The sequence below is a fragment of the Rhizobium glycinendophyticum genome (genome assembly GCF_006443685.1).
In the GTDB taxonomy this organism is placed as follows: Bacteria; Pseudomonadota; Alphaproteobacteria; order Rhizobiales; family Rhizobiaceae; genus Allorhizobium; species Allorhizobium glycinendophyticum.
On sequence record NZ_VFYP01000001.1, the window covers coordinates 280,399 to 392,122 of the forward strand.

Genomic DNA, 111,724 nt, shown 5'->3' on the forward strand with positions numbered 1-111,724 from the left:
CCAGATCGCGTCGTAGAGGCCGGCCTTGCGGATCTCGTCGAGATAGATGGCATCGGCTTCGCGCAGGATATCGAGCTTTTCGCGCGTCACGCCGCCGGGGCAGCGGATGGCAAGGCCCGGACCCGGGAAGGGGTGGCGGCCGATGAAGCTATCGGGCAGGCCAAGTTCCTTGCCGAGCACGCGCACTTCGTCCTTGAAGAGCTCGCGCAAGGGTTCCACGAGCTGCATGTTCATGCGCTCGGGCAGGCCGCCCACATTGTGATGGCTCTTGATTGTCACCGAAGGGCCGCCGGTGAAGGAGACGCTTTCGATGACGTCGGGATAGAGCGTGCCCTGGCCGAGGAAATCCGCGCCGCCGAGCTTCTTGGCCTCTTCCTCGAAGGTCTCGATGAACAGGCGGCCGATGATCTTGCGCTTGGTTTCCGGGTCGGAAACACCTTCCAGCTCACCGACGAACTTGTCGACGGCATCCACATGGATGAGGTGCAGGTTGTAGTGTTCCTTGAACATGGCAACGACATCGGCTGCCTCGTTCTTGCGCATCAGGCCGTGGTCGACGAGGATGCAGGTCAGCTGATCGCCAACGGCTTCATGGATCAGAAGCGCTGCAACCGAGCTATCGACACCGCCAGACAGCGCGCAGATGACGCGCTTGTCGCCGACCTGGGCCCGGATCTGCTCGACCGCCTTCTGGCGATAGGCATGCATGGTCCAGTCGCCCTTCACGCCGGCGATGTTCTGCACGAAGTTCTGGATGAGCTTGGCGCCATCGGGCGTGTGCACGACCTCGGGGTGAAACTGCACGGCGTAGTATTTGCGCGCTTCATCGGCGATGAAGGCGAAGGGGGCGTTGGACGAGGTGGCCAGCACCTTGAAGCCCGGCGGGATCGCGGTGACGCGGTCGCCATGGGACATCCAGACCTGGTGACGGGACCCGACCGACCAGAGGCCTTCGAAGAGCGCACAGTCCTGCTCGACCTCGAGGAAGGCGCGGCCGAATTCGCGGTGATGGCCGCCTTCGACCTTGCCGCCGAGCTGTGCGCACATGGTCTGCTGGCCATAGCAGATGCCGAAGATCGGAAGGCCGCTGTCGAACAGCACCTGCGGTGCCCGAGGGCTTCCCTCATCCAGCGTGGAAGCGGGGCTTCCCGACAGGATGATCGCCTTGGGCTTCAGGCGGTTGAAGCCTTCTTCGGCGGACTGGAAGGGGACGATTTCGCAATAGACGCCGGATTCACGGACGCGGCGGGCGATCAGCTGCGTTACCTGGCTGCCGAAATCGACGATGAGAACACTGTCGGGATGTGCTGTCTGGGTCATGGCGAGCCTTTAAAGAAAAAGGACCCATCTTTCAATGGCAGATCGCCCGGAGAATCCCGATTTTTTGTGCGCCTGCTCAGAACCAGAAGACGCCGTCTTCGAGTGCGGTCTGAAGGCCGTCGACGGCAAGCGCCAGTTTCTTGTCGATGATGTGCAGATACTGGGTCCAGTCGTCGATTTGCTTGACGTCGTGGCGGCCATCCGAGATGCCGCGCAGACCGATCAGCGGCAGGTCGAAGGCGTGGCAGGCCCTGAGGACGGAGAAAGTCTCCATGTCGACCATATCGGCCTCGACCGCCTGATAGGCAGCACCGGAAACCACATTGGCTCCCGTCGACAACGTTGCCACGGGGATACCGGGGATACGCAAGGGAAGCTCGACTGCGACCGGCAGGTCGAGAAACGGCGTCTTGCCCTTCTCGAACCCGAAGGCAGAGGCGTCCATGTCGCGATAGGAGACGGAGGACACCTGATAGACCTCGGCCTGGTCGAGCCTGGCGGAGCCTGCCGAACCGAGGGAAACAACGAGATCCGGCAGATCGTCATAGGTGGCGAGACGCGCCAGTTCCTTGGTCAGCACCACGGCGGCCTCGACCGGTCCGACCCCGGTCATCAGCGGCGAGATGCGGGTTCGGAGAAAGACACCGTATTCGGCATCCGCCGCCATGACGAAGAGCACATTTTTGCCGGCAATGGACTTCATCTCGTAACTCATCCGGATATCCCCTCCCGCCCGCGGATCACCATCAGGGTGCTGGTCATCGATGCAATCAGTTTTGCCGGCCCATCGGTCAGCGCATAACCGCGTCCATCGGCAACAATGATGTTGGAGCCCGGCTTGGTGATTTCGCCGCGAAACAGGAAGCGTTCGCCCCGGCCCGGTGACATCAGATTGACCTTGAATTCGATGGTGAGCAGCGAAACTTCCGGCTCGACCACTGTATAGGCGGCATAGCTGCAAGCCGTATCGAGCGCTGCGGAGATGACGCCTGCATGCAGGAAGCCATGTTGCTGGGTCAGCTTCGCATCGTAGCGCAGTTCGATTTCGACAACGCCTTGGCTGATATGGGACAATTCCGCCCCGAGCGTCTCCATGGCGCCTTGTCGCGCGAAACTGCGCCGAATGCGCGCCTCGACGGTATCAGGATCGATTTCTGTCATGCTTGGTGCCCCTTCGGCGCGAAAGTGGCACGCAGCATTACGGCACGCAAGCTGTCGGAAGGCAGAATTCAGTTGAGCCAGGCAATGCTGAGATTGAGCACGCTCGCAAAAGCCACCCAGGCGAGATAGGGGACGAAGAGCATGGTTGAAACGCGGTCGATCGGCCGCGCCTTCACCATGAAACCGATGATCGTGATGAGCATGGCGGCGATCACCACGAGACCGAGTTCGGGGTTCTCGAGGCCGAAAAACGCGGGCGACCAGAGCATGTTGGCGACGAACTGGGCAAACCACAGCTGCATGGCTGCCGATTTCGGCGCGCGCATCCAGATCCGCGCGCCGGCAATGCCGATCAGCACGTAAAGCGTGGTCCAGACCGGACCGAACAGCCAGGCCGGCGGATTGAAGAAGGGCTTTTCCAGCGTCTGGTACCAGTCGCCGGGCATGTTCAGGAGGCCCGACAACAGTCCGGCGGACACGACGACGAAGATGAAGATGGCATAGGTGAGGATGGTGCGCATGGCAGCTAACTAGGGCGGAGAATACGTCTTGCCAGAGGACGGGATGCGCCGCCTTGGAACGTGTGGTCAGAGACGCAGAATATGCTGGTCCCAGGCGACGCGATGCGTCCGGTCAAGGAAGGCGCCGCGATAGGACGAGACGGCGAAGCTGTCCGGCGAGGGCGCAATGCCGGCGGCGTCGACGAGCACGGTCTCCGAAACCAGCCGACCGTCGCGTCCGTCGAGCACGGCCCAGAGCCCGTTCTTCGGCGAGGCGATGCCGACGAGGCCCTGGCTGCGATTGACGGCGATCGCGCCGACATAATTGCCGAGTCTGTCGGTGGTCGCCTCCGGGAGCGACACGAAGGTGAGCGCTTCGCCCTTGGAGAAATGCCCGACCAGCGGCGGGCGGTCTGTGCGGGCACCTTCGTACTGGCAGGCAAACCAGATCTTGCCGTCCTCGGCGATGTCGAGATGGCGGGTGGAGAGTTGACGCAGTTCCGCGGGCAGGCCGTGCTTCTGGATCAGGCTGCCGCTCTTCGCGTCCACCAGGGCCAGTGACGGCTCCATATGGCCGAGATTGAGCTTGGTTCGGCCGAAATCCGGATGGGTCTCGATGCCGCCATTTGCGACAACAAGAATGCCCTCTGATGTGACCGTGATGTCATGTGTGCCGATGCCGTAAGCCGGCACTTCCCCGATACGCCCGAAGCCGGAGAGGCAGTCATAGATCCCGATTACGCCAGCATTGGCGTCGAAGTCGTTTTCGCTGGCATAGAACAGCTGGCCATCGGGCGAAAAGGCGCCGTGGCCGAAATAATGCCGCCCCTCGGGCGCCGCGATGATCTGCGGTTCAGCCCGGCGGGTCGTGTCGAAGACGACGGCAAACGTTCCGGGGCGTCGGGCAAAGGCAACGGAGAGCCCGTTTGCCTTGCTGTGGCAAAGCCCGTGGATCCGGCCGGGCAGTGCAATCTCTTCGATGAGCTCGCCGCTCTCGCTGACCAGACCAATCGCAAAGCGGCCGTCCGGCTGCATCAGCCCCGAGGCGTAAACCGCATCCGCCCGCTCAAGCGCAAAGGTGGCGTGCGGCGTGAGGCCGGCGACGAAAGCGAGGCCAGCACCCCTCAGGAAGACGCGGCGATCGATAAGCGGAAGCGTCGGCATCTCAGTCTCCGTCGGAGAAGGAGAAGCCGGCGGCAAGACCGATCCCTCCGCCGAGATCGTTGTTTAGCCGCAGGATCAGGTCGCGGCTGTTGAGCAGCAGGAAGTCGAGCTTGGCAACCTCTTTCGGCGTCGCCAGTGCCTTGGCGACATCGGGCTCGATATCACTGGATACGCGCGACAGGGAATGCGCGACGAAGTCGACGGAGCTGACGACGGACCGGTTGTCTTCGGCCAATAAGTCGACCATGCCGGACTGGGCGATCAGGTCACGGATTGCCTCGATATTGGCTGTGATCGAGCGGAAGGTGTTGCCCGAGCGCCAGTAGATCGCCTGCCTCGGAAGACCTTTGACGGCGTCGCCTTTGTAGAAATGCTCGATACGCTGGTCGCGAACTGTCTCGGCAGCGTGAACGAGCACCCCGAGCAGTTCCTTCGCCGCCTCGGCCTCATCCCGGTAGATGGGATTGTTCGGTCCGGGCGTCTTCCAGGCGGCTGCGACCCCCTTGGGCGCGTCCCAGGCCTGTGTGAGTTCGGTCCCGAGGCGCTTCAGATTGGCGGCGATCGCCTTGCCATACTGGCAGCGATAGATGCCCTCAGAGGTCTTGAGTGTCTCCGCGTCGGTGCCGAACAGCACGAATTCCAGCGCCCCAATTCCCTGCATGGCGACGCTCTTGTCCTTCAGCGTGTCGACGGAAGTGACGCTCGGGTCGGGCTTGGCAAGGGCGGCCTGAACCTGTTTCAGCCCGGTACCCTTGCGGTCGGGGAAGAAGAGGATGCGCTCGAACCGGTTGTCGTCAAGCACCGGACCGACACGCACGATCTCTATCCGCGACCAGGCCTCGACCAGATCGCCGAATGTCGATTGCGCATTCAGCAGGGTCTCGGACGAGGGCGAAGCGCAGAGCGCGGCCACGGTTTCCTCCATGGTATCCGCTTCCTCGGTGAAATGGTGGTAGCCGGGGCGAATGAAACCGTCGACGGCCTTGGCCATCACGCCGGGCACCTTGGCGGTGTCGAGCACGCCGGGGGTGATAGGGCTTTCCTGCGCCAGCGCGGGAGCAAGGCCGAGCAGCGGCAGGGAAAGAAGCGCGGTGAGGGCGATCCGGGTGCAGCGTGTCAGCATCAGAGAGACTCCAGGAACGTGATCAGGGCCTTGCGGTCCTCGGGGTTGGCGGCGGCAAAGGCATTGCGGGCAGCTTTCGCTTCACCGCCATGCCACAGAATGGCTTCGGTCAGCGAGCGGGCGCGCCCGTCATGTAGGAAGAAGGTGTGGCCGTTGACGGTTTTTGTGAGACCGATACCCCAGAGCGGCGGCGTGCGCCACTCGGTTCCGGTGGCATCGCCCACGGCCTGCCCATCGGCGAGGTCTTCGCCCATGTCGTGCAGCAGGAAATCGGAATAGGGCCAGATCAGCTGGAAGGCCTGCGCCTGGTTATCGGCCTTGCGGCTGGTGACGAATTTGGGCGTGTGGCAGGCGGTGCAACCACTGTCATAGAACAGTTTCTTGCCGCGCAAGACATTCGCGTCATCGACATCGCGACGGGCCGGAGGCGCCAGGCTCTTGGCGTAGAAGGTGACGAGGTCGAGCACCGGATCGGGCGCTTCCGTATCGCCCAGCCGCGCTTGCACGCCCGTGGCGCTGGCAAGACACTGCACCTGCGCCGGCGTGCAATCGCCGAAGGAGCGGGGGTCATCGGGCGTCGAAATGCCGATATCGCCGGCAAAGGCATTTGCACTCTGGTCGCGCACGGACGCGTTCTGAGCCTTCCAGCCGAACCGCCCGAGCTTGATCTCGCCGGTGCGGTGATCCCGCGCCCGCGCCGCCTTGCCGGAAATGCCGTCGCCGTCGTGGTCATCAGGATCCGCCCGCGCCAGAATGTCCTCCTCGGCAATCGCCTCGATCAGGCCAAGCCCGATCATCGGATTGGCAATGCGGGGCGAGAACGTCGTCGTCGGATCGAGCGGGCCATAGGCAAGGTCGGCGACCGAATAGGTCGGTTTGCGCAGCATGACCGTCTCGCCACCTGCAAGCGTTACCGCCCGTTCGTCATAGGTGATCACCATCCGCCCTTCGGCGGAAAGCCCCGGCACGGCCTGGTCCTGCAGCTGTCCGCCGTAAACGGGGTCCGGCAGGCTCATCACTTCCAACCGCTCCAGTTTGCTACGCTCTTCGAGCGTCGCGGGCGCGCGCGCGAGCCGCAGGAACATCGAGGTCGCGTCGCGCGCTCCTTCCGGCGGATGCCCGCGTCCGTCCTTCACATGACAGCTCTGGCAGGAGCGCGCGTTGAACAGCGGCCCTAATCCGTCGGAGGCTTGCGTTGAGGAGGGGGAGGAGACCCAGAGCTTGGTGAACAGCGCATTGCCGAGCTTGAAATCCTGCTCTTCGGCAAAGGTGATGTTGGGGGCAAACTGCGAGAAGGCATCGCGGGATACGCCATGTCGCGAGGTCCCGGCGCCGCCCTGCCTGATTTCGAAGGGCTCCGCTTTGGAAAAGTCGCCGGTCGGCTTGGTCACGGCCCGCACCCGGGCAAGATCTTTGGGTGACAGGTCGCCGCGTATAACGCCGTCCCCGGCGCTCGACGGGATCGCTGTCGATACGAGCAGCGCAAGGCCGGCAGCGAGAGCGAACGGAGCTTTCATCGGGGAGATCAGGCCGTTCCGATCGGAACGGCCTGCCTTTGCTTCTTACTGGAAAACCGCGCCAGGATTATCAAGGCTGTCGGAACCTTCAAGCTCGATCGTGCCGAGATCCAGCGACGCAATGACGCGCTGGATGGTCTGGGTCTGGTCGATCAGCCCGTCGATCGCGGCCTGGACGGTGGCATTGCCCTCGGCATTGCCTTCGCCGATCATCTGGTCATAGGCTTCGACGGTTTCGGCGCGCTTGGCCATGGCCTGCATCGCGTCCAGCGTCTTGGTGAGTTTCGCCTTCATCTCGGCATCGAGCGCCGGGTCCTTGGCGGCGACAAGCTCGGAGAGCGACGGGCCGGTGAGCTTGGTGCCGTCGACGCGGGTATAGTCGCCGAGATAGGCGGACGCGATGCCGATGGCGTCGTTCAGATGCGAATTGTGCGTGTTGTCGGAGAAGCAGTCATGCTCTTCTTCCGGATCGTGCAGCAGCACGCCGAGCTTCATGCGCTCGCCCGCCAGTTCGCCATAGGAGAGCGAGCCCATGCCGGTCAGGATGATCGACAGACCCTTCTTCTCGTCGGAAAGCACGTTCTTCGTGGCTTCACCTTCCGGCGCCCAGGCATCGACCATTTCCTGCAGGTCCTGGACGAGAAGCGTCGAGGCGGACTTCAGATAGTCGGCGCGGCGATCACAATTGCCGTTGGTGCAATTGGCCTTGTCGTAGTCGGTATAGGGGCGGTTGCCAGCGCCCGGGCCGGTGCCGTTCAGGTCCTGGCCCCAGAGCAGGAATTCGATGGCGTGATAGCCGGTCGCCACGTTGGCCTCGACTTCGCCGGCTTCATGCAGGGTGTTGGCCAGGAACTCCGGCGTGATCTTCGAGGCATCAACCTCTTCGCCGTTGATCTTGATCTTCGGGTTGGCGATGACATTGGCGACATAGAGCGAATTGCCGTCGCTTTCGGTGCCATAACCGGCGTCGACATAGTCGATCAGGCCTTCATCCAGCGGCCAGGCATTCACCTTGCCTTCCCATTCGTCAACGATCGGGTTGCCGAAGCGGTAGACTTCCGTCTGCTGGTAGGACGGACGGGCTGCGATCCAGGCAGCGCGGGCGGCCTTCAGCGTTTCGTCGCTCGGCTTGGCAATCAGCGCGTCGATGGCCGCGTCCAGCGCCTTGGCGGTGGTCAGCGCATCCTGGAACTTCGCTTCTGCCAGGTCGGTATAATGCGTCAGCACCTCCTTGGCGGAGGGAGCGGCAAAGGCCGGTCCGGCGAAGATCGCAGCGGATGTGGCGAGCAGCGCGAAGGACGCGCCGAGGACGGATTTCCGGATCATGGTGTCTCCCTTTGGCACCGGCACGGCGCCACTCTTTGAACGGACGCCATGTCTTGGCCGAAAATCAAACTGGTGTCAAACAGTCGAGTATAAGAAAGAATGCAATGTCGGATCGCGTCTCAGGACTCACTTGCGCCGCATGCGACAGAAGAAGAAGCCGTCGGTATCCATGCTGGCGGGGCTGAGCGTCAGCGTTTTGCCATCGGCCGAGCGCGGCGCGGGGGCGGATGCGCCGAACAGGCGCTTCCAGTCGTCAAGCACGGGCACGATTTCGAAACCCGGGTTCTTGTCGCAAAAGGCGCGTACTTGACGGTCGTTTTCGTCCGGCAGAACCGAACAGGTGACATAGACCAGCGAGCCGCCTGACTTGACGAAGGCGGAGGCTTCCGTCAGCGCCTCCGTCTGCTGGGAAACGCGTTCCTGCAGGTTGCGCTCGGTCAGTCGCCACTTGGTGTCGGGGCGGCGGCGCCAGGTGCCGGTGCCGGTGCAGGGTGCGTCGACCAGCACGTGGTCGAAGCGCTCTTTCAGGCCGTTGAGCGCCTTTGCGCTGTCATGCACCTGGACGTTATGGGTTCCGGCCCGCTTCAGCCGTTCGATGATCGGGGCCAGCCGCTTGCGGTCGGCGTCATAGGCATGCACCTGGCCCTTGTTGTTCATGGCGGCTGCCATGGCGAGCGTCTTGCCGCCGCCACCGGCGCAGAAGTCCAGCACCTGCTGGCCTTCGCGCGGATCGACGAGATCGGCAACGATCTGCGATCCCTCGTCTTGCACTTCGAACCAGCCCTTCTGGAAGCTCAATTCGGCCGTGACATTGGGCAGCCGCGACGGACCTTCCCCGGCCGGCACCCGCATGCCGAAGCGGGCGATCGGCGAGGCCTGGGCGCCAGAGCGGTCGATGGCCTTCAGCACCTTGTCCCTGTTGGCCTTCAGCGTGTTGACACGCAGGTCTAGGGTCGGGCGGGTGGCAAGCGCCTTGGCTTCCGAAAGCCAGTCGTCTCCGAAGGCTTCTTCGAAAGCGGGCTGCACCCAATCCGGGATATCGCCCTGGATATGCAACGGCGCAGTCGAAAGATCGCGGGAGGAAAAGGCTTCGAGCTGCTGGGTTGAGAGAGGAGCGGGAGCGAAATTATCGCCTTCAAAGCTCGATGTCAGCTCATCCAGCTGCATGCCCCATTGACGCAGAAGAACGGCCCAGCCCAGGGCCTTTGCGCTGTCGTCGTCCATCAGCCAGGCATGCGACAGCTTCATGCGCAGGGCGTCGTAGACGATATTGCCGATTGCCGCGCGGTCCCCGGAGCCGGCGAAGCGGTGGGCGAGCCCCCAATCCTTGAGGGCATCGGCAACGGGACGGCGACGGGTCTCGATATCATCCAAGACTTCGATCGCACCGGCAAGACGGCCGCCCAGACGCATGGTCATTCTCCTTTGAAAGAAGAGAGCGTGGTAACGGCTGTCAGGGGCAAGAGCAAGCGCCTAGCGTGATCTGCCGAAAGCACTGCCTGGGCTAAGGTGGGATCAGCCGATGATCTCGTAACAGACCTTGGCGTGACCGGAACGGACCATGCCGATGTTCTGTGCGGCGGCCTTGGAAAGATCGAGCACGCGGCCGCGGATGAAGGGCCCCCGATCGTTGATGCGGACGACGACGCTCTTGCCGCTGCGGGAATTGGTAACCTTGACCTTCGTTCCGAACGGCAGGGTCTTGTGCGCCGCCGTCATCGTGGCCGGGTTCATACGTTCACCGGAAGCAGTCTTGGAATGCAGGGCGTACCAGGAGGCGCCACCGCAGGAGGACTTGGCATCTGCACTGTGAGGCGCGAAAGCACAGAGTGCAGCAATAGTTGCAACGGTGAAAATAGAGCGTCGGTTGATCGTCAAGTTTCATTTCCCTAGTCGTTGACACGAGCAGTTTTTTGCGTGCCAACGGCTAGGCGGGGTCAAAAGTGGCAAAAACGTGCCAACTGTCGATCACGAACTATTACAGAATGTAACATTCGTGATGCTCTGGTTCGGAGTCTTTACCTTAACAAATGGTAACGAAATCAGAAAAATTGTTTAATTCCAGTCGGAAACGCGGAATGAAAATCCTGGCGGACTCGGGAATGGCCACTTCACGGAATCAGGAAAGAAAAATTTTCCACAGCCGTCATATTTGCTGCCCAAATTGTGGTGCGGAAGAGGCCGAAGTCCTGTATTTCGGCCATTTTCACCCCTTCGCACGCAAAGTTCGACCTCAGAAAACGCGTTTCATGCCTTCTGGTTCCATGTGCCGGAGGCAAGTAATGCCTCCAGTGACATATGGTAGTTCGGGAACCTGAAGTTGAATCCGAGTGCCTTGATCTTGGCATTCGAAACGCGCTTGTTCTCGCCGTAGAAGGACCGTGCCATCGGCGTCAGTTCGGCGGTTTCAAAGGCCTGTTCTGGCGGTGGTGCGACCCCCATCAGCCGTGCGGCCTCGGTGACCACATCCTGCGGCGGCGAAGGCTCGTCGTCGGTCACGTTGAATACCCCGCCGGTCTTGGGGCCGGCGAGGAAAGCCGTTGCCTCCGCGATGTCCTCAACCCGGATTCGGTTGAACACCTGATCCTTCTTCACCAGCCGGCGCGCAGTGCCATTGGAAAGGTTCATGAAGGTGTTGCGGCCCGGCCCGTAGATGCCGGAAAGCCGGAGGATGGCCAGGGGGACGTTTTCCGCAGTGGTCAGCCTCTGCCAGGCCTCTTCCGCCTCCACGCGCTCCACCGAACGTATCGACACCGGCTTCAGTTCGGAGGTCTCGTCGACCCAGGCACCCCGATGGTCACCGTAAACGCCGACGGTGGAGAGGTAGCAGACCCATTCCAGCTTCGGCATGGCGGCCTTCAGGCCCCGCTTGCCGAACAGCCGGATCAGCGGATCGCCATCCGCCCCGGGCGCGATCGACTGGACGAGATGCGTGACGTCCTTCAAGGCGGCTTCAAGTTCCGACGTAAGGCTCGTGCCGTCAAAAACGAAAGGCTCGATGCCAGCGACTTTCAGGGCCACTCCCTTTTCGGCGCTGCGTGTGGTGCCAGCGACAGAGGCGCCCTGGCCGCTCAACAGCCGGCCGATCGCCTTGCCCGAATAGCCCGCCCCGAAAATCATCATGCGCATGCGTCAGCTCTCCATCATCCATTCCATCCGGACCGTCTCGTCCGGCTCTTCCCCCATGCGGGCCGCCCGTTGGACCGCGAAGTCCTGCCCCGGCAGCAGCCGCGACAGCGCCCACACGGCCATGCCGCGCACATCGGCAGAGGCATCGCCAAGCAGCGTTTCGCAGGCGGGCACCAGGTCGGCAGACCCGGAATTTCCCGCTGCAATCAGCACGTTGCGCACAAAGCGGTCGCGCCCGATACGCTTCACCGGCGAGCCGCTAAAGTAGGTGCGGAAGGCGGCATCGTCCAGCGTCAGGAAGAAGGCGATCTCGGGCGCTTTCAGATCATCGCGCGCCTGCAGCTTAATCTCGCGCGCCGACTGGGCAAACTTGTTCCACGGACAGGCGGCGAGACAGTCGTCGCAGCCATAGATGCGATTGCCGAAGGCGGGGCGAAGCTCAGGGTCGATCCGTCCCTTGTGTTCGATGGTGAGGTAGGAAATGCAGCGCCGCGCATCGATCTGATAGGGCGCCGGGAATGCCTCCGTCGGACAGGCGTCGAGGCAGGCACGACAGGAGCCGCAATGATCGCGCTCGGGCGTGTCGATCTCAAGATCGGCCGTGGTGAACAGGCTGCCGAGGAACAGCCAGGAGCCGAAGTCGCGGCTGACGAGATTGGTGTGTTTGCCCTGCCAGCCGAGCCCGGCTGCGGCCGCGAGCGGTTTTTCCATCACGGGCGCGGTGTCCACGAAGACCTTTACGTCGGCGCCGGCCCGTGCGGCAAAGCGCGTGGCGATCTCCTTCAGCCGCCCCTTGATCACGTCGTGATAGTCGCGGTTGCGGGCATAGACGGAGATGGCGGCCTTGTCCGGCTGGCCTTGCAGCAGGCGGGGGTCCTCGTCCGGGCCATAATTCATCCCGAACATCACGATGGAGCGAACCTCGGACCAGAGTACACGCGGATCGCCGCGCCTCTCCAAAGTCTCTTCCATCCAGGCCATTGTGCCGTGCCGCCCGGCTTCGACAAAAGCCTTGAGCCGCGCCGGGGCCTCCGGGATCGAGTCCGGCAGCGTGATGCGACAGACATCGAAGCCCTGAGCGAGCGCTTCCGCGCGCAGGAAGCGCGTCAGGTCTTCCCGCCGCTTCCTGATCTTCGGATCGCTCTGCGGCTCGTCCATCGCCTTGCCGTCAGAAATCGAGATCGGCGTAATGGGACACCGGCGTGATGCCCCGCACCCGCTCGGCCAGGAGCGGTCGGAACGACGGCCGCGATTTGATCCGCTGATACCATTCTTTGGCAACAGCAAACTCGTTCCAGTCGATCTCGCCGAGATAGTCGAGCACTGAGACGGCGGCCGCTGCCGACAGGTCGCCATAGCTCAAACGGTCACCCGCCACCCACTGGCGCGAGCCCGACAGCCAGGTGAGATACTTCATATGATGGCGGATATTGCCGCGCGCCGTCCGCAGAACCTTGGAATCGGGCGCCCCGCCGCCGAGGCCGTTGGGGATCAAGAGCTTGTGCACCCGCTCGCGCACGAGCGGCTTGGTTACGTCCTGCTCCATCTTCTGCAGGAACCACTCGACCAGTCGACGGATCTCCGCCCGCTGGAACGGGTCTTCCGCAAAGAGGCGCCGGTCGCGCTTCAGAACGCCATGGGTTTCGTCGATGAATTCGGAGATCACCATGGGCCCGCAAAGCGCCCGCATGTTGTCGTCGACATAGACGGGCAGAGTGCCGGCCGGATTGAACGCCAGGAACTCCTTGCGCTTCTCCCAGGTCTGCTCCTCCACCAGATCCACCTGGAAGCCGTATTCGGCCAGCACCAGACGGATGAAACGGGACGCGGTGGACATCGAATGATGATACAGGGTCGGCATTGTGACTCGGATTCTCGGATTTTTCAGGCGCCGGACCGCGCTATCAGAGGCGACTGGTCATGATCTCGGCTTCCAAGCTATAGGTGCTTGGTTTCCGCAACACAAGCAAATCACTCACAGCCTTCCCCCCTGAAGGAGACCTCATGGAAGATCAGTCAATTGTCAGCGCGCTGGTGCTCGGCCTCATCGAGGGCCTGACCGAGTTCATCCCGGTGTCGTCGACGGCGCATGTCCTGCTCGCCGGCCATTTTCTCGGCTTCAAGTCACCGGGCAACACCTTTGCGGTGCTGATCCAGCTCGGCGCGATCCTGGCGATCCTGAGCGTCTATTTCACCAAACTTCTGCAGATTGCGCTGTCGCTGCCGACAAGTGCCGCCAGCCGGCGTTTCGTCGGAGCCGTGCTCGTCGGCTTCCTGCCCGCTGCCGTCATCGGCGCGCTCGCCCATGATTTCATCAAGACGGTACTGTTCGAAACGCCGATGCTGATCTGCATCGTGCTGATCCTCGGCGGCTTCGTCCTTCTGTGGATCGACCGCAAGCCGCTCACCCCGCGCTATCACGACGTCACCGAATACCCCCTGTCGCTGGCGCTGAAGATCGGCTTCTTCCAGTGCCTGGCCATGATCCCGGGCACATCCCGCTCTGGGGCAACGATCGTCGGGGCGCTCCTGCTCGGCGCAGACAAGCGTTCGGCCGCTGAATTCTCGTTCTTCTTGGCCATGCCGACCATGGTCGGCGCCTTCGCGCTGGATCTCTACAAGAACCGCGATGCGCTGAGTTTCAACGACGGCGCGATCATCGCCATCGGCTTCATCGCCGCCTTCATCTCGGCGATCTTCGTCGTCAGGTTGCTTCTGGACTTCGTTTCGCGCCGGGGCTACGCGCCCTTCGCCTATTGGCGGATCGCGGTCGGCGCAATCGGTCTCGTGGCCTTGCTCCTGGTGGGTTGATCCCGCCAGAGCCGCGCGAAAAAAAGGGCCGTTCGAAGCGGCCCTTTCTCAACAATATGATCAGTTCTTGGTCGGAATGGACGCCGTCGAGCACGGGTCGATCCCGTAGGCCGGCGTGCAGTTTCCCTTGCGGGCTGCGACGGTGGTCGGCGCGACGAAGGAGCCGGCGATGATCACCAATGCCGCACATGCAAAGAACAGTGCGATGGACTTGCCCATGAAATGCCTCTTGAGACTGTCTAAATAGAAATGGCCGGTGGGAAACTCTCGCCCGGTGCTGCGGGCGAGTCTTTACGCACTGCTTTGACGGCCATCAATAGGCGATCTTGCTTTATCCGCGGTTAACACGCGTCTTTCTTTAGCTGCGTCTTTTGTGCAACTCCGGCACAAGGGGCAGGTTCGAAAGGTGTCCTCAGGCGGCCTTGCCGGAGCCAGCATACTGGCCGTGCGGCCTGTACTGGACGAGATAGGTCGGCAGGATCGAGGCAACCGTGACCGGCTCGACGCCGAGACCTTCAAGCGTGCGTCCTTCCGCCTTGGCTGCTGCCGAGACAACATTGTCCTTCTTCAGCAGCGTGACCTGGTCCGACGTGAGCGGTGGCGAAATCAGCGGGATCGCCGAGGCGATGCTGCCGATCAGCGAGGCAAGGCCGAAGGGCAGGGTGACGAGCGAGCGCTTGCGACCGACAACCTCAAGCATGGTCTCCAGACATTGCTTGAAGCTCATGACGTCACGACCGCCGAGTTCGTAAATCTTGCCGCGGGCAATCGTACCGTCCACGGAACGTGCAACGACTTCGGCGACATCGCCGACATAAACGGGCTGGAACTTCGTCTTGCCGCCGCCGACCAGTGGCAGAATGGGCGAAAGCTGCGCCATAGAGGCGAACTTGTTGAAGAAGCCGTCTTCCGGTCCAAAGACGATCGACGGGCGCAGGATCGTCGCGTCGGGCAAGATCGACTGCACTGCCGCTTCCGCCCGCCCCTTGGTCGCGGCGTAGGACGATTCCGACTTCGCATCGGCGCCGATGGCGGAGATGTGGGTCAGCGTCGCGCCGACCGAGCGGGCAGCTTCGGCGACCGCGCGCGCGCCGAAATCCTGGACGGCGTCAAAGCCGTTTCGACCGCTCTCGAACAGGATGCCGACGCAGTTGATCACATGATCTGCGCCCTGCACGGCCTTGTCCACCGAGGCGCGGTAGCGCAGATTGGCCTGAACGAAGGAGATCTGGCCGACATTGCCGAGCGGTTGCAGGAAGCCTGCGAGATCGGGGCGGCGCACCGCGACGCGGATGCGGTAACCGCGCTTGGCCAGCGCCCGTACAACATGCCGCCCGACGAAACCCGAGCCCCCGAAGACGGTGACGAGCGGCGGTTGGTTGGACAAGGTCATGGACGGGCTCCCCTGAACGGTGCGGCGCACTCTGCGCGTATGATATCAGCGCCCCTCTTAGCCGAATCGCTTGTCCGGGGAAAGTGCCGATGAGCCCGTTCCGGCAGGACAAAGGGCCTCAGGCGAAAGACTTAGACGCCCTCGACGACCACCATCTCGGCATCGGCCACTTCCTGGCGGATCTTCGCGGCAATCTGGTATTCGGGCGAGTTGTAGCAATCCACGGCCGCCTGATGCGAGGGGAACTCGATCACCACATTGCGGCTACGCACCTGGCCTTCGAGTTGGGTATAGGCGCCGCCCCGGGCGAGGAATGTCGCGCCATATTTTTCAAAGGCCGGCTTTGCTGCTGCGACATAATCCTTGTAGCGCTCGGCATCGCGAATATCGACGCGTGCGATCCAGTATCCCTTGGCCATCATGTCCTCCCGGAAGTGCTTGTGGTTCAATGTGTTGCGGTGAGCGCCGCATCCATTTCGGACAGGATCGCCAGTGCGGCAGCCTTCGGGTCGGCGGCCTTGACGATCGGGCGCGCCACGACGAGATGGCTGGAACCGGCGGCAATCGCATCGGCCGGCGTCATCACCCGCTTCTGGTCGCCATGGTCGGCACCCGCAGGCCGGATGCCGGGGGTCACGATCGCCATCTTCGGTCCGAGGATCTGGCGCACGGCGCTCGCCTCTTCCGCCGAGCAGACAACCCCGCCCATGCCGGCGATGCGCGCCTGTTCGGCACGCTTCAGAACCAGAGTGTGCGGATCATATTCATAGCCGGCATCGGTCAGGTCCTGCTCGTCCATCGAGGTGAGCACGGTGACGCCGAGGAGGCAGAGGCCCGAACCCTTTGCCGCTTCAACGGCCGCCTTCATCGCCTTCGGATAGGCATGCAGCGTCAGCATGGTCATGCCCATGCGCGCGATGTTCTCGACGGCCGAGGCAACCGTGTTGTCGATGTCGAGCAGCTTCATGTCGAGGAAGACCTGCTTGCCGTCCTTGGCAAGGTCCCGAGCGAATTCGAGGCCGCCCGCGAAGGCGAGCTGATAGCCGATCTTGTAGAAGGAGATGCTGTCGCCGAGCGTGGAAACCACGCCTTCCGCGTCGGCGACGGTCGGAACATCCAGTCCGACGATGAGACGGTGACGTGCGCTCAAGACAAACACTCCTGCCAGATCGAGACGGACGTCAAGTCGCACGACCGGCGCTGAATCGCAAGCACGACCAAGGGAGAGCTGACCGTGATCCCCCGCTCATATGAGAGGGTCGCTCAAGCCTTGCGGTAGATCCAGAGCTGAGCCGGCGGGATGTTGCGCACGACGAAGTCGAAGTGCTGGATGTGGTAGCGGTCCGGCTTGGCGATGATCGGAGACACCGGGCCATAGGTGATCTGCACCACGGGACGACCTTCGGGGATGCGCGACAGAAGGTCCTCGAGCAGCTGGATGCGTGCCTCCATCGGAAAGCTCAACATTGGCACCGCCGAGATCACGCAGTCGAAGGTTTGGTCGGCGAAGGCGCCCAGCGAAGTCTTCAGATCGAAGGCGTCGCCATGGATGAAGTTCACGCCCGCGTAGTCCTCGACCAGACGCTCGTAGAAGTCGCGCGAATACTCGACCGATACGATCTTCTCCGGCGATACGCCGCGGGCCAGGATCTGCTTGGTGATCACGCCCGTGCCGGGCCCGAGTTCGAGGACGGGCAGGCCAGACGTCACGTCGATGACGCTTGCCATACGCTTTGCGGTCACGGAAGAGGTCGGCACGATGGCGCCGACCGTCTTTGGCCCCTGCATCATGCCCTTGAAGAAGCGGATCTCCTCATCGAATTTCTTCTCGAACCGTTCCTTCAGTCGAATGCCCATGATCGTCCCTCTTGTTGTTCCTGCTCGATTGCTGCGAGCCGATTGCGACAATTTTGGGCCTGTCTGTCGCAAACGCAAGAGGGAATGGCGCTGTCGGAGTACGTATCGTGAAAGAAAATTCCCGACTTAGACGCGCATCGGCATCAGGACGTAGAGAGCGTCGACGCCGGCCGTGTCGCGAATGAGCGTCGGGGAGCCTGCATCCGCGAGCAGGAAGATCGCATCGTCACCCGAAAGCTGGCTGGTGATGTCGAGCAGATATTTGGCGTTGAAGCCGATCTCCATCGCGTCGTTTTCATAACCGACGGCCACTTCTTCCGTCGCACTGCCCGAATCCGGGTTGTTGACGGTAAGCAGCAGTTGGCCGTCGGACAGGGCGAGCTTCACGGCGCGGCCGCGTTCCGAAGAAATGGTCGACACGCGGTCGACGGCGCGCGCAAAGGTCTGGCAATCGACGCGCATTTCCTTGTCGTTCGCCTGCGGAATGACGCGCTGGTAATCCGGGAAGGTGCCGTCGATCAGCTTGGAGGTCAAAACGACGGTGCCGATCGAGAGGCGGATCTTCGAATCCGAGATTTCGATGCCGATGACGAGATCCGGGTTGTCGATCAGCTTCTGCAATTCGCCGACCGTCTTGCGCGGGATGATGATGCCCGGCATGCCCTCTGAGCCCGAGGGCGCATCGACATCGGCGCGCGCCAGGCGATGGCCGTCGGTCGCAACTGCGCGCAGCTTCAGGGCGCCGGAAGCCTCGATCGTGTGCAGGAAGATGCCGTTCAGATAATAGCGGGTCTCTTCGGTCGAAATCGCAAACTGGGTGCGATCGATCAGCATCTTGAAGTCGGATGCCTTGATCTTGAAGCTGTGGGTGAAGCTGCCGGCGGTCAGATCCGGGAAATCAGCTTGCGGCAGGCACTGTAGCGAGAACTTGGAGCGGCCCGAGGCCACCGTCATGCTGCCGCCGTCGGGCGTGGTGGCCAGAGCCACTTCCGATCCATCCGGCAGCTTGCGCACGATTTCATAGAGCAGATGCGCGGGAACCGTGGTGGCACCGGCCTGCTCGACCATGGCGGCCGTGCTTTCGGTGATTTCGAGGTCGAGGTCGGTCGCCTTCATGTCGAGTGCGGCCCCTTCGGCCTTCAGCAGGACGTTCGACAGGATCGGGATCGTGTTGCGACGCTCGACCACGCGATGCACATGGTTCAGCGACTTGAGGAGATTGGACCGTTCAAGAGTTATACGCATAGGATGCTACCGCTTTCGACGTGTCGTCATCCGGTTGCCCGGATGGAAGAAGGGCCGGCCTGACCCTGGGCCGGACGATGTGGACGGGCAAAATGGCAGGAAACGAACGGGAAAAGCAAGAGCCTCCAAGGTTTTCCACCTCGGCGCACAGGTCTGGTTGCCGGAATGGTTTATGGCCGGGCGCCCTTGTGGAAGATCGGGGCGTGGAGGATAAAGACGCCATGACAGATCATGACAAACCCGCAGCCGAGGCGCCGTCCGCCAAACGCTACCGCCTCAACGACACGCTGGTGCCCGCCCGCCCGCTGGAGCCGGCGCTCTATCTCGTGGCGACCCCCATCGGCAACCTCAGCGACATTACGCTCCGGGCCTTGGAAACGCTGGCCGGTGCCGATGTGCTCGCCTGCGAGGATACGCGTGTGACCCGCGTCCTGCTCGATCGCTATGGTATCGAGAACCGGCCTTATTCCTATCACGAATACAATGCCGACGAGGCCGGCGCCCGCCTGCTCGCCGCGCTGGACGCTGGCAAGTCTGTAGCCCTGGTGTCGGATGCCGGCACCCCGCTCGTCTCCGACCCTGGCTACCGCCTTGGCCAACTGGCGATCGAAGCCGGCCATCGCGTCGTGCCGATCCCCGGCGCATCGGCTCCGCTGGCCGCTCTTGTCGGCTCCGGCCTGCCCAACGAAGCCTTTCTCTTCGCCGGCTTCCTGCCAACCAAGGACAAGGCGCGTCGCGACCGGCTGAAGGAACTCGCCAAGGTGCCGGCAACGCTGATCTTCTTTGAATCCCCGCACCGCATCGGTGATACGCTGACAGCCGCTGCCGAGGAACTCGACGCCAGCCGTCCGGCTGCCGTCTGCCGCGAACTGACCAAGACCTTCGAGGAATTCCGCCGCGGCACGCTGGGCGACCTCGCGGAGATCTATGCCGACAAGGCCGTGAAGGGCGAGGTGGTGCTGGTGATCGGCCCGCCGATGGCCGATGCCGCCCCGGATGCCGCCGATGTCGACAGTCTTCTCGCCGAACTCGCCGGCACCATGCCCACGGCCAAGGCGGCGACCGAAGCCGCCAAACTCACCGGCCTGCCGCGCAAGGACCTCTACCAGCGCCTTCTGGAACTCAAGGGGGCCGCATGAAGCCTGTCGGCGTGGATCGAAATCGCATCCGCGCCGAGAGGCTGGGCCGCTGGTCGGAGGTTCGTGCGGCGATAGCTCTCCTGCTCAAAGGTTACCGCATCCTCGCCTTCCGCTACCGTACCCGGGCAGGGGAAGTCGACATCATCGCGCGGCGCGGCGATCTCGTGGTTTTCGTCGAAGTGAAAGCGCGAAAGACCGTCTCGTCCGGCGTCGATGCCGTCGGTTGGGAGGCCCAGCGCCGCATCCGCAATGCGTCAGATCATTGGATTTCCAGGCAGCCCGACGCGACAAAACTGTCACTTCGATATGATATCGTCGTTGTGCGGCCATGGCACTGGCCAACCCATCTGCCGGGTGCATTCTAGTTTCGTTTCGGCTTCGATGTGGAAAATTCGAAACCTTCGTTTTGTGACAATCCTGTCACGAAACAGTCAAGTGGCTGTCATCGACCGCGCCTAATGCAGGCCTCACCGCAACAACCGGTGGAGAGGATCTGTCCCATGATCAAGAAGATTTCCCTGGCCGCTCTGGCCCTGACCATGACCGCATCGACGACGCTTGCCGCGACCAACATCACCTGGTGGCACGGCATGGGTGGCCGCAACGGCGAAGTCATCAACGAGCTCGCCCAGAAGTTCAACGCCGCCCAGAGCGAATGCGCCATCACCCCCGTTTCCAAGGGTTCCTATGAAGAGGCCCTGTCGGCCGGCATCGCCGCCTTCCGCTCCGGCGAACAGCCGAACATCCTGCAGGTGTTCGATGCTGGTGCCGCGACCATCATCAACGCCAAGGGCGCAACCATTCCGGCCGAAGACCTCCTGAAGGACAACGGCTTCACCTTCGACCGCAACGCCTTCATCGAAGGTGTTCGCTATTTCTACGCCGATTCTGACGGCAAGTTCGTCGGCATGCCGTTCAACTCCTCGGCGCCGATCATGTACATCAACGACGAAGCCCTGAAGAAGGCCGGCGTCGAAGCCCCGAAGACCTGGGAAGAGTTCGAAGCCATTGCGCCGAAGCTGAAGGAAGCCGGCTTCATCCCGCTCGTTCAGTCGCAGCTCACCTGGCAGTTCACCGAGAACTTCTTCTCGCGCAACAACATCCAGTTCGCTTCCAACAACAACGGCTATGACAGCGTCGTCGACACGACGATCAACGTCACCGACGAGCGCCACGTCATGATGTATGACAAGCTCAAGGCCTGGTACGACCAGGGCCTGTTCGGTTATTACGGTGCGGCCTGGAACGACAACCAGAAGATCTTCGAAGAAGGCAAGGCCGCTCTCTGGATCGGCTCCTCCGGCTCCTTCGGCGGCCTGCAGAAGACCGCAACCATGCCCTTCTCGGCAACCTTCCTGCCCTATTGGGGCTCGATCGAAGGCGCTGGCGTCCACTCCTTCATCGGTGGAGCCGCCCTCTTCGCCATGTCCGGCAAGTCGGCTGAAGAAAACAAGTGCTCTGCCGCCTTTTTCAACTTCCTGACTTCGACCGAGATCCAGAAGTTCTACCACCAGGCCACCGGCTACGTCGCCATCACCAATGCGGCTTACGAGCTGGCCAAATCGGAAGGCTACTACAACGAGAAGCCGGCTGCCGAAGTGGGCATCAAGCAGCTGCAGCTGCCGGGCGCCGAGTGGGACAAGGGTTATCGCCTCGGCTTCTACCCGCAGATCCGCTCGATCATGGAACGCGAATACAACCGCATCTTCGCCGGTGAAACCACCCCGAAGGACGCCATGGAAACGATCAAGAAGGAAGCCGACGAACTGCTCGCCCGCTTCGCCAAGACGGCAGGCTGATCCCAGTCGGGCTATTGCCCCTCACCCCACCCTCTCCCCGCCAGCGGGGAGAGGGAGTGCAGACGTTGCGGCCCTCGGCCTTCTCCACGCTTGCGGGGAGAAGGTGCCGGCAGGCGGATGAGGGGCCCACTCTCCAACGCCTTCGCGCTCTGCCTTCCTTCTCGAAAGACACCACTATGAAGCGCGTCCAGTTCAATTCGCGATACCTGCCCTATCTGTTCCTGCTGCCGCAGTTCGTGATCATTTCGATCTTCTTCTATTGGCCGTCTGCCCAGGCGATCACCTCGTCCTTCTACATCGAGGATCCCTTCGGCTTCGGCTCCAGCTTCGTGGGTTTCGCAAATTACACCGATGCGCTCGCCTCGCCGGAATACCGCAAGATTGCCGGCTTCACGATCGCCTACAGCCTGATCGTTACGACGCTCGCTCTGTCGCTCGGCCTCTTGCTTGCCTTGAAAGCCGATGCGGTGATCCGCGGCAAATCCGCCTACAAGACGCTGCTCATCGTCGTCTATGCCATTGCCCCGCCGGTCGCGGGCCTGATCGGCATGATGTTCTTCGACCAGCATATCGGCCCCTTCGTCAAATTCGCCGCCCTGTTCGGCTGGGACATGAAAGTCGGCCTCAACTATTTCGACACGGCCTTCGCCATGGTCGCGGTCGCCGTCTGGAACCAGATCCCCTATAATTTCATCTTCTTCCTCTCCGGCCTGCAGGGCATCCCGGCTTCGATCCGGGAGGCAGCCGCGATCGACTGCAAGTCCGGCACACGCCGATTCTGGACGGTGATCCTGCCGCTGCTCACCCCGACCGCCTTCTTCCTGCTGGTCATCAACATGACCTATTCGCTGTTCGATACCTTTGCCGTCATCGACGTGATCGTGAAGGACAAGCCGGCCAACAACCCGATCACGCTGGTCTACAAGGTCTATCTCGACGGCTTCCGCGGCAATGACCTCGGCTCGTCCTCGGCCCAGTCGGTCATCCTGATGCTGGTCGTGCTGGTGCTGACCATGATCCAGTTCCGCTTCATCGAACGCCGCGTTCATTACGGTTGAGGAGAGCGCCATGTACCGCACCAAATTCTTCGACCATCTGATCCTGATCGCAGGCGTCATCTTCATGCTGGGACCGCTGGTCGTTGCCTTCACGACGTCCACCCATTCGGCCGCCGAGATCCACACAAACGGCCTGATGCTGTCCATCGGCGACGATTTCACGTCGACCTATGACAAGGTTCTCTTCAAGTCTGGCGGTTTCACCGGTCAGGTCACAGGCCTGACCATGGCGATGAACTCGCTGATCTTGGGGCTCGGTTTTGCCATCGGTAAGATCGTGCTCTCGATGTTGGCGGCCTACGCCATCGTCTATTTCCGCTTCCGCTTTGCGACCCTTGCCTTCTGGCTCATCTTCACGACGCTGCTTTTGCCGCTCGAAGTGCGCATCATGCCGACCTACAAGGTGATGAGCGATCTCTCGCTCTTGAACAGCTATCAGGGCCTGATCCTGCCGCTCCTGGCCTCGGCCACCGGCACCTTCTTCTTCCGCCAGTTCTTCAAGTCCGTGCCGGATGAACTCCTGGAGGCCGCGCGCATCGATGGCGCCGGTCCGTTCAAATTCTTCATCGACGTGCTGGTGCCGCTGTCGCGCACCATGATCGCCGCCGTCTTTATCATCATGTTCGTCTATGGCTGGAACCAGTATCTCTGGCCCATGCTGATGACGACAGACGAGGGCTTCTACACCCTCATGCGCGGCATCAAGCAGATCCTGCAGGTCTGGGTGGGCTCGCAAATCCCTGATTATAACGAAGCCTTTGCCATGGCCGTGCTCGCACTCCTGCCCCCCGTCATCGTGGTGGTGGTGTTCCAGAGCTGGTTCATCAAGGGCCTCACCGAATCCGACAAGTAAGAGGAGTACGCTCCATGGCGTCCATCGACATCAACGAGGTCTCCAAGATCTACGACAAGGGCGGCGCGAAGGCCGTCGACAGCGTCGACATCCAGATCGAAGACGGCGAGTTCATCGTGCTCGTCGGCCCCTCCGGCTGTGGCAAGTCCACGCTGCTGCGCATGGTGGCCGGTCTCGAAGCCATCTCGCAGGGCACGATTTCGATCGGCGACCGCGTGGTGAACGAGGTTGAGCCAGCCGACCGCGACATCGCCATGGTCTTCCAGAACTATGCGCTATATCCGCATATGACCGTCTACGACAATCTGGCCTATGGCCTGAAGAACCGCGGCACCCCGAAGGCCGAGATCTCCGCCCGCGTGGCGGAAGCCGCTAAGATGCTGGAGATCGAGAAATATCTCGACCGCAAGCCGCGTGCGCTTTCGGGTGGCCAACGCCAGCGCGTCGCCATGGGCCGCGCCATCGTCCGCAAGCCCGCCGTCTTCCTCTTCGACGAGCCGTTGTCGAACCTCGACGCCAAGCTGCGCGTCACCATGCGTGGCGAAATCCGCAAGCTGCAGAAGCGGCTGAAGACCACGGCGATCTACGTCACCCACGACCAGCTTGAAGCCATGACGCTGGCGGACCGTCTGGTGGTGCTGAACGGTGGCCAGATCGAGCAGATCGGCACGCCGCTCGAGGTCTATAACCGACCGGCCTCCACCTTCGTCGCGAGCTTCATCGGCTCGCCGGCGATGAACCTGCTCGATGGCGAGGTCGAACGGGGACGGCTGATCTTCGGCGTCGTTCCTCTCGACGTTCCCGGCCTTCTGCCGGAAGGACCCGTCCGCATCGGCCTGCGCGCCGAAGATCTCGTCGTTGCGGCACCCGAGGAGGCCCAGTTCGTGCTGTCCGTCGATTATGTCGAGGAGCTCGGCGCCCAGCGGTTGGTTCACGGCCTCGTGGGTGACCAGACGCTGACCGTGATCGTCTCGCCGAACGCACCTCTCACCGACCGGCTGCCCGTCAGGATCGCATCAAAGAAGCTGCATTTCTTCTCCGCCGAAACCGGCAGACGCATCGAGCCGACAACCGCAGGCGGGACGCCGACGTCCGCCCCTCGGGCGCCGGTCGCAAGCTTTGCCTGAGCGACCGGATAGATCGCATTTGAACGATCTCCCAAACCCCGTTTTAGCGGCTTGCTGATAGCGTTCCCGCAAATTGCCTTTGTGGGGGACGCCATGCCTGTAAAACTTCTGTTGGCCGGAATGGCCGGTCTGATGCTCGCGACGCCGCGCCGCAAAAGCGAAGGGCCGGCCGCGATGATCGCCGCGCATGCCGATCATCTTGCGCTGAAGGCAGCCCCGATCAACCCCGACTGGATCATCCGCGGCACTCCGCTTGCCCGCATGGGTGAGCATTCGACCAGCACCGACGAGGCCAGTTCCACCGCCGTCTGGGATTGCACCGCCGGTGAATTCCGCTGGTTCTTCGGCTGGGACGAGACGGTCGTCATTCAGGAAGGCGAGGTGCACGTCACCGACGCGGACGGCGGAGAACGCTTGCTGCGGGCCGGCGACATCGCCTATTTCCGGGGCGGCACCTGGGCCACCTGGCGCGTCGATCATTATGTCCGCAAGGTCGCCTTCCTGCGCAAGCCTTTCCCGGGGCCGCTCGCCACGCTCTACCGGCTGCGCAATGCCCTGCGCCAGGGCAAGTTTTCCGCCCTCTGATCTGAACCCGCCATCAGCAAAATTGAAGCCTGCCGCCGTTGCCATCCCCCGCGGCTCGGCCTAAACCTGCCTTGCTTTCGAACGAGGACAGACCCATGGCGAAAATCACCAATGTCGCGGTCCAGATGGACCACGTCTCCACGATCAATATCGCGGGCGATAGCACTTTCGCCATGAGCCTGGAGGCGCAGGCCCGGGGGTACAAGCTCTTCCACTATACGCCCGACCGCCTGTCGATGCGCGACGGCAAGGTGTACGCCACCGTCGAGCCCATGGAACTGCGCGACGTCAAGGGAGACCATTTCACCCTCGGCGCCCCGGAACGGATCGACCTGTCGACCATGGATGTCGTTCTGCTGCGCCAGGATCCGCCCTTCGACATGAGCTACATCACCTCGACCCATCTCCTGGAGCGCATCCACCCGAAGACGCTCGTCGTCAACGATCCGGCCTGGGTGCGCAACTCGCCGGAAAAGATTTTCGTCACCGAATTCGCCGACCTGATGCCGCCGACCCTGATCACCAAGGATCCGGCCGAGATCGCCCGCTTCCGGGAAGAGCAGGGCGACATCATCCTGAAGCCGCTCTACGGAAACGGCGGCGCCGGTGTCTTCCATTCGACCCGCGACGACCGCAACTTCTCCTCGTTGATGGAGATGTTCAACCAGATGTTCCGCGAGCCTTTCATCGCCCAGGGCTATCTGCCGGCTGTGCGCAAGGGCGACAAGCGCATCATCCTCGTCGACGGCGAGCCGGTGGGCGCGATCAACCGCGTCCCGGCCGAACATGACGCCCGCTCCAACATGCATGCCGGCGGCAGGCCAGAGCCGACCGAGCTGACCGCCCGCGAACGCGAGATCTGCGCCCGCATCGGTCCCGCTCTCCGTGAACGGGGCTTCCTCCTGGTCGGCATCGATGTCATCGGCGATTACATGACCGAGATCAACGTCACCTCGCCGACCGGCATTCGTGAAGTGAAGAAGTTCGGTGGCGCGGACATCGCCTCGCTTCTTTGGAATGCCATCGAGCGGAAGCGCGCCTGACGCAAGCACCTGAAACGGCTCAGAAAGTTCACGGCACGTTCTGCTCTTGCAACCGACTGCAACCCTATACCTATTGCAGGATGCGGATGTTCCGCAAATGTTCTTGCTAATTCCTGCGCCTTATGCGAGATTGTTCCCGTCGCCACACGCAATATGAAGTTGCAGGTGGCGGCCAGAGGACGATCGGCGAGGGCGGGCAATGGTGGCGCGTGTCAGTACGGTTGCATTCCAGGGGATCGAGGGTGTGCCCGTCGATGTCCAGGTCATGGTGGCGCCGGGCAAGCCCGGCATGCAGATTGTCGGCCTACCCGACAAGGCGGTGGCCGAAAGCCGCGAACGGGTGCAGGCCGCGCTCCATGCCTCCGGTCTCGCTCTGCCGCCGAAGAGGATCACCGTCAATCTGGCGCCTGCGGATCTTCCAAAAGAAGGGTCTCATTTCGACCTTCCCATCGCGCTCGGCCTGATGGCCGCGCTGGGCGCCATCCCGGGTGACGCGCTCTCGGGTTATCTCGTCATCGGCGAGCTCAATCTCGACGGCACGATTGCCCCCATCGCCGGCGCGCTTCCGGCGGCCATCAGCGCAAACGCCGTCGACAAGGGCCTCATCTGCCCCGCCGACAGCGGCGCCGAAGCCGCCTGGGCCGGCGCAGACCTCGACATCCTCGCGCCGCGCAGCCTGATCGGCCTCGCGAACCATTTTCGCGGCACCCAGATCCTGTCGCGACCGGAACCGTCGGTGCGCGCACTGCCCGCCAACCTTCCCGATCTCGCCGATATCAAAGGCCAGGAAAGCGCCAAGCGCGCGCTGGAAGTGGCCGCCGCCGGCGGGCACAATCTGCTGATGGTCGGCCCGCCCGGATCGGGAAAATCCATGCTCGCCGCGCGGCTGCCCTCGATCCTGCCGCCGCTCTCTGCGGCCGAATTGCTCGAAGTTTCGATGATCCATTCGATCGCCGGCCAGCTTTCGGGCGGCAAGCTGTCGGATCGCCGCCCCTTCCGGACACCGCATCATTCCGCCACCATGGCGGCGCTGGTCGGTGGCGGCTTGAAAGCACGACCAGGCGAGGCATCGCTCGCCCATCATGGTATTCTTTTCCTGGACGAATTGCCGGAATTTGCTCCGCCGGTTCTCGATGCGCTCCGCCAGCCGCTCGAAACCGGCGAATGCATCATCGCCCGCGCCAATCACCGGGTTTCTTACCCCTCTGATTTCCAGCTTGTGGCGGCGATGAACCCGTGTCGCTGCGGCATGGCCGGGGAACCCGGCCATGTCTGTGCCCGCGGCATCCGCTGCCAGACCGAGTATCAGGGCCGCATTTCGGGCCCCCTGATGGATCGCATCGACATCCGCATCGACGTGCCGGCCGTCTCGGCCTCCGATCTCATCCGGCCGGGAACGGCTGAAAGCAGCGCCGACGTTGCCCGGCGCGTGGCGACCGCCCGTCAGCGTCAGCGCGAACGCTTCGCCCGTCTCGACCTGCCGTTTTCGACCAATGCCCGCTGCTCCACAGCCTTGATCGAGACGCTTGCCGAACCGGACCCGGCGGGTCTGCAGCTTTTGCGCGACGCGGCCGACAAATTCCGCTTTTCGGCCCGCGGTTATCACCGGGTACTGAAAGTGGCCCGCACGCTCGCTGATCTGGATGGGGTGGAAACCCTGGGTCGCATCCACCTCGCCGAAGCAATCTCCTACCGCATCGCCTCGGAACGTCTGGCGGCCGCGGCATAATCGGCTGGAGAAGGGGGAAGTGTGGCGGGCCAGGATCCAGGGTCTCTCGGGAACTGAACGCAGTGAGTGCAGACCGGGACTCTGTAAAGCGAGGTCCGGCTAGGCCGTGGGTCCTTCGGCCTCGGGAGTTGAGGCAAAGATCAGGCGGGCTGTGCCATCTCTGTCGGCCGCAGCATGTCGGTCGGCAATGACATGCGGATGATGGCGCCGGTCTCGGGATAGCTCATCTCGGCATGGCCACGCACACCGGAGATGACGCGTTTCATCAAGGTGGAGCCGAAGCCGCCGGCGCCCGCCTGAGGCGCCGTCGGCATTGGACCGCCGCTCTCTCGCCACTCGATGACCAGCCGACCCTCTTCGCCTTCGGCTTGCTCCAGCCGCCAGGTGAGATCGATCTGCCCGGAGCCCACACTGAGCGCGCCATATTTTGCGGCGTTGGTCCCGAGTTCGTGCAGGATCAGGCTGAGCACCACCACCGTCTGGCCGCCGATAGGAACCCTGGGGCCGGAGGCGGAAAAGCGGGGGGTGCCGACGACCGCAAAGGGCTCGAGCGCCTGGAAGATAACGGCCTGCAGCGAGGCATCCTCGCCTTCGCGAAGACCCCGCAGCAGAAGATTGGACCGGCCGAGTGCGGTTAGGCGGTCGCGCAGGCGCGCCGCCAGTTCCTCGGCGCTGGAGGCGTTCTTCAGCGACAGGCTGATGATGGCATTGATGGTGGCGAAGATGTTCTTCAGCCGGTGGTCGAGTTCCTGCGCCATAACCTCCTGGCCGTCGGCCAGTCGCTGGCTCTCCTGTCGTGCGACGATCTCTGCCCGGTAGGCTGCCATCATCAGGTGGATGAGCGAGAGATCGGTGACGATGACGAAGACGTAAAGTCCCATCGCAATCAGCGTGCCGGCTGAGACATCGAAACGATAGGGCGTGATGAAGAAATACCAGGCGGCAAGGCCGGAAAGGATCCCGACCAGCATGCCCTGACGCACGCCGAAGACGAAGCCACAGATGACGACGGCGGGAAAGAAGGTGAGAAACGGAAAACCGGCCGGCATCAGCGGGTCGAGCCAGGCCCGCAGAAAGAGCGCAACCAGGAAGACAGCGAGGCTCAAGCCATAGGTGACGATCTTGTCCTTGCTGGACAGCGTCTTTTGCACCGCGGCAAAGGCCGGCAAGGTATCGAAATATGCGCGCATGGCCCTATTCGTCTCGCAGAAATTACGAATAATCAGAAATTACGGAAGGGTGTTAAAGAAATGCTAGCTGACGCAAAAGACGGCTGCAACCCATCACGACACTTAGTGGTCCCTCCCGGTTTTCTCAAGCTCAACGGTCACTGACGATCCTTCCGGCGGCGCCGGGGGGAAGTCGATGCACGCGTGGTGCGCGCGAAAGGAGCAGCTTTCACCGCGGAGAGGAGAAGAAAAAATATCAGGCCCCCCTCGCTCCGGCTCTGCTTCTTTAGGGCCAGAAGGGGCGCCGCCAGCTATCATGCCTTCCTGGCGACAGCCGCCTTGATATATCGAATCGCAGTAGCCGGGATAGTGGCCGGCCATACCATGGGGCCGAATTTGGCAGAAGCAGCCCGAGAGGGCCGCCTCTGCCGATTGCGGAGGGATTGTTTATTCCCCGAGCCCGGCAAAAAGTGCGGTCGAGAGATAACGTTCGGCGAAGGACGGGATGATGACGACGATTGTCTTGCCGGCATTCTCCGCGCGCAGGCCGACCTTTATCGCGGCCGTCAGGGCAGCACCCGAGGAAATCCCGACTGGCACGCCTTCCAGCCGCGCAACCAGCCGGGCAGTCTCGAACGCCTCGTCATTGGTGACGGTGACCACCTCGTCATAGATGCCGGTGTCGAGAATAGCCGGGGCAAAGCCGGCGCCGATGCCCTGGATCTTGTGGGGCCCCGGATTGCCGCCGGAGAGAACCGGGCTGTCGGCGGGTTCAACCGCCACCACCTGGACCGACGGTTTCTTCGCCTTCAGAACCTGCCCCGTGCCGGTAATCGTGCCCCCGGTGCCGATGCCGGACACGAAGATGTCGATACCGCCGTCCGTGTCGTTCCAGATTTCCTCCGCCGTTGTCTTGCGGTGAATCTCCGGATTGGCCGGGTTCTCGAATTGCTGGGGTATGATTGAATCCGGCGTCGTTTCTGCCAATTCCTGCGCCTTGGCAATCGCGCCCTTCATGCCCTTGGCGCCTTCGGTGAGAACCAGTTCTGCGCCGAGCAGGGCCAGCATCTTGCGCCGCTCGATCGACATGGTCTCGGGCATGGTCAGGATCAGGCGATAACCCTTGGCAGCGGCCGCAAAGGCAAGCGCAATGCCGGTATTGCCGGAGGTCGGCTCGATCAGCGTGGTCTTGCCGGGCGCAATCTTGCCCTGGGCTTCCAGACTCTCGATCATTGCCACCCCGATACGATCCTTGACCGAGGCAATCGGATTGAAGAATTCGAGCTTGGCGAGCAGATGCGCCTTGACGCCCTTTTCCTTGGCCAGCTTGTCCAGCCGCACGATCGGTGTGTCACCGATCGTCTCAGTGATCGATCCATAGACGCGACCGCGTCCGGGCTTCTTGGCATCCGTCATGTTTCGTCTCCCTGCACCATTATTCGTTGGCAACAAGATAGGCGGATTGTCTCGCGACTGCCAGAACCCTTTGTCTGCAGCCTGTCGGAAAAGGGAAATATTCCTCTGCCAAGGCGGGGAAATCCGCAAGCTGCTCGCGGCTCGGACGGGCGCCCGCCATGTGCCTAAACGGGTCTTGTCGCGATATAGGCGGCGGTACCGGCAAGGATGCTCGCCGCGCCGCGATTGAGGAGCTTCAGGGCCGATGGGCGTTTCATCAGGTGCCGCGCCTGCGCCGCGAGCAGGATATAGGGAATGAGCACCGCCATCAGCACGGCAAATGTCAGCCCGATCAACAGAAGATAGTCAAGGAAGCCGATGGCGCTGAGCGGCAAAAGGCTCGGCACCAGCGCGATATAAAACAGCATCGTTTTCGGGTTGCCGAGCGTGACCAAGAGGCCCGAGAGGAAAGAGCGCCAGGCCCGGTTCTCGGTTTCTGCCGCCACGGACTGCGCCAGCAGACCCGATGTCCAAAGCTTGTAGGCGATATAAACGAGATAGGCCGCCCCGACAAACTTGATCACGAGGAACACCGTGGTGAAGGTCTTGGCCACGAGTGCCAGCCCGAGGATCACGGCGGTGAGGTAAACAATATCGCCAAGGATTAGCCCGAAGCCCATGAACAGCGTCGGCCGAAATCCGGACCCGAGCGCCCGCGCGACGATGGCCGTCATACCGGGCCCGGGAATGGCCGCTGCAATGAACAGGGCGCCGCAATAGGCGATGATCGTGGCCAGTGTCATGGTGGTGTCCTCCTCCGCACTCTCTGCATAAGTTCGCCCGAGCCGACTTGCAACGGTGACACGATCGGCCTTGCAGCGTGAAAGCCTCCGCTCTTAAGTGGCCCGGCCATAGTCCGGAGACTTCCGCATGCCAAGCTTCGCAGCCTTCGTCGCCTTTGCACTCATCTGTCTCGGGATGGTGCTGACACCGGGGCCGAACATGATTTATCTCGTGTCGCGCTCGATCTGCCAGGGGCCCATGGCGGGGCTTGTCTCGCTGGGCGGGGTGGCGCTTGGCTTCGTTGTCTACATGCTCTTGACCGCTTGCGGCATCACCGTGCTTTTGCTCGCCGTCCCCTTGGCCTATGAGATCCTGAAGTTCTGCGGCGCACTGTATCTCGGCTGGCTCGCCTGGCAAGCGCTCCGCCCCGGCGGTCGTTCGCCCTTCCAGGTGCGTGACCTGCCGATCGATAGCCCGCGAAAACTCTTCGTCATGGGCTTTGTCACCAGCCTGCTCAATCCGAAGGTCGCCATCCTCTATATGTCGCTCCTGCCGCAGTTCGTAGACCCCACGCTCGGCAGCGTCTTCACCCAGTCGCTGATCTTGGGCTTTACGCAGATCGCGATAGCCGTCACCGGCAATGGCCTCATCGCTCTGTCTGCCGGCACCATCGCCCTCTTTCTCGCCGGACGGCCGGTCTGGATGGTGGTTCAGCGCTGGCTGATGGGCACCGTGCTCGCCGGGCTGGCGGTCCGCATGGCGATGGAAGCGCAGCGCTGAGATGGGCCCTCATACACCCGTCGACCCGAACCCGCCGGGACCCCGCGCCGTGTCGGATGTCTCGGTCACCTCGGCCACCCGCGCTTGCGTCACCGGCGCAATCACCATCTGGGCGATCCGCATGCCGCGCTCGATCACGAAATCCCCGTCGCCGAGATTGATCAACAGCACCTTCACCTCTCCGCGATAGTCGCTGTCGATCGTGCCGGGCGTGTTTAGGCAAGTGATCCCGTTCTTGAGGGCAAGGCCGGAGCGTGGCCGGATCTGCGCCTCGAAGCCTTCGGGGATCTCGAAGATGAAGCCGGTCGGGACCAAGGCTCGCTTTCCCGGCGCCAAAGTCATCGGCGCATCCTCGGCAACGGCAGCTCTCAGATCCATGCCCGCAGCACCTCGCGTTTCGTAAGTGGGCAGATCGATCCCCTCGCCATGGGAGAGACGCTTCAGATTGAGCATGGGACCAAGGACATCGGAGCGAATGGCGGACATGGGCGGGATTCCTTTGTTTGCGCGCTCAATTGCATATTGGCCGTCGAAACGCTAGATAACCGCCGACCAAAAGGAATTCCTGAGACATGGCTGAAACGCTCGCAGAGGCGGTCTCCCGCCGCCGCACCTTTGCTATTATCGCCCACCCGGACGCCGGCAAGACGACGCTCACTGAAAAGCTCTTGCTGTTCGGCGGCGCCATCCAGCTCGCCGGCGAAGTGAAGGCCAAGAAGGACCGCATCCAGACCCGGTCGGACTGGATGAAGATCGAGCGCGAGCGCGGCATTTCGGTCGTCACCTCGGTCATGACCTTCGAATACGAAGGCAATGTCTTCAACATTCTCGACACGCCCGGCCACGAAGACTTCGCCGACGACACCTATCGCACACTGACCGCCGTTGATGCCGCCGTCATGGTCATCGACGCCGCCAAGGGTATCGAGCCGCGCACGCTGAAGCTCTTCGAAGTCTGCCGCATGCGCGACATCCCGATCATCACCTTCGTCAACAAGATGGACCGCGAAAGCCGGGACATCTTCGAGATCCTCGACGAGGTCGAAGAGAAGCTCGCGCTGGATACCGCCCCGATCACCTGGCCGGTCGGCCGCTCGAAGAGCTTCTGCGGCTCCTACAATCTGGCCAACAGCACCTTCCGCGGCAGTGACACCCAGGCCGAGCCGAGCAAGGTCAACGGTCCGCAGAGCGTCGCCGATCACCTGCCGGAAAACGAACGCGCGGCTTTCGTCGACGAGCTGGAACTGGCGGTCGAGGCCTGCCGTCCCTTCGACCAGAAGGCCTTCCTGGAAGGCCACATGACACCCGTCTTCTTCGGCTCGGCGCTGCGGAATTTCGGCGTGCGCGATCTGATCAATGCGCTCGGCGCCTATGCGCCCCCGCCGCGCGACCAGGTGGCTGATGTCAGAACGGTGCATGCCTCGGAAGAAAAGATGACGGCCTTCGTCTTCAAGATCCAGGCCAACATGGACCCGAACCACCGCGACCGCATCGCCTTTGCCCGCATCTGCTCCGGCAAGCTGGAACGCGGCATGAAGGCGAAGCTCGCCCGCACCGGCAAGCTGATGGGGCTCACGGCACCGCAATTCTTCTTCGCCTCGCAGCGCCAGCTGGCCGACACCGCCTTCGCCGGCGACGTGGTGGGTATCCCCAACCACGGCACACTCCGCATCGGCGATACGTTGACCGAAGGCGAGAATCTCGTCTTCCAGGGCGTGCCGAACTTCTCGCCGGAAATCCTGCGCCGCGTGCGGCTGGAAGATGCGATGAAGGCGAAGAAGCTCAAGGAAGCTCTGCAGCAGATGGCCGAAGAGGGCGTCGTGCAGCTCTTTTCGCCGGAAGACGGTTCACCGGCCATCGTCGGTGTCGTCGGCGCGCTGCAGCTCGACGTGTTGAAGGAACGCCTGTCGGCAGAATACACCCTGCCGGTCTCCTTCGAAATGTCGCGCTTCTCCGTCTGCCGCTGGATCTCGGCCGACAACAAGGATGATCTCGAAAAGTTCATGACCCAGCGCCGCGGCGATATCTGCCGCGATCTCGATGGCGATCCCGTCTTCATGGCGCAGGACCAGTTCTCGCTGCGTTACGAAGCCGAGCGCTATCCGGCGATCAAGATGGTCGCCATCAAGGAATATCACGTTGCCAAGGCGGCGTGATCGGCTCACGCACCCGGCATGCGCTCCATAGGGCGCATGCCGCTCTGCCGTCATCTAAGCCAGCCTCGCAGTGGCCTCAGCGGCGACGCAGCCGGATCAGCCCTTCACCATCGACATCCACCGTCACGCCCTCATAGCCGTGCAGGCTCGGATGGCGTGTTTCCAGCGGATGCGTATGGGTGGCCGTGATCACCATGACATCCGCGCCGGCGCCTTCTCCGGCCAGCACGCCCGCCATCACATCCTCGAACACTAGGCAATGGGTCGGATCGACGCCCAGTCGCTCTGCGCCCAGCCTGTAGCCGGCGGGATCCGGCTTGCCGATTTTGACGTCTTCCGCCGTAACGATCTTGAGCGGTTGTGGCAGGCCGGCGGCCGCGATGCGGGCGCGGGCAAGCGCCGAGGGCGCCGAGGTGACGATCGCCCAGCGCTCGGCCGGAAGCGCGTTCAGGAAGTCGATCGCGCCGGGGATCGGCACGATCCCTTCGACATCCTCGATTTCGCCGCGCTCGATTTCCAGCGCTTCGGCGACCACATCCACGCCCGGAAGGTTCAGCCCCCGGATCGTGTCGATGCCGCGCTTGCCATGCATGGTCGGCAGGAAAGCCTCGACATCGAGCCCCATTTTCGCCGCCCAGCGGCCCCAGACCCGCTCGGCGGCGGCGATCGAGTTGAGCAGCGTTCCGTCCATGTCGAAGAGGAAGCCGTGGTAGGAGCGGGTGGGGAGAGGCGAGGGGGAAAGGGTCAAGAGCGTGCACCTGATGCTGGGGGAACGAGAGGCAGGTAGCCAATTTGGCGGCAAGCGGCAAATGAATTGATCAAAGACAAGGTCCGCTCGTGACAGGCGGAACGCTCTGGGATAGACAGGAAGCAGACAGGGGCGTCCTGCGAAAGCCGGGCTGAGAAGCACCCTTTGAACCTGACCCAGATCATGCTGGCGGAGGGAGTCGTTCGGTCTATCCGGCAGTTGGCTGCCCGAGTCCGCCGCCGCTCCACCGTCGAAGGGAGCGCGCCGATGACCAATCCGATCCGCAACGTCCTGTCCATCGCCGGCTCCGATCCCTCCGGTGGTGCCGGCATCCAGGCCGATCTAAAAACCTTTGCCGCCCGGGGCTGTTACGGGATGGCCGTGATCACCGCGCTCACCGCCCAGAACACGCAAGGCGTCTCGGCTGTTCGCCCGCTCGATCCGGACTTCGTCCAGGAGCAGATCCGCATGGTCTTTGCCGATGTCAGGGTGGATGCGGTGAAGATCGGCATGATCGCCAATGCCGGCATCGCCGCCGCGGTGGCCGAAGCGCTGAAACCCCATCGCGGAATTCCGGTCGTGCTCGACCCCGTGATGATCGCCAAGGGCGGCGCGGCACTGCTCGATCCCGCGGCCGTTGACGTCCTCAAAGAAAGTCTGCTGCCGCTCGCAACGCTTGTGACTCCCAATCTGCCCGAGGCTGCAGCCCTGCTGGGCGATCCGGAAGCCTCCGACCGGCGCATCATGGAATCCCAGGCCGTGCGGCTGACGGCGCTCGGGGCGAAGGGCGTGCTGGTCAAGGGCGGACATCTCGCCGGTGGCGAGAGCCCGGATGTTCTGGTGACGGAGGGGCAGGTGACCTGGTTTGAGGCGTCCCGCATTGCCACGCGCAATACCCATGGCACCGGTTGTTCGCTGTCGAGCGCGCTCGCGGCGGAAGTCGCCAAAGGGCTCGAACCGCAGGAGGCGGTCAGCGTGGCGAAGGCATGGTTGGAAGAGGCTGTCCGCACCTCGGGCAGTTTGTCTGTCGGATCGGGCCACGGCCCGGTGCATCATTTCCATGCTCTGTGGTCAGCCGATCAGAGGAACTGAAAATTTTCAGCTGTCGGCGTGGCACTCAAGGTCGCGGATATCGAAGACGAAGGGCAGGGCGGAGCCGAGCCATGTCTGGTGGCGAGGCTTGAGTTCTCGTCGCTGGTCTATGGTGCCGAGCCGGATGCCGATCTCTCCATCGGCGCTTTCGCGCCAGAGCGGCGAGCCGCAGTCGCCGCAGAAGAACTGGTCGCTCGGCTTTCCGCTGTCACCGAACTTGCGGTAGCGCCGTGGCTCTCCGGAGACGAGGCGAAGGCTGCCAGTGATGGCCGCCGCCGTCACGCGATAGGCAGACCCGGTCAGGCGTTGGCAGTCGGTGCAGTGACAGATCCCGATCCGCTCCGGATCGATCTCCGCTTCGTAGCGAACTTCGCCGCATTGGCATGATCCCGTCACCCGCATCGCATCCCCCTGAAAAGAAAAGCCCGGCGCTGGAGGACGCCGGGCGAGATGAACTTGACTGCGGGAGGTTAATGATCGGCCTTGATGAAAGTTCCGTTCTGCAGCTCTTTCATCGCCTGCATCAGTTCTTCGCGGCTGTTCATGACGATCGGGCCATGCCAGGCGACCGGCTCCTTGATCGGCTTGCCGGTGACGAGAAGGAAGCGAATGCCCTTTTCGCCGGCCTGCACGGTGATTTCGTCGCCGGTGTCGAAAACGACGAGCGTGCGATTGCCGGAGAGGTCACGGATGTTGAGCTCCTCGCCCATATATTCCTTCTCGACCTTGACGCCGAAGGGTTTTGACGCATCGCGGAACGAGCCGGAGCCGGCGAAGATATAGGCAAAGGCGGAGCGATAGGTGTCGACCGGAAACGTCTTGCGCTTGCCGGGTGGCACCGAGATGTCGAGATAGACAGGCTCTGCGGCAATGCCGTCGACAGGGCCGCTCTTGCCCCAGAAGTCACCACAGATGACCCGCGCCGACGTACCGTCGTCATCCACGACGACAGGAATGTCGGCCGACTTGATGTCTTGGTAGCGCGGCTTCGTCATCTTCAGCGACGAGGGCAGGTTGGCCCAGAGCTGGAAGCCGTGCATGCGGCCGGCAAAATCGCCCTTCGGCATTTCCTGATGCATGATGCCGCTGCCGGCCGTCATCCATTGCAGGTCGCCGGCACCCAGCATGCCCTGGTTGCCCAGGCTGTCGCCGTGTTCGACGGTACCCGCCAACACATAGGTGATCGTCTCGATGCCGCGATGCGGATGCCAGGGGAAGCCGCGGATATAATCGCCCGGATCGTCGTTGCGAAAATCGTCCATCATCAGGAAGGGATCGGTCATCGAGGGATCGCCGAACCCGAACACGCGGTGCAGCTTCACGCCGGCGCCTTCCATGGTCGGAGTGGCGCGGCTCTCATGCTTGACGGGACGAATGGACATCGGGACTGGCTCCTCGGGCCGAAATGCGGTGATTGAGGCGCAATATAGCCGCTCTTCCTGGTGGGCGCAGCAGGACCGGACGGAACGCAGTGTTCACATTTGCCCGTGCTGCACTGCAAAAAACAATTGCTGCCGCCGACAAATTTCTGTCATGAAAGTGGAGATGTTTGCGAATCGTTAGTTTATCAGGCGAACACTGGCGTCGGGCAGCCTTCGTGTCGGCGCCTTCCGGAGTTGTGAAACGCATGTGTCGTTGGGCAGCCTATCGCGGAGAAGCGATCTTCCTCGAGGAACTCGTCACCTCGCCTGCCCACTCGCTCATCGAACAGTCCCATTGCGCGACCCGCGCCAAGACGGCCACCAATGCCGATGGTTTCGGCATCGCCTGGTATGGCGACCGGCCGGAGCCCGGCCGTTTCCGTGACGTCCTGCCGGCCTGGTCCGACTGCAACCTGAAAAGTCTCGCGCGCCAGATCCGCTCGCCGCTTTTCCTCGCCCATGTTCGCGCCGCCACCCACGGCTCGACCCGCCGCGACAACTGCCATCCCTTCGTGCACGACACCTGGTCCTTCATGCACAATGGCCAGATCGACCATTTCGATCGCATCCGCCGACCCATGGAAGCCATGCTCGATGACGCCCATTTCAATGCCCGCGTCGGCACAACGGACAGCGAACTGCTTTTCCTGCTTGCCCTGCAGTTTGGCCTGAGGGAGCGCCCGCTGACGGCCATGAGCGAGGCGGTCGGCTTCGTCGAGCAGATCAGCCTGCATTTGACCGGCGCAGCCCGCGTCCGCATGACCGCCGCCTTCTCGGACGGCGAGACGCTTTATGCCGTCCGCTACTCGACCGATGAGTTCGCCCCGACGCTCTACGCCGCGCCCATGGGGCCGAAGGGCAGCTACTGCCTGGTGTCCGAACCGCTTAACGACGAAGCCGACACCTGGGTGGAAATTCCGCCCTCGAGTGCCGTCATCTTGAGCGCCAAGGGCCTGGAGGCAGCGGAGTTCAAGCCGGTATCCGCACGGATCGACATGCCACAGATCCGGTCGGTCGCGCTTGCCGGTTGATCTTAGGCCTCAGTCGTCGATCCCCAGTTCCCGCCTGAGCTTGCGTGTCAGACTGCCGGCGACAGCTCGGTAGGATCGCTGCAGATATTCCGTAAGCTCGGCCTCTTGAAGCTCGGTATCCGGGGCGACGCTCACCCATTTCCGCTTGGCAAAATAGGGCGCCTGCGAGACGCCCTGCAAGGCGGTCAGGATCTCGAAGCTTTCCTCGCTGACTTTGAAGGCCAGGTGCCGGTCGTTATCGGACAGAAGGCCGAAAACCTTGTCCCCGACTTTGCCGACCCGGCTATCCCACTGGTCGACCTGACTGGTGGCCGGAAGGCTCTCGACAAAAGCGGTAAATCCTTCGCGGGTGAAGAGGCTCATGCCGGGGCACCCGCCATCTGCATGGCGATCCACAGCGCCAGTCGCTCGGCGACGTCCTCCTTCGACAGGTCCGGCCACGCTTCCACGCCGTCGCGCGTGATCAGTTGCACGCGGTTACGGTCTCCGCCCATGACGCCGGTCTGTGGTGAAACGTCGTTGGCTACGATCAGGTCCGCCCCCTTGCGTTCGAGCTTCGCCCGTCCGTTCTCTTCCACGTTCTGCGTTTCCGCCGCAAAGCCCACCACGAGGCGCGGCCGTTTCGCGTGATGGCCCACGGTCTTCAGGATGTCGGGATTCTCGGTAAGCATCAATGGCGGCGGTGCTTCGCCCGGCTGCTTCTTGATTTTCTGGTCGGAACCTGAGGCCACGCGCCAGTCGGCAACGGCCGCAACCATCACGGCGATATCCGCCGGCAGATTGGCAATGACCGCGTCGCGCATCTCCTCTGCCCGCTCCACATGCAGAACCTGCACACCGGCCGGGTCGGCGATGGTCACCGGCCCGGATACCAGTGTCACCTCCGCGCCCAGCCGGGCGAGTGCTGCGGCGATCGCATGCCCCTGCTTACCCGACGAACGGTTGGCGATGTAGCGCACCGGATCGATGGGTTCGTGCGTTGGGCCTGATGTCACCACTGCCTTCAGGCCGGCAAGCGGCTTCGGCCCGGATAGCAAGTCTTCCACCGCAGCGACGATCTCCAGCGGCTCCGCCATCCGGCCAACCCCGCGCTCGCCGCTCTCGGCCATCTCGCCCGCCATCGGGCCGATCATCGTGATCCCGTCCCCCTTCAGCGTCGCGACATTGCGCCGGGTTGCGGCATTGTCCCACATCTTCGGGTTCATCGCCGGCGCAATCAGGATTGGGCGATCGCTTGCGAGCAGCACGGCAGAAGGGAGATCATCCGCAAGTCCGTGCGCTATCTTCGCCATCAGGTCGGCCGTCGCAGGCGCTACCAAGACCAGATCGCAGTCCCGCGCCAGCCGGATATGGCCGACATCCTGCTCGTCCTCGCGGCAAAACAGATCAAGATAGACATGGCTCGCCGAAAGCGCGCCAACGGCAAGCGGGGTGACGAATTCCTGCGCCGCCCGCGTCATGATCGGGGTCACCTTTGCGCCACGCTCGCGCAGCCTGCGGATCAGGTCCAGGCTTTTATAGGCGGCGATACCGCCAGCGATAATCAGAACGATGCGTTTACCGGCCAAGGTCATGAAAGTAGGGCCCCTTTTTTCGGTGCGAGCCTAGCGCAAATCGGCTCAGAGGCAAACGGCGTCCCATGTTCCTGGTAAATAGTCGAACCGGATCAGGAGGTCACGTCGAGCTTCAGCGGCACCTCGGCCACAGTGCCCGCCTGCCCCTCCAGATAACGCAGCCCATCGCCCAGCGTAGACGCCATCGACTTGACGATCCGGCTACCGAGCCCGGTGCCCTTCGGTGCGTCATCGGGATTCATGCCGATCCCGTCGTCCTCGACCCGCAGCATGGCCTCCTCTTCGGAGAGCCGCTTGAGATGGACGCGGATGTCACCGTTTTCGCCAGAGGCATAGGCATATTTATAGGCATTGGTGACGAGTTCGGTGACGATCATGCCCACCGAGACCGCCTTGTCGGCACTCATGGAGATATGGTCGGCATCCAGCATCAGCCGCATCGGCTTTTCCGCGCTGCTCAGCGAATTCGATAGCTCCGCCGTCAGGCGACCCAGATAGCGGTCGAGTTCGACGCGGCTGACATCGTCCGACGTGTAAAGGCTGCGGTGCATGCCGGCGATCGCTGTGATGCGAGCCTGCGTCTCGGCAAGCTCCGCTTTGACCTCTTCGCTGCGCGCGCTGGAAATCTGCAGCCGGAGCAGGCTGGCGACGAGGGCAAGCGAATTGGCGACGCGATGATTGACCTCCGCGAGCAGCGCCTCCGCCCGCTCCTTTGCCAGGCGGATTTCCTCGTCCGCCCGCTCCTTGGCGGCGCGCAGCTGTGCATTCGCGATCGACTGCTCGATGGCGCTCGTCAGCAGCGACAGAAAGTCCTCGCTGACCGTCTTGATGACGTAGTCGGCGGCCCCGGCCTTGATCGCCTCGATGGCGATCTGCGCCTCGTTCGAGCCGGTCACGTAAACGACCGGCAGGTCGACCCGCGTCTCCCGCATCAGCGCCAGGACCTCGTGGCCCGTCGTATTGCGCAGGTAGTGATCGAGCACGATCGCGTCGAATTCCCCGCTCTTCAGCAGTTCGAGTGCATCGTGAGCCGTTTCCGCATGAGCCACGTCATGGCCGAGGCGCCCCATATGTTTTTGCACGAGGCGCGCGATGGCCGCGTCGTCGTCGATATAGAGGACGCGGAAACTCATCGGAGCGGGTCCGAGCTCATGGGATTTGCATGACAGAAAAGAAGAGACCGAGCTGCCTGATGGCATTGGCGAAATTGTCGTAATCGACAGGCTTGGTGATATAGACATTGGCCCCGAGGTCGTAGCACCGCTGGATTTCGCGCTCGTCATCCGTCGTCGTCAGGATGACCACAGGCATGCGCCGCGTATGCGGATTGGATTTGATCTGGTCGAGAATATCCGTGCCGGACATGTCGGGCAGGTTGAGATCGAGCAGGATCAGAAGATAGCGGTCTTCAGACACCTTTCCGCTCCGGTCCTGGCCCAGGACATAGTCGAGTGCCTCTGTCCCGTTCGTAAACGGGATGATATCGTTGTTGACGCCGGCACGCCGGACGTTCTTTTCGATAAGACGAGCATGGCCCTCGTCATCCTCGATCATGATGATCGTAACTTCTTTTCCCACCGCTTTCATAATCAACTCCGTACCAAGCGTGATAGATCGTATGGCAGCCTGAGCACGAAGGTTGATCCCTCTCCTAAACGAGAGGTAACGCTGATCTCCCCGCCCAGGTTCCGTGCCAGGGAACGAACATGGGCCAGCCCGATGCCTTCGCCCGCTTTATCCTGTTGTCCGGAGCGGCGAAAGAGCTCAAAGACGCGCTCGTGATCCTGTTCGGCAATGCCGCGGCCATTATCCTGCACCTCAATGCGAACCATGTGCCGGCCTTCGAACATGGAGCGGATCGATAGCGTCAGTGGCACGTCCGGCTTCTTGTACTTGATCGCGTTGTCGACGAGGTTGCCAAGGATCTGCTCGACGGAAAGCCGGTCGGTGATCAGACGGTCGGCGCGGATGTCGAGATCGAAGGTGCCGTCGCTTTCGCTGATCTGGTGATAAACACTGGCCGTGATCGTCTCGACCAGCGGCTTGAGTTCGATCTCTTCCGGCTTCAGCTGGCGGCGGCCGTCGCGCGAGATCTTCAGGATCGCGTTGATCAGCCCGTCCATCTTGCGGGTGGAGGAGCGAATAAAGCCTATCGCTTCCGGCAGGTCTTCGGCGGCCGCCAGTCGGGCGGTCTGGATGTCATCCTCCGAAAGCGGCTTACCGTCGTTCAGAACATAGGTTTGCAGGGCCTTCAGCGAGGTGTCGAGCTCTGCCGTGAATCCCATGATATTCACGAGCGGCGCCCGCAGATCATGCGTGACGATATAGGCGAAGCGCTGGATTTCCTGGTTCGCCTGCATCAGGTCTTCGGTCCGTTCGGCCACGCGGGCTTCCAAGCCCTCGTTCAGTCGCCGAACCTCCTGCTGGGATGTTGCCAGAGCCCGAATATGCTGGGCAACGACGAAGAGCGCTGCGCCGATGATGATGATGATCGCCACCCCGCCGGCGATGGTGATCCATTGCAGCTGTTGGGTCGCGTCGATCTGCTGGTTGGCGCCACCGTCGATGGCGGCGTCCGACTTCTGCTTGAAATCGTCCAGGATGGCTCTGATGCGGTCCATGGTCTCGCGGCCGACATTCGTCTCAACCATGGCGATCGCCTGATTCTGCTCGCCTTGGCGGACCAGATCCACGGTCCGCGCCAGTTCGGTGAGCTTGGTATTCACCAACTCCCTCAGTTCCCGCGTATCTCGTTCCTTTGTCGTCTGACCGTCGACTGACGCTGCCAGCTTGTCGAAGGCGGTCCGGATCTCGCCGATGGCGTCTTCGTAAGGCTGGAGGAAAATCTCGTCGCCGGTGATGAGAAATCCGCGCTGGCCGGTTTCAGCGTCCGTCAGCTTTTGCATGAGGTCGGCAGACATGCGCCGGATGTCGCGCTCGACAAGGATGTCGCCGAAGGTCGTGCGGGTGCGCTCGACCAGTCCGAAGGTGGCCACGATGATGATGACAAGGATCCCGGTGCCGATCAGAAGGAAGAGCAGGGTGGATCGGACAAGACCGGTTTGTGTGGCAGACATTGACTTCCAGACGGAACAAATAACGCGTTATGATGTTCTAACGCGAGCATCGCCCAATTGTTCCACCCGGTGAGCGAATAATTATCGCTCGGGGACGATACGTCAGATGACGTGCAGGGCGATAGCCGCGAGTGAAACCGCGATAACCCAGAGCGCCACCCGACCGGACCGCGTATGCCGGGCCTCGGCCCTCCCGATCCGCTCGGCCGTTTCCGGATCGAAGCGCAGTCCTTCCTCGCTCATCCGCATGATTTCACCATGCAGCTTTTCCGTCTTGGTTGCGATCTCCGGAAGAGCTTCCGCCAGTCGCATCGCCGCCTTGGCACCGTCCTTGAGGTCGGTGACGATCCGCTTTGGTCCCAGATTATCGCGGATCCAGCCGGACACGACGGGTTCGGCGGCTTTCCACATGTTGAAGCGCGGATTGAGAATACGCGAGACGCCCTCGACGACGACCATGGTCTTCTGCAGCATCACCAGTTCGGGGCGCGTTTCCATGTCGAAGATCTCGGTGACCTCGAACAACAGCGTCAAAAGCTTGCCCATCGAAATCGTCTCGGCTGGCTGGCCATGGATCGGTTCGCCGATCGCCCGAATGGCCTGGGCAAAGCTCGACACATTGTGATGGGAGGGAACGTAGCCCGCCTCGAAATGCACCTCGGCCACGCGCAGATAGTCTCGGGTGATGAAGCCGTAGAGAATCTCGGCCAGGAAGCGCCGTTCCTTCTTGCCCAGCCGCCCGGCAATGCCCATGTCGACGGCCACGATCGTGCCGGAGGCATCGACGAACAGATTGCCCGGATGCATGTCGGCATGGAAGAAGCCGTCGCGCAGCGTGTGGCGCAGGAAGGACTGTATGAGCGTGTCCGCAAGGGTGTTCAGATCGTGGCCGGCGGCCTTCAGGCCTTCGACATCCGACATCTTGATGCCGTCGATCCATTCCATGGTAACGACGTCACGCCCGGTGCGCTCCCAGTCGACCCGCGGCACGCGGAACCCCGGATCGTCCTGGGTGTTCTCGGCAATCTCGGACAGTGCTGCCGCCTCGAGCCGCAGATCCATCTCCACCTTGGTGGTCTGCTCCAGCGTCTTCGTGACCTCCACGGGGCGCAGACGCCGCGAATTCGGGATGAAGCGCTCCTGCAGACGGGAGACCAGATACATGGCTTCGAGATCGGCGGCGAAACGCTTGCGCACGCCGGGCCTGATGACCTTCACGGCAACCTTGCGGCGCCCTTCGGGTGTCTCGACTTCGGCCGGATGCACCTGCGCGATCGAGGCGGCCGCAATCGGCTCCTCGAAGCGCGCATAGAGATCCTCGATCGTCCGGCCGAGCGACTCACGGATCGTCGTCCGGGATGCCTCGGTCGGGAAAAACGCCATCCGGTCCTGGAGGCCAGACAGATCTTCTGCAAATTCCGCACCCACGACGTCCGGTCTGGTGGCCAGGAACTGGCCGATTTTCACATAGGACGGTCCGAGCCGTGCCACCGCGTTGGCGAGGCGATCGGCGCGGTCGACGGATTTTGCCCGGCTGCGGGCAAGCGGAGCAACGGCCGCTTTCGCGAAGCCGACGAGTGGCGGCAAGCCTTCAGACGGAAGCGCCGCAACGACGCCTTCCCGCACGAGCACCCAGCCGACCCGCGCGAGGCGGAAATATGCACCGATCGTGCTCATGCCGGTCAGATCTTCCAGCCGGAATGGAGCGCCGCGATGCCGCCGGTGTAATTGGTGAAGCGCACGCTGGAGAAGCCGGCGCGCTCGATCATCCGGGCGAAGTCCGCCTGGTTCGGGAATTTGCGGATCGATTCCACCAGATACTGGTAGGGTTCGGCGTCGCCGGTGATCATCTTGCCGAAACGCGGGATCGCATTGAACGACCAGGCGTCATAGACCTTGTCGAGAAGCGGCATTTCGACCTCGGAGAATTCCAGCACCAGAAGACGCCCGCCACGCTTCAGCACACGAAAAGCTTCCGACAGCGCCACATCGATATGCGGCACATTGCGAATGCCGAAGGCAATCGTATAGGCGTCGAACGTATTGTCCTCGAAGGGAAGGCTTTCGGCGTTTGCTTCGACGAAGGTGAGGTTCGGCGTGAGCCCCTTCTTCTCGGCGCGTTCTGCGCCCACACCCAGCATCGAGCCATTGATGTCGAGCACGGTCGCATGGGCCAGCCGGTTGGAGGCTTCCACGATGCGAAACGCGATGTCGCCCGTGCCGCCGGCAACATCAAGAACTTTATAGGCAGGATCCTTGCGCGGATTGAGCGAAGCGACCATCGCATCCTTCCAGACGCGGTGCAGCCCGGCTGACATCACGTCGTTCATGATGTCGTAGCGCTTGGCCACCTTGTGGAAGACCTCGTTGACCAGGTTCTGCTTTTCCTGCTCGTCGACCTGGCGGAACCCATAGGAAGTTTCCATGCCACCATCGGCGGAAATGCGGCTCTCGGTCATCGATTTACTCCACGTGTCGGACAGGTCGGGCGGACCATAGCGAAAAGGGCTTCCACGCGCTATCTGCGCAAGTGCACCGGCTTCAAGGCTGGTCTATAGACCGTAAAACAGGCGCTTCAAACAGAAAGATGGGCTGAAATGCCGGAATTGCCAGAGGTAGAGACAGTCCGCCGCGGCTTGGCGCCGACGATGGAAGGCACGCGAATCGAGCGCCTGGAGTTGCGCCGTCCCGATCTGCGCTTTCCCCTGCCGCGCGATTTTGCCGCAAGGGTCGAAGGCCGCCGCATTGCGGCCCTGTCGCGCCGCGCCAAGTACCTGCTGATCGATCTGGAGGATGGTGCCACCATCATCGCCCATCTCGGCATGTCCGGCTCCTTCCGCATCGAGGAGGGGGAGGCCGCAGACACCCCCGGCGTCTTCCATCACGAACGCAGCAAGGACGAAAAACACGACCACGTGCTATTTCATCTCGATCGAGCAGAGGGGCCGGCCCGAGTCATCTATAACGACCCGCGTCGCTTCGGCTTCATGGATCTCGTCGACCGTGCGGACCTCGACGATTACCCCGCCTTCCGCGACCTCGGCCCCGAGCCCGTCGGCAATATGTTGTCCGCCAATTATCTGGCCTCGCGCTTTGCTGATCGCAGCCAGCCCCTGAAGAGCGCGCTCCTCGACCAGAAGGTGATTGCCGGTCTCGGCAATATCTATGTCTGCGAGGCGCTCTGGCGTTCGCACCTGTCGCCCACCCGCAAGGTCTCGACCCTGGTCACCAAGACCGGCAAGCCGAAGCAAGAGCTGACATTGCTAGCTTCTTCCATCCGCGAGGTGATTGCAGACGCCATCGAGGCCGGCGGCTCCTCCTTGCGCGATCACATCCAGACCGATGGCACCCTCGGCTACTTCCAGCACTTCTTCCGCGCCTATGATCGCGAGGGGCGGGACTGCCTAACGGAGGGTTGTGGGGGTACCGTCGAAAGGATAGTTCAATCCGGCCGCTCGACATTCTATTGTCGCCGGTGCCAGAAGTGAGCCTCGAAGGGCCAGCCAGGGAGAGAGACATGTCATTCGAAACGCTGTTGACCGAACGCCGAGACCGGGTCGCGATCATCACGCTCAACCGGCCCCAGGCGCTGAACGCGCTCAATTCCACCGTCATGCGCGAATTGCGCCAGCTGCTCGGAGAACTGGAAACGGATTCAGGCATCGGCGCCGTGGTTCTGACCGGCTCGGAAAAGGCTTTCGCGGCGGGTGCCGATATCAAGGAGATGCAGTCGCTCGATTTCGTCGATGCCTATACCGGCGGCTTCATCGGCGGCTGGGACGAAATCGCGGGGTTCCGCAAACCCATCATCGCCGCCGTCTCCGGGTTCGCGCTCGGGGGTGGCTGCGAGCTTGCCATGATGTGCGACTTCATCATCGCCTCGAAGACCGCCAAATTCGGCCAGCCGGAGATCACGCTCGGCATCATTCCCGGCATGGGCGGCTCGCAGCGGCTGACGCGGGCAGTCGGCAAAGCCAAGGCCATGGATCTTTGCCTCACCGGCCGGATGATGGATGCGGCGGAAGCCGAAAGCGCCGGCCTGGTTGCCCGCCTGGTCGAACCGGAGCGCCTGCTGGACGAGGCCCTGGAAGCCGCCGCCAAGATCGCGGCCTTTTCGCTGCCCGCCGTGCTGATGGCGAAGGAGGCAGTGAGCCGCGCTTTCGAGCAGACCTTGACCGAAGGCCTGCGTTCCGAACGCCGTCTCTTCCACTCCCTCTTCGCCACGCAAGACCAGAAGGAAGGCATGGCGGCCTTCGTCGAGAAGCGCAAGCCGGCCTTTCGCAACAGATAAGCGCCCGGAAGGGCGCGTTATCTGCAGAATCCGCGTTGACGCATTCGCGCTTTCCCGCTATATGCCCGCCCACGGTTGGAAAAGCCTTTAGCGCCTTTCCATGAAACAGCTCCCCAAGTGCTGGTATGGCAGGTCGCAACGACCCGACGCGGCGGTGGTGGGCTTTGGTTTGAATTTCGAGAGAGGCATCTATGGCCAATACTTCTTCGGCGAAAAAGGCGACCCGCAAGATCGCTGCCCGCACTGCAGTCAACAAGGCTCGTCGTTCGCGCGTCCGTGGTTTCATCCGCAAGGTTGAAGAAGCCATCGCTTCGGGTGACGCAGCGGTCGCCAAGGTTGCCCTGCAGGCGGCCCAGCCGGAACTGCAGCGCGCCGCCACGAAGGGCGTCGTTCACGCCAACACCGCATCGCGGAAGATTTCGCGCCTGGCGGCTCGTGTGAAGGCCCTGGCTGTCTAATTTTAGACACCATTCTGACAAAATCTAAAAAGCCTGGCGTTTCGCCGGGCTTTTTGCGTTATCCGTCGACCTCCCGTTAAAATTGTGTTTTAGGATATGCTTGTGCGCCGCAGCGTGTCAATGGCGTGACAGAAAACCTACATACATTTCAATAGCTTGGGGGAGGTGCCTGTGTGATGGCTCGCTTCCCCTTGGGGCAGGTTGGGCGCTTCGCGAGTCAAGAGATTTTTTATTTTTTCGCGTTCAGGAAAGTCCAATTCGGGACTGATTGTGAATCTCCTTGATTCAAAAGCGATTCTTTTTCAGCCGAATGTGACGCAAAAATGAAGTACCAAGAGTCAATGGCCATGCGCCGAATTCGCGTAAAAATCAGTGTTGATCTTGCCTTTTGATCCTGCATTAATGATCTCCAGCGAAGGGCGCGGGACTGATCTGCAAAGACAGTCTGGAAGGTAGCAATACCGATCCGACACGCAAGCCTTTGCCGGAGCGGAGTGTTTCCATTCCGTTTTCTCTAAAAGTAACCGGCATTGCATCGGCAGCCCCTGTGGTTTCCGCGTGGTGACGGTTTTGCGCCTCGATCGGGCTTGCGGCCGGATCGAGCGACAGTGGACCGCATGTCGAGGATGCAGTGCACTATAATGGGAGCAGGTCGTCGTCTTGGGGGGATGGCGGCCGGACTGATCCGAAGCCTTTGGCTGAAGGCTTGGAACCAGTCCATTCGGGGACGGTTGATCCGGTTGAGGATCGCCATAAGAGAAGCGGCTGTCGGACGGCTTAAGAGGCGCCCGGCACCTGGAATGATTTGGAAGGCGGCAAAATGCAGACGAATTCTATGACGGCCGGTGCGTTGGCGAACGGGGACAATGCACATTCGGCGCTGGGCGCCGCATGCTCCGAGGGCGCGGGAGACAATGCCGAAATGAAGCATGACGCTCTTTTCGACCGGTTCAGCAAAAGATTGAAAGCCCAGGTCGGCGTAGACGTATACCAGAGCTGGTTTGGCCGCCTGAAGCTGCACTCCGCCTCCAAGAGCGTGGTGCGCCTGACAGTCCCGACGACGTTCCTGAAGTCGTGGATCAACAACCGTTATCTCGATCTCATCACCTCGATTTTCCAGGCCGAGGATCCGTCGATCCTCAAGGTCGAGATCATGGTGCGCAGCGCGAGCCGCAACACCCGTGGCCCGGCGCTTGACGAGCGTCAGTCGGGTGCAGAGCCCGCCCCGCAGCAGGCGGCGAGCCGCAAGCCGGGTCCGCAGCACATCGGCCAGATTGCCTCCCCTGCCGGTCCGTCTTCTGTCACCGGCCGCGCCGCCAGCACCGCAAGCCCGCTTTTCGGCTCACCCCTCGACAGCCGTTACACCTTTGACGGTTTCGTTGAAGGCGCATCGAACCGCGTGGCACTCGCGGCCGCCAGGACGATCGCCGAAGCCGGCGCCGGCGCCGTGCGCTTCAACCCGCTTTTCATCCATTCCTCTGTTGGTCTCGGCAAGACGCACCTTCTCCAGGCGATTGCTAATGCGGCCGTACATAGCCCGCGTGCGCCCCGCGTCGTGTATCTGACGGCCGAATATTTCATGTGGCGTTTCGCCACCGCCATCCGCGATAACGATGCCCTGACGCTGAAAGACTCGCTGCGCAACATCGACCTGCTGATCATCGACGACATGCAGTTCCTGCAGGGTAAGATGATCCAGCACGAGTTCTGCCACCTCCTCAACATGCTGCTCGACAGCGCCAAGCAGGTTGTCGTTGCCGCCGACCGCGCGCCCTGGGAGCTGGAATCGCTTGATCCCCGTGTCCGTTCGCGCCTCCAGGGTGGCGTTGCGATCGAGATGGAAGCGCCTGACTATGAGATGCGCCTCGACATGATGAAGTCCCGTCTGGATGCGGCCCGCAAGGACGATCCGTCGCTCGACATCCCCTCCGATATTCTTGAGCATGTTGCCCGCAACATAACCAGCAGTGGCCGTGATCTCGAAGGCGCCTTCAACCAGCTTCTGTTCCGCCGCTCCTTCGAGCCGAACCTCTCGATCGAACGGGTCGACGAACTGCTGGCCCACCTCGTCGGTGCCGGTGACCAGAAGCGTGTGCGCATCGAAGACATCCAGCGTGTCGTGGCCCGTCACTACAACGTCTCGCGCCAGGAACTCGTCTCCAACCGTCGCACCCGGGTCATCGTCAAGCCGCGTCAGATCGCCATGTATCTGTCGAAGACGCTGACCCCGCGCTCCTTCCCCGAGATCGGCCGCCGCTTCGGCGGACGCGACCACACGACGGTCCTGCATGCCGTGCGCAAGATCGAGGAACTGATCTCCGCCGATCAGAAGCTGTCGCAGGAAATCGAACTGCTGCGTCGCCTGATCAACGAATGAGACACACCAGGCCGGCTCCCAAGCCGGCCTTTTCTTTTGAGCGGTGACCGTGACCCGCGATCCTTCCCTTGCTTTCTACGAGGAGAACGCCGCCCTCTATGCGGCGCGCGACCGGCATCTGCCGGAGCGGCAGTTGAACCGTTTCGTAGAGCGGCTGGCGGCCGGTGCCCGCATCCTCGAACTCGGCTGCGGGGCGGGCGGCGACAGCGCGGAATTGCTTCAACTGGGTTTCGACGTCACCCCTTCGGATGGATCAGCCTCCATGGCTTCGCAGGCCGAGCGCCGGCTCGGGCGACCGGTTCTCGTGCTGCCGTTCCAGGAACTGGCTTATGAGGCGGAGTTCGATGGCATTTGGGCCAATGCCTGCCTGCTGCATGTTCCGAGGGCCGATCTGGCGGATGTGCTCGCCCGCATTGCCAAGGCCCTCCGTCCTCACGGTCGCCTCTATGCCAGCTTCAAGACCGGCGGCGCAGAAGGAACAGACCGCTTCGGACGCTACTACAACAGACCGACGCGGGAAGAACTGGCAAAACTCTGCGAAGCTGCCGGCTTTGTCGGCATCGAAATTGAAACACTCTCGGGCGGCGCCTTCGATGGAGAGCCGACGACCTGGCTCTATCTTCACACTGGCCTGGCCTGAGCCATGGCGATGGGAATGATCTCGGGGCTCGTCTCGGAACAGGCGCTGCCATTGAGGTCGTCCAACCAAGCGTCGGTTTGACACCCACTTCGGTATTCTGCTTCAGCAGGCGAGATCGGCCACCACGGCATTGAGGATCAGCATGCCGGTCGGGGTGCAGCGAAGGCGGGAGTTGCCCAGCCGCTCGATGAAACCCTGCTCCAACAGGAACTGCTCCTTGTCCGGGTCTGGATCGCGACCGGAGAGCTGCTGCCAACGGGCGAGATCGACCCCCTCGCGCAGCCGAAGCCCCATCATCAGCAATTCGTCAGCCTGGGCCTCGTTGTCGAGATCCTCCCGATCGGCGATCCCGTGGCCATCCTGCTCGACGGCGGAAAGCCAGGTTTCCGGATGTTTTTGGGCCGCCGTGGCGATTTTTGTCCGCCCTTGCGTCAGGCGGCCATGCGCGCCAGGGCCGATCCCGGCATAGTCGCCATAACGCCAATAAGTGAGATTGTGCCGGCTCTCGGCGCCGGGCCGCGCATGGTTGGAAACCTCGTAGGCCGGCATGCCCTCGCGCGCGGTAATCTCCTGCGTCGCTTCATAGAGCGTTGCCGCGTGCTCCTCGTCCGGCACGATCAGCTTGCCCGCCTTGTGCAGCCCGTAAAAGGCCGTGCCTTCCTCGATGGTCAGCTGGTAGAGCGACAGATGATCGACGGCATAGGAAATCGCCTCCTTCAGTTCCCGTTCCCACGCTTCCACCGTCTGGTTCGGCCGGGCGTAGATCAGGTCGAAGGACATGCGTGGAAAGATTTCTCGCGCCAGCTTGATGGCTTTCAGCGCATCCGCGACATCATGCAGCCGCCCGAGAAATCTAAGATCCGGATCGTTGAGCGCCTGCACGCCCATCGAAACCCGGTTGACGCCCGCCGCTCGATAGCCGTGAAAGCGGCTCGCCTCGACGCTGGATGGATTGGCCTCCATGGTGATCTCGATGCCGTCGGGCACATGCCAGGTCGCGGCGATGCCGTCGAGAATGGCGCCGACGGTTGTGGGATCCATCAGCGATGGCGTGCCGCCGCCCATAAACACGCTGGTCACCGTCTTCGGCCCCGACAGCGCCCGCATCGTCTTCATCTCGGTGAGGAAAGCGGAGACGAAACGCGCCTGGTCCACAGGCTGGTGGCGCACATGGCTGTTGAAGTCACAATAAGGACACTTGGCCGCGCAGAAGGGCCAATGGACATAGACCCCGAAGCCGGGTTCGCCCGTGTCTGGCAGAAGCGTAAACGACCTGTCGGTCAACGGCTCATGCCTCCAGGCAGGTTTCGACGAAGCGCTTGAAGGCCCGTGCCCGGTGCGACAGCGCTTCCGGGTCGCCGGGCTTCCAGCCGTGTTTCTCGTCCGCCGTCATCTCGCCAAAGGTGCGCGCGTGACCTTCCGGCTGGAAGATCGGGTCATAACCGAAGCCGGCCGTCCCGCGGGGCGCAGATGCAATGACGCCCTCGATCTCGCCGCGGAAGAATTCCGTATGCCCGTCGGGCCAGGCGAGACACAGCACGCTGACGAAGCGGGCAGTTCGCTGAGCCGGCCCCGTCGCGCCCCGCTCGGCAAGTGCCTTTTCGACCTTCTCCATCGCCCAGGGGAAATCACGTGTCCCGTCTTCCCGCTCGGCCCAGTTGGCGGTGTAGACGCCGGGCGCACCATCAAGCGCATCGATCACCAGGCCGCTATCGTCCGAAAGCGCCGGCAGACCCGAGGCCTTGGCAGAGGCCAGCGCCTTAATCGCCGCATTTTCCTCGAACGTCGTGCCCGTCTCGTCGGGCTCGACGAAAGCAAGGTCCTTGGCCGATTTGGCCGAGAAGCCGAAGGGGCCGATCAGGTCGGCGATTTCGGCGATCTTGCCGGCATTGTGGCTGGCAACGACGATGGTGCGGGTGTCGAGCTTGCGCATAGTGAATGTCCTATTCCAGATCCCATAGCCGTGGCTCGGCGCATTCCAGGCTGTTTCCCGCCGGATCGCGGAAATAGATGGATCGCGCACCGTTCGGCCAGGTGACGGTCGATTCCAGGGCGATACCGGCTTTCTTCAGCGTCTCCGCCATGGCGTCGAGATCGTTTCCGGTGACCCGGAAGCAGGCATGGCCCGGCCCCGTGGCGCCGTGTCTCGGCACGTCCAGCGAGCCGGGCGGCAGGGGTTTCAGCGTTTCCACGCTATTGAAGATCAGCAGGATGCCCGATCCGCAACGATAGAAGATGTGTCGATTGCCGTTTCTCCGGATCGTCTGAAGCCCCAGCACCTCGCCATAAAAGGTCTCGGCCTTGTCCAGGTCATCGACGTAGAGTGCGGTCTCGAGAACACCTTCGATCATCCGGCAGCCCTCAGCCGATCGCCTGCTTCTGCAGCGTCACCAGTTCGTCGATGCCGTTGCGGGCCAGACCCAGCAGCGTCAGGAACTCGTCCTGGCTGAACGGCTTGCCTTCGGCAGTCCCCTGGATCTCGACGATGCCACCGGAACCGGTCATGACGAAATTGGCATCGGTCTCGGCCGCCGAGTCCTCCAGGTAATCGAGGTCGATCACCGGCTGGTTGGCGAAGATGCCACAGGAAATGGCCGCGATATGGTCCTTCAGGACCTTCTCCACCTTCACCATGTTGCGCGCTTCCATCCATTTCAGGCAGTCATGCAGCGCAATCCAGGCACCGGTGATCGAGGCCGTGCGCGTGCCGCCATCCGCCTGGATGACGTCGCAGTCGATCGAGATCTGCCGTTCGCCGAGTGCCTCCAGATCGACGACCGCGCGCAGCGACCGGCCGATCAGCCGCTGGATTTCCTGGGTGCGGCCGCTCTGCTTGCCGGAAGAGGCTTCGCGGCGCATGCGTTCGCCCGTGGCCCGCGGCAGCATGCCATATTCCGCCGTCACCCAGCCCTTGCCGGAATTGCGCAGCCACGGTGGCGTCTTGTCTTCCAGGCTCGCCGTGCACAGCACATGCGTATCGCCGAACTTCACCAGGCAGGATCCCTCGGCATGCTTGGAGAAATTGCGCTCGAACGAGACTTTGCGCATTTGATCTGTTTTTCTGCCGGATGGCCGCATCGGTATCTCCTGGGTTGTCACTGCCTTCTAAGGAGGGCGGCTGTCCTTTGCAAAGAAAAAACCGAATGAACGCCCGGCAACTCGGGACTTCCGGCGAATTTGCCCTTTGTCATCGGCATGCGAATGACTATATTCTTCCCATGGAAACAATGAGATCATCACTGCGCTGACAATGGCCGCACCCAAGACGACCATCGCAGATGTTGCCGCATCGCTGGACGACCGATCCAGAGAGGTCTTTCGGCGGATCGTCGAGACCTATCTCGACTCCGGTGATCCGCTCGGCTCGCGCAATCTGTCCCGCCTTCTGCCGATGTCGCTGTCGCCCGCTTCCGTGCGCAACGTGATGAGCGATCTCGAGCATCTGGGCCTGATCTATGCGCCGCACGTCAGCGCGGGACGTCTGCCCACGCAAGCTGGCCTGCGCTTTTTCGTCGATGCCTTCATGCAGGTGGGGGACCTCTCGGAGACCGAGCGAGACAGCATCGAGCGCCAGATCCGTCCGACAAGTCCGGATCAACCGGTCGAGACCATGCTGACCGAGGCGAGCCGCATGCTGTCGGGCCTGTCGCGCGGCGCCGGTCTGGTCATCTCGGCGAAAAACGATCCGGTCCTCAAGCATGTCGAATTCATTCGGCTCGAGCCGACCAAGGCGCTCGCCGTGCTCGTCGGCGAACACAACCAGGTCGAAAACCGCATCATCGACCTGCCCTCGGGCGTCACCGCCTCGCAGTTGACGGAGGCCGCCAACTTCCTCAATGCAAACTTGGCGGGTCAGACACTGCGCGAATTGCGCAGCCAGATCGACAGCATGAAGACGCAGGTCGCCTCGGAACTCGATACCTTGTCCCAGGACCTCGTCAAGCGGGGCCTGGCGGTCTGGTCGGGGGAGGGGGCCGATAAGAACCCCACCCGCCTCATCGTCCGAGGTCGTGCAAACTTGCTCGAAGGTCTGGTCGACCTTGAGGACATCGATCGCCTGCGCCTGCTCTTCGACGACCTCGAGCGCAAGGAAAGCCTGATCGAGATCCTCGATCTTGCCGAAAGTGGCCCGGGTGTGCGCATCTTCATCGGCTCCGAAAACAAGCTCTTCTCGCTGTCGGGCTCGTCTCTCATCGTAGCACCCTATCGCGATGGCGAAGACCGCATCGTCGGCGCCGTCGGTGTGATCGGCCCCACGCGGCTGAATTATTCCCGCATCGTGCCGATGGTCGATTACACCGCCCAGCTCATGGCGCGCCTGTCGCGGACCGGGCGTTAGGCCGAATTGGCCGGCGACCCTTGATTTTTTCACCCCAAACCCTGATATCGGGCACGAAATCGAACCTCGTGTTCGAAAATGCAGAATCATTCGGAGAACGTCATGACCGAAGAAACCAACAAGAACGGACCTGACGCGGACGCCGCAGAGGCTTACGCTACCGAAGCTCAGGAAGATCAGGCAAACGCCGAAGCGACGACCGACGCCGAAGGCGGCGCGGCCGAAGCCCTCGATGCTCTGAAGGCGGAAAATGCCGACCTGCGCGACCGCTTCCTGCGTTTGGCAGCCGACATGGACAACCTGCGCCGTCGCACCGAACGGGAAATCAAGGACGCCAAGTCTTACGCGATGACGGGTTTTGCCCGTGACATGCTGTCGGTCTCCGACAACTTGCGCCGTGCCATCGAAAGCCTGCCGGAAGACGCCCGCGCCGGCGCGGATGCTGCGGTCACAGCGCTCATCGAAGGTGTCGAGATGACCGAGCGCGGCATGCTGGCGACCATGGAACGTCACGGCATTCGCAAGATCGAGCCGGTCGGCCAGAAGTTCGACCCGAACTTCCACCAGGCCATGTTCGAGGTCCCCAATCCCGATGTCGCCAACAACACCGTCGTTCAGGTCGTGCAGGCCGGTTACGCGATCGGCGAACGCGTCCTCCGCCCGGCCATGGTCGGCGTTGCGAAGGGTGGCCCGAAGGCCGAAGCTGCCGCCGAGGATGCTGCCAAGGCCTGAGCAAGGCCTTTACCGCATACGAAAAAAGCGCCTCGAAGGGCGCTTTTTTTATGTCTGCTGTCGGCCGCTCGCAGTCTATGCCGCGTTGGAAGCCTGTTCTTCGTTGAGGAAGGTATAGATCGCCGAGGCGGATTCGGTTGCGCGCAGCTTAGCGACCAGGTCCTGGTCACGCAGCACGCGCGCAATGCGCGACAGCGCCTTCAGGTGATCGGCGCCCGCACCTTCCGGGGCGAGCAGCAAAAAGACGAGATCGACCGGCTGGTCGTCCAGCGCCTCGAAATCGACCGGTGTTTCCAGACGTGCGAAAACGCCGGTGATCTGGGTGACCTTGTTGAGCTTGCCATGCGGGATGGCAATGCCATTGCCGACGCCGGTGGAACCCAGCCGCTCGCGCTGCAGGATAACGTCGAAGATCTCGCGCTCAGGGATGTTGGTCAGCTTGGAAGCCTTAGCCGCGAGTTCCTGAAGCAGTTGCTTCTTCGAATTCACCCTGAGTGTCGGTACGACAGCATCCTGATGCAGCAAATCTGCCAAGGCCATATCAATTTCCTTCATGCGTCTGAGCCGGTGGCGGGCGAACGTTTACGTCCGCCCGCGCCAGTCTCGTCAGCCTTTGATGTTGGCGGAATCGATCCACCCGATATTACCGTCATTCCGACGATAAACGATATTCAATTGTTCTTTTCCCGGGCTTCTGAACAGCAGCACAGGTTCGTCCGTCATGTCGAGGGCCATGACTGCCGAAGCAACCGTCATGGTCCGAAGTTTCTTCGTGCTTTCGGCCACGATCGTCGGCGCATAGTCTTCCGGCAGTTCCTCGTGATCGTCGTCGACGGAATCCATGACCGTGTAGGCCACCTCGATCGGCGGGTTCGATGCTTCGCCGGCGTGATGATCCTTCAGCTTGCGCTTGTAGCGGCGCAGGCGCTTCTCGACGCGCTCAAAGGCGGTGTCGAAGGCCACTTGCGGATCATTGGCCTCGCCTGCGGCATGCAGGTTCGCGCCGGTATCGAGATGCACCAGGCAATCGGCCGAAAATCGCGACTGCGATTTTGCCACGACCACTTGCCCGGAATACCCTCCGTCGAAGTATTTGGTAACCGCATCCTGGATTCGGTCTTCGATCCGCTGGCGGAAAGTTTCACCGATTTCCATCTGCTTGCCGGATACACGCACACTCATGGAGTTTCCCTTCTTATGATTGGTTACGTGCCCATTTTACGCCAAGCGACGCCCGCGTCCAAGCTTTTAGAGTGGTGCGGGCAGTCTGTACCTTCGTTTGTCGGGCATGATCCGGCCAATTGTCTCCGGGGCCAACAGTGTGCGCTGTCGATTGCGGCGCGCTTCTAGCCGCCATCTCGGCAAAAGTCAATGACCGGTTAATTTCCCGGATTTTCAGGGGTCTCAGTGGGAGGAAATCTTCGCCATGGCCCGCTTCTCGCGGCGACGCTGAACTGAGGACGGGATGTTCATGGACTCGCGGTATTTTGCCACGGTCCGGCGCGCAAGCTCCACACCGCTCGATTTCAGCGTGTCGACGATGTCGTCGTCCGATAGCACCGCCTCAGGGCTTTCTTTCTCGATCAAGGCCCGTATCCTGTGACGCACGGCCTCGGCCGAATGGCTGTCGCCACCTTCTGCGGATGCGATCGACACCGTGAAGAAATACTTGAGCTCGAAGAGCCCGCGAGGCGTCAGCATATATTTGTTGGTGGTGACGCGGCTGACCGTGGATTCATGCATCTTGATCGCGTCTGCGACCGTTTTCAGGTTCAGCGGCCGCAGGTGATCGACCCCGTGATCCAGGAAGGCCGATTGCTGCCGCACGATCTCGGCCGCCACCTTGCTGATCGTCCGCGCCCTTTGATCGAGGCTGCGGGTGAGCCAGTTCGCGTTCTGCAGGCATTCCGACATGAAGGCATGATCGGGGCTGTCCTTGGCCACACCCTGGCGACCCACCGCCACCATGTAGCTGTGATTGACCAGCACCCGGGGAAGCGCATCCGGATTGAGCTCGACCTGCCAGCCGCCATTGTTATCGGAGCGCACGACGACGTCGGGCGTCACCGATTCCGAGACGCTGTGCTCGAATGAGCCGCCTGGCTTCGGGTTGAGCTTGCGGATCTCCGACAGCATGTCGAGAAGATCCTCTTCGTCCACGCCGCACAGCCGCTTCAGCGTGGCAAAATCCCGCTTGGCGAGCAGTTCCAGATTGTCGACCAGCATAGCCATGGCCGGATCATAACGGTCGCGCTGGCGCAGCTGGATCCCCAGGCATTCGCTGAGCGAGCGTGCAAAGACGCCCGCAGGCTCCAGCGTCTGAAGCGTCTGCAACACCGTTTCGATTTGCTCTCGTGCACGCCCCAGTCGCGCCGCCAGTTCATCGAGATCGAGCCGCAGATAGCCGCATTCGTCAAGGTGATCGACCATGACGGCCGCAACCAGTTGGTCGGCAGGTGTCGGAAGAGCAAAAGGAATCTGCTGGTTCAGATGGTCACGCAGGCTGATCTGCCCGGCAACGAAATCGTCGAGATCGAAGCCTTCCCCAGTCTCCCCGGAATTCCCCGGCATCGACTTCCACTGCCCGAGAAGCTCCGGCGCATCGGGACGCATGCTGGAGCCTTCGTCGGCAAAGGCGGTGTCGAAATTCGTGTCCAGCCGGTCATTGAGGTTTTCGCTGCCGCTGCCCTCATACCAGTCGCTGTCGAGCGAAGGGCTGGCAACAGTATCGTCGGTGGATTGGCCGTTGTTGACGGTGGCGCTGCCATGGGCGTCGGCGGCATCGGCAGAGTCCGAGCCCAAATCTCCGTCATCTGCATTCAATTCGAGCAGCGGATTGCGTTCCACTTCCTGCGAGATGAACTGCATTAATTCGATATGGGTCATCTGCAGCAGTTGAATGGACTGCATCAACTGCGGTGTCATCACCAGCGATTGGCTCTGTTTCAGGAACAGATTCGCGGACAAGGCCATGGCGGACGCTCGACTCCCCTGCATTCACCCCGCAAACTGCGAATAATGCAGGGTGAAATCCACTTGGCCCAAAAATTGCTTTTTATTTTGGTTTGGTCAAGCCGCAGGAGAGCGCGGGCAGACTTTTATTGTCCAGCTCAAAGGCTGAACTTGTCGCCCAGGTAAAGGCGGCGAACATCGGCATTGTTGACGATGTCATTGGCCCGGCCATGGGTCAGCACTTCGCCGGCATGGATGATATAGGCCCGGTCGATGAGCCCCAGCGTCTCGCGCACGTTGTGGTCCGTAATCAGGACTCCGATCCCGCGCGCCGTCAAGTGGCGCACCAGATTCTGGATATCCGAGACCGAAATCGGGTCAACGCCAGCGAACGGCTCGTCGAGCAGCATGAAGGTCGGATCGGTCGCCAGCGCACGGGCAATTTCCAGGCGCCGCCGCTCACCACCGGAGAGCGCCACGGAAGGCGACTTACGCAGCTTCTCGATATGGAATTCGTTGAGCAGCTCGTCGAGCTTGGCCTCGCGCTGCTTCTTGTCCGAGATATGCACTTCGAGCACCGCGCGGATATTGTCTTCGACGCTCAGGCCACGAAAGATCGACGCTTCCTGCGGTAGGTAGCCCACGCCCAACCGCGAGCGTCGATACATCGGCATCGACGTCACGTCATTGCCATTGATCGAGATTGTCCCGGCATCAACAGGCACGAGGCCGGTGATCATGTAGAAACAGGTGGTCTTGCCCGCACCGTTCGGGCCGAGCAGTCCGACCGCCTCGCCTCGGCGCACGACCAGCGATGCCCCGTTGACCACGCGGCGGGAATTATAGGTCTTGGTCAGGCCGTGTGCGATCAGCGTGCCTTCATAGCGCGCCTTGTCGCCCGGCAAACCTGCCGGTGCAGTCGCCGGGTTGGCCTGCTTAGTCCTGGAAAAAAAAGGAATTTGCACGTTCAAACCGATCGGTCACTTTTTCTGCGATTTGGGGTCGAGCTGGATCTGCACGCGACGCCCGCAACTGTCGAGTTTGGCCTGGCCGGTTTCCATGTGCACCGTCAGCTTGCAGCCGACGAAAACATTCTGCCCTTCCGACAGCACCACCTTGTCGCCTTCGAGCACGAAGACCTGCTGCGACATGTCGAAAAAGCCCTTGTCGGCGGTTGCCTGCTGCGTCTCCGACTGCAGGAACACCTTGTCCGAGACGTCGATCTTCTCGATATCGGCATTGCCTTGCGTGACCGTGCTTCCCTCGCCACGGTAGAAAACCGTCATGGCGCCGGCCTGAAGCGTGGTGGTGCCCTGGACCACCTTGACGTTGCCGGTGAAGAAAGCCTTCTTTTCCTGCTCGCGAATCTCCAGCGCGTCGCTTTCGATCTGGATCGGCTGATCGTTGGACAGCTTCATCCCGGCCATCTGGCTGCTCTTCGTCTGAGCCATTGCCGCAGATCCGGCAAAGGTGGCACAGCCGGCAGCGAACACGAGACCAGCGATCATGAGCGGGGAGAGGCGGCGATGTTTCATGGCTGGATCGTTTCCATTGACCGATTGCTGCGCAGGGAGGACGGCTCGATGTTCAACCTGACATCCCCCGAAAATATCATTGTTCGACCCTTATCCTTCATATTGAGGGAGTTCGCAACAATCGACGCGCCCTTGGTTTGAATGGCGATCGGATCTTTCGTTTCCATCGTGCCGCCGGCAATATCGAGGCGTGCGGAATTGAACTGCGCGTCGATCCCGCTCGACAGATTGAGCGTGAACGGCTTGTCGAGATTGAGCAGATTGGCGCCCCGGTCGAACAGCCCGCCTTGGGCAACGATTCGCGCCACCACCTTGTCGTTTACAGGCACGGCCGCGGTGATGGTCTCGAGATTGATCAGGTTTGGATTCTTGATGTCCTGCAGGGCGCGGTCTGCCCGCATCGAATAGTTGACCCCGTCGGAATTGCGACCTGAGATCGCCGGTTTTTCCATCACGATCTTGCCGTTCTCGATCTTGGCGGATTCGATATGCAACTCCTCCGGCATCAGGCTGCGCACTGCCGAAACTCCGATAAAGATCAACGAGATGATCAGCGCCGCCACCGGCAGAAGCACACGCAGCCGCCGCACGCGCGCCGAATGGCCCACCGCGCGACGATAGGCTGCCGCATCTGAGGCGGCTCCGTTTGCCTGACGGATGTCGGTGGGGGTCTGCAGCATTCGTCGCAATCCGTTTTGATGGCGGGCAGTCAGTCTCCTGAGCGGCCCGCAGTTTTCGTCGTTTCGCATGTCTCTCGGCGCTTGCCAATACGGCCCATATGGATTGTCGCCAGCGTGGCACAAGAGGAGGCGCAGGAGCATCGAGAGAACGCCCGGTCTTCGCTCCTTCATGCGGAGAAAGTGAGACCGGCGCCCTTCCAAATGTTTGTGACATCGGTCATTGGCTTAGCAAGGGGCGCGCGTTATGGTTAAGTTGTTCCTTGACTGTGCTTTTTTGCTTTGGCAACGTTGGCGCCGCTCAAGTCACAACAGAAAATTCAGGGGGTCGGCGTGATCAAGTCGGAATTGGTGCAGATTGTCGCGGCCCGTAATCCGCATCTCTATCACCGCGATGTCGAAAATATTGTCAACGCCGTGCTCGATGAAATCACCGATGCGCTCGCCGCCGGCAATCGCGTGGAACTGCGCGGCTTTGGCGCCTTCTCCGTGAAGAACCGCCCCTCGCGTTCCGGCCGCAATCCCCGCACCGGCGAAACCGTTTTCGTCGAGGAAAAATGGGTGCCCTTCTTCAAGACCGGCAAGGAACTGCGTGAACGCCTGAACCCTGGCATGGGCGATGAGGACGACGAATAACATCCTGTCGCATTGAAAATTCGGCGCCTGGCCTTACCTTGGGCCTGTCGGCACGCCGCCTCGAATTGGAGGCGGAACAGCAGGGAGTTTACAGATGGTGCGGAAAATCGTGAGCCTCGTGGTCCTGCTGCCGCTGGCGATCCTCCTGATCGTCCTGGCCGTCGCCAACCGTCACCCCGTTAGCTTGGCGCTCAACCCCTTCAATCCGGCCGATCAGGCGCTGTCGGTTTCCGCACCGCTCTTCGTCCTGCTTATCCTGGCGGTCATGCTGGGTGTGTTGCTCGGCGCCGTCGTCACCTGGTTTTCCCAGGGCAAGCATCGCAAGAAGGCCCGCACACAGTCGCGCGCAGCCCAGCAGTGGCAGGCCGAGGCCGATCGCCAGAAGAGCCGCGCCGAACAGATCGCCGGTGCGAGCCTGCCTTTGTCCGCGCCCCAGCTGACCTCGAAATAGCCTCGCGGCAAATTTTCTTTCCGCGCCCGGTCCGGAATGCTAAGGGCTGGCCGAGATTAGCACCGAGCCACGGATCATTGACGTGAAGAACAGGGAACGTCGCCCCGGCGCCAAGCCATTCCCGGGAGCGAAGCCGAAAGCCAATGGCGACGCCGCGCGCCCCCGTCCGCCGAAGTCTGCGGATTTTGCCGGCAAGCCGTCGAAGCCGTCGTCCGGTCAGGCCGCCGGCAAGCCCGAGCGCGGCAATTCGCGGCCGGTGCGTCGAAGCCCTTCGGAAGACGGAAAGGTCGCGAACACCGCCGAAACCGCATCGGAACCGGCTCGCCCGCTCACGGTCCGCACGGGCGAGCGTCCGTCGGAACGCGTGCCCCTCATCCTCGAATCCACGGGCGCCGGCGATTTTCACCTGATCGACAGCGGTGACGGCCTGAAGCTCGAGCAATACGGCCCCTATCGTATCGTGCGCCCCGAAGCCCAGGCTCTGTGGCCGAAGGCATTGCCCTCCCATGTCTGGGACAAGGCCGATGCCGTCTTCACCGGGGACACCGACGAAGACGGCATGGGGCGCTGGCGTTTCCCCCGCGAGGCGCTCGGCGAAACCTGGCCGCTCTCGTTGCTTGGCATCGATTTCCACGGCCGCTTCACCGCGTTTCGCCATGTCGGCGTCTTCCCCGAGCAGATCGCCCATTGGAGCTGGATGAAACAGAAGGTCGAAGCCGCCGATCGGCCGCTGAAGGTCCTCAACCTCTTCGGCTATACCGGCGTCGCCTCCCTGGTCGCCGCTGCCGCCGGTGCCGAAGTCACCCATGTCGATGCCTCGAAGAAGGCGATCGGCTGGGCCCGCGAAAACCAGTCGCTGAGCCGCCTCGACAAGGCGCCGATCCGCTGGATCTGCGAGGATGCGATGAAGTTCATCCTGCGCGAGGAGCGCCGCGGCAATCGTTACGACATCATCCTGACCGACCCGCCGAAATTTGGTCGCGGCCCGAATGGTGAAGTCTGGCAGCTCTTCGACCACCTGCCGTTGATGCTGGATATCTGCCGCGAACTCCTGGCACCCAAGGCCGTTGGTCTCGTGCTGACCGCCTATTCGATCCGTGCCAGCTTCTATTCGATCCATGAACTCATGCGCGAAACCATGCGCGGCAAGGGCGGTCTGGTCGAATCCGGCGAACTCGTCATCCGCGAGGCCGGCCTCGACGGCAAGACACCGGGCCGCGCGCTCTCCACTTCTCTCTTCAGCCGCTGGGTGCCGAAATGACCGACGACTATCGAAACGAGGGGCCGCGCCGCGTCGGCCAGGTCAAGGAAGTCACCAGCCTCGCCAACCCCATCATCAAGGACATCAAGGCCCTGTCCCTGAAGAAGGCGCGCGACGAAAGCCGCACCTTCCTCGCCGAAGGCCTGAAGCTCGTCATCGACGCGCTCGATCGCGGCTGGACCATCCGCACCCTGGTTTATGCCAAGGCCGGCAAGGGCAAGCCGCTGGTCGAGAAGGTCGCCGCCCGCACGGTCGCCGCAGGCGGTCTGGTGCTGGAAGTCAGCGAAAAGGTCATGTCCTCGATCACCCGGCGGGAGAACCCGCAAATGGTCGCCGCCGTCTTCGAACAGCGCTGGACGGCGCTGAAAGACATCCAGCCGAAGGGCTCGGAAACCTGGATCGCGCTCGACCGCGTCCGCGACCCCGGCAATCTCGGCACCATCATCCGCACGGCCGATGCCACCGGCGCCTCGGGTGTCATCCTCGTCGGCGATTGCACCGATCCCTTTTCGATGGAAACCGTGCGCGCCACCATGGGCTCGATGTTCGCCCTGCCTCTGGTCAAGACCACGCCGGCCGACTTCCTCAAATGGAAGAAATCCGTCGATATCAGGCTCGTCGCCACCCATCTCGCCGGCGCCGTCGATTACCGCACCATCGATTACAAGTCGAAGCCGGTCATCCTGATGATGGGCAACGAACAGTCCGGCCTGCCGGATGATCTCGCCCAGGCCGCCGACAAACTCGCCCGCATTCCGCAGGTCGGCATGGCCGACAGCCTCAACCTCGCGGTCGCCACCGGCGTCATGCTCTTCGAGGTCCGCCGCCACCTGCTCGCCCTCGACGGAGGCAAGTGACCGATGCTGTCAGCCTTCAATCGGCCGCTGCCGGTCGTTCTCTTCATCATTGCCGCGCTTCTGCTCGATCAGGCGATCAAATATGCGGTGGAGATTTATCTCCCCATGCATGAGTTGATCCCGGTTTTGCCCTTCTGGGCGCTCTATCGCACCCATAATCTCGGCGTCGCCTTCTCCATGTTGTCCCATCTCGACGCCTGGTTCATCGTAGCGCTACGCCTTGTCATCGTCGCTTTCGTCCTCTGGCTCTGGCGCAAGACCGGCCCTGACCAGCATTGCGCTCATCTCGGTTTTGCCATGATCATCGCTGGCGCGCTTGGCAACCTGATCGACCGCTTCACCTATGGTTATGTCGTCGATTACGTCCTGTTCTATACCGACACCTGGTCCTTCGCCGTCTTCAACCTGGCCGACAGCTTCATCACGCTCGGCGCCATCTGCATCGTCATCGACGAGATCATCCAGCACCGGAAGCCGAAGCCCGACGCCGAGTGACGGGCGCGCGAAATTTTGTCACTTTCCTGTTGCAGTAAAGTGTTTAAACGCCCGTGATTTGAACGCTGGACAAAGCCGATGAGCGTGGACCTGATAGACCGTGGAATGATGTTGGATGTCACCTCCGTGGCGCCGCCGTTGGCCGGATCGGGCACGCGCGATCTCCTCGGCCGAATCGGCAATCTGGAAACCCGCATCGCCCGCACCGAACGCGAGATAGATGCGGCCCAGGCCGTGCGCTACCGTGTCTTCGTCGAGGAGATGAAGGCGCAGGTTTCCGCTGAAGATGCCCGCCGGGGCCGCGAAGTGGACAGCTGGGACAGCCTCTGCGACCATCTTCTGGTGCTCGACCGCTCGATCGAGGGTGATGCCGAGGACCAGATCGTCGGCACCTATCGCCTGCTGCGCCACGAAGTGGCCATCGCCCATGGCGGTTTCTATTCCGGCTCCGAATTCGGCGTCGACGCGCTCGTCGCCCGCCATCCGGGCAAGCGTTTCATGGAGCTCGGCCGCTCCTGCGTGCTGCCGCAATACCGCACCAAACGCACCGTCGAACTGCTCTGGCAGGGCTGCTGGGCCTATGCGCTGCAAAACCGCATCGACGCCATGTTCGGCTGCGGCTCCTTCCCCGGCACCCAGCCGGAAGAACACGCGCTGGCGCTGTCTTTCCTCTACCACAATGCGTTGGCCAAGGGCGAATGGGCGGTCGACGCCCTGCCGCATCTCTACCGCGAGATGGACCTGATGCCGTCGGAAGCCGTCAACCCGCGCCGCGCGCTGTTCTCCATGCCGCCGCTGATCAAGGGTTACCTCCGCCTCGGCGCCATGGTCGGCAATGGAGCCGTCGTCGATCAGGCCTTCAACACGACGGACGTCCTGATCATCCTGCCGATCTCCAGCATCTCCGGCCGCTACGTCAACTACTACGGCGCCGACGCCGGCCGCTTCGCCAGCGCCAGCTGATTCCTTCTCCCCGCTTGCGGGGAGAAGGTGGCCCGAAGGGTCGGATGAGGGGCGGCAGCCGAACCAACTGTCCTCAGATTGCACCGATCACCGCGAAACGGCACATCCCTCGACAATCCCTTCGTCTGCGCCGCGTCGGCAACCATCGGCCACCTGCACCGTGCTCATCCGCACGGGCACCTCAGCCACCATCGGCAGGTCCGCAAGCGCCCTCTGGTTCATCGCCAGGAGGGCAGGGTGGCCCAGCGGATCGTGTCGCCAGTCCTGCGCGACCTGATTGCGCGGTTGAACTGACGTCTTCCAGAAATTCTTGAACATGGCCTTGCCTTCCGCGCGCGTGAGTGACGCGAAATCGGGTTGAACAGGTCTCGATCCTCCGCTTCCTTCGGATGCTTTTCAATTGAGTTTTGCCCCGATCGGCTATAGCTTTCCTATATGAAAAACCTTAATCAGGTGCATCTCAACGGCCTGCGCGCCGTCGAGGCCGTCGCCCGTCTCGGCTCGCTCCAGGCCGCGGCGGACGAACTCGGCGTGTCGGTCGGTGCCGTCAGCCAGCAGGTGATCAAGACCGAGCAACAGCTCGGCCGAACCCTCTTCGAACGCACCAGCCGGGGCATGGTCCCGATTGAGCAGGCCGGCGGCGTTCTCTCGCGTCTGCTGGATGGGTTCCGGCTCCTCTCCGGTGCCGTCGCCCTGGCCCAGAAGACCGATGACAGCCTGCTCACCATTTCCGTTGCCCCGGTTTTCGCCGCTCGCTGGCTGGTTCACCGCATCTCGGCCTTCTCCGCGCTCTATCCCCACATAGGCCTTCGCATCGATGCCAATGATCGGCTGACGGACGCCAGCAAGACGGATGTGGATCTGCGCATAAGGGTCGGTCGCGGCCAATGGCCCTGCTTCAAGTCGGAGCTGATCCTGGAGCAGCGCGTTGCTCCGGTCTGTACGCCGGCCATGGCAGAAACGCTGCGTGAACCCGCCGATCTCCTCCCTCTGCCGAAAATCATCGACAGCCGGGCCATGTTCACCTGGGATGTCTGGCTCTCGGCGGTCGGCCTGTCCGGCGCCGAAATCAAGGCGCGCCACAGTTTTAGCGAAGCCTCGTTGTGCCTCGATGCCGCGATTGCGGGGCAGGGGGTGATGCTGGCTTGGCAAACACTCGCCTCGCATCAGCTGCAGCATGGCCAGCTGGTCGCCCCCTTCGGCCCGGCGGTCAAGACCGGATTTGGCCACTACTTCGTCATCGCCGAGAAAGCGAAACGGTCGGACAAGGTGGAAAAATTCAAGCGCTGGCTGAAGGCCGAACTGGAAGAGGACATGGTGCGGCTCGCGAAAGCCGCCCCCGTTTTTGCTTGAGACACGCGGGCCCGATCAAACCGCCGCGTTGTAAGCCGCGATTGCTGCCATGTTGACGATGTCGCTGTCCTTGGCGCCCATCTGCGCGATCTGCACCGACTTTTCGAGGCCAATAAGCAGCGGCCCCATCACCGTCAGCCCGCCCAGTTCCTGCAGCATCTTGGTCGAGATCGCCGCCGAATGGATCGCCGGCATGACCAGCACATTCGCCGTGCCCGACAGACGGCAGAACGGATACTGCTCCATCCGGTGGCTGTTGAGCGCCACGTCCGCGCCCATCTCTCCATCATACTCGAAGGACACACCGCGCCGGTCGAGGATCTTCACGGCCTCACGAACCCGCTCGGAGCGTTCCCCCGTCGGATGCCCGAAGGTCGAATAGGCAAGCAGAGCCACGCGTGGTTCGAGTCCAAGGCGATGGGCAACGCCGGCGGCCTCTTCGGCGATATCAGCAAGCTCCTCGGCCGTCGGCATGTCGTGCACGGCGGTATCCGCCACCAAGATCGTGCGTCCGCGCGCCAGCGCCAGCGAAACGCCGATCACCCGATGCCCCGGGGCCGTATCGATACAGCGACGCACATCTTCGAGTGCGGTGGAATAGTTGCGCGTCGTCCCGGTCACCATGGCATCGGCATCGCCAAGCGCCACCATGCAGGCGGCGAAGTGGTTGCGGTCCGTATTGATCAGCCGCTGCGCATCGCGGTGCAGATAGCCCTTCCGCTGCAGCCGGGCATAGAGATATTCGGTATAGGCCTCGACACGCGTCGACATGCGCGCATTGACCACTTCAATGCCCGGACGGTCGAGATCGATCCCGGCCCGTTCGGCTGTCGCCTTCAGAGGTTCGTCGCGGCCGAGCAGGATGGCGGTGCCGAGGCCGAGATTGGCGAAGGATATCGCCGCGCGCATCACCTGTTCTTCCTCGCCTTCGGCAAAGACGACGCGCTTGGGGTGGCTGCGCACATGCTCGAAAATCCGCTGCGTGGCGGCTGCGATCGGGTCGCGCCGGGCAGACAATTCATGAGCATAGGCGCCGAGATCCTCGATTTCCTTGCGCGCGACGCCCGTCTCCATTGCGGCCTTCGCCACGGCAACCGGGATCGCCGAGATCAACCGCGGATCGAAGGGCACGGGAATGATGTATTGCGGCCCGAAGCGCGGCCGCTGGCCCTGATAGGCGGCAGCGACGTCATCAGGCACGTCCTCGCGCGCGAGGTTGGCGAGCGCCCGGACGGCGGCAATCTTCATTGCGTCATTGATCTGGCTGGCGCGCACGTCGAGCGCGCCACGGAAAATGTAGGGGAAGCCCAGAACATTGTTGACCTGGTTCGGATAGTCCGAACGCCCGGTCGCCATGATCGCATCCGAGCGGATCTCCGCCACTTCCTCGGGCGTGATTTCCGGGTCCGGATTGGCCATGGCGAAAATGATCGGGTTGTCCGCCATCGAGGCGATCATGTCGGCGGAGAAGGCGCCCTTTTGCGACAGGCCGAACACGACGTCGGCCCCTTCCATCGCCTCGCGCAGCGTCCGTCGGTCGGTCTTGACCGCATGGGCGCTCTTCCACTGGTTCATGCCCTCGGTGCGGCCCTGATAGATCACGCCCTTGGTGTCGCAGAGGATGATGTTCTCGCTGTTGAAGCCCATTGCCTTGATCAGCTCGATACAGGCAATCGCCGCAGCGCCCGCACCATTGCAGACGAGTTTGGTCGTCTTGAAGTCGCGTCCCGTCAGTTCCAGCGCATTAATCAGGCCGGCCGCCGCGATGATCGCGGTCCCGTGCTGGTCGTCGTGGAAGACCGGAATATCCATCAACTCGCGCAGGCGGCTCTCGATGATGAAGCAGTCCGGCGCCTTGATGTCTTCGAGATTGATCCCGCCGAAGGAAGGCCCGAGATACCGCACGCAATTGATGAATTCGTCGACATTCTCCGTGTCGACCTCAAGGTCGATCGAATCCACATCGGCGAAGCGTTTGAAGAGAACCGACTTGCCCTCCATGACCGGCTTGGAGGCCAGCGCCCCGAGATTGCCCAGCCCCAGGATCGCCGTGCCATTCGAGATGACCGCCACCATGTTGCCACGCGTCGTGTAATCATAGGCCGTTGCAGGATCGGCAAAGATTGCTTTGACGGGCACGGCCACGCCCGGTGAATAGGCGAGCGACAGATCGCGCTGTGTTGCCATCGCCTTGGTCGGGGTAATCTCCAGCTTGCCGGGGCGCCCCTGGGAGTGGAAGTCCAGCGCTTCCTGTTCCGTGACCGACACCTTCGTCCGGCCGGTCTTCGTCTCGCTTGCCATGCGTCCCCTCACCTTGTTGTGGGCAGCGGGCGAACGCCGACCCATCCTGGTTGTGTTTCCTCGTCTTAAGTCGTTAGTGTCAGCCGACTTTCTTTTCAAGAAAACATTGAGCCCGTGACGCTATACCAAGCCACCCCGAGTGATGTCCTGAATGTCGCCGAGCTGACCTCGGAGGAAAGCCGCGCCACGGCGACCCCGATGATGGAGCAGTATATCGAGATCAAGGCCGCCAATCCGGGCAGCCTGCTCTTCTATCGCATGGGCGATTTCTACGAGCTCTTCTTCGAGGATGCGGTCGATGCCTCCCGTGCCCTCGGCATCACGCTGACGAAGCGGGGCCAGCATCTCGGTCAGGATATCCCCATGTGCGGCGTGCCGGTGCATGCGGCCGATGATTACCTGCAGAAGCTGATCACGCTCGGCTTCCGCGTCGCCGTCTGCGAACAGGTCGAAGATCCGGCCGAAGCCAAGAAGCGCGGCTCGAAGTCGGTGGTGAAGCGTGATGTCGTGCGGCTCGTCACGCCGGGCACGCTGACCGAGGAAAAGCTCCTCTCGCCCTTCGAATCCAACTATCTCATGGCGCTCGCCCGCATCCGCGGCGGCTCCGCCCCGCAGCTGGCGCTCGCCTGGATCGACATCTCCACCGGCATTTTCCGCCTGGCCGAGACGACCGAAACCCGCCTGCTCGCCGATATCCTGCGCATCGAGCCGCGCGAGCTGATCGTGCCGGACACGCTCTTCCACGATGAAGAGCTGAAGCCCGCCTTCGACGTGCTCGGCCGTGTCGTCGTGCCACAGCCGGCGGTGCTCTTCGACAGCGCCAGCGCCGAGGGCCGCATCGCCCGCTACTTCGGCGTCGGAACGCTGGATGGCTTCGGCGCCTTCTCCCGCGCTGAAATTGCCGCGGCCGCCGCCGCTGTCGCCTATGTCGAAAAGACCCAGATCTCCGAGCGCCCGCCGCTCGGTCTCCCCGAACGCCAGAACGCCGCCTCGACGCTCTTCATCGACCCGGCCACCCGCGCCAACCTCGAACTGGTGAAGACGCTGTCGGGCGAGCGCAACGGCTCGCTCCTGAAGGCGATCGACCGCACCGTCACCGGCGGTGGCGCCCGTCTGCTCGCCGAACGCCTGATGTCGCCGCTGACCGATCCGGAGGCCATCGCCGAGCGTCAGGATTCCATCGCCTTCCTCATGGCCGACGGCCTGCTTGTCGACCGCCTGCGCGATGCCCTGAAGCGTGTACCCGACATGCCGCGCGCACTGTCCCGTCTGGCACTCGATCGCGGTGGCCCGCGGGATCTCGGTTCCATCGTCGCCGGCCTTGCCGCCTCCGCCGAAGTTGGCCGTCTGCTCGATCCTGCGGGCCTCCCGAAGGAACTCACGGAGGCCTTGGCCGATCTCGCAGCCCTTCCCGCCGATCTGGCTCCGAGCCTCGCATCGATGCTGGCCGACGAATTGCCACTCCTGAAGCGCGATGGCGGCTTCCTGCGCGATGGTGCAATTCCTGAGCTCGACGAACTGCGCGCACTGCGCGACCAGTCCCGCCGTGTCATCGCCGGCCTGCAGCTGCAATATGCCGAGGAAACCGGCATCAAGTCGCTGAAGATCAAGCACAACAACGTGCTCGGCTATTTCATCGAAGTCACCGCCGGCAATGCCGGCCCGATGACCGACACGGACGAGGCGAAGTCCCGCTTCATCCATCGCCAGACCATGGCCAATGCCATGCGCTTCACGACGACGGAACTCGCCGATCTCGAAAGCCGCATCGCCAATGCCGCCGGCCAGGCGCTCTCGCTCGAACTGGCCGCCTTCGACCAGATGGTGTCTCAGGTGATTGCCGCTGCCGAGCCGATCAAGGCCGCAGCAAGGGCGCTCGCCGTGATCGATGTCGCCGCCGGTCTTGCTGCTCTAGCAGAGGAGCAGGGCTATTGCCGCCCGCTGGTCGATGACAGCAGGATGTTCGCCATCACCGCCGGCCGCCATCCGGTTGTTGAGCAAGCACTGCGTCGCCAGGCTGCAAGCCCCTTCATCGCCAATGACTGCGATCTGTCGCCCCACGATACCAAAGGCCCCGGCGCCATCTGGCTGCTGACCGGCCCCAACATGGGCGGTAAGTCGACCTTCCTGCGCCAGAACGCGCTGATCGCCATCCTCGCCCAGATGGGCTCCTTCGTGCCCGCCGGTGCCGCCCATATCGGCGTGGTCGATCGCCTCTTCTCCCGCGTTGGCGCCTCCGACGATCTGGCGCGCGGCCGCTCGACCTTCATGGTCGAGATGGTCGAAACGGCGGCCATCCTCAACCAGGCGACGGATCGTTCGCTGGTCATCCTGGATGAAATCGGCCGTGGCACGGCCACCTTCGACGGCCTCTCCATCGCCTGGGCTGCCGTCGAGCATCTGCATGAGGCCAATCGCTGCCGCTCGCTCTTTGCCACCCATTTCCATGAGCTCACCGCACTCTCGGAACAACTCGCCCGCATGTCGAACGTCACCATGCGCGTCAAGGAATGGGACGGCGACGTCATCTTCCTGCATGAGGTTGGCCCAGGGGCTGCCGACCGCTCTTACGGCATCCAGGTCGCCCGTCTCGCCGGCCTGCCGGCCGCCGTTGTTGCCCGCGCCCGCGAGGTTCTGACACGGCTTGAAGACAGCGATCGCAAGAACCCCGCCGCCCAGCTGATCGACGATCTGCCGCTCTTCCAGGTCGCTGTGCGCCGCGAGGAGATTCAGAAATCAGGCCCTTCCAAGGTCGAGGAGGCGCTCCGCTCACTCGATCTTGACGACCTCACGCCTCGCCAGGCGCTCGACGCGCTCTATGATCTCAAGAAACAACTTGGCAAGCCTTGATCGGTAGAGTGCCTGTCAATCGCGCCCGAAAGGCGCTATAGCGCCCCCAATCCCGGCCGATTCCCGGGTTCAAGAGATGATGCCGCTCCCATGGCCAAAGCAGACCTCGCCTTCGACGACCTCCTCGACATCGACGCGCTGCAAGCGTCCTGCAAAACGGTCGCCGAGGCCGGCTGCGGCAATATGCTGGAGACCCGTTCGAAGCTCCTGCCGATCCTGAAGAAGGCTTCCGCCGATGCGCGCGAACAGGCGCGCCTGAAGCTCTTCGAGGATGGCAGCGGGATGAACTGCGCCAACCGCATCTCCTGGATCCAGGACCAGCTGATTTCGGTGATCTTCGATTTCGCCCGAACCCATGTCTATCCGAAGGATACGAACGGCCTCTCCGTTGCGGCCGTCGGCGGTTACGGCCGCGGCACGCTGGCGCCCGGCTCCGATATCGATCTGCTCTTCCTGCTGCCGGCCAAGGCAGGCCCCGCCATGCACAAGGCGGTGGAATTCGTGCTCTATCTGCTCTGGGATGTCGGCTTCAAGGTTGGTCACGCCACCCGCACGGTCGAGGAATGCATCCGCCTGTCGAAGTCGGACATGACGATTCGCACGGCGATCCTCGAAACCCGCCATATCTGCGGCGACGAAGCGCTCGTTACCGAGCTGCAGCACCGCTTCGACCAGGAAGTGACGACCGGAACGGCCCCCGAATTTATCGCCGCCAAGCTTGCCGAGCGCGACGAGCGCCACCGCAAGGCCGGCGACAGCCGCTACCTCGTCGAGCCGAACGTCAAGGAAGGCAAGGGTGGCCTGCGCGATCTCCAGACACTCTTCTGGATCGCCAAATACAATTACCACGTCCGCGACACGGACGAACTCGTACGCCTCGGCGTGCTCTCCCGCGCCGAGTGGCGCCTCTTCCAGAAGGCCGACGACTTCCTCTGGGCCGTCCGGTGCCACATGCATTACCTGACGGGTAAGCCCGAAGAGCGGCTTTATTTCGATATCCAGCCGGAGATCGCCAAAAGCTTAGGCTACCAGGCCCGACCGGGTCTCTCCGCCGTCGAACGCTTCATGAAGCATTACTTCCTGGTGGCCAAGGATGTCGGCGATCTCACCCGCATATTTGCCGCCGCCCTCGAAGACCAGCAGGCCAAGGCCGCTCCCGGCATCGGCGGCATGCTCGGCCGCTTCGCCAATCGCCCCCGCAAGATCCCCGGCGCCAGTGAATTCATCGATGATCGCGGCCGCATTGCACTTGCCGATCCCGGTGTCTTCAAGAAGGACCCGATGTCGATCATGCGCCTCTTCCATGTGGCGGATCTGAACGGCCTCGAATTCCATCCGGATGCGCTGAAAGCCGTCACCCGCTCGCTGTCGTTGATCGACCATGATTTTCGCGAAAGCGAGGAAGCAAACCGTCTCTTCCTGTCAATCCTCACCTCGCGCAAGGATCCGGGCTTCATCCTGCGCCGCATGAACGAGGCCGGCGTGCTCGGCCGCTTCATGCCGGAATTCGGCAAGATCGTCTCGATGATGCAGTTCAACATGTATCATCACTACACTGTCGACGAGCATCTCATTCGCACTGTCGAGGTGCTCTCCGAGATCGACAAGGGCAAGGCGGAAGAAATCCATCCGCTCGCCAACAAGATCATGCCGGAGATCGAGGATCGCCAGGCGCTCTATGTCGCGGTGCTGCTGCACGACATCGCCAAGGGCCGCCAGGAGGATCACTCGGTGGCCGGCGCCAAGGTCGCCCGCAAGCTCTGCCCGCGTCTCGGCCTTTCGCCCAAACAGACCGAAATGGTCGTCTGGCTGATCGATCAGCATCTCCTGATGTCCATGGTCGCCCAGACCCGCGATCTGCATGACCGCAAGACGATCACCGACTTTGCCGAAAAGGTGCAGTCGCTCGACCGGCTGAAGATGCTGCTGGTGCTAACGATCTGCGATATCCGCGCCGTAGGCCCCGGCGTCTGGAACGGCTGGAAGGGCCAGCTTCTGCGCACGCTCTATTATGAGACCGAGCTTCTGCTCTCCGGCGGCTTCAGCCAGGTCTCCCGCAAGGAGCGCGCCAAGCATGCCGCAGAGCAGCTTTCCAAGGCGCTGGAAGGCTGGAGCCAGAAGGATCAGCGAACCTATACCAAGCTGCATTACGAGCCCTACCTTCTCTCGGTCGACCTCGAAGATCAGGTCCGCCACGCCCATTTCATTCGCGAATCGGACAGGGCGGGCAAGGCGCTCGCCACCATGGTGCGCACCCACCAGTTCCACGCGATCACCGAAATCACCGTGCTCTCACCCGACCACCCGCGTCTCCTGTCGATCATCGCCGGCGCCTGTGCGGCTGCCGGAGCCAATATCGCCGACGCGCAGATCTTCACGACCTCGGACGGTCGCGCACTCGACACGATCCTGATCAACCGCGAATTTCCGATCGATGAGGACGAGATGCGCCGTGCCGCCACGATCGGCAAGATGATCGAGGACGTGCTCTCGGGCCGCAAGCGGCTGCCGGAAGTCATTGCCACGCGCTCCAAGGGCAAGAAGAAGAACAAGACCTTCCCGGTCCAGCCGGACGTGCGTATTTCCAACGCGCTCTCCAACAAGTTCACCGTCATTGAAGTCGAATGCCTCGACCGCATCGGTCTTCTGGCGGAAATCACCGCGGTGCTCTCCGACCTCTCGCTCGATATCCATTCGGCCCGCATCACCACCTTCGGTGAAAAGGTCATCGACACCTTTTACGTCACCGACCTTGTCGGCCAGAAGGTGACCAACGAAAATCGCCAGGCCAACATCGCCAATCGCCTGAAGCCGGTGATGACCGAACAGCCCGACGAGTTGAAGGACAACATGCCATCAGGAATCATCGCGCCACCGCCGCGCGTTACCCCTGCGCCCCGCAAGGCGCGCGCCTGACATGAGCCTCGTCAAGAAATTCATGACGGTCGGCGGTGCGACGCTCGGCAGCCGCGTCTTCGGCTTCGCCCGTGAAACGCTGATGGCCGCCGCACTCGGCACAGGCCCCGTCGCCGACGTCTTCTATGCCGCCTTCCGCTTCCCCAATCTCTTCCGCCGTCTCTTTGCCGAAGGCGCCTTCAACGCAGCCTTCGTGCCCCTGTTTGCCAAGGAGATCGAAGCGAACGGCATCGATGGCGCCAAGCGCTTCTCCGAAGAGGTCTTCGGCGTTCTCTTCTCCGTGTTGATGATCCTCACCATCGGCATGCAGCTCGCAATGCCGCTCCTGGTCGAATGGATCATCGCCCCCGGCTTTGCCGACGATCCGGAAAAGTTCGGGCTGACGGTGCGGCTCGCCATCGTCATGTTCCCCTATCTGATGTGCATGTCGCTGACGGCCATGCTGAGCGGCATGCTCAATTCGCTGCATCATTTCTTCGCCGCCGCCATCGCGCCCGTCTTCCTCAATGTGCTGATGATCAGTGCTCTCGGCTGGGCGCTCTGGACCGGCGCCGATCCCGCCGCCACCGCCTGGGCTCTCTCCTGGTCGGTGCTGGGCGCAGGCCTCCTGCAGATGGCGGTCGTCTATCTCGGCGTGCGCCATGCCGGCATCCGCCTGTCCTTCAAGCGTCCGCGCTTCACGCCCAACGTCAAGCGCCTGCTGGTGCTCGCGATCCCCGCTGCCGTCACCGGCGGCATTACCCAGATCAACCAGTTGATCGGCCAGGCCATCGCCTCGGGCAAGGAGGGCGCCATCGCCGCCCTGCAATATGCCGACCGCATCTATCAGCTGCCGCTCGGCGTCGTCGGTGTCGCCGTCGCCGTCGTGCTCCTGCCGGAGCTCGCCCGTGCGCTGAAAAGCGGCCACATGAAGGAAGCGGGAAATCTTCAGAACCGCGCGATTGAATTCGTGCTGTTCCTCACGCTTCCGGCCGCCGCCGGCATCTGGGTTCTCTCGGATGAAATCATCCGCGTGCTCTATGAGCGCGGTGCCTTTTCCGAACAGAACACCGCGGTAGTTGCCTCGATCCTGGCGATCTATGGCCTGGGCCTTCCGGGTTTCGTGCTGATCAAGGCCCTGCAGCCGGGATATTATGCCCGCGAAGACACGAAGACGCCCATGCGCTTCACTATGATCTCGGTGGTGATCAACACCGGCCTCGCGGTGACGCTTTTCCCGATCTTCGAAGAAAGCGGGATCGCCATCGCCGAAGCCGCTGCCGGCTGGACGAACACTGTCCTGCTCCTCTCCGTGCTGCTCTGGCGTGGCCATCTCGTTATCGAGCGATCGCTGATCACCCGCACGCTCCGCCTGCTCGTTGCGTCCGCCGTCATGGCGGCCATGCTGGTCTATCTCTCTGGCCGCTGGTCTGCCTGGCTCACGCCGCAGAGCCCTCTGTTCGACCAGCTGCTCGCCCTCGGCGGTCTGATTGCGCTCGCCATGCCGGTCTATTTCGGCGTCGCCTTTGCCATCGGTGGTGCCGATCTCGGCATGATCAGGCGCAACTTGAAGCGCAAGCCGAAGTCAGCCGGGCCGACGGATGCAGGAACAGGCGCCCCGGATCAGCAATAGGTCCAGGTCCGCTTCGGCCCGATGTCAACATGCACGATGCCGTTGCAATAGCGCCCGATGCCGCCGATCCCTGGCGCAGTGCGCGCCGCCGCCACGATCTGCTTCTCCGGCACGCCCGGAACCCGGATATCGGCGGCGAAACAGTGGCTGTGCTGGGATTTGCCCGAGCGCGGGCGGTGGCCGGAGGTCACGATCGGCTTCTTGCCGGTCTTCTTGGCGATATGCGCAAGAATTCCCTTCAACTCGTCGGGGAAACAGCTGGCGCGAACGCTCACCCGCTGCAGAGTATAAGCGACCGTCGTGTCATGCTTCATGAAGAAGGGACGCTTCTTGGTCTCGACCGCCTCCACCGGGGAGAGCAAGCCGATGGAAAGGACGCAGCCGAGCGCGACGCGAAACAATGTGCGCATGAGTGACCTTCTGGAATGAGTTTGTTGTTTTTGGCGATCCAGATCGCCTGCGGAGGTTTTTTATTCCTGCAAATGTGGCGAATTTGGTGCGCCATGCTCAATTGATAGCTTTAGGGAGCGCCGCAGGGCGGTGGCGTCCAAGGCGGTTGCACACGAAACCGTTATCTAACCCTCTCGATTCAGGGAGGAAAAACCCGTAGGCGTGATGTCAGACGCCGCTGCGTCACAGATCGAACCGAAAGTCTTCGTTGATGAGCCGAAGCAGCCTTTTTCTCGTCTCCCTGGTCGTCGACACCTATGATCGCGCGAAGTCATTCTACTGCGACGGCCTCGGTTTCGACTGCGTGGAAGACACGGTTCAACCCGAGGGCAAGCGCTGGCTGGTGGTCCGCCCAAGGGGCGGGGAGGGCGCGGCCCTCTTGCTCGCCGAAGCCACGGACGATGCCCAGCGCGCGGCAATCGGCAACCAGACCGGCGGCCGCGTCGGCTTCTTCCTCGAAACTGATGATTTCGCCCGCGACCACGCCCGCTTCCTCAAGGCAGGCGTCGTCTTCCAGGAAGAGCCGCGCCACGAGCCCCATGGCACCGTCGCCGTCTTTGCCGATCTCTACGGAAATCTCTGGGATCTGATCGAGCGGACGAAGCTCTGAGCGCGAAAGTGAGCGCTTGATTGCGCCCCGCCCGCCGTGCATAAGCCCAGACCGACACGATCAGTAGATCGGGCCCTCCACCAGCCTGTTGAGGATAACAATGACTGAGTTCAAGCCGCTGGTTTTCTCCGGCGTACAGCCGACCGGCAACCTCCATCTCGGCAACTATCTCGGCGCTATCAGAAAGTTCGTCGCCCTGCAGGAAAACAACGACTGCATCTACTGCGTCGTCGACATGCACGCGCTGACCGCCCAGCTGGTGCACGAGGACATGCCGAGCCAGATCCGCTCGATCACCGCCGCCTTCCTCGCTGCCGGCATCGATCCGAAGAAGCACATCGTCTTCAACCAGTCCCAGGTGCCGCAGCATGCGGAACTCGCCTGGATCTTCAACTGCGTCGCCCGCATCGGCTGGATGAACCGGATGACCCAGTTCAAGGACAAGGCCGGCAAGGACCGCGAGCAGGCCTCGCTCGGCCTTTACGCCTATCCGAGCCTGATGGCCGCCGATATCCTCGTCTACCGCGCCACGCATGTGCCCGTCGGTGACGACCAGAAGCAGCATCTGGAGCTTGCCCGCGACATCGCCATGAAGTTCAACCTGGACTTCCACGACAAGATCGTCCCCACCGGTCTCGGGATTGACATCAAGGTCGGCGAAGAGCCGGTGCATGCTTATTTCCCGATGGTCGAACCCTTGATCGACGGCCCGGCGCCCCGCGTCATGAGCCTCAAGGACGGCACCAAGAAGATGTCGAAGTCGGATCCGTCCGACCTCTCGCGCATCAACCTGATGGACGACCAGGACGCGATCTCGAAGAAGATCCGCAAGGCCAAGACCGACCCGGACGCGCTTCCGAGCGAAACGGAAGGCCTGAAAGGCCGTCCCGAAGCCGACAACCTCGTCGGCATCTTCGCGGCCCTTGCCGACAAGTCCAAGGCAGACGTGCTAGCCGAATTTGGCGGCCAGCAATTCTCGGTCTTCAAACCGGCCTTGGTCGATCTCGCCGTCGAGGTTCTCGCCCCGATCAACGCCGAGATGCGCCGTCTGATGGAAGACCCTGGCCACATCGATGCGGTTCTGCGCGACGGTGGCGAACGCGCCCGTGTTCGTGCCGAAAAGACCATGAACGAAGTCCGCGACATCATCGGATTCGTGCGATAAGGTCACCATGCAGGCGGGTTCGCCCGGAGCCCGCCTACGCCACATGTAATCGATCCGGCGGCGGGGTTTTCTATGGTTTCAACACGTCTCTCACGTCTTGAAGGTCACCGCCGCAAGTTCATGGCGGTCATCGACAACACCCCGGAATGCTCGCGCGCCGTCCATTATGCCGGCCGCCGCGCCAAGAATTCCAACGGTGGACTGGTCCTGATCTACGTGATCCCCGATGGCGATTTCCAGCAATGGCTGGGCGTCGAGGAGATCATGCGGGCGGAGGCCCGGGAAGAGGCCGAGGCCGTGATGGCAAAGGCCGCCCAGACGGTGCGCGAAACGATCGGCATCGAGCCCGAACTGGTCATCCGCGAAGGCAGCGCCTATCCCGAGATCAACAGCCTGATCGAGGAAGACCGCGACATCGCGATCCTGGTGCTGGCTGCCGGCTCCACCAAGGAAGGTCCGGGTCCACTCGTGTCCATGATCGCTGGTCGCGGCGCCGCTTTCCCGATCCCCGTCACGGTCTTGCCGGACTCGCTGACCGACGAGGAAATCGACGCCCTGTGTTGATCTTTTGCCGCGACCGGTCGATCGTGACTTGAACTGCCGGGCCGGAAGCCTTAACTTTTGAAGAATTCTAAATTTGAGCGGTGAGAGCGCCGCGCGGAGATCGCCATGTTCATCCAGACCGAAGCCACGCCGAACCCCGCCACCCTGAAGTTCCTGCCCGGCAAGGTGGTGATGCAGACGGGCACGGCGGAATTTCGCGACGCCGAAAGTGCTGCCGCCTCGCCGCTTGCCTCCCGCATTTTCGCGATTCCCGGCGTCACCGGCGTCTTTTTCGGCTACGATTTCGTCACCGTCTCCAAGGACGGCCCGGAATGGCAGCACCTCAAGCCCGCCATCCTCGGGACCATCATGGAGCATTTCATGAGCGGTGCCCCGGTCATGGGCACAGCCTCGACCTCGGCAGAGGTTGATGGTGACGAAGAATTCTTCGAGGCCGGCGACGAGACCATCGTCGCGACCATCAAGGAACTGCTCGAAACCCGTGTGCGCCCGGCCGTGGCCCAGGATGGCGGCGACATCACCTTCCGCGGCTTCCGCGACGGCAAGGTCTTCCTCAACATGAAGGGTTCTTGCGCCGGTTGCCCGTCGTCCACGGCAACCCTGAAGCACGGCGTGCAGAACCTGCTCCGCCACTTCGTTCCGGAAGTGCAGGAAGTCGAAGCGGTCTGATCGGCCGGACGGGAGACAAGATGATCGTTCTTGCGATCGATACGGCGGGTGTGGATTGCGCAGCCGCCGTTTTTGACTCATCCACCGACACCGTGCTTGCGCGCGTCAGCGAAACCATCGGCCGCGGCCATGCCGAACGGCTGATGGCGATGATCGAGGACGCCGTGACGAGCGCTGGCCTGAGCCTGGACAAGGTGGACAAGATCGGCGTCACCGTCGGCCCTGGTTCCTTCACCGGCATCCGTGTCGGCGTCGCTGCCGCCCGTGGCCTGGCCCTTGCGCTCGGCATCGAATGTGTCGGCGTCTGCACGCTCGAAGTCCTCGCCCGCACAGCGCCGGAAGGCGATGCCCCGGTACTCGCCGGCATCAACGCCCATCGCGAAGAAGTTTACGTCCAGACCTTCCGCAATGGGCTGGCTCTGGACGAACCGGCCCTTGTTACGCTGGAGGATTTCCTCGCCCGCGCAGCTGTTGCCGGAACCCAGGTCATCGGCTCAGCGTCCGCTCTGATCGCCGATCCCGAAGCCGTCACCGAACCCGATCACTACCCGATCGACATCGTCGCCCGCATTTCAGCAACGACGAAAGCTCAGGGCAAGGCCAAACCGCTCTATCTGCGCGGACCTGATGCAAAACCGCAGACGGGTTTTGCCGTATCGAGAGCCTGACATGCGCGACAGCCTGTTCTACCGCCAGCCCGAATTCGAAATCGTAGAAATGGTGCCGGATCACTGCCGCGCCGTCGCCGAACTCCACGCCCAGCGCTTTCCCCGCGCCTGGGGCGATGGTGAGTTTTTAAGCCTGCTGCTTCAGCCCAACACCTTCGGTTTCGCTGCCTGGCAGACGAACACGCTGATCTTCAAGGCGCCGCTCTCGGGTTTCGTGCTCGCCCGCGAAGTTGCCGGTGAAGCCGAGATCCTGACCATCGCGGTCGGCGAAAAGGTCGGCCGTTTCGGTCTTGGCTGGCGCCTGATGCAGGCCGCCACCCGTGAGGCGAAAAATCGCGGCGGCGAGGCCATCTTCCTTGAAGTCGATGATGGCAATGCCCCGGCCTTGGGTCTCTACCGCAAGCTCGGTTTCGAGACGGTGGGCGAACGCCCCGCCTATTACACCGACGACAGTGGTCGCCGGACCTCCGCGCTTGTCATGCGCCGCGATCTTCGCTAACCCGGCGATTGCACGAACCGATCATCTGCGGATATGCTGACCTTATGAACGATGCCATGAAATCGCTGGAAGCGCTGTGTGCCGAACGCGGCATGCGCATGACCGAACAGCGCCGTGTCATCGCCCGTATCCTGGAGGATTCCGACGATCACCCCGATGTCGAAGAACTCTATCGTCGCTCCTCAAAAATCGACGCCAAGATCTCCATCTCGACGGTATATCGCACAGTCAAACTCTTCGAAGACGCCGGCATCATTGAGCGCCACGATTTCCGCGACGGTCGGTCCCGCTATGAAACGGTCCCCGAAGAGCACCACGATCACCTGATCGATCTGAAGACCGGCACCGTCGTTGAATTCCATTCGCCGGAAATCGAGGCTCTGCAGGAACGCATCGCCCGCGAACACGGCTTCCGCCTCGTCGGCCATCGCCTGGAGCTTTACGGAATCCCCCTGTCGAAGGACGAGAAATAGTCCATGCAATCCGGTGAGGGCCTCGGCTTCGTCAACGGCCTGCGGATCGCCGTGATGGCGGTTGTTCTGCTGCTGGTCTCGCTGGTCCTCATTACGCTTCAGCTTGTGGCTCTGCGTTTCGATTGGCCCCTGCGCCGCCGCCTGCCGCGCCATTGGCACCGCATTGCCCTCTATTGCCTCGGCATCCGCGTTCATGCGCATGGGACTCTCGACCCGCGCCGTCCCCTGATGATCGCCGCCAACCATGCGTCATGGAAGGACATCCTCGTCCTCGGCTCGCTGGCGGACGTCGTCTTCATCGCCAAGACCGAAGTCTCCTCCTGGCCGGTCTTCGGCACGCTCGCCCGCCTGCAGAAGACGATCTTCGTCGTGCGCGAAGAAAAGCGTCGCACCGGTGATCAGGTGAACGAGATCGCCGGCCGCATGGCCGATGGTGAAATTGTCGTACTCTTCCCCGAGGGCACCACATCGGACGGCAACCGCGTGCTCTCCGTCAAGTCGTCCCTGTTCGGCGCGGCTGCCGCCGCCTTGCCGAAGGATGCGGAAAACGCCGTCGTCCATGTCCAGCCAGTGGCCATCGCCTATACCCGCATCCAGGGCCTGCCCATGGGCCGCTATCATCGCCCGATCGCTGGCTGGCCCGGTGATATCGGCATGATCCCCCATCTGCTCGGCGTCCTCAGGGCCGGCGCGCTGGATGTCGACGTCACCTTCGGCGAGACTGTCGACTTCCGCCCCGGCGACAACCGCAAGAGCCTCGCCAGCCATGTCGAGAGCCGCCTGCGCGACATGCTGCTGGCCCATCTGCGCGGCCGCCACCGGCGTTGAGCGGGTTCTTCGCCAATTTTTCGGTTTAATCGCCGGCGGAAAACCACTAAATAGCCCGCATGACCCAGGACATCCTCGACTTGCCGACCCAACAGGCGCCGGGCGCCAACACGCGCAAGGTCTTCATCAAGACCTATGGCTGCCAGATGAACGTCTATGACAGCGGCCGCATGGCCGATGCCCTGGCGGCCGATGGTTATGCCCCGACCGAAGTCATGGAAGAGGCCGACCTCGTTCTGCTCAACACCTGTCACATCCGCGAAAAGGCAGCCGAAAAGGTCTATTCCGCCCTCGGTCGCCTGCGCGAGCACAAGAAGGCCCGTGCCGCCGAAGGCAAGGAATTCATGATCGGCGTCGCCGGCTGCGTCGCCCAGGCCGAAGGCGAGGAAATCTCCCGCCGCGAACCCGCCGTCGATGTCGTGCTCGGTCCCCAGACCTATCACCGCCTGCCGCAGGCCTTGCAGAAGGCGCGTTTGGGCGAGCGTGTGGTCGATACGGAATATGCCCTCGAAGACAAGTTCGAGCATCTGCCCGATCCGACCAAGGTCATCGGCAAACCCCGTTCCGTCACCGCCTTCCTCACCGTCCAGGAAGGCTGCGACAAGTTCTGCACTTTCTGCGTGGTGCCCTATACCCGCGGCTCGGAAGTCTCCCGCCCGCTCTCCCAGCTTCTGACGGAAGCCCGCAAACTGGTCGATTCAGGCGTGCGCGAACTCACCCTGCTCGGCCAGAACGTCAATGCCTGGCACGGCGAGGATGAGAAGGGCAGGGCGATCGGCCTTGGCGATCTTCTCTATCGGCTGGCCGAAATTCCCGGCCTCGCCCGCCTGCGCTACACCACCAGCCATCCGCGCGACATGGACGACCGCCTGATCGAGGCGCATCGCGATCTGCGCATGCTGATGCCCTATCTGCATCTGCCGGTGCAGTCGGGCTCCGACCGCATCCTCAAGGCGATGAACCGCCGCCACAAGGCCTCCGAATACGTCGCCCTGATCGAGCGCATCCGCTCCGTCCGCCCCGATATCGCGCTCTCGGGCGATTTCATCGTCGGCTTCCCCGGCGAAACGGACCAGGATTTCGAAGACACGATGAATTTGGTGCGCACAGTGAACTATGCGCAGGCTTATTCGTTTAAGTACTCAACCCGTCCCGGAACGCCCGGCGCCGATCTGCCCGATCAGGTCGCCGAGGACGTGAAGACCGAACGCCTGGCGCGCCTCCAGGCATTGCTGCTCGAACAGCAGCAGGCCTTCATGCAATCCCTGGTCGGGCGCCAGATGGATGTGCTCCTTGAGAAGCCTGGCCGCATGCCCGGCCAGTTGATTGGACGCTCCCCCTGGCTGCAGTCTGTGAATCTTGATGCAAAGTCATCGCAAATCGGTGACATTATACAGGTACGAATCACCGCAGCCGGCCCAAACAGCTTGTTTGCCGAGGTGGCAGAGGGTTAGAGTGAGGGCCTTAACCTGATCCAGGAGCCTGATCGCTTGAACGCAACAGAAGTGGTTTCTTCACCCTCGCGCCACATCAAAACCGCTGCGACCGACGCCAATCACTTCATCTTGACGTTCGAGAACAACAGGCTGGCGAGCGAACTCTTCGGCCAGTTCGACCAGCATCTGAAGCTGCTCGAACAGCGGCTGCAGATCGAAGCCCGGGCCCGCGGCAATTCCGTGGCGATCACCGGTGAACTGCAGGCGACCAACCAGGCCCGCCGGGCACTCGATTTCCTCTATGCCCGTCTGCAGAGCGGCGGTTCGGTCGAAGCCTCCGACGTCGAGGGTGCGATCCGCATGGCGGTCGCTGCCGACGATCAGCTGAGCCTGCCGACGCTCGAGCGCAAGGCCCGCCTGTCCATGGCGCAGATCTCCACCCGCAAGAAGACCATCGCCGCCCGCACCCCGACCCAGGACGCCTATATGCGCGCGCTGGAACGGGCCGAGCTGGTCTTCGGCGTCGGTCCCGCCGGCACGGGCAAGACCTATCTCGCGGTCGCCCATGCTGCCCAGCTTCTCGAGCGCGGCGTTGTCGACAAGATCATCCTGTCGCGCCCGGCCGTGGAAGCCGGCGAACGTCTCGGCTTCCTGCCCGGCGATATGAAGGACAAGGTCGATCCTTATCTGCGCCCGCTTTACGACGCGCTCTACGACATGATCCCCGGTGACAAGGTCGAGCGCGCCATCACCGCCGGCGTCATCGAAATCGCGCCGCTCGCCTTCATGCGCGGTCGCACGCTCGCCAATGCCGCGATCATTCTCGATGAGGCCCAGAACACCACCTCGATGCAGATGAAGATGTTCCTGACCCGCCTCGGCGAGAACGGGCGCATGATCATCACCGGCGACCCGAGCCAGGTCGACCTGCCACGCGGTGTCACCTCCGGCCTGGTCGAGGCCCTGCAGGTGCTGAAGGGTGTGGAAGGCGTCTCGGTCGTACGCTTCAAGGATACCGACGTTGTGCGCCATCCGCTGGTCGGCCGCATCGTTCAGGCCTATGACGCCAAGTACAAGGTACAGGATGAAAGCGAGCAGGCCGAATCCTGACGGCCAGCTTCCACTCGATATGACGCAACTGGACATACAGATCGCCGTCGAAGCTGACGGATGGACCGATGAGACGGCGCTGGAGGCCCTGGCCTCCCGCGTGCTCGGCGCGGCGGAAACCTATCTCGCCAAAGTCGAGGGACAGCCCTTTCCGAAACAGCCAACGGAAGTCTCTCTCGTCTTCGCCGATGACGAGATGATCCGCGAGGTCAATGCGGAATGGCGCAACAAGGACAAGCCGACCAACGTCCTGTCCTTTCCCGCCTTTCCGCTGACCCCCGGCAAGATGCCTGGCCCGATGCTCGGCGATATCATCATCGCCCGCGAGACGGTGGAGCGCGAGGCCGTCGAACTGGAGAAAAGTTTCGAGGATCATCTGACCCACTTGATGGTTCATGGATTCCTCCATCTTTTCGGTTACGACCACATCGAAATGGAAGACGCCGAGGAAATGGAAGCGCTGGAGACTCGCATTCTGGCGGAACTTGGCCTATCTGACCCCTATGCGGGGCAGGACCCCATCTGATAGTTTGGACCAATGAGCGACTTTGTGACAAGAACGGCCCCCGAGGCCAATGATGGACCGGAAGGTTCGTCGTCCGACGAGGGCAGTAGTCCTTCGCGAGCGGAAAGCTCGAACCGAAACTCAACCTCCTTCTGGGCGCGCCTCGCCCGCATCCTGAAGCCGTCGTCATCGACGAGCCTGCGCGAGGACTTGACCGTCGCGCTGAAGGCGGATGCGAGCCTGGGCGAAGCCTTCACGCCCGAAGAACGGGCGATGCTGCACAACATCCTGCGCTTCCGTGAAGTCCGGGTCGAAGACATCATGGTGCCGCGCGTCGATATCGAGGCGGTTGACCAGAGTGTGACGATCGGCGAACTGATGACCATCTTCGAGGTCTCCGGCCGTTCGCGCATGCCCGTCTATGCCGAAACGCTCGATGATCCCCGCGGCATGGTTCATATTCGCGACCTTCTCTCCTATGTGACGAAGCAGGCCCGCAGTCGCCGCCGCGCGCCCGCCCGTGCTGCTGCAAACGGTGCCGTCAATGGTGCCGACAAGGTCGAAAAGACCGATAAGGCGGCGAAGTCGAAGATCGATTTCGATCTCTCCCGCATCGATCTGTCGAAGACGGTCGCCGAAGCCGGTATCATCCGCTCCATCCTCTTCGTGCCGCCGTCGATGCTGGCCTCCGACCTGATGAGCCGGATGCAGGCTGCGCGTACGCAGATGGCACTCGTCATCGACGAATATGGTGGCACCGACGGCCTCGTTAGCCACGAGGACATCGTCGAGATGGTCATCGGGGATATCGACGACGAGCATGACGATGAAGAAGTCATGTTCAGCCGCATTTCCGACGACGTCCTTGTGGCAGACGCCCGGGTCGAACTCGAGGAGATCGCGGAAGCCATCGGCCCCGATTTCGACATCAAGGACCGCCTGGAAGACGTCGACACCCTGGGCGGCCTGATCTTCTCGGCCCTCGGCCGCATTCCGGCCCGAGGCGAAGTCGTCCAGGCACTGCCGGGCTTCGAGTTCCACATTCTCGACGCAGATCCCCGCCGCATCAAACGCGTGCGCGTCACCCGCAAAAGGGCTGCCGCCCGACGCCGCTCCACCAAGGGCGAGAGCGAAATCCGTGGCGATGAGATCGAAGCCGCTAAGACGCGCGCGCAACCGAAACCGGCCGGGCCGGCCAAGGCACCGGCTCCCCAGGCGACGGAGGTCAAGCCGCGCGCTTCGAGGGCCGAGCCGAAACCCCGCCGCACCAAGCTGCCGACAGCACCTGCGCCAGCGACCGATCCCGTCGTGCCCGCTTCGGCAGACGTGGTCCCCTTGCCCGCATCTGCAACCCCGCCGACACCCGCTGCGCAGGCCGGTCACACATCCCCTGCGGACGGCAATAAGTCTGCTTCGGGTACGTAACCACGTGGCTGGCGAAGACCGCGACATCCGCACGGAAGTTTGAAACACTGCCGGGCGGTTGATTCGCGGTAGCGGAGGGGTGTGCATGGAACGATTGGCCGGCAGGATCTTGCTGCTCGGGGGATGGCGACGCGCAGGGCTCGCTCTCTTCGCGGGCGCGATCGGCGCTCTCGCCATGCCGCCATTCGGCGTCTTCGCGGCCATGTTCGTCTCCTTCACCCTGCTTGTCTGGCTTCTCGACGGCTCGACCGGTAACCCAGAACGCAGCGGGACCCTCAATCTGCGCGCCGCCTTCGTCACCGGCTGGCTCTTTGGCCTCGGCTATTTTGTCGCCGGCCTCTGGTGGTTGGGCAATGCGCTCCTGGTTGATGCTAGCGGCTTTGCCTGGGCAATCCCGCTCGCTGTCCTCGGTCTGCCGGCCATGCTCGCCATCTTCTACGGCTTCGCCGCCATGCTCGCCCGCCTCGTCTGGTCTGACGGCATGGGCCGGATCGCAGCTCTGGCCTTCGGCTTCGGCCTTGCGGAATGGTTGCGCGGCACGCTCGCCACTGGTTTTCCCTGGAACGCCATCGGTTATGCCGCCATGCCCGTGCCGCTGATGATGCAGTCGAGCTATGTGCTCGGCCTGTTCGGGGTTACTGCACTGTCTGTCTTCGTCTTTGCCGCGCCCGCTCTGCTCGGAACCCGCAGAGGCTTGGTGCCCGGCCTGCTGATCGCCGTGCTCCTCTCTGCAGCACATCTAGGATATGGCGGCTGGCGCCTCTCTTTCGCACCACCGGACACGACAGAGCAGAGGCAGATCAGCGTCCGCCTCGTTCAGCCGGCGATCGACCAGGCGCAAAAAATGGAGAATTCGGATCGCGTCGGCATCTTTGAGAAGCATCTAACGCTGACATCTGCGCCGCCGGCCGAAGGGCAAAAGAGACCGGACGTGATTGTCTGGCCGGAAACCTCCGTGCCCTTTATCCTGACTGAAAATCCGGACGCCCTGGTCCGCATCGGAGACGTGCTCCAGGATGGTCAGGTGCTGATTACCGGTGCGGTGCGTGCTGAGGAACGCGGCGCGGGCCTGCCGCCGCTCTACTATAATTCCATCTACATGATCGACGACAAGGGCCAGATCCTGTCGGCCAGCGACAAGGTGCATCTGACGCCGTTCGGCGAATATGTGCCCTTCGAGGATGTGCTCCGCCGCTTCGGCGTCGAAGAGCTGATCAGCCTGCCCGGTGGCTTCTCGCCGGCAGCCAGCCGGTCGCCGCTCACTCTTCCCTCGGGCATCTCCTTCTACCCGCTGATCTGCTACGAGGCGATCTTTCCCGGCGAAATTCCGCCGGATTTGGCAGGTGCAAACGCCATCCTCAACATCACCAATGACGCCTGGTTCGGCGCAACGCCTGGCCCCTACCAGCACTTCCTGCAGTCCCGCTTGCGGGCGGTGGAGCGCGGTGTTCCGCTCTTGCGTGATGCCAATAACGGTATTTCTGCCGTGATTGATGCGCATGGTGAGGTTGTCGACGGGCTTTCTCTAAACGCATCAGGCGCACTCGATACAACCCTGAGCATAGGTTCTGTCCCGAAATGGAACAATTTTGACCACAACCTAAACTTTTGGTTGATCCTAGGAAGTCTTGGTTTCGTGGCCTTCATTTCTAGTCTGGGTTTTATTAGGCGAATGAATTGACCAAAAACCCCTAAAATTGCATAGTGGCTCCGACCGTGAGTCTGCAAGTATGCTGGAAGATCATCGACGACGAGTACAACGTATCGTAATGGTTGGGCGGGCATGGGGTTATGGTCGAAACGCCAACACATTTGTCAGGACGACATTAATGATCGAGAACAAGAAGAAGCCGAACCCGATTGACATCCACGTGGGTAGTCGGATTCGCCTTCGTCGCACGATGCTTGGCATGAGCCAGGAGAAGCTTGGTGAAAGCCTCGGCATCACATTCCAGCAGATTCAGAAATACGAGAAGGGGACCAACCGTGTTGGTGCAAGCCGCCTCCAGAATATTTCGAATATTCTGACCGTCCCGGTTTCCTTCTTCTTTGAAGACGCGCCGGGCGAACACGCATCGTCTTCAACCGGCATGGCCGAAGCCTCAAGCTCCAACTACGTTGTGGACTTCCTGTCCTCCTCCGAGGGCCTGCAGCTCAACCGCGCTTTTGTCAAGATTACCGACCCCAAGGTCCGCCGTAAGATCGTCGATCTCGTCAAGGCTCTCGGAGCCGAAGCGGATACTGAGTGATCGCTGGATGACCCAAAAAAAAAGCGGTCCCCCCGGGCCGCTTTTTTTTCGCCTTGTGGAGAAAAAGTTTACTCACATAAAGATATATTTATGTCGTTGTGTTCTTGTCATCGAAACTTGAACTGGGTAACGATGCCGCCATCCATACTTTGAGGGGAATCCCGATGCGCGCCAACTATCTCTTCACCAGCGAATCCGTATCCGAAGGTCATCCGGACAAGGTTTGTGACCGCATTTCCGACGAGATCGTCGATCTCGTCTACCGGGAAGCGGCCAAGACCGGGGTTGATCCCTGGACGGTGCGCATCGCCTGCGAAACCCTCGCCACCACCAATCGCGTCGTCATTGCCGGTGAAGTCCGCCTGCCGCCGAGCCTGATGAAGACCGACAAGAACGGCAACGAGGTTATCAACCCTGCCAAGTTCAAGTCCGCCGCCCGCAAAGCGATCCGCGATATCGGCTACGAGCAAGACGGCTTCCACTGGAAAACCGCCAAGATCGACGTGCTCTTGCACTCCCAGTCCGCTCACATCGCTCAGGGCGTCGACAAGGCAGCCGATAGCTCCAACAGTGAAGGCGCCGGCGACCAGGGCATCATGTTCGGTTACGCCTGCAAGGAAACGCCCGACCTTATGCCGGCGCCGATCTATTATTCCCACAAGATCCTGCAGTTGCTCTCCGCCGCCCGCAAGAAGGGCGAAGGCGACGTCGGCAAGCTCGGCCCCGACGCCAAGAGCCAGGTCACGGTCCGCTACGTCGACGGCAAGCCTGCCGAGGTCGCTTCGATCGTCCTCTCGACCCAGCATCTCGACGAGAGCTGGGATTCCAAGAAGGTCCGCCAGGTCGTCGAACCCTTCATCAAGGAAGCCCTGGGCGAGTTGAAGATCGCCGACGACTGCGCCTGGTACATCAACCCCACCGGCAAGTTCGTCATCGGCGGCCCGGATGGTGACGCAGGCCTCACCGGCCGCAAGATCATCGTCGACACCTATGGCGGTGCAGCTCCTCATGGCGGCGGTGCCTTCTCCGGCAAGGACACGACCAAGGTCGACCGTTCTGCCGCCTATGCCGCGCGTTACCTCGCAAAGAACGTCGTCGCCGCCGGTTTCGCCGACCGCTGCACGATCCAGATCTCTTATGCCATCGGTATCGCCCAGCCGCTGTCGATCTATGTCGATTTGCACGGCACCGGCAAGGTCACCGAGGACGAGGTCGAGGCCGCGCTTCGCAAGGTCATGGATTTGTCCCCGTCGGGCATCCGCCGCCATCTTGACCTGAACAAGCCGATCTATGCTAAGACGTCCGCCTATGGCCATTTCGGCCGCAAGGCTGGCCGCGACGGCTCTTTCTCCTGGGAGAAGCTCGATCTGGTCAAGCCGCTCAAGGACGCTCTCAAGGCTTGAAGGTGACATGACGGACGCGGAACGCAAGACGAGGTCGACCGAAGCCTTCTTCGGTCGACGCAAGGGCAAACCGTTGCGCGAGCAGCAGGTTGGGCGCATGGAAACCATCCTGCCCGAGCTCAAGGTTGACCTGAACTCTGCCGTCCCTGCTGACCTCAAATCGCTCTTTCCCTTGCCCGTGGAGAAGATCCGCCTCGAAATCGGCTTCGGCGGTGGCGAGCACCTCGTTCACCGAGCCCGCACCAACCCGTCGACCGGCTTCATCGGGGTCGAGCCCTTCGTCAACTCCATGGCAAAGCTCTTGGCCGTCGTGGAGGCTGAAGGTCTGAAGAACATCCGGGTCTACGACGACGACGCGACGCAGTTGCTCGATTGGCTGCCGGAAGGCCAGATCGACCAGATCGATCTGCTTTATGCCGATCCCTGGCCGAAGAAGCGCCACTGGAAGCGGCGTTTCGTCTCCCAGGTCAATCTCGAACGTTTCCATAAGGTCTTGAAACCGGGCGGCACCTTCTGCTTCGCCTCCGATATCGACACCTATGTCAATTGGACGCTGCAGCATTGCCGCGATCACGGGGGCTTCGAATGGACGGCGCGCAATTCGACCGACTGGCTGACGCCCTATGACGGCTGGCCGGGCACGCGCTACGAGGCCAAGGCCCGCCGCGAAGGCCGTTCCTCGGCCTATCTCACCTTCATCCGGCGCTGATGAAGCGTCAGCCTGCGCTGACGCTCTTTCCATACGTCATGCCGCTCAGTGCAGCGAAACGGTCTTCAGATCGTCCTCGGCCGCCTTGAAAAAGGTGCTCGAGCGATTGTCGGTCAAAAGGATCGGCGTGCCGTCGGCGGCAAACAGGGCCCACAGATCGAGCGTCGGGTCGATCTCCGGCGCTTCGGGAAAACAGCGCGTCACCTCGTCGGATTTCATCTTGCGAATATAGCCCACTTCGCCGGCTCCGAGATGAGCCAGTTCGGATTGCGTCAGGCGCGCTGAAGCTTCTTTCAGTAACATTCCGAGCCTCCACATTGGGGGAGAGGCGGCAAACCATGCCGCACCCCTCATTCTGCGGCCGAGATGTTAATTTTCCGTACCAGATGGACCGGTGCCATGCGGATGATGTCGATCGAGAGCAGTCCGTTGCGCAGGCTGGCGCCCGTCACTTCCATGCCGTCTTCCAGCCCGAAAACCCTTTGAAACTGGCGTGCCGCGATGCCGCGGAAGAGAAAATCCTGCTCTTCCCGTTCGGCCTGCTTGCCGGTGATCGAAAGCTGCCCGCCCTCGATCGTCACGTCCAGTTCGTCCTCGCCGAAGCCCGCGACCGCAAGCGTGATTCGCAGCCGGTCCTGTCCCTTGTCGGAGGGCAGGCGTTCGATGTCATACGGCGGATAGCCGTCGCTTCCGCGTGGCCGCCGGAGCGGAACGCCCTCGGCGAGACTGAAGGTGATGATCAACCCCTCGGCGGGAAGTCGGCTTCGGCTCATCTGATCCTCTGTTTGCGCAACCGGCCGAAGCCGGTTTTTCTCCGCCCGAATATGGGGAGTGTCGTGCGGCGCGACAAGCGGTCGAATGCTTGACAAACGCCATTCGGATCGCCAAGCCTCGCGCTTTCGCTATCAGGACATCCCATGACAGACCCCCGCAAAATCATTATCGACACGGATCCCGGCCAGGACGATGCAGCGGCCCTCATGCTCGCCTTTGCAAGCCCGGACGAACTGAACCTTCTCGGCATCACGACGGTCGCCGGCAATGTGCCGCTCTCCTATACGAGCCGCAACGCCCGTATCGTCTGCGAACTCTGCGGCCAGCAGGATCGCGCCGTCTATGAAGGCGCCGAGCGGCCGATGGTACGCCCCCTTGTCACCGCCGAGCATGTGCATGGCAAGACCGGCCTCGACGGCGCGGTCCTGCCGGAACCGACGATGAAGGTGCAACCGCAGCACGGGGTCGATTTCATCATCGATACCATCCGCCGCGAGCCGGAAGGATCCGTCACGCTCTGCACGCTCGGCCCGCTCACCAATATCGGGCTCGCTCTCCAGAAGGCACCGGACATCGCGCCCCGCGTGAAGGAACTGGTGATGATGGGCGGCGGCTTCTTCGAAGGCGGCAACATTACGCCTGCCGCCGAATTCAACATTTACGTCGATCCCCATGCCGCAGCCGCTGTCGTCGGTTCCGGCATCCCCGTCACCATGATGCCGCTCGACGTCACCCACCAGTTGATGACCACCAAGGCCCGCGTCGCCCGCATCGCCGAAATCGGCACCAGGCCGGCCGCAACCATGGTCGAATGGCTGCAGTTCTTCGAACGCTTCGACGAGGAGAAATACGGGTCTGACGGTGGTCCGCTGCATGATCCGACTGTCATCGCTTACCTTCTGAAGCCGGAACTCTTCAGCGGACGCCACTGCAACGTCGAGATCGAGCTGCAATCCGAACTGACGGTCGGCATGACCGTCGTCGATTGGTGGCGCGTGTCCGGCCGCAAGCCGAACGTCCAGGTCATGCGCAACGTCGATGCCGACGGCTTCTTCGACCTGCTCATCGAGCGTTTCGCCCGTCTCTGAACGCGCTTTCGCGCAACGGCCTTGGCCGAAATGGAAAAGGGTCGCCATCGCTGGCGACCCTTTATGTTTGTGGGAAAGCCTTCGGAAGACCTCAGAATTCTTCCCAGCTGTCGCCGCCGGATGCGCCGCCACCGGCCGCGGCCACCTTGCGCGGCGTCGGCTGGTAGGCCGGAGCGCGGGTGGTCGCCGTTGCTGCGGGCCTGGAAGGCTGGCGCATCGCCTCGGCCGTGGCCCTGAGGGCTGCTCCCGGCTGCGCGTTGCCGCTCACCTGGAAGCGCGCCACAAGTGTACGCAGGTTGTCGGACTCCCCGCGCAGCGCCATGCTGGCCGCCGTCGTTTCTTCCACCATCGCGGCGTTCTGCTGCGTCACCTGGTCCATCTGGTTGACGGCAGAATTGACCTCTTTCAGGCCCGAAGCCTGTTCGCTCGCCGAAGCCGAGATCTGCCGGATCAGCCCGTTGATCTGCATGACCTGATCGGAGATCTTCTGCAGGGTCTCGCCGGCCTGGCCGACGAGTTGCACGCCATCCTTCACCTGGGCGCCGGACGCGTTGATCAGCGCCTTGATCTCCTTTGCTGCCGTCGCCGAGCGTTGCGCCAGTTCGCGCACTTCCTGGGCAACGACGGCAAAACCCTTGCCGGCTTCCCCTGCGCGGGCAGCCTCGACGCCGGCATTGAGCGCCAGGAGGTTCGTCTGGAAGGCGATTTCGTCAATGACGCCGATAATCCGCGAAATTTCCATCGAGGACTGTTCGATGCCCTGCATCGAGGCAACGGCCTTGCGCACGACTTCACCGGATGCCTCGGCGTCCTTGACGGCGATGCTGACGGTATTGGCCGCGACACCGGCATTGTCGGCGCTGGAATTGACCTGTTCGGTTAGCTCGTTGAGCGCTGCCGCCGTCTCTTCCAGGCTCGCCGCCTGCTGCTCGGTGCGCTTGGCGAGGTCCGCCGCACTTTCGGAAATCTCGCCTGTGCCGGCACTGATGTTGACCACACCGGAATTCACGGAAGCGATCGCCTGTTCGAGCGTTGCGACAGCATCGTTGAAGTCGCGCTTCAGCGCCGCATATTCGCCCGGGAATTCATCCGGCAGGCGATAGGTAAGGTTGCCCTGCGACAGCTGGGCAAGACCATTGCCGAGGGCTGCCACCACATGCTGCTGGGTCGCAGCCGACGCATTGCGGTCCTGCTCGTTGCGCCGGCGCTCGCCTTCCGCAGCGCTGCGCTGCGCCTCCGCTTCTGCCGCCAGCATGTGGCTTTCGGCGAGGCGATGGCGGAAGCCATCGAGTGCCTTTGCCACCATGCCGATTTCGTCCAGCCGGTCCTGGTTGGAAACATCGGTCTCGTAATTGCCCTTCGACATGCGCTCCACGTCGCCGACCAGCCCGTGCAACGGCCGCTGCGCAAGCGAACGCACCGCAAGGAACAGCGCGATCATCACGGCCGCAAGCATCACCAGGCCACCGATGATCATCATCGTCGTCTGCGCCTTGACCGGTGCGCTGATTGCCGCGTGCGGAATGTCCACGATGACGGTCCAGGTCGCGTTCACGCCAGGCACTTCGAAGGGGTAGAGCAGGCGATCGAAGCTTTCGCCGTCTTCGCCGCCAAGGTTGCTCAGCACGCTGCCCTTGCCGCTGTTGATCGCGGTCTTGACCGCATCGGCGCCCTCGGCCTCATAGGGCTTCATCAGAAGATCGTCATTCGGTGCGACCAGCCACTGCGCGCCCTGTCCAACCAGCAGCACGCGCCCGGTCTCGAAGGGTTTCAGGGCCTTCAGCTTGTCCGAAAGGGAGAGAAGCGAAATGTCGACGCCGCTGACACCGATCATCTTGCCGCCGGAGAAGACAGGATAGGCAATCGAACTCATCGTCGTCGGCACGTCGGTGCCTTCGGCAAGATAAGGCGCCGTGATCGCGCCCTTGCCGCTCTTCGCGGCGAGCGCATACCATTCGGCGTCGTACTTGGCCGCAAAAGTCGAGTACTGGATCGCCCCGTTGCGGTCCTTCGACCAGTAGGGGGTATAGATGCCGTCGGCATTGGCACCCAGATCGGTCTGCCCCTTGATTTCGTCTTTCCGGCCATCGATCGCCCCGGGCTCCTCGGCCATCCAGCTACCGAATGCGAAGGGATTCTGCTCCAGATTCGCCTTCAGGATATTGGTAATCCCCATGCGGTCGAAGGACTTGCCTTCATGGCCGCGGCCGATCACGCCCGACATCAGGCGCGCGGCACTTGCAAGCTCGCCGATATTGCCGGCGACTTCGCGGGCGATCGACTTCGCCTCGGCATCGGCCTGTTGCATGATCAGCGCATGGACGCGGTCCCGCGTCTGGGAAATGAGAACGAGATTGGAAACGAAGAGCACGAGGCCGATCGCTGCGCCGGTAACAACCAGCAGCTTGATAGCGATGGATCGAGAAAACAGGGCGAACATGGCAGATCCTGGAGGAGAGGTCACTCTGCATCGGCATGCGGTCCGCGCGATCATGGCGCAGCCTGTCCAGCCGCGGCCGGACATGAGGTCGCCTCACGTTAAATCGCCATAACTTAATGGGCCGCTAAGAAGAGATCAGATTGCCCGCTCGACTTCGCCCGAAACAGGGATAGCCGGCTGCGCCCCGGCCTTCAGGCAGGCACGTGATCCCGCAACGGCAGCCCGCCGCAGCGCCAGATCGAAGTCGAGTCCTGCATCCAGACTCGCGGCAAAATAACCGCAGAAGGTATCGCCGGCGCCGACCGTATCGACAGGCTCGATCTTCAGACCCTTTGCCCTGTGAAGCGTGCCGCCCTCGACCGCGATCACGCCGGCAGCGCCAAGCGTGATGATCAGAACTTGGCCGGTCTCCCGATGCATGGCAAGCGCGGTCTCTTCCCGCTCGGCAGCACTCAAGCCTTGCCGTCCGGCCAGCAGCTCGAACTCGGTCTCATTGGCGATCACGATATCCGCGAGCTTCGCCAGCGTTGCGGCTTCCGCCGTCAGCGGCGCCAGGTTGAGGATCGTTCGTACGCCAGTGCCCTTGGCGGCCATCAGCGCGGCTTCCACGGCCGGGGCCGGCACTTCCAGCTGCAGCATCAGCGTATCGCCCGCCTTCAGCGCGGCAACGGCAGCCTTCGCTTGCCCCGAATCGACCGTTCCATTCGCGCCGGCCACCACGGCAATCATGTTCTCGCCGTCGCCGCCAACCAGGATCAGGGCCGTCCCTGTCGCCCCGTCCACCGTCTTCACGCCGGAGAGATCGGTCCCAGCTTCCTTGAGAAGGGAAATCGCCGGTCCGGCGAATTCGTCACGGCCGACAGCGCCGACCATCCGCACGATCGCACCTGCCCGCCGCGCGGCGAGCGCCTGGTTTGCACCTTTGCCGCCGGCGGCCGTGGCAAAACCCGTGCCGGCGACCGTCTCACCGGGAACCGGCAGGCGAGGCGTGGTGGCAACCAGATCCATGTTGATGGAGCCGAAGACGGTGATCATGAGCGCGAGCCTCCCTTAACCAGTGTTGCGCTCTTGTGGACCAGCCCGTCAGTCTTCGTCAACAACCCTGAGCTTGAGAAGACCGGTGCGGCTTTCCACCGCCCGAGGCGCAGCATCGGTTGCGTCGACGGCACCACCCGGCGCCTCGAATTCCATGGCTTCGATCTTCGCCCCGCGCTTCGCCAGCTTGTCGGAGGAAGTGATGATCTGCTCGACATCCTTCTGCGCCGCAAGAAAATGGCTCTGCAGTTTGCGCGTCCGGTCGTCCAACCGTCCCAAATCTTCCATCAGACGGATCACTTCGCCCTGGATCAGATGCGCCTGTTCGCGCATCCGCTGGTCCTTCAGCACCGCCTGGATCACCTGGATCGACAGCATCAGCAGGGAAGGGGAGACGATCACCACGCGCTGGCGATGCGCCTTCTGCACCACGCCCTCGAAATTCTCGTGGATCTCCGCAAAGATCGATTCCGACGGCACGAACAGGAAGGCCATTTCCTGCGTCTCGCCCGGCAGCAGATATTTCTCCGAGATGTCTTTTATGTGCACTTCGATGTCGCGGCGAAACTGCTGGCTCGCCACCTTCTTCAGCTCCGGTGTCTCGCCGTCGCGAATGGCGTTCCAGGCCTCCAGCGGAAATTTCGCGTCGACCACCAGCGGCGGCGAATTGTTCGGCATCCGGATGGTGCAGTCCGGCCGCGATCCGTTCGACAGCGTCGTCTGGAATTCGTAAGCCCCCATCGGCAGCCCGTCGGCCACGATCGTCTCCATGCGTGACTGACCAAAGGCACCACGCGTCTGCTTGTTGGAGAGGATCGCCTGCAGACCCACAACATCCTTCGCCAGCGACTGGATGTTGTTCTGCGCCGCATCGATCACCGCCAGCCGTTCCTGCAGCGTGCGCAGGTTGTCATGGGTCGATTTCGTCTGCTCGGTGATCGTGGTCCCCAGTCGATGCGTCATCCCGTCCAGCCGCTGGCTGATCGACTGGTTGAGCTCCGCCTGCCGACTGCCGAAAACTTCCGCCATGGTCGCCAGCCGTCCCTGCATTTCGGCCTGCGCCTTCAGGAGTTCTGCGAGGCGCGCCTCCGCCGCCTCGTCACGCCGCAACGCGTCCTCCATCATCTGTGCACGCATGCGCGCGGAACGCGTCGATTGAAGGACGATGGCAAGGATGGGAAAGGCGATGATTACGGCGGCCAACGCCAGCAAAAAGCCGGGGCCGAGCGTGACGGAGCCGATGGTGAGGGCGGGAATATCTTGGATGTTCATTCACCGACTATACCCGATTCGGTCTCAGGAACCAGATCAAAGAGTGAACGCGACTTCTGCCGCGACTGTCACGGCCGACCTCTTTGGAAGTTTTTAACCCTGAAAAATTGATGAATAACAAGAAAGGCCGGCAAAAGCGCCCATCGCTGGCATCTCCTCCCATGCCGTTAAAAATATAAGACAACTTTCGGTTATTTTAGAAACTCTACATTTACCAATTGAGCGTCTTCTGAGGTCAAAGGACGCGATCCTGCGTTGCCCCAGCAATGGACTGAGAATCACCATGGTGCCGTCGAGTGACAATTCCGATCTGAAGAACCGCCTTCGCTTTCTGGGCCTGGACGACAGGGGCCGAGAGACCCTGCGTCGCATGGGGCCCTTAATCCGTGCCAATATCGGTGGCGCGCTGGAGATCTTCTACGACAAGATCCGCAAGGTCCCCGAAACCGCCGCCTTTTTCCGCAGCGAGGATCATATCCGCAGTGCCAAGAGCCGTCAGGAAGACCATTGGGGCATCGTCGGCACGGCGGAATATACCGAAAGCTACGTCGAAGGCGTCACTAAGGTCGGCAAGGCCCATGCCCGCATCGGTCTTGAGCCGCGCTGGTATATCGGCGGCTATGCCCTGGTGCTCGAACAGCTGATCCACGCGGTTGCCCGCGACCGCTGGCCGAGCCGCTTCGGCCGGCAGAAGGCGCCGCAACTGGCCGACGAGATTTCCGTCGTCATGAAGGCCGCCATGCTCGACATGGATTACTCCATCTCCGTCTATCTCGACATCCTGGCCGCCGAGCGCAAGCGGGCCGAAGAGACGAGGCTACGCGCCGAAGCCGAGCAGGCAACCGCGCTTGCCGCCCTCCGGGCTGTCCTGACCAAGCTTGCCGCAGGTGACCTCGAAGCCCGACTGCCCGACGATTTGCCCGCCAATTTCGCCGAGATGGCACGCGACTACAACGCCTCTGTTGATGCCCTGCGCGCCACGATCGGTACGGTTCGCAGCTCGGCCGACGAGATCTTCAAATCCACCTCCGCGATTGCAGAGGCGACCGATGACCTCGCCCAGCGCACCGAGCAGCAGGCGGCAGGTCTTGAGGAAAGCACCGCCGCCCTGCACGAACTCACCCAGAACGTGACCCTTACCGCCGATGGCGCCCAGAAGGCCGCCCAGGTGGTCGGCATCGCCCTTGACGAGGCACGCGTCTCCGAACAGGTCGTCTCCCGCGCCGTCGATGCCATGGGGGCTATCGAGAAGTCATCCGACGCCATCTCCAAGATCATCGGTGTGATCGACGAAATCGCCTTCCAGACGAACCTGCTCGCGCTGAACGCCGGCGTCGAGGCGGCCCGTGCCGGCGAGGCCGGTCGCGGTTTCGCGGTCGTCGCCCAGGAGGTCCGCGAACTTGCTCAGCGCTGCGCCAATGCCGCCCGCGAGATCAAGAGCCTGATCTCGCAAAGCTCCACCCAAGTCAATTCCGGCGTCGGCCTCGTCAACAATGCCGGCGATGCCCTGAAGCAGATCATCGTGCGCATCGGCGAAATCAACCAGATCGTCGGCACCATCGCGGCTGCGGCGGCCGATCAGTCCGGCGGCCTGCGCGAGGTCAACACCTCGATCGCCTCCATGGACCAGATCACTCAGCGCAACGCCGCCATGGTCGAGGAGACCTCGGCCCAGACTGCGACGCTCGGGGAAGAAGCCGAACGCCTGCTCGCCGCCCTCCAGGGTTTCCGGATCCATAGCTCTCATGCCCACGCCATAAGCCACGCGCCTGTTCGTCGCGATCAGCCGGCGGATCGGAGGATGGCGGGATGACCCACAGCGCCGGGTCCAGGTGGAACAATTTCACCCCGGCGTTCAGCTTCTGTTTAGGAAACCGTGACAGGTCTGTTTGACGACCGTCAATCTCACAGCCTCGCGTTGGTAACATGCATCAGAAATCGAACACCGACCTGTCCGAACGCCTCGACTTCCTGGAAATCGACCAGAAGACGCGGGAAACCTTGGGAGAGCTGCGTCCGACCATCCACGATGTCATGGGCCCGGCGCTCGACAAGTTCTACGCCAAGGTCAGCAAGACCGCGAAAATGGCCGCCTTCTTCCGCGATAGCGGCCACATGAACGGCGCCAAGAAAGCCCAGATCGGCCACTGGGACAAAGTCGCCAACGGCAATTTCGATGAGAGCTATGTGAAAGGCGTCACCGCGGTCGGCAAGGCCCATGCCCGCATCGGGCTTGAGCCGCGCTGGTATATCGGCGGTTATTCGATGCTGGTCGGCGAACTGCTCGCCGGCGTGCTCGTCAAGCACTGGCCCTTCCCCTTCGGCAAGCGCCATGCGGAAGCCCTCGCCGACAAGATGAAGGCCCTCGTCAAGGCCGCCATGCTCGACATGGATTACGCGATCTCGGTCTATCTCGACGAGCTGGAAACCAAGCGGAAGGCGCTGGAGGAAGAGCGTGCCCGGTTCGAGGCCGATCAGGCGATTGCCATGGAACACCTGCGTCGGGGCCTGGAATCGCTCGCCCGCAGCGATTTCGAAACCCGTATGACCACCGACCTGCCTGACAATTTCAAGGAAATGGCCGGCTATTATAACGATACGGTCGACAAGCTGAACGTCTCCTTCGCCGCCATTCGCCGCGCCTCGGAAGAAATCCTTGGTGGCACCGATGCCATCGCCCATGCGTCGAGCGAGTTGGCGAGCCGCACCACCCGCCAGGCCGCCGGCGTCCAGCAGAGCTCGACAGCCCTCCAGCAACTCTCCGTCAGCGTCAGCCAGACCGCCGCCAATGCCGAGCGCGCCTCGGCTGCCGTGCACGAGACCCAGCACCAGGCGAAGACCTCGGGCACGGTTGTCCACCGCGCCGTCACCGCCATGGATGCCATTGAGAAATCCTCCACCGAGATTTCCAAGATCATCGGCGTCATCGACGAAATCGCCTTCCAGACCAATCTTCTGGCGCTGAATGCCGGCGTCGAAGCCGCCCGCGCCGGCGATGCCGGCAAGGGTTTCGCTGTCGTCGCGCAAGAGGTCCGCCAGCTTGCCCAGCGCTCGGCCGATGCCGCCAAGGAAATCAAGCAACTGATCTCGCAGAGTTCCGATCAGGTGAAGCAGGGCGTCGAACTTGTCACCGGCACGGGTGAGGTCCTCGGCGACATCATCGCTCGCATCGATGCCATCGACAGCTTCGTCTCGGATATCGCAACCGCCGCCAAGGATCAGGCGACCGGCCTCAACGAGGTGAACCAGGCGACCCGCAACATGGACCTCCTGACCCATGAAAACAGCGGCATGGTCGAGCAGACATCGGAAGAGACCCGCCGCCTGCGCGCCGAAGTCGCCGGCCTGGTGGAGCTGATGAGCCACATCCGCACCCGCAGCGACAAGCCAGGCCAGGCGCAGCGCCGCACGGCCGCCTGACCGGGTGGGGCGAAACGGGAGGATCTCGGTGCATTTTCCGATTTCCTCCCTTTCGATCTTGCGCTAAGGGAGGCTCATGACCATCAAGCCACTCATAATCCTGCCCGATCCGCTGCTGCGCCAGGTGTCTCAACCCGTGGAGCGCGTGGATTCCGAGCTGAACCAGCTTGTCGATGACATGCTCGAGACCATGTACGAGGCGCCCGGCATCGGGCTCGCCGCGATCCAGGTCGGCGTGCCGCGCCGTCTGCTCGTCATCGATCTCGCCAAGGAAGGCGAGGAGCCGACACCGCTCGTCTTCATCAATCCGAAGATCATCCGCTCGTCCGACGAGCGTTCGACCTATGAAGAAGGCTGCCTGTCGATCCCGGATTATTACGCCGAGGTCGAGCGTCCAGCCGCCATCACGGTCACGTCGCTTGATCGCACCGGCAAGGAAGTGACGACGGAGGCCGATGGCCTGCTCGCCACCTGCCTGCAGCACGAGATCGACCATCTCGACGGCGTGCTCTTCATCGACCATATCTCTCGCCTGAAGCGCGAGATGGTCATCAAGCGCTTCACCAAGGCTGCCCGTCAGAAGATTTGATCGAGGCCGGGCTCCAGCGCGACCTCCATTCTTGAAGGCGATACCGACATGGCACTGCGCATCATTTTCATGGGGACGCCGGCCTTCTCCGTCGCCACCCTCAGGGCGCTTCACGCCGCCGGCCATCAGATCGTCGCCGCCTATTCGCAGCCGCCCCGCCCGGGCGGCCGCCGTGGCCTCGATCTGCAGAAATCACCGGTGCATCAGGCCGCCGAAGAGCTCGGCATCGAGGTTCGCCACCCGCTGAATTTCCGCGATCCCGCCGACCGCGAAGCCTTCGCAGCGCTGGATGCCGATGTCGCCGTTGTCGTCGCCTATGGCCTGCTCCTGCCCCAGGCGATCCTGGATGGTACACGGCTCGGCTGCTACAACGGTCACGCCTCGCTCCTGCCGCGCTGGCGCGGTGCCGCCCCCATCCAGCGGGCGATCATGGCCGGCGATGCCGAGACCGGCATGATGGTGATGAAAATGGACAAGGGCCTCGACACCGGCCCCGTCGCGCTCACCCGCAAGATTACGATTGCTCCCGACATGACCGGCGGTGAGCTTCATGATGCCTTGAGCGTCGTCGGCGCCGAGGCCATGGTCGAGGCCATGGCGCTCCTCGAAAAGGGTACGCTCGAAACCGTCGCCCAGCCGGAAGAGGGCGTGCTCTATGCCGCCAAGATCGACAAGGCCGAAACACGGGTCGATTTCTCCCGCCCAGCACGCGAGGTCCACGATCATATCCGGGGTCTGGCACCTTTCCCGGGCGCTTGGACCGAGATCGAGGTCGGCGGCAAGCCGGAACGCGTCAAGCTGCTCGCCTCGCATCTGGCAAAAGCAGACGGCCATCTCGGCGCCCCCGGCACCATCCTCGACGATGTCATGACAGTCGCCTGCGGGACGGGCGCCGTCAGCCTCGTGCGTCTTCAGAAGGCCGGCGGAAAGCCGCTAGGCGCCAGTGATTTCCTGCGCGGCACGCCGCTCCCCAAGGGCACGGTGATCGCCTGATGCCTCGCTTCCGCATGATCGTGGAGTATGATGGCACCGCCTATGTCGGCTGGCAGCGCCAGGACAATGGCCATTCCGTGCAGTCGGCCCTCGAGACTGCGATCCTGTCTTTGTCCGGCGAAACCGTCGTCATCAGAGGCGCCGGGCGCACCGATTCCGGTGTGCATGCCATGGGTCAGGTCATCCATGCCGATCTCTCCCGCGCCTGGGTGCCCTACAAGCTGCGCAATGCTTTGAACGCCCATCTGGCCCAGGCCGGCGAGCAGGTCTCGATCATCGACGTCCAGGCCGCGCCCGACGATTTCGACGCGCGCTTTTCGGCGCTCCGCCGTCACTATCTCTACCGCATCATCAACCGGCCGGCCCGCTTGGCGCTGGAGGCAAACCGCGCCTGGTGGGTGCCGAAGTCGCTCGATCACGAGGCCATGCACGCGGCCGCCCAGCAGCTCGTCGGCCACCACGACTTCACCACCTTCCGCTCTGCCCATTGCCAGGCGGCAAGCCCCGTCCGCACGCTCGACCGTCTGGATGTCACCCGTCGTGGTGACCTCATCGAGATCCGCGCCAGCGCCCAGAGCTTCCTGCACAACCAGATCCGTTCCTTTGCCGGAACGCTGAAACTGGCCGGCGAGGGCAAGATGACGCCTGCAGATGTGCGCGCGGCCCTCGAAGCCCGCGACCGCGCCGCCTGCGGCCCGGTGGCGCCGCCGGAAGGGCTTTATTTCATGCGGGTGGATTATCTTGGCGACGAGCCGCAGCCGGATATCTGAAGAAGTTTTCGCAAGAGTTCGACTCGGTCTCGCAGTCCGGTACCGCGTCAGAACCTGCGTCTCAGCCCGGATAAACGCCGAGATAGCGTTCCAGCAGTTCCGCAAGGATCATCGACGGCACCAGCACCACCATCACGATGGTGGAAATGGTCAGCAGGTGATCCCCGACGATCATCCGCACGATCCGGAAGAGGATCGCGATCAGCGTCACCATCAGCAGGAACCACAAAAGCGCCACCAGACCGCTGAGGCTGGGCAGCAGCATCATGATCAGCACCAGCACGCCATAGGCATAGGAGGCGGGCAGCGCCAGCCAGTTGGTCACCACCACGAGGGAGGCGAATTTCTCCCCCAGGCCCACCATCCAGCACAGTACGCCGAGCAGGATCACCGGCACCAGCCAGTTTGCTGCTTCGACAAGCGTCAGGCGAAAGAAGAACAGAAGCCCTGCCTTGGTCCCGGCGGCCTGACCTTCAAGAAACAGCACGCGCCACCAGGCAAATGACAAGAGGATAGCCGGCAGCGACCAGGCGATCGACCAGAAGGAGCGCGCAGCGCCCCGATCGCTGAAATCCAGATGGGTGAAGCCGGCTGGATCCTGCCGCAGCAGAAGCCACAAGCCTTTCAGGTAGATCTCAATTTCCTTAAGCGTCGGCATGGGCAAACCACTGCTCGATAAAGGTCTGGTAGATCACCGTCAGCGTTTCCAGGTCGGCAACGGACACCCGCTCATCGACCATATGCATGGTCTGCCCCACCAGACCGAACTCTACCACCGGGCAATAATCTTTGATGAAGCGCGCATCCGACGTGCCGCCGGTCGTCGACAGTTTTGGCGTCCGGCCCGTTACTGTCTCGATGGCACCGGACAGCGACGAGATCAGGCTGTTGCTCCGCGTCAGGAACACATGGCTCGGCCGCTCCGACCACACCATCTCATAGGCGATCGCCGCGCGACCCGGTCGAAGCTCGGGGTCGACGGCAGCGGCATTGAGCCGCCGCAGGATCTCCGCCTTGACGCTGTCCGCATCCCAATGGTCGTTGAAGCGGATGTTGAACTTGAAGCGGGCCGTCGCCGGAATCACGTTCGTCGCAGCATTGCCGACATCGATCGAGGTGACTTCGAGGTTCGACGGCTGGAAGTTTTCCGTGCCCTCGTCGAAGGCTGGGAACATCAGGCTTTTTGCCAGCGACAGCGCACCGCGCACCGGGCTGTCTGCGAGATGTGGATAGGCCGCATGGCCCTGAACGCCGCGCACCGTGACCGTGCCGGAAACCGAGCCACGCCGACCGATCTTGATCATGTCGCCCAACGTATCCGGATTGGTCGGTTCGCCCACCAGGCAGGCATCCCAGCGCTCGCCGCGCGCGGCCGCCCATTCGAGCAGCTTGACCGTACCGTTCACCGCCGGGCCCTCTTCGTCGCCGGTGATCAGCAGCGACACCGAGCCCCTCGGCACCTTCCCGGCCTCCACCAGCCGCGCATAGGCCGCGATGAAGCAGGCAATGCCGCCCTTCATGTCGACGGCGCCCCGGCCGAACAGCATGCCGTCTCGGACTTCGCCGGAAAACGGCCCGGCCGACCAGTCGGCTTCGTCGCCCACCGGCACCACGTCGCTGTGCCCGGCAAACATCAGATGTGGGCCATCGGTGCCGGCGCGGGCATAGAGGTTCTCGATGTCGGGGGTATCTACGTCCCGCTCCACCATCCGGTCGACGGCAAAGCCCAGCGGCTTCAACAGGTCTTCCAACACAGTGAGCGCTCCGCCTTCGGCCGGCGTGACGGAGGGGCAGCGGATCAGGGCTTGAAGAACTTCGACGGGGCTGCTGGCGTTCATGTCGGTCAATCTGGGCTGGGCATCGGTGATCAATTCGTCCGTGTCGAGACTTAGCCCAAGGGCAGGGCGGTGTCATCTCGCATGCCGCGGCCGAAATGTCGCGCAGCCGGACCGATGGGGAAGGGCGCCGGTCGGAACCGGCGCCCTCGTCATATTATTAGTCGCGCAGCAATTCGTTGATGCCGGTCTTCGAGCGGGTCTGCGCATCGACGCGCTTGACGATCACGGCGCAGTAGAGATGCGGAGCCGCAACGCCGTTCGGCATCACCTTGTCGCTGCCCATCGAACCGGCGACGACGACGGAATAGGGCGGCACTTCGCCATAGGTCACTTCGCCGGTGGCGCGGTCGACGATCTTGGTCGACTTGCCGATGAACACGCCCATGCCGAGCACCGAGCCTTCGCGCACGATGCAGCCTTCGACGACTTCCGAACGCGCGCCGATGAAGCAGTTGTCCTCGATGATCGTCGGGCCGGCCTGCATCGGCTCCAGCACGCCGCCGATGCCCACACCGCCTGAGAGATGCACGTGCTTGCCGATCTGGGCGCAGGAACCGACGGTCGCCCAGGTATCGACCATGGTGCCTTCGCCGACATAGGCGCCGAGATTGACGAAAGAGGGCATCAGGATGGCGTTCGGCGCGATATAGGCCGAGCGGCGCACGACGGCATTCGGCACGGCGCGGAAGCCGGCGGCGCGGAACTGGTTCTCGCCCCAGCCTTCGAACTTCGACGGCACCTTGTCCCACCAGGTCGAGGAACCCGGACCACCCTTCACGACTTCCATGTCATTGAGGCGGAACGAGAGGAGCACGGCCTTTTTCAGCCACTGATGCACGGTCCAGGTGCCGTCTTCGCCGCGGGTCGCAACGCGCGCCTTGCCGCTGTCGAGCAGGTCGAGCGCGGTCTCGACGGCATCGCGGATCTCGCCTTTGGTGGCGGTCGAAACCGTATCGCGGTTCTCGAAAGCCGCTTCGATGACGTGTTCGAGCTGGGTGAGATCGGAGGCGCTCATCTGAATTCCTTAAACTTCGTTGTCTAACCTTGGGGATGGAAGCGATCAGGGTCTGATCGAAAATTCGCGCAAAGCTCTAGCGCATAAGTCGCTGCATGAAAACAGCGTCTGGCGGCCTTGCGCGTCGGAAAGGAAGAAGCATGGCGAGACTGAAAAACGGCAAGCATCGGCGCAAGGACGGCTCCTGGGATCCGCTGAAGGATTCATCCACCGATCGCCAGACCGCGAAGGTCATCCCGCGCACGCCGCAATCCGCCTCGTCCTCCTACACGCTCGCCTATGTCGACGAGGAATTCCTCTGCCGCGAGGAACTGCGCCCGGTGCGCCTGCAGCTGGAATTGCTCAAAACCGAGATGATCCTCACCGAGCGCAACATCAAGTCGACCGTGGTGATGTTCGGCGGTGCGCGCATCCCCGCCCCCGGTCAGGCTGCCTGGGCGGCGAAGAACGACATGCAGAAGAAAAACCTGGAGAACGCTTCGATCTATTACGACCAGGCCCGCCGCTTCGCCCAGCTCTGCTCCAACCAGTCCAAGGCCAGCGACTACCACGAATATGTCGTGGTGACCGGCGGCGGCCCGGGCGTCATGGAAGCGGGCAATCGTGGTGCCGCCGATGTCGGTGCGCCCTCGATCGGCCTCAACATCGTGCTGCCGCACGAGCAGGCGCCGAACCCTTACGTCACGCCGGAGCTCAGCTTCAATTTCCACTATTTCGCCATCCGCAAGATGCATTTCCTGATGCGCGCCAAGGCGATCACCATCTTCCCCGGCGGCTTCGGCACGCTGGACGAGTTCTTTGAAGCCGTGACGCTGATCCAGACCAAGCGTATGGCGCCGATCCCGCTGATCCTCTTCTCGAAAGCCTTCTGGCACGACATCATCAACTTCGAGGCACTCGCCACCTTCGGCACGATCGCCCCGGAAGATCTGGACCTGCTGCACTTCGCCGAAACGGCGGAGGAAGCCTGGCAGATCATCGCCGATTTCTACGACCTCGACGCAGAAGCGGCCCCGTAAGGGGCCGCCGCAGTCTCGTTTGAACCTGTCCGTCGCGATCAGCGGAAGAAGATTGGCCGCTTCGGCAGGTCGTCGACGCTGATGACGCCATCCTTGTTGCGGTCCATGCGCTCGAACATCCGCTCGCCCATGGCGGTTGCTTCGGCCTTGCTGATCTGTCCGTTTTCGTCCTTGTCAGCCACCCGCATCATCCGGGCTGGACCACCCATGCCATCAGGTCCTCGATCACCGCGACCTTCGCCGCGCTCGGCCCGCTCATTGTGCCAGCTATGACGCTTGCCGTCGCGACCCTTGCCGTCATGGTGCTTGCCCGGGCCGGGTCCGCCCATGGCATCCATGTCCTGCGGGCCGCCCATGTCTTCGGCCTCGGCCATATCCTGCGGACCGTTGCCGGGGCCGGGGCCGCCGTCAGCAGTTTCGTCATCCGGTGCGCCACCTGGCGGCGGCGGTGGCGGCGCGGCAGCCTCGTCGCCGGGAACCGGCTTGCCGTCAGCCTTCATCTCGGCACGGGCTTTCTGCATCTCGGCCCGCATCGCCTCGCGATGCTTGCGCATCTCGCCCGGGGTGATCGAGCCGTCGTTGTCGGCATCGATCTGCGTGAACAGGGCTTCGCTCGCAGCCGTCGCTTCGGCCTTTTCGATCTTGCCGTCCTTGTTCGTATCGAACTGCTGCAGCATGCGGACGAACATGACTTCCGGGCCGCCGCGGGGCGGGCCGCGCCGGTCGCCGCGATCCTGGGCAAAGGCGCCGCCAGCTGCGGTGCCGATCAAAAGAGACGCCGCAAGGGTCGCCAGGGTGATGGTCTTGCCGTTCATCTGTGGTCCTTTCAATGATTCTGTCGATGAAAGGAATGTAGGGTCTGCGGCAGCTTGAGCCTACTTAACGATCGGTAAGGCGCATGAAACTTTGGTAAGCTTGGCCCTAAGCTTAGGCCTGATCACCGAGCACGTGTCCGAGGAAGCCGCTGAGATCGTCGGTGATGAAGTCGACGCTGTCGCCGTCGATATGCTCCACCCGCTCCCAGGTTTCGAGCAGCGCCGTCTCCAGATTGCGCGGGACCAGGAGCACCGTCTTCATGCCCAGTGCCTTCGGCACTTCGAGATTGCGCGGCAGGTCCTCGAACATCGCCGCCTTTTTCGTGTCGATCCGGTTCAGGCTTGCGAACTTGTCGTACGTCGACCCCGCCGGCTTCGGCACGTAATCGGCCGCGACGATGTCGAAGATGTCGTCGAAGTGGTCGAGGATGCCGAGCGCGCGAGCCGCATCCTGAGCATGGGCAACCGTGCCATTGGTGAAGATGAACTTGCGGCCCGGCAGCCGCTTGATCGCTGCACCCAGCGCTTCGTCGGGCAGCAGGGCCGAATAATCGATCGCATGGGCTCTTTCGAGAAAGGCGTTGGGGTCGACCTTGTGATGCAGCATCAGACCGGCCAGCGTCGTGCCGTGCTCATGGTAATAGCGCTTCTGCAGCACCTTCGCCTCGACCGGATCGACCTGCAACAGTTCCGCCACGAAGGCGGTCATGTTGGTGTCGATCTGCGCGAAGAGATTGATGTGATGCGGGTAGAGCGTGTTGTCGAGGTCGAAGACCCAGTCACGCACATGGGCGAAATCGTCGGGCGAGGGGAGCTTTGCGGGTTTGGTCATCGGGTCCTTATGGCAGATGCCTCAGAGGATGCAACAGGTGGCAAACGCCCTGTCGCGCGGTCGATAGGTCCGGTGGAAATAGGATTGGTTGCCGCTTCGGGAAGTGCTATCAGAGGCGCATGGCCAGAATGATGTTGATCCGTACCGGCAAGGCGAGTGTGATCCTCCAGGATCACAAGCGGCTGCCATGCCGTTTCCATCCGCTGGCCGCCGGCACGATCCGCCTGCGCGTCTGCTGATCGAGGGCCATCAGGGCCATCTTTCACCGCATCTCCCGTCCTTTCGCCGCGTCTTCGACGTTGGTTTGTCATTCCGGATCGATCCCCATGGAATTCTGGGCCATCATCACCATCGGTGCTGCCTTCCTGCAAAACATGCGCTCGGCGCTGCAAAAACACCTGAAGAGCCGCATGGGCACCACGGGCGCCACCTTCGTCCGCTTCGGCTTCGGCTTGCCTTTTGCTTTTCTCTATCTCGCCATCCTCAATCTCGGCTTCGACCGGCCGCTGCCGGTGCCCGGCCTCGTCTTTGCCGGCTGGGCGGTCGTCGGCGCACTCGCCCAGGTCGCCGCGACTTTTCTGCTGGTCCACCTCTTCTCGTTTCGCAACTTCGCCGTCGGCACCGCCTATTCCCGCACGGAGCCGGCCCAGGCGGCGCTGATCGCCCTGGTGCTTTTCGGCGAAACGATCACCGCCGGCACCTTTGCCGCCATCCTCGTCTCGATCGTCGGCGTCATGCTGATCTCGGTCGCCCGCACCACGCTGACGCCTGCCGCACTGGTGACCTCTGTCTTGAGCCGCACGGCCCTGATCGGCCTCGCCTCCGGCTTCTTCTTCGGCCTGTCGGGCACCGCCTATCGGGCTGCGTCGCTTTCGCTCGCGCCAACGCTGCCGGCCCCGGATGCTGTGATGCAGGCGGGGTATACGCTCTGCGTGGTTATCGTCGTGCAGACCGTCTCGATGCTCGCCTGGATGCTGTGGCGGGACCGGGCGGAGCTTTCCCGCATCCGCGCTGCCTGGACGATCAGCGCGCTGGTCGGCTTCGTCGGCGCCACCGCCTCCTTCGGCTGGTTCATCGCCATGACGCTGCAACAGGTGGCGGTGGTCAAGGCGCTGGCCCAGGTGGAAATGCTGTTCACCTTCGCTTCCTCGGTCCTGTTCTTCAAGGAGCGGATCAATCGGCTGGAGGTGGCGGGCTGCGGTTTGATCGTGCTCGGGGTGCTGTTGCTGGTTCTGGTGTGAGGGGGCCTGTCTCCCCCCTTGCGGGGGAGAAAGCGAAATCGAGGAGTTGGCCCGATCAGGGCCAAATATCAGATGTCGCAAGAGGGGAAAGCGGCGAGGCTTTCGCCCACCGCACACCACGTGTGGGATGAACCCTCGGCAGGTTAGCGCGACGCCCTCATGCTGAGTGCCCTCGCAAAGCGAGGGCCTCGAAGCATCCCTCTTTTTTGCTGGACCTGTGGCCTCGTGCTTCGAGGCCGGGCCTTGCCCGGTGCCTCAGCATGAGGGTAGGCGTGGTGGCCTCGCCCTTCGAGGCCCGACAGGGTCAGGCACCTCAGGATGAGGGGAAATCTATCACTGTCAAAAAACCAAGCTTCGCCGCCGGTCGGGAGCAACTCCCTCCGGTGATGGGCATGCTTGTCTCGGACGAGGCGCCAGAAGCAACCTGTCTAAGTAAATATGTGGCTCCTTCCGGCGCCTCGTTCGGCGTCTATTCCCGCTGCATGCGTCCCTCTGGCAAGGCGGCGACGGTCCTCGGTCCTCGGGTCAGGCCCGAGGATGACCGAGGATTGACCGGGCGCGGGTCCGGCTTCGACATCACCACGAGAGTGACGCTTCAGCCTGGCCGGTGGCCCGGGAGGTTCCCGCCGGATGGTGCACCATTCCGACCGGGACCCTCGCCCGGGGGATGATCGTTTGGCCATTTGCAGCCTGCCATCATCCCCGCCGTTTGTTTCGCCCCGCTGTCTGGATGTTCGCGACAGCAATGGCGCCTTGTCTGTGTGCCTCTGAGGCACGTCCTTCCGATCGGGGTATCCAGGTTTGGTGGCATCCGACCGCCAAACCCTCGTTCCAGCCCCACGTCCGGAGGGAGACCGTTGCAGCGGGCCAGGATCTTGGATCTGCGACAACCCTCCATCCCGGCGCCGGCCCCGCCTCGCCTGACATCGCATCGACAGGTGTATCCGAGGGCGGGACGGAGTTGAGTCTACGGGAGGAAAAATGGGCGGGGATGAAAAAATGGTTCGGGCTTTGATTTT

At 62.5% G+C, this 111,724-nt stretch carries 110 protein-coding genes, 1 pseudogene and 1 riboswitch (1 of these 112 cut by a window edge); of the genes and pseudogenes, 55 read left to right on the forward strand and 56 right to left on the reverse strand.

Annotated elements, in window-relative coordinates:
• The 13 genes from guaA to FJQ55_RS01460 form a co-directional block, all read right to left on the reverse strand.
• Window positions 1-1,320: the 5' portion of a glutamine-hydrolyzing GMP synthase gene (gene guaA / locus FJQ55_RS01400; protein ID WP_140825947.1), read on the reverse strand. 243 nt of this gene lie to the left of the window's left edge; only the first 1,320 of its 1,563 coding nucleotides appear in the window; it begins with the start codon at window positions 1,318-1,320; its stop codon lies off the left edge, out of view.
• A 76-nt stretch (window positions 1,321-1,396) separates the two neighbouring features.
• Window positions 1,397-2,035 (reverse strand): 5'-methylthioadenosine/S-adenosylhomocysteine nucleosidase, encoded by a 639-nt coding sequence (locus FJQ55_RS01405; protein WP_140825948.1) that lies wholly within the window; start codon window positions 2,033-2,035, stop codon window positions 1,397-1,399.
• A complete protein-coding gene (locus FJQ55_RS01410) occupies window positions 2,032-2,481 on the reverse strand; it encodes a PaaI family thioesterase (protein ID WP_113375716.1) in 450 nt (149 codons plus the stop codon). Before FJQ55_RS01410 ends, FJQ55_RS01405 begins: the two co-directional genes overlap by 4 nt.
• Window positions 2,482-2,549: 68 nt before the next feature.
• On the reverse strand, window positions 2,550-3,002 hold the full coding sequence (locus FJQ55_RS01415) for a TspO/MBR family protein (RefSeq protein WP_140825949.1): 453 nt from the start codon (window positions 3,000-3,002) through the stop codon (window positions 2,550-2,552).
• Between the two features lie 66 nt (window positions 3,003-3,068).
• Complete coding sequence (locus FJQ55_RS01420; protein WP_140825950.1) at window positions 3,069-4,145, reverse strand: DUF1513 domain-containing protein; 1,077 nt, start codon at window positions 4,143-4,145, stop codon at window positions 3,069-3,071.
• 1 nt (window position 4,146) lies between these two features.
• Window positions 4,147-5,268, reverse strand: coding sequence for an imelysin family protein (locus FJQ55_RS01425; protein ID WP_140825951.1), 1,122 nt, complete (start codon window positions 5,266-5,268; stop codon window positions 4,147-4,149).
• A complete protein-coding gene (locus FJQ55_RS01430; RefSeq protein ID WP_140825952.1) occupies window positions 5,268-6,785 on the reverse strand; it encodes a di-heme oxidoreductase family protein in 1,518 nt (505 codons plus the stop codon). Before FJQ55_RS01430 ends, FJQ55_RS01425 begins: the two co-directional genes overlap by 1 nt.
• Before the next feature lie 45 nt (window positions 6,786-6,830).
• A complete protein-coding gene (locus tag FJQ55_RS01435) occupies window positions 6,831-8,111 on the reverse strand; it encodes an imelysin family protein (protein ID WP_140825953.1) in 1,281 nt (426 codons plus the stop codon).
• A gap of 126 nt (window positions 8,112-8,237) precedes the next feature.
• Window positions 8,238-9,524, reverse strand: coding sequence for an RsmB/NOP family class I SAM-dependent RNA methyltransferase (locus tag FJQ55_RS01440; protein WP_140825954.1), 1,287 nt, complete (start codon window positions 9,522-9,524; stop codon window positions 8,238-8,240).
• Window positions 9,525-9,626: 102 nt separating this feature from the next.
• Complete coding sequence (locus tag FJQ55_RS01445) at window positions 9,627-9,989, reverse strand: septal ring lytic transglycosylase RlpA family protein (protein WP_162244203.1); 363 nt, start codon at window positions 9,987-9,989, stop codon at window positions 9,627-9,629.
• Window positions 9,990-10,358: 369 nt separating this feature from the next.
• Entirely contained in the window at window positions 10,359-11,240 is an 882-nt protein-coding gene (locus FJQ55_RS01450) for an SDR family oxidoreductase (protein WP_140825955.1), read from the reverse strand.
• A 3-nt stretch (window positions 11,241-11,243) separates the two neighbouring features.
• Window positions 11,244-12,398 carry a tRNA epoxyqueuosine(34) reductase QueG gene (gene queG, locus FJQ55_RS01455; RefSeq protein ID WP_140825956.1) on the reverse strand — a complete coding sequence of 385 codons (1,155 nt, stop codon included), beginning with the start codon at window positions 12,396-12,398 and terminating at the stop codon, window positions 11,244-11,246.
• Between the two features lie 10 nt (window positions 12,399-12,408).
• Window positions 12,409-13,101, reverse strand: coding sequence for a glutathione S-transferase family protein (locus FJQ55_RS01460; protein WP_140825957.1), 693 nt, complete (start codon window positions 13,099-13,101; stop codon window positions 12,409-12,411).
• Between the two features lie 143 nt (window positions 13,102-13,244).
• Here FJQ55_RS01460 and FJQ55_RS01465 point away from each other — a divergent pair, with 143 nt between their 5' ends.
• Window positions 13,245-14,051 carry an undecaprenyl-diphosphate phosphatase gene (locus FJQ55_RS01465; RefSeq protein WP_140825958.1) on the forward strand — a complete coding sequence of 269 codons (807 nt, stop codon included), beginning with the start codon at window positions 13,245-13,247 and terminating at the stop codon, window positions 14,049-14,051.
• 60 nt (window positions 14,052-14,111) lie between these two features.
• Here the strand turns inward: FJQ55_RS01465 and FJQ55_RS23395 are convergent, their stop codons facing one another.
• From FJQ55_RS23395 to dnaN, 6 genes are all read right to left on the reverse strand, one after another.
• A complete protein-coding gene (locus tag FJQ55_RS23395) occupies window positions 14,112-14,270 on the reverse strand; it encodes a hypothetical protein (protein WP_167507681.1) in 159 nt (52 codons plus the stop codon).
• A 193-nt stretch (window positions 14,271-14,463) separates the two neighbouring features.
• The gene (locus FJQ55_RS01470) at window positions 14,464-15,444 is read right to left on the reverse strand and encodes a complex I NDUFA9 subunit family protein (RefSeq protein ID WP_140825959.1); all 981 of its coding nucleotides are present in this window, start codon (window positions 15,442-15,444) and stop codon (window positions 14,464-14,466) included.
• Window positions 15,445-15,575: 131 nt separating this feature from the next.
• On the reverse strand, window positions 15,576-15,863 hold the full coding sequence (locus FJQ55_RS01475) for a DUF1330 domain-containing protein (protein ID WP_140825960.1): 288 nt from the start codon (window positions 15,861-15,863) through the stop codon (window positions 15,576-15,578).
• Window positions 15,864-15,889: 26 nt separating this feature from the next.
• Window positions 15,890-16,594, reverse strand: coding sequence for an orotidine-5'-phosphate decarboxylase (gene pyrF, locus FJQ55_RS01480; protein WP_140825961.1), 705 nt, complete (start codon window positions 16,592-16,594; stop codon window positions 15,890-15,892).
• 113 nt (window positions 16,595-16,707) lie between these two features.
• A complete protein-coding gene (gene pmtA, locus FJQ55_RS01485) occupies window positions 16,708-17,301 on the reverse strand; it encodes a phospholipid N-methyltransferase PmtA (RefSeq protein WP_140825962.1) in 594 nt (197 codons plus the stop codon).
• 126 nt (window positions 17,302-17,427) lie between these two features.
• Window positions 17,428-18,546 carry a DNA polymerase III subunit beta gene (dnaN, locus tag FJQ55_RS01490; protein ID WP_140825963.1) on the reverse strand — a complete coding sequence of 373 codons (1,119 nt, stop codon included), beginning with the start codon at window positions 18,544-18,546 and terminating at the stop codon, window positions 17,428-17,430.
• A gap of 221 nt (window positions 18,547-18,767) precedes the next feature.
• On the opposite strand from dnaN, the gene rsmI reads away from it, so the two are divergent.
• The 9 genes from rsmI (at window position 18,768) to FJQ55_RS01535 (ending at window position 27,879) form a co-directional block, all read left to right on the forward strand.
• Window positions 18,768-19,685 carry a 16S rRNA (cytidine(1402)-2'-O)-methyltransferase gene (gene rsmI / locus FJQ55_RS01495; protein WP_140825964.1) on the forward strand — a complete coding sequence of 306 codons (918 nt, stop codon included), beginning with the start codon at window positions 18,768-18,770 and terminating at the stop codon, window positions 19,683-19,685.
• Complete coding sequence (locus tag FJQ55_RS01500; RefSeq protein ID WP_113375699.1) at window positions 19,682-20,050, forward strand: YraN family protein; 369 nt, start codon at window positions 19,682-19,684, stop codon at window positions 20,048-20,050. Before rsmI ends, FJQ55_RS01500 begins: the two co-directional genes overlap by 4 nt.
• A gap of 135 nt (window positions 20,051-20,185) precedes the next feature.
• Complete coding sequence (locus FJQ55_RS01505) at window positions 20,186-21,484, forward strand: extracellular solute-binding protein (protein ID WP_140825965.1); 1,299 nt, start codon at window positions 20,186-20,188, stop codon at window positions 21,482-21,484.
• 176 nt (window positions 21,485-21,660) lie between these two features.
• A complete protein-coding gene (locus FJQ55_RS01510) occupies window positions 21,661-22,542 on the forward strand; it encodes an ABC transporter permease subunit (RefSeq protein WP_140825966.1) in 882 nt (293 codons plus the stop codon).
• A gap of 10 nt (window positions 22,543-22,552) precedes the next feature.
• The gene (ugpE, locus tag FJQ55_RS01515; protein ID WP_113460191.1) at window positions 22,553-23,395 is read left to right on the forward strand and encodes a sn-glycerol-3-phosphate ABC transporter permease UgpE; all 843 of its coding nucleotides are present in this window, start codon (window positions 22,553-22,555) and stop codon (window positions 23,393-23,395) included.
• Window positions 23,396-23,409: 14 nt separating this feature from the next.
• On the forward strand, window positions 23,410-24,522 hold the full coding sequence (locus tag FJQ55_RS01520; protein WP_140825967.1) for a sn-glycerol-3-phosphate import ATP-binding protein UgpC: 1,113 nt from the start codon (window positions 23,410-23,412) through the stop codon (window positions 24,520-24,522).
• A gap of 120 nt (window positions 24,523-24,642) precedes the next feature.
• Window positions 24,643-25,107: a cupin domain-containing protein gene (locus FJQ55_RS01525; RefSeq protein ID WP_425467521.1), complete on the forward strand. Its 465-nt coding sequence runs from the start codon at window positions 24,643-24,645 to the stop codon at window positions 25,105-25,107.
• Between the two features lie 95 nt (window positions 25,108-25,202).
• On the forward strand, window positions 25,203-26,150 hold the full coding sequence (gene gshB, locus FJQ55_RS01530; protein ID WP_140825969.1) for a glutathione synthase: 948 nt from the start codon (window positions 25,203-25,205) through the stop codon (window positions 26,148-26,150).
• Window positions 26,151-26,349: 199 nt separating this feature from the next.
• The gene (locus FJQ55_RS01535) at window positions 26,350-27,879 is read left to right on the forward strand and encodes a YifB family Mg chelatase-like AAA ATPase (RefSeq protein ID WP_140825970.1); all 1,530 of its coding nucleotides are present in this window, start codon (window positions 26,350-26,352) and stop codon (window positions 27,877-27,879) included.
• A gap of 140 nt (window positions 27,880-28,019) precedes the next feature.
• Here FJQ55_RS01535 and FJQ55_RS01540 read toward each other — a convergent pair whose 3' ends face one another.
• The 3 genes from FJQ55_RS01540 to FJQ55_RS01550 form a co-directional block, all read right to left on the reverse strand.
• Complete coding sequence (locus FJQ55_RS01540) at window positions 28,020-29,069, reverse strand: HWE histidine kinase domain-containing protein (RefSeq protein ID WP_140825971.1); 1,050 nt, start codon at window positions 29,067-29,069, stop codon at window positions 28,020-28,022.
• 426 nt (window positions 29,070-29,495) lie between these two features.
• The gene (cysK, locus tag FJQ55_RS01545; RefSeq protein ID WP_140825972.1) at window positions 29,496-30,464 is read right to left on the reverse strand and encodes a cysteine synthase A; all 969 of its coding nucleotides are present in this window, start codon (window positions 30,462-30,464) and stop codon (window positions 29,496-29,498) included.
• A gap of 164 nt (window positions 30,465-30,628) precedes the next feature.
• Complete coding sequence (locus FJQ55_RS01550) at window positions 30,629-31,246, reverse strand: LysE family translocator (protein WP_140825973.1); 618 nt, start codon at window positions 31,244-31,246, stop codon at window positions 30,629-30,631.
• 127 nt (window positions 31,247-31,373) lie between these two features.
• Here FJQ55_RS01550 and FJQ55_RS01555 point away from each other — a divergent pair, with 127 nt between their 5' ends.
• The gene (locus FJQ55_RS01555; protein WP_140825974.1) at window positions 31,374-32,006 is read left to right on the forward strand and encodes a LysE family translocator; all 633 of its coding nucleotides are present in this window, start codon (window positions 31,374-31,376) and stop codon (window positions 32,004-32,006) included.
• Window positions 32,007-32,015: 9 nt separating this feature from the next.
• Here FJQ55_RS01555 and dut read toward each other — a convergent pair whose 3' ends face one another.
• Window positions 32,016-32,492: a dUTP diphosphatase gene (dut, locus tag FJQ55_RS01560; protein ID WP_140825975.1), complete on the reverse strand. Its 477-nt coding sequence runs from the start codon at window positions 32,490-32,492 to the stop codon at window positions 32,016-32,018.
• A gap of 86 nt (window positions 32,493-32,578) precedes the next feature.
• Here dut and FJQ55_RS01565 point away from each other — a divergent pair, with 86 nt between their 5' ends.
• Window positions 32,579-34,162: a peptide chain release factor 3 gene (locus tag FJQ55_RS01565; RefSeq protein WP_140825976.1), complete on the forward strand. Its 1,584-nt coding sequence runs from the start codon at window positions 32,579-32,581 to the stop codon at window positions 34,160-34,162.
• A 76-nt stretch (window positions 34,163-34,238) separates the two neighbouring features.
• Here FJQ55_RS01565 and FJQ55_RS01570 read toward each other — a convergent pair whose 3' ends face one another.
• On the reverse strand, window positions 34,239-34,910 hold the full coding sequence (locus tag FJQ55_RS01570; RefSeq protein ID WP_246084998.1) for an HAD-IA family hydrolase: 672 nt from the start codon (window positions 34,908-34,910) through the stop codon (window positions 34,239-34,241).
• Between the two features lie 118 nt (window positions 34,911-35,028).
• Window positions 35,029-35,125: riboswitch (TPP riboswitch) on the forward strand.
• Window positions 35,126-35,177: 52 nt separating this feature from the next.
• Here FJQ55_RS01570 and thiD point away from each other — a divergent pair.
• The gene (gene thiD, locus FJQ55_RS01575; protein ID WP_140825977.1) at window positions 35,178-36,002 is read left to right on the forward strand and encodes a bifunctional hydroxymethylpyrimidine kinase/phosphomethylpyrimidine kinase; all 825 of its coding nucleotides are present in this window, start codon (window positions 35,178-35,180) and stop codon (window positions 36,000-36,002) included.
• Window positions 36,003-36,008: 6 nt separating this feature from the next.
• Here the strand turns inward: thiD and FJQ55_RS01580 are convergent, their stop codons facing one another.
• Both FJQ55_RS01580 and FJQ55_RS01585 read right to left on the reverse strand, forming a co-directional pair.
• Window positions 36,009-36,404 (reverse strand): GFA family protein, encoded by a 396-nt coding sequence (locus FJQ55_RS01580; protein ID WP_140825978.1) that lies wholly within the window; start codon window positions 36,402-36,404, stop codon window positions 36,009-36,011.
• A gap of 68 nt (window positions 36,405-36,472) precedes the next feature.
• On the reverse strand, window positions 36,473-37,384 hold the full coding sequence (locus tag FJQ55_RS01585; protein WP_140825979.1) for a pirin family protein: 912 nt from the start codon (window positions 37,382-37,384) through the stop codon (window positions 36,473-36,475).
• A 245-nt stretch (window positions 37,385-37,629) separates the two neighbouring features.
• Here FJQ55_RS01585 and FJQ55_RS01590 point away from each other — a divergent pair, with 245 nt between their 5' ends.
• Window positions 37,630-38,454, forward strand: coding sequence for a class II glutamine amidotransferase (locus tag FJQ55_RS01590; RefSeq protein WP_140825980.1), 825 nt, complete (start codon window positions 37,630-37,632; stop codon window positions 38,452-38,454).
• A gap of 9 nt (window positions 38,455-38,463) precedes the next feature.
• Here FJQ55_RS01590 and FJQ55_RS01595 read toward each other — a convergent pair whose 3' ends face one another.
• The 7 genes from FJQ55_RS01595 to ubiE all read right to left on the reverse strand — a co-directional run bounded on the left by FJQ55_RS01595 (window position 38,464) and on the right by ubiE (window position 45,564).
• Window positions 38,464-38,817, reverse strand: coding sequence for an MmcQ/YjbR family DNA-binding protein (locus FJQ55_RS01595; RefSeq protein ID WP_140825981.1), 354 nt, complete (start codon window positions 38,815-38,817; stop codon window positions 38,464-38,466).
• Complete coding sequence (gene coaBC, locus FJQ55_RS01600) at window positions 38,814-40,028, reverse strand: bifunctional phosphopantothenoylcysteine decarboxylase/phosphopantothenate--cysteine ligase CoaBC (protein ID WP_140825982.1); 1,215 nt, start codon at window positions 40,026-40,028, stop codon at window positions 38,814-38,816. The genes FJQ55_RS01595 and coaBC overlap by 4 nt, the downstream gene beginning before the upstream one ends.
• A gap of 92 nt (window positions 40,029-40,120) precedes the next feature.
• Window positions 40,121-41,161: a sensor histidine kinase gene (locus tag FJQ55_RS01605; RefSeq protein WP_140825983.1), complete on the reverse strand. Its 1,041-nt coding sequence runs from the start codon at window positions 41,159-41,161 to the stop codon at window positions 40,121-40,123.
• 16 nt (window positions 41,162-41,177) lie between these two features.
• Window positions 41,178-41,615, reverse strand: a complete 438-nt coding sequence (locus FJQ55_RS01610; RefSeq protein WP_140825984.1) for a response regulator — start codon at window positions 41,613-41,615, stop codon at window positions 41,178-41,180.
• A gap of 2 nt (window positions 41,616-41,617) precedes the next feature.
• Window positions 41,618-43,105, reverse strand: a complete 1,488-nt coding sequence (locus tag FJQ55_RS01615; RefSeq protein ID WP_140825985.1) for a sensor histidine kinase — start codon at window positions 43,103-43,105, stop codon at window positions 41,618-41,620.
• 102 nt (window positions 43,106-43,207) lie between these two features.
• On the reverse strand, window positions 43,208-44,782 hold the full coding sequence (ubiB, locus tag FJQ55_RS01620; protein ID WP_140825986.1) for a 2-polyprenylphenol 6-hydroxylase: 1,575 nt from the start codon (window positions 44,780-44,782) through the stop codon (window positions 43,208-43,210).
• 5 nt (window positions 44,783-44,787) lie between these two features.
• Window positions 44,788-45,564, reverse strand: a complete 777-nt coding sequence (gene ubiE, locus FJQ55_RS01625) for a bifunctional demethylmenaquinone methyltransferase/2-methoxy-6-polyprenyl-1,4-benzoquinol methylase UbiE (RefSeq protein WP_140825987.1) — start codon at window positions 45,562-45,564, stop codon at window positions 44,788-44,790.
• 138 nt (window positions 45,565-45,702) lie between these two features.
• On the opposite strand from ubiE, the gene mutM reads away from it, so the two are divergent.
• From mutM to FJQ55_RS01650, 5 genes are all read left to right on the forward strand, one after another.
• A complete protein-coding gene (mutM, locus tag FJQ55_RS01630; protein WP_140825988.1) occupies window positions 45,703-46,593 on the forward strand; it encodes a bifunctional DNA-formamidopyrimidine glycosylase/DNA-(apurinic or apyrimidinic site) lyase in 891 nt (296 codons plus the stop codon).
• A 29-nt stretch (window positions 46,594-46,622) separates the two neighbouring features.
• The gene (locus FJQ55_RS01635; RefSeq protein ID WP_140825989.1) at window positions 46,623-47,396 is read left to right on the forward strand and encodes an enoyl-CoA hydratase; all 774 of its coding nucleotides are present in this window, start codon (window positions 46,623-46,625) and stop codon (window positions 47,394-47,396) included.
• 191 nt (window positions 47,397-47,587) lie between these two features.
• Window positions 47,588-47,854, forward strand: a complete 267-nt coding sequence (gene rpsT / locus FJQ55_RS01640; protein ID WP_140825990.1) for a 30S ribosomal protein S20 — start codon at window positions 47,588-47,590, stop codon at window positions 47,852-47,854.
• An 820-nt stretch (window positions 47,855-48,674) separates the two neighbouring features.
• Entirely contained in the window at window positions 48,675-50,231 is a 1,557-nt protein-coding gene (gene dnaA, locus FJQ55_RS01645) for a chromosomal replication initiator protein DnaA (protein ID WP_140825991.1), read from the forward strand.
• A 49-nt stretch (window positions 50,232-50,280) separates the two neighbouring features.
• Window positions 50,281-50,871 carry a class I SAM-dependent methyltransferase gene (locus FJQ55_RS01650; protein WP_140825992.1) on the forward strand — a complete coding sequence of 197 codons (591 nt, stop codon included), beginning with the start codon at window positions 50,281-50,283 and terminating at the stop codon, window positions 50,869-50,871.
• A 102-nt stretch (window positions 50,872-50,973) separates the two neighbouring features.
• Here FJQ55_RS01650 and hemW read toward each other — a convergent pair whose 3' ends face one another.
• From hemW to rph, 4 genes are read right to left on the reverse strand one after another with little or no spacing between them, the layout of a single operon-like run.
• Window positions 50,974-52,155, reverse strand: coding sequence for a radical SAM family heme chaperone HemW (hemW, locus tag FJQ55_RS01655; protein WP_140825993.1), 1,182 nt, complete (start codon window positions 52,153-52,155; stop codon window positions 50,974-50,976).
• Window positions 52,156-52,159: 4 nt separating this feature from the next.
• A complete protein-coding gene (gene rdgB / locus FJQ55_RS01660) occupies window positions 52,160-52,804 on the reverse strand; it encodes an RdgB/HAM1 family non-canonical purine NTP pyrophosphatase (RefSeq protein WP_140825994.1) in 645 nt (214 codons plus the stop codon).
• A gap of 10 nt (window positions 52,805-52,814) precedes the next feature.
• Window positions 52,815-53,222, reverse strand: a complete 408-nt coding sequence (locus FJQ55_RS01665) for a VOC family protein (protein WP_140825995.1) — start codon at window positions 53,220-53,222, stop codon at window positions 52,815-52,817.
• A gap of 10 nt (window positions 53,223-53,232) precedes the next feature.
• Window positions 53,233-53,949, reverse strand: coding sequence for a ribonuclease PH (rph, locus tag FJQ55_RS01670; protein ID WP_140825996.1), 717 nt, complete (start codon window positions 53,947-53,949; stop codon window positions 53,233-53,235).
• Between the two features lie 172 nt (window positions 53,950-54,121).
• Here rph and hrcA point away from each other — a divergent pair, with 172 nt between their 5' ends.
• The gene (gene hrcA / locus FJQ55_RS01675; protein ID WP_140825997.1) at window positions 54,122-55,210 is read left to right on the forward strand and encodes a heat-inducible transcriptional repressor HrcA; all 1,089 of its coding nucleotides are present in this window, start codon (window positions 54,122-54,124) and stop codon (window positions 55,208-55,210) included.
• A 102-nt stretch (window positions 55,211-55,312) separates the two neighbouring features.
• A complete protein-coding gene (gene grpE, locus FJQ55_RS01680; protein WP_140825998.1) occupies window positions 55,313-55,942 on the forward strand; it encodes a nucleotide exchange factor GrpE in 630 nt (209 codons plus the stop codon).
• Between the two features lie 75 nt (window positions 55,943-56,017).
• On the opposite strand, the gene ptsN is transcribed toward grpE, so the two are convergent.
• The 6 genes from ptsN to lptC all read right to left on the reverse strand — a co-directional run bounded on the left by ptsN (window position 56,018) and on the right by lptC (window position 61,109).
• Window positions 56,018-56,482: a PTS IIA-like nitrogen regulatory protein PtsN gene (gene ptsN, locus FJQ55_RS01685; RefSeq protein WP_062276857.1), complete on the reverse strand. Its 465-nt coding sequence runs from the start codon at window positions 56,480-56,482 to the stop codon at window positions 56,018-56,020.
• Window positions 56,483-56,548: 66 nt separating this feature from the next.
• The gene (gene hpf / locus FJQ55_RS01690; RefSeq protein ID WP_140825999.1) at window positions 56,549-57,124 is read right to left on the reverse strand and encodes a ribosome hibernation-promoting factor, HPF/YfiA family; all 576 of its coding nucleotides are present in this window, start codon (window positions 57,122-57,124) and stop codon (window positions 56,549-56,551) included.
• A 222-nt stretch (window positions 57,125-57,346) separates the two neighbouring features.
• The gene (gene rpoN, locus FJQ55_RS01695; protein WP_140826000.1) at window positions 57,347-58,915 is read right to left on the reverse strand and encodes an RNA polymerase factor sigma-54; all 1,569 of its coding nucleotides are present in this window, start codon (window positions 58,913-58,915) and stop codon (window positions 57,347-57,349) included.
• 137 nt (window positions 58,916-59,052) lie between these two features.
• Window positions 59,053-59,853: an LPS export ABC transporter ATP-binding protein gene (lptB, locus tag FJQ55_RS01700; protein ID WP_062278172.1), complete on the reverse strand. Its 801-nt coding sequence runs from the start codon at window positions 59,851-59,853 to the stop codon at window positions 59,053-59,055.
• A 21-nt stretch (window positions 59,854-59,874) separates the two neighbouring features.
• Window positions 59,875-60,429, reverse strand: a complete 555-nt coding sequence (locus FJQ55_RS01705) for an LptA/OstA family protein (RefSeq protein WP_140826001.1) — start codon at window positions 60,427-60,429, stop codon at window positions 59,875-59,877.
• Entirely contained in the window at window positions 60,426-61,109 is a 684-nt protein-coding gene (gene lptC / locus FJQ55_RS01710; RefSeq protein ID WP_140826002.1) for an LPS export ABC transporter periplasmic protein LptC, read from the reverse strand. Before lptC ends, FJQ55_RS01705 begins: the two co-directional genes overlap by 4 nt.
• Before the next feature lie 330 nt (window positions 61,110-61,439).
• Between lptC and FJQ55_RS01715 the strand changes: the two genes are divergently transcribed.
• The 6 genes from FJQ55_RS01715 (at window position 61,440) to olsB (ending at window position 65,769) form a co-directional block, all read left to right on the forward strand.
• Window positions 61,440-61,742, forward strand: a complete 303-nt coding sequence (locus tag FJQ55_RS01715; RefSeq protein ID WP_054149157.1) for an integration host factor subunit beta — start codon at window positions 61,440-61,442, stop codon at window positions 61,740-61,742.
• A gap of 94 nt (window positions 61,743-61,836) precedes the next feature.
• Window positions 61,837-62,193: a LapA family protein gene (locus FJQ55_RS01720; RefSeq protein WP_140826003.1), complete on the forward strand. Its 357-nt coding sequence runs from the start codon at window positions 61,837-61,839 to the stop codon at window positions 62,191-62,193.
• Between the two features lie 82 nt (window positions 62,194-62,275).
• Window positions 62,276-63,454, forward strand: coding sequence for a class I SAM-dependent methyltransferase (locus FJQ55_RS01725; RefSeq protein ID WP_140826004.1), 1,179 nt, complete (start codon window positions 62,276-62,278; stop codon window positions 63,452-63,454).
• Entirely contained in the window at window positions 63,451-64,311 is an 861-nt protein-coding gene (locus tag FJQ55_RS01730; protein WP_140826005.1) for a TrmH family RNA methyltransferase, read from the forward strand. Before FJQ55_RS01725 ends, FJQ55_RS01730 begins: the two co-directional genes overlap by 4 nt.
• Before the next feature lie 3 nt (window positions 64,312-64,314).
• On the forward strand, window positions 64,315-64,806 hold the full coding sequence (gene lspA / locus FJQ55_RS01735) for a signal peptidase II (protein ID WP_140826006.1): 492 nt from the start codon (window positions 64,315-64,317) through the stop codon (window positions 64,804-64,806).
• A gap of 78 nt (window positions 64,807-64,884) precedes the next feature.
• Window positions 64,885-65,769 carry a l-ornithine N(alpha)-acyltransferase gene (olsB, locus tag FJQ55_RS01740; protein ID WP_140826007.1) on the forward strand — a complete coding sequence of 295 codons (885 nt, stop codon included), beginning with the start codon at window positions 64,885-64,887 and terminating at the stop codon, window positions 65,767-65,769.
• 87 nt (window positions 65,770-65,856) lie between these two features.
• Here the strand turns inward: olsB and FJQ55_RS01745 are convergent, their stop codons facing one another.
• Complete coding sequence (locus FJQ55_RS01745) at window positions 65,857-66,087, reverse strand: hypothetical protein (protein WP_140826008.1); 231 nt, start codon at window positions 66,085-66,087, stop codon at window positions 65,857-65,859.
• 117 nt (window positions 66,088-66,204) lie between these two features.
• Between FJQ55_RS01745 and FJQ55_RS01750 the strand changes: the two genes are divergently transcribed.
• Entirely contained in the window at window positions 66,205-67,122 is a 918-nt protein-coding gene (locus tag FJQ55_RS01750; RefSeq protein ID WP_140826009.1) for a LysR substrate-binding domain-containing protein, read from the forward strand.
• Window positions 67,123-67,137: 15 nt separating this feature from the next.
• Here the strand turns inward: FJQ55_RS01750 and FJQ55_RS01755 are convergent, their stop codons facing one another.
• Window positions 67,138-69,423, reverse strand: a complete 2,286-nt coding sequence (locus FJQ55_RS01755) for an NADP-dependent malic enzyme (protein ID WP_140826010.1) — start codon at window positions 69,421-69,423, stop codon at window positions 67,138-67,140.
• 198 nt (window positions 69,424-69,621) lie between these two features.
• Here FJQ55_RS01755 and mutS point away from each other — a divergent pair, with 198 nt between their 5' ends.
• From mutS to murJ, 3 genes are all read left to right on the forward strand, one after another.
• Complete coding sequence (gene mutS / locus FJQ55_RS01760; protein ID WP_246085112.1) at window positions 69,622-72,273, forward strand: DNA mismatch repair protein MutS; 2,652 nt, start codon at window positions 69,622-69,624, stop codon at window positions 72,271-72,273.
• A 90-nt stretch (window positions 72,274-72,363) separates the two neighbouring features.
• Window positions 72,364-75,189, forward strand: coding sequence for a [protein-PII] uridylyltransferase (locus FJQ55_RS01765; RefSeq protein ID WP_140826012.1), 2,826 nt, complete (start codon window positions 72,364-72,366; stop codon window positions 75,187-75,189).
• 1 nt (window position 75,190) lies between these two features.
• Window positions 75,191-76,801: a murein biosynthesis integral membrane protein MurJ gene (gene murJ, locus FJQ55_RS01770; RefSeq protein WP_140826013.1), complete on the forward strand. Its 1,611-nt coding sequence runs from the start codon at window positions 75,191-75,193 to the stop codon at window positions 76,799-76,801.
• On the opposite strand, the gene FJQ55_RS01775 is transcribed toward murJ, so the two are convergent.
• On the reverse strand, window positions 76,792-77,211 hold the full coding sequence (locus FJQ55_RS01775; RefSeq protein ID WP_140826014.1) for a YcbK family protein: 420 nt from the start codon (window positions 77,209-77,211) through the stop codon (window positions 76,792-76,794). The genes murJ and FJQ55_RS01775 overlap by 10 nt on opposite strands.
• 251 nt (window positions 77,212-77,462) lie before the next feature.
• Here FJQ55_RS01775 and FJQ55_RS01780 point away from each other — a divergent pair, with 251 nt between their 5' ends.
• From FJQ55_RS01780 to trmB, 16 genes and pseudogenes are all read left to right on the forward strand, one after another.
• A complete protein-coding gene (locus tag FJQ55_RS01780; RefSeq protein WP_140826015.1) occupies window positions 77,463-77,861 on the forward strand; it encodes a VOC family protein in 399 nt (132 codons plus the stop codon).
• Window positions 77,862-77,961: 100 nt separating this feature from the next.
• A complete protein-coding gene (gene trpS / locus FJQ55_RS01785; RefSeq protein WP_140826016.1) occupies window positions 77,962-79,026 on the forward strand; it encodes a tryptophan--tRNA ligase in 1,065 nt (354 codons plus the stop codon).
• A 72-nt stretch (window positions 79,027-79,098) separates the two neighbouring features.
• Window positions 79,099-79,590, forward strand: a complete 492-nt coding sequence (locus tag FJQ55_RS01790; protein ID WP_113378943.1) for a universal stress protein — start codon at window positions 79,099-79,101, stop codon at window positions 79,588-79,590.
• Window positions 79,591-79,695: 105 nt separating this feature from the next.
• A complete protein-coding gene (locus FJQ55_RS01795) occupies window positions 79,696-80,259 on the forward strand; it encodes a NifU family protein (protein ID WP_140826017.1) in 564 nt (187 codons plus the stop codon).
• A 20-nt stretch (window positions 80,260-80,279) separates the two neighbouring features.
• Complete coding sequence (tsaB, locus tag FJQ55_RS01800) at window positions 80,280-80,927, forward strand: tRNA (adenosine(37)-N6)-threonylcarbamoyltransferase complex dimerization subunit type 1 TsaB (protein ID WP_140826018.1); 648 nt, start codon at window positions 80,280-80,282, stop codon at window positions 80,925-80,927.
• Between the two features lies 1 nt (window position 80,928).
• Window positions 80,929-81,426: a GNAT family N-acetyltransferase gene (locus tag FJQ55_RS01805; RefSeq protein WP_140826019.1), complete on the forward strand. Its 498-nt coding sequence runs from the start codon at window positions 80,929-80,931 to the stop codon at window positions 81,424-81,426.
• A 44-nt stretch (window positions 81,427-81,470) separates the two neighbouring features.
• Window positions 81,471-81,899, forward strand: a complete 429-nt coding sequence (locus tag FJQ55_RS01810) for a Fur family transcriptional regulator (protein ID WP_140826020.1) — start codon at window positions 81,471-81,473, stop codon at window positions 81,897-81,899.
• A gap of 3 nt (window positions 81,900-81,902) precedes the next feature.
• Complete coding sequence (olsA, locus tag FJQ55_RS01815; protein WP_140826021.1) at window positions 81,903-82,727, forward strand: lyso-ornithine lipid O-acyltransferase; 825 nt, start codon at window positions 81,903-81,905, stop codon at window positions 82,725-82,727.
• A 59-nt stretch (window positions 82,728-82,786) separates the two neighbouring features.
• Window positions 82,787-84,181, forward strand: a complete 1,395-nt coding sequence (gene miaB, locus FJQ55_RS01820; protein ID WP_140826022.1) for a tRNA (N6-isopentenyl adenosine(37)-C2)-methylthiotransferase MiaB — start codon at window positions 82,787-82,789, stop codon at window positions 84,179-84,181.
• 36 nt (window positions 84,182-84,217) lie between these two features.
• Window positions 84,218-85,273, forward strand: a complete 1,056-nt coding sequence (locus FJQ55_RS01825) for a PhoH family protein (RefSeq protein ID WP_140826023.1) — start codon at window positions 84,218-84,220, stop codon at window positions 85,271-85,273.
• A 19-nt stretch (window positions 85,274-85,292) separates the two neighbouring features.
• On the forward strand, window positions 85,293-85,799 hold the full coding sequence (gene ybeY, locus FJQ55_RS01830) for an rRNA maturation RNase YbeY (RefSeq protein WP_140826024.1): 507 nt from the start codon (window positions 85,293-85,295) through the stop codon (window positions 85,797-85,799).
• Window positions 85,800-85,811: 12 nt separating this feature from the next.
• Window positions 85,812-86,894: pseudogene (locus tag FJQ55_RS01835) on the forward strand (hemolysin family protein); the annotation flags it as partial.
• 394 nt (window positions 86,895-87,288) lie between these two features.
• Window positions 87,289-88,884, forward strand: a complete 1,596-nt coding sequence (lnt, locus tag FJQ55_RS01840; RefSeq protein WP_140826026.1) for an apolipoprotein N-acyltransferase — start codon at window positions 87,289-87,291, stop codon at window positions 88,882-88,884.
• Window positions 88,885-89,032: 148 nt separating this feature from the next.
• Window positions 89,033-89,452 carry a helix-turn-helix domain-containing protein gene (locus FJQ55_RS01845; protein ID WP_140829036.1) on the forward strand — a complete coding sequence of 140 codons (420 nt, stop codon included), beginning with the start codon at window positions 89,033-89,035 and terminating at the stop codon, window positions 89,450-89,452.
• Window positions 89,453-89,616: 164 nt separating this feature from the next.
• A complete protein-coding gene (gene metK / locus FJQ55_RS01850; protein WP_140826027.1) occupies window positions 89,617-90,855 on the forward strand; it encodes a methionine adenosyltransferase in 1,239 nt (412 codons plus the stop codon).
• A gap of 7 nt (window positions 90,856-90,862) precedes the next feature.
• Complete coding sequence (gene trmB / locus FJQ55_RS01855) at window positions 90,863-91,564, forward strand: tRNA (guanosine(46)-N7)-methyltransferase TrmB (protein WP_140826028.1); 702 nt, start codon at window positions 90,863-90,865, stop codon at window positions 91,562-91,564.
• Between the two features lie 45 nt (window positions 91,565-91,609).
• Here trmB and FJQ55_RS01860 read toward each other — a convergent pair whose 3' ends face one another.
• On the reverse strand, window positions 91,610-91,867 hold the full coding sequence (locus tag FJQ55_RS01860; RefSeq protein ID WP_140826029.1) for a BQ00720 family protein: 258 nt from the start codon (window positions 91,865-91,867) through the stop codon (window positions 91,610-91,612).
• A gap of 47 nt (window positions 91,868-91,914) precedes the next feature.
• Window positions 91,915-92,337 carry an Hsp20 family protein gene (locus tag FJQ55_RS01865; protein WP_140826030.1) on the reverse strand — a complete coding sequence of 141 codons (423 nt, stop codon included), beginning with the start codon at window positions 92,335-92,337 and terminating at the stop codon, window positions 91,915-91,917.
• A gap of 144 nt (window positions 92,338-92,481) precedes the next feature.
• Between FJQ55_RS01865 and FJQ55_RS01870 the strand changes: the two genes are divergently transcribed.
• Window positions 92,482-93,426, forward strand: coding sequence for a nucleoside hydrolase (locus FJQ55_RS01870; protein ID WP_140826031.1), 945 nt, complete (start codon window positions 92,482-92,484; stop codon window positions 93,424-93,426).
• Between the two features lie 91 nt (window positions 93,427-93,517).
• On the opposite strand, the gene FJQ55_RS01875 is transcribed toward FJQ55_RS01870, so the two are convergent.
• The 3 genes from FJQ55_RS01875 to FJQ55_RS01885 all read right to left on the reverse strand — a co-directional run bounded on the left by FJQ55_RS01875 (window position 93,518) and on the right by FJQ55_RS01885 (window position 98,173).
• Complete coding sequence (locus FJQ55_RS01875; protein WP_140826032.1) at window positions 93,518-95,866, reverse strand: methyl-accepting chemotaxis protein; 2,349 nt, start codon at window positions 95,864-95,866, stop codon at window positions 93,518-93,520.
• Window positions 95,867-96,001: 135 nt separating this feature from the next.
• Complete coding sequence (locus tag FJQ55_RS01880) at window positions 96,002-96,901, reverse strand: ribokinase (RefSeq protein WP_140826033.1); 900 nt, start codon at window positions 96,899-96,901, stop codon at window positions 96,002-96,004.
• Between the two features lie 48 nt (window positions 96,902-96,949).
• Entirely contained in the window at window positions 96,950-98,173 is a 1,224-nt protein-coding gene (locus tag FJQ55_RS01885) for a DNA recombination protein RmuC (protein ID WP_140826034.1), read from the reverse strand.
• Window positions 98,174-98,456: 283 nt separating this feature from the next.
• On the opposite strand from FJQ55_RS01885, the gene FJQ55_RS01890 reads away from it, so the two are divergent.
• The 5 genes from FJQ55_RS01890 to truA all read left to right on the forward strand — a co-directional run bounded on the left by FJQ55_RS01890 (window position 98,457) and on the right by truA (window position 103,945).
• The gene (locus FJQ55_RS01890) at window positions 98,457-99,986 is read left to right on the forward strand and encodes a globin-coupled sensor protein (RefSeq protein WP_140826035.1); all 1,530 of its coding nucleotides are present in this window, start codon (window positions 98,457-98,459) and stop codon (window positions 99,984-99,986) included.
• A 113-nt stretch (window positions 99,987-100,099) separates the two neighbouring features.
• A complete protein-coding gene (locus FJQ55_RS01895) occupies window positions 100,100-101,593 on the forward strand; it encodes a globin-coupled sensor protein (RefSeq protein ID WP_140826036.1) in 1,494 nt (497 codons plus the stop codon).
• 76 nt (window positions 101,594-101,669) lie between these two features.
• The gene (gene def / locus FJQ55_RS01900; protein WP_140826037.1) at window positions 101,670-102,182 is read left to right on the forward strand and encodes a peptide deformylase; all 513 of its coding nucleotides are present in this window, start codon (window positions 101,670-101,672) and stop codon (window positions 102,180-102,182) included.
• A 48-nt stretch (window positions 102,183-102,230) separates the two neighbouring features.
• The gene (gene fmt / locus FJQ55_RS01905; protein WP_140826038.1) at window positions 102,231-103,175 is read left to right on the forward strand and encodes a methionyl-tRNA formyltransferase; all 945 of its coding nucleotides are present in this window, start codon (window positions 102,231-102,233) and stop codon (window positions 103,173-103,175) included.
• Complete coding sequence (truA, locus tag FJQ55_RS01910; protein ID WP_140826039.1) at window positions 103,175-103,945, forward strand: tRNA pseudouridine(38-40) synthase TruA; 771 nt, start codon at window positions 103,175-103,177, stop codon at window positions 103,943-103,945. The genes fmt and truA overlap by 1 nt, the downstream gene beginning before the upstream one ends.
• 61 nt (window positions 103,946-104,006) lie before the next feature.
• Here the strand turns inward: truA and FJQ55_RS01915 are convergent, their stop codons facing one another.
• From FJQ55_RS01915 to dapD, 3 genes are all read right to left on the reverse strand, one after another.
• A complete protein-coding gene (locus FJQ55_RS01915; RefSeq protein WP_140826040.1) occupies window positions 104,007-104,603 on the reverse strand; it encodes a hypothetical protein in 597 nt (198 codons plus the stop codon).
• Complete coding sequence (dapE, locus tag FJQ55_RS01920; protein WP_140826041.1) at window positions 104,590-105,783, reverse strand: succinyl-diaminopimelate desuccinylase; 1,194 nt, start codon at window positions 105,781-105,783, stop codon at window positions 104,590-104,592. The genes FJQ55_RS01915 and dapE overlap by 14 nt, the downstream gene beginning before the upstream one ends.
• Before the next feature lie 157 nt (window positions 105,784-105,940).
• Entirely contained in the window at window positions 105,941-106,798 is an 858-nt protein-coding gene (dapD, locus tag FJQ55_RS01925) for a 2,3,4,5-tetrahydropyridine-2,6-dicarboxylate N-succinyltransferase (protein WP_140826042.1), read from the reverse strand.
• Between the two features lie 140 nt (window positions 106,799-106,938).
• Between dapD and FJQ55_RS01930 the strand changes: the two genes are divergently transcribed.
• Window positions 106,939-107,817, forward strand: a complete 879-nt coding sequence (locus FJQ55_RS01930) for an LOG family protein (RefSeq protein ID WP_167507682.1) — start codon at window positions 106,939-106,941, stop codon at window positions 107,815-107,817.
• Between the two features lie 38 nt (window positions 107,818-107,855).
• Here the strand turns inward: FJQ55_RS01930 and FJQ55_RS01935 are convergent, their stop codons facing one another.
• Window positions 107,856-108,632: an EF-hand domain-containing protein gene (locus FJQ55_RS01935; protein WP_140826044.1), complete on the reverse strand. Its 777-nt coding sequence runs from the start codon at window positions 108,630-108,632 to the stop codon at window positions 107,856-107,858.
• A gap of 112 nt (window positions 108,633-108,744) precedes the next feature.
• A complete protein-coding gene (locus FJQ55_RS01940) occupies window positions 108,745-109,464 on the reverse strand; it encodes a pyrimidine 5'-nucleotidase (protein WP_140826045.1) in 720 nt (239 codons plus the stop codon).
• A gap of 326 nt (window positions 109,465-109,790) precedes the next feature.
• Between FJQ55_RS01940 and FJQ55_RS01945 the strand changes: the two genes are divergently transcribed.
• Complete coding sequence (locus FJQ55_RS01945; RefSeq protein ID WP_140826046.1) at window positions 109,791-110,705, forward strand: EamA family transporter; 915 nt, start codon at window positions 109,791-109,793, stop codon at window positions 110,703-110,705.
• Window positions 110,706-111,724 lie beyond the last annotated feature (1,019 nt).

What these genes read in the sequence shown, in the direction of transcription:
- FJQ55_RS01870 (WP_140826031.1), top strand. Translation starts at nt 92,482, where the DNA reads ATGACAGACCCCCGCAAAATCATTATCGACACGGATCCCGGCCAGGAC.
- FJQ55_RS01500 (WP_113375699.1), top strand. Translation starts at nt 19,682, where the DNA reads ATGAAGCCTGTCGGCGTGGATCGAAATCGCATCCGCGCCGAGAGGCTG.
- metK (WP_140826027.1), top strand. Translation starts at nt 89,617, where the DNA reads ATGCGCGCCAACTATCTCTTCACCAGCGAATCCGTATCCGAAGGTCAT.
- FJQ55_RS01425 (WP_140825951.1), bottom strand. Translation starts at nt 5,268, where the DNA reads ATGCTGACACGCTGCACCCGGATCGCCCTCACCGCGCTTCTTTCCCTG.
- FJQ55_RS01610 (WP_140825984.1), bottom strand. Translation starts at nt 41,615, where the DNA reads ATGAAAGCGGTGGGAAAAGAAGTTACGATCATCATGATCGAGGATGAC.
- FJQ55_RS01875 (WP_140826032.1), bottom strand. Translation starts at nt 95,866, where the DNA reads ATGTTCGCCCTGTTTTCTCGATCCATCGCTATCAAGCTGCTGGTTGTT.
- pmtA (WP_140825962.1), bottom strand. Translation starts at nt 17,301, where the DNA reads ATGGGCATTCGACTGAAGGAACGGTTCGAGAAGAAATTCGATGAGGAG.
- FJQ55_RS01895 (WP_140826036.1), top strand. Translation starts at nt 100,100, where the DNA reads ATGCATCAGAAATCGAACACCGACCTGTCCGAACGCCTCGACTTCCTG.
- trpS (WP_140826016.1), top strand. Translation starts at nt 77,962, where the DNA reads ATGACTGAGTTCAAGCCGCTGGTTTTCTCCGGCGTACAGCCGACCGGC.
- rpsT (WP_140825990.1), top strand. Translation starts at nt 47,588, where the DNA reads ATGGCCAATACTTCTTCGGCGAAAAAGGCGACCCGCAAGATCGCTGCC.
- FJQ55_RS01535 (WP_140825970.1), top strand. Translation starts at nt 26,350, where the DNA reads ATGGTGGCGCGTGTCAGTACGGTTGCATTCCAGGGGATCGAGGGTGTG.
- FJQ55_RS01915 (WP_140826040.1), bottom strand. Translation starts at nt 104,603, where the DNA reads ATGCCGACGCTTAAGGAAATTGAGATCTACCTGAAAGGCTTGTGGCTT.
- olsA (WP_140826021.1), top strand. Translation starts at nt 81,903, where the DNA reads ATGCAATCCGGTGAGGGCCTCGGCTTCGTCAACGGCCTGCGGATCGCC.
- FJQ55_RS01440 (WP_140825954.1), bottom strand. Translation starts at nt 9,524, where the DNA reads ATGCGTCTGGGCGGCCGTCTTGCCGGTGCGATCGAAGTCTTGGATGAT.
- FJQ55_RS01435 (WP_140825953.1), bottom strand. Translation starts at nt 8,111, where the DNA reads ATGATCCGGAAATCCGTCCTCGGCGCGTCCTTCGCGCTGCTCGCCACA.
- FJQ55_RS01885 (WP_140826034.1), bottom strand. Translation starts at nt 98,173, where the DNA reads ATGAACATCCAAGATATTCCCGCCCTCACCATCGGCTCCGTCACGCTC.
- FJQ55_RS01540 (WP_140825971.1), bottom strand. Translation starts at nt 29,069, where the DNA reads ATGCGCGCATATTTCGATACCTTGCCGGCCTTTGCCGCGGTGCAAAAG.
- FJQ55_RS01795 (WP_140826017.1), top strand. Translation starts at nt 79,696, where the DNA reads ATGTTCATCCAGACCGAAGCCACGCCGAACCCCGCCACCCTGAAGTTC.
- lptC (WP_140826002.1), bottom strand. Translation starts at nt 61,109, where the DNA reads ATGCTGCAGACCCCCACCGACATCCGTCAGGCAAACGGAGCCGCCTCA.
- lspA (WP_140826006.1), top strand. Translation starts at nt 64,315, where the DNA reads ATGCTGTCAGCCTTCAATCGGCCGCTGCCGGTCGTTCTCTTCATCATT.
- FJQ55_RS01790 (WP_113378943.1), top strand. Translation starts at nt 79,099, where the DNA reads ATGGTTTCAACACGTCTCTCACGTCTTGAAGGTCACCGCCGCAAGTTC.
- FJQ55_RS01580 (WP_140825978.1), bottom strand. Translation starts at nt 36,404, where the DNA reads ATGCGGGTGACGGGATCATGCCAATGCGGCGAAGTTCGCTACGAAGCG.
- FJQ55_RS01635 (WP_140825989.1), top strand. Translation starts at nt 46,623, where the DNA reads ATGTCATTCGAAACGCTGTTGACCGAACGCCGAGACCGGGTCGCGATC.
- FJQ55_RS01605 (WP_140825983.1), bottom strand. Translation starts at nt 41,161, where the DNA reads ATGAGTTTCCGCGTCCTCTATATCGACGACGACGCGGCCATCGCGCGC.
- ptsN (WP_062276857.1), bottom strand. Translation starts at nt 56,482, where the DNA reads ATGGCCTTGGCAGATTTGCTGCATCAGGATGCTGTCGTACCGACACTC.
- gshB (WP_140825969.1), top strand. Translation starts at nt 25,203, where the DNA reads ATGGCGAAAATCACCAATGTCGCGGTCCAGATGGACCACGTCTCCACG.
- FJQ55_RS01415 (WP_140825949.1), bottom strand. Translation starts at nt 3,002, where the DNA reads ATGCGCACCATCCTCACCTATGCCATCTTCATCTTCGTCGTCGTGTCC.
- dut (WP_140825975.1), bottom strand. Translation starts at nt 32,492, where the DNA reads ATGTCCGCCATTCGCTCCGATGTCCTTGGTCCCATGCTCAATCTGAAG.
- FJQ55_RS01465 (WP_140825958.1), top strand. Translation starts at nt 13,245, where the DNA reads ATGGAAGATCAGTCAATTGTCAGCGCGCTGGTGCTCGGCCTCATCGAG.
- FJQ55_RS01470 (WP_140825959.1), bottom strand. Translation starts at nt 15,444, where the DNA reads ATGACCTTGTCCAACCAACCGCCGCTCGTCACCGTCTTCGGGGGCTCG.
- fmt (WP_140826038.1), top strand. Translation starts at nt 102,231, where the DNA reads ATGGCACTGCGCATCATTTTCATGGGGACGCCGGCCTTCTCCGTCGCC.
- FJQ55_RS01775 (WP_140826014.1), bottom strand. Translation starts at nt 77,211, where the DNA reads ATGCGCACATTGTTTCGCGTCGCGCTCGGCTGCGTCCTTTCCATCGGC.
- FJQ55_RS01745 (WP_140826008.1), bottom strand. Translation starts at nt 66,087, where the DNA reads ATGTTCAAGAATTTCTGGAAGACGTCAGTTCAACCGCGCAATCAGGTC.
- miaB (WP_140826022.1), top strand. Translation starts at nt 82,787, where the DNA reads ATGACCCAGGACATCCTCGACTTGCCGACCCAACAGGCGCCGGGCGCC.
- FJQ55_RS01405 (WP_140825948.1), bottom strand. Translation starts at nt 2,035, where the DNA reads ATGAGTTACGAGATGAAGTCCATTGCCGGCAAAAATGTGCTCTTCGTC.
- FJQ55_RS01410 (WP_113375716.1), bottom strand. Translation starts at nt 2,481, where the DNA reads ATGACAGAAATCGATCCTGATACCGTCGAGGCGCGCATTCGGCGCAGT.
- FJQ55_RS01510 (WP_140825966.1), top strand. Translation starts at nt 21,661, where the DNA reads ATGAAGCGCGTCCAGTTCAATTCGCGATACCTGCCCTATCTGTTCCTG.
- dnaN (WP_140825963.1), bottom strand. Translation starts at nt 18,546, where the DNA reads ATGCGTATAACTCTTGAACGGTCCAATCTCCTCAAGTCGCTGAACCAT.
- FJQ55_RS23395 (WP_167507681.1), bottom strand. Translation starts at nt 14,270, where the DNA reads ATGGGCAAGTCCATCGCACTGTTCTTTGCATGTGCGGCATTGGTGATC.
- FJQ55_RS01505 (WP_140825965.1), top strand. Translation starts at nt 20,186, where the DNA reads ATGATCAAGAAGATTTCCCTGGCCGCTCTGGCCCTGACCATGACCGCA.
- FJQ55_RS01880 (WP_140826033.1), bottom strand. Translation starts at nt 96,901, where the DNA reads ATGATCACCGTCTTCGGCTCCATCAACATGGATCTGGTTGCCACCACG.
- FJQ55_RS01460 (WP_140825957.1), bottom strand. Translation starts at nt 13,101, where the DNA reads ATGCCGACCCTGTATCATCATTCGATGTCCACCGCGTCCCGTTTCATC.
- FJQ55_RS01475 (WP_140825960.1), bottom strand. Translation starts at nt 15,863, where the DNA reads ATGGCCAAGGGATACTGGATCGCACGCGTCGATATTCGCGATGCCGAG.
- FJQ55_RS01525 (WP_425467521.1), top strand. Translation starts at nt 24,643, where the DNA reads ATGGCCGGTCTGATGCTCGCGACGCCGCGCCGCAAAAGCGAAGGGCCG.
- FJQ55_RS01810 (WP_140826020.1), top strand. Translation starts at nt 81,471, where the DNA reads ATGAACGATGCCATGAAATCGCTGGAAGCGCTGTGTGCCGAACGCGGC.
- murJ (WP_140826013.1), top strand. Translation starts at nt 75,191, where the DNA reads ATGAGCCTCGTCAAGAAATTCATGACGGTCGGCGGTGCGACGCTCGGC.
- FJQ55_RS01890 (WP_140826035.1), top strand. Translation starts at nt 98,457, where the DNA reads ATGGTGCCGTCGAGTGACAATTCCGATCTGAAGAACCGCCTTCGCTTT.
- truA (WP_140826039.1), top strand. Translation starts at nt 103,175, where the DNA reads ATGCCTCGCTTCCGCATGATCGTGGAGTATGATGGCACCGCCTATGTC.
- FJQ55_RS01590 (WP_140825980.1), top strand. Translation starts at nt 37,630, where the DNA reads ATGTGTCGTTGGGCAGCCTATCGCGGAGAAGCGATCTTCCTCGAGGAA.
- FJQ55_RS01420 (WP_140825950.1), bottom strand. Translation starts at nt 4,145, where the DNA reads ATGCCGACGCTTCCGCTTATCGATCGCCGCGTCTTCCTGAGGGGTGCT.
- hpf (WP_140825999.1), bottom strand. Translation starts at nt 57,124, where the DNA reads ATGAGTGTGCGTGTATCCGGCAAGCAGATGGAAATCGGTGAAACTTTC.
- ugpE (WP_113460191.1), top strand. Translation starts at nt 22,553, where the DNA reads ATGTACCGCACCAAATTCTTCGACCATCTGATCCTGATCGCAGGCGTC.
- FJQ55_RS01450 (WP_140825955.1), bottom strand. Translation starts at nt 11,240, where the DNA reads ATGCGCATGATGATTTTCGGGGCGGGCTATTCGGGCAAGGCGATCGGC.
- FJQ55_RS01585 (WP_140825979.1), bottom strand. Translation starts at nt 37,384, where the DNA reads ATGTCCATTCGTCCCGTCAAGCATGAGAGCCGCGCCACTCCGACCATG.
- FJQ55_RS01720 (WP_140826003.1), top strand. Translation starts at nt 61,837, where the DNA reads ATGGTGCGGAAAATCGTGAGCCTCGTGGTCCTGCTGCCGCTGGCGATC.
- mutM (WP_140825988.1), top strand. Translation starts at nt 45,703, where the DNA reads ATGCCGGAATTGCCAGAGGTAGAGACAGTCCGCCGCGGCTTGGCGCCG.
- ubiE (WP_140825987.1), bottom strand. Translation starts at nt 45,564, where the DNA reads ATGACCGAGAGCCGCATTTCCGCCGATGGTGGCATGGAAACTTCCTAT.
- queG (WP_140825956.1), bottom strand. Translation starts at nt 12,398, where the DNA reads ATGGACGAGCCGCAGAGCGATCCGAAGATCAGGAAGCGGCGGGAAGAC.
- FJQ55_RS01780 (WP_140826015.1), top strand. Translation starts at nt 77,463, where the DNA reads ATGAGCCGAAGCAGCCTTTTTCTCGTCTCCCTGGTCGTCGACACCTAT.
- FJQ55_RS01615 (WP_140825985.1), bottom strand. Translation starts at nt 43,105, where the DNA reads ATGTCTGCCACACAAACCGGTCTTGTCCGATCCACCCTGCTCTTCCTT.
- FJQ55_RS01520 (WP_140825967.1), top strand. Translation starts at nt 23,410, where the DNA reads ATGGCGTCCATCGACATCAACGAGGTCTCCAAGATCTACGACAAGGGC.
- ubiB (WP_140825986.1), bottom strand. Translation starts at nt 44,782, where the DNA reads ATGAGCACGATCGGTGCATATTTCCGCCTCGCGCGGGTCGGCTGGGTG.
- ybeY (WP_140826024.1), top strand. Translation starts at nt 85,293, where the DNA reads ATGACGCAACTGGACATACAGATCGCCGTCGAAGCTGACGGATGGACC.
- FJQ55_RS01665 (WP_140825995.1), bottom strand. Translation starts at nt 53,222, where the DNA reads ATGATCGAAGGTGTTCTCGAGACCGCACTCTACGTCGATGACCTGGAC.
- FJQ55_RS01845 (WP_140829036.1), top strand. Translation starts at nt 89,033, where the DNA reads ATGATCGAGAACAAGAAGAAGCCGAACCCGATTGACATCCACGTGGGT.
- thiD (WP_140825977.1), top strand. Translation starts at nt 35,178, where the DNA reads ATGACCAATCCGATCCGCAACGTCCTGTCCATCGCCGGCTCCGATCCC.
- FJQ55_RS01550 (WP_140825973.1), bottom strand. Translation starts at nt 31,246, where the DNA reads ATGACACTGGCCACGATCATCGCCTATTGCGGCGCCCTGTTCATTGCA.
- dapD (WP_140826042.1), bottom strand. Translation starts at nt 106,798, where the DNA reads ATGAGCGCCTCCGATCTCACCCAGCTCGAACACGTCATCGAAGCGGCT.
- dapE (WP_140826041.1), bottom strand. Translation starts at nt 105,783, where the DNA reads ATGAACGCCAGCAGCCCCGTCGAAGTTCTTCAAGCCCTGATCCGCTGC.
- FJQ55_RS01705 (WP_140826001.1), bottom strand. Translation starts at nt 60,429, where the DNA reads ATGAAACATCGCCGCCTCTCCCCGCTCATGATCGCTGGTCTCGTGTTC.
- dnaA (WP_140825991.1), top strand. Translation starts at nt 48,675, where the DNA reads ATGCAGACGAATTCTATGACGGCCGGTGCGTTGGCGAACGGGGACAAT.
- FJQ55_RS01940 (WP_140826045.1), bottom strand. Translation starts at nt 109,464, where the DNA reads ATGACCAAACCCGCAAAGCTCCCCTCGCCCGACGATTTCGCCCATGTG.
- FJQ55_RS01755 (WP_140826010.1), bottom strand. Translation starts at nt 69,423, where the DNA reads ATGGCAAGCGAGACGAAGACCGGCCGGACGAAGGTGTCGGTCACGGAA.
- FJQ55_RS01765 (WP_140826012.1), top strand. Translation starts at nt 72,364, where the DNA reads ATGGCCAAAGCAGACCTCGCCTTCGACGACCTCCTCGACATCGACGCG.
- FJQ55_RS01595 (WP_140825981.1), bottom strand. Translation starts at nt 38,817, where the DNA reads ATGAGCCTCTTCACCCGCGAAGGATTTACCGCTTTTGTCGAGAGCCTT.
- rsmI (WP_140825964.1), top strand. Translation starts at nt 18,768, where the DNA reads ATGACAGATCATGACAAACCCGCAGCCGAGGCGCCGTCCGCCAAACGC.
- FJQ55_RS01865 (WP_140826030.1), bottom strand. Translation starts at nt 92,337, where the DNA reads ATGAGCCGAAGCCGACTTCCCGCCGAGGGGTTGATCATCACCTTCAGT.
- olsB (WP_140826007.1), top strand. Translation starts at nt 64,885, where the DNA reads ATGAGCGTGGACCTGATAGACCGTGGAATGATGTTGGATGTCACCTCC.
- FJQ55_RS01730 (WP_140826005.1), top strand. Translation starts at nt 63,451, where the DNA reads ATGACCGACGACTATCGAAACGAGGGGCCGCGCCGCGTCGGCCAGGTC.
- lnt (WP_140826026.1), top strand. Translation starts at nt 87,289, where the DNA reads ATGGAACGATTGGCCGGCAGGATCTTGCTGCTCGGGGGATGGCGACGC.
- grpE (WP_140825998.1), top strand. Translation starts at nt 55,313, where the DNA reads ATGACCGAAGAAACCAACAAGAACGGACCTGACGCGGACGCCGCAGAG.
- FJQ55_RS01430 (WP_140825952.1), bottom strand. Translation starts at nt 6,785, where the DNA reads ATGAAAGCTCCGTTCGCTCTCGCTGCCGGCCTTGCGCTGCTCGTATCG.
- trmB (WP_140826028.1), top strand. Translation starts at nt 90,863, where the DNA reads ATGACGGACGCGGAACGCAAGACGAGGTCGACCGAAGCCTTCTTCGGT.
- FJQ55_RS01750 (WP_140826009.1), top strand. Translation starts at nt 66,205, where the DNA reads ATGAAAAACCTTAATCAGGTGCATCTCAACGGCCTGCGCGCCGTCGAG.
- FJQ55_RS01860 (WP_140826029.1), bottom strand. Translation starts at nt 91,867, where the DNA reads ATGTTACTGAAAGAAGCTTCAGCGCGCCTGACGCAATCCGAACTGGCT.
- FJQ55_RS01935 (WP_140826044.1), bottom strand. Translation starts at nt 108,632, where the DNA reads ATGAACGGCAAGACCATCACCCTGGCGACCCTTGCGGCGTCTCTTTTG.
- rpoN (WP_140826000.1), bottom strand. Translation starts at nt 58,915, where the DNA reads ATGGCCTTGTCCGCGAATCTGTTCCTGAAACAGAGCCAATCGCTGGTG.
- coaBC (WP_140825982.1), bottom strand. Translation starts at nt 40,028, where the DNA reads ATGACCTTGGCCGGTAAACGCATCGTTCTGATTATCGCTGGCGGTATC.
- cysK (WP_140825972.1), bottom strand. Translation starts at nt 30,464, where the DNA reads ATGACGGATGCCAAGAAGCCCGGACGCGGTCGCGTCTATGGATCGATC.
- FJQ55_RS01555 (WP_140825974.1), top strand. Translation starts at nt 31,374, where the DNA reads ATGCCAAGCTTCGCAGCCTTCGTCGCCTTTGCACTCATCTGTCTCGGG.
- tsaB (WP_140826018.1), top strand. Translation starts at nt 80,280, where the DNA reads ATGATCGTTCTTGCGATCGATACGGCGGGTGTGGATTGCGCAGCCGCC.
- def (WP_140826037.1), top strand. Translation starts at nt 101,670, where the DNA reads ATGACCATCAAGCCACTCATAATCCTGCCCGATCCGCTGCTGCGCCAG.
- FJQ55_RS01565 (WP_140825976.1), top strand. Translation starts at nt 32,579, where the DNA reads ATGGCTGAAACGCTCGCAGAGGCGGTCTCCCGCCGCCGCACCTTTGCT.
- FJQ55_RS01805 (WP_140826019.1), top strand. Translation starts at nt 80,929, where the DNA reads ATGCGCGACAGCCTGTTCTACCGCCAGCCCGAATTCGAAATCGTAGAA.
- rph (WP_140825996.1), bottom strand. Translation starts at nt 53,949, where the DNA reads ATGCGGCCATCCGGCAGAAAAACAGATCAAATGCGCAAAGTCTCGTTC.
- rdgB (WP_140825994.1), bottom strand. Translation starts at nt 52,804, where the DNA reads ATGCGCAAGCTCGACACCCGCACCATCGTCGTTGCCAGCCACAATGCC.
- FJQ55_RS01945 (WP_140826046.1), top strand. Translation starts at nt 109,791, where the DNA reads ATGGAATTCTGGGCCATCATCACCATCGGTGCTGCCTTCCTGCAAAAC.
- FJQ55_RS01930 (WP_167507682.1), top strand. Translation starts at nt 106,939, where the DNA reads ATGGCGAGACTGAAAAACGGCAAGCATCGGCGCAAGGACGGCTCCTGG.
- hrcA (WP_140825997.1), top strand. Translation starts at nt 54,122, where the DNA reads ATGGCCGCACCCAAGACGACCATCGCAGATGTTGCCGCATCGCTGGAC.
- mutS (WP_246085112.1), top strand. Translation starts at nt 69,622, where the DNA reads ATGATGGAGCAGTATATCGAGATCAAGGCCGCCAATCCGGGCAGCCTG.